At 39.3% G+C, this 115343-nt stretch carries 104 protein-coding genes (2 of these 104 running past the window's edge); 60 read left to right on the forward strand and 44 right to left on the reverse strand.

The window, feature by feature from the left end; all coding sequences use genetic code 11:
- Positions 1-709: the beginning of a T9SS type A sorting domain-containing protein gene (locus SD427_RS17840; protein WP_320559129.1), read on the reverse strand. The gene continues 1367 nt to the left of window position 1, outside the view; 709 of the gene's 2076 nt are visible here — the first part of the coding sequence; the start codon lies at positions 707-709; its stop codon lies beyond the left edge, outside the window.
- An 8-nt stretch (positions 710-717) separates the two neighbouring features.
- Positions 718-1758 (reverse strand): T9SS type A sorting domain-containing protein, encoded by a 1041-nt coding sequence (locus tag SD427_RS17845; RefSeq protein WP_320559131.1) that lies wholly within the window; start codon positions 1756-1758, stop codon positions 718-720.
- 144 nt (positions 1759-1902) lie between these two features.
- On the opposite strand from SD427_RS17845, the gene SD427_RS17850 reads away from it, so the two are divergent.
- A complete protein-coding gene (locus tag SD427_RS17850; protein WP_320559132.1) occupies positions 1903-2772 on the forward strand; it encodes an AraC family transcriptional regulator in 870 nt (289 codons plus the stop codon).
- 110 nt (positions 2773-2882) lie between these two features.
- Here the strand turns inward: SD427_RS17850 and SD427_RS17855 are convergent, their stop codons facing one another.
- On the reverse strand, positions 2883-3176 hold the full coding sequence (locus tag SD427_RS17855; protein ID WP_320561060.1) for a hypothetical protein: 294 nt from the start codon (positions 3174-3176) through the stop codon (positions 2883-2885).
- Positions 3177-3539: 363 nt separating this feature from the next.
- Between SD427_RS17855 and SD427_RS17860 the strand changes: the two genes are divergently transcribed.
- Positions 3540-3995, forward strand: a complete 456-nt coding sequence (locus SD427_RS17860) for a hypothetical protein (RefSeq protein WP_320559133.1) — start codon at positions 3540-3542, stop codon at positions 3993-3995.
- Entirely contained in the window at positions 3995-5389 is a 1395-nt protein-coding gene (gene fumC / locus SD427_RS17865) for a class II fumarate hydratase (protein ID WP_320559134.1), read from the forward strand. Before SD427_RS17860 ends, fumC begins: the two co-directional genes overlap by 1 nt.
- 108 nt (positions 5390-5497) lie before the next feature.
- Here the strand turns inward: fumC and SD427_RS17870 are convergent, their stop codons facing one another.
- The 9 genes from SD427_RS17870 to SD427_RS17910 form a co-directional block, all read right to left on the reverse strand.
- Positions 5498-6538, reverse strand: coding sequence for an outer membrane beta-barrel protein (locus SD427_RS17870; protein ID WP_320559135.1), 1041 nt, complete (start codon positions 6536-6538; stop codon positions 5498-5500).
- Between the two features lie 28 nt (positions 6539-6566).
- Positions 6567-7187 carry a hypothetical protein gene (locus tag SD427_RS17875; RefSeq protein ID WP_320559136.1) on the reverse strand — a complete coding sequence of 207 codons (621 nt, stop codon included), beginning with the start codon at positions 7185-7187 and terminating at the stop codon, positions 6567-6569.
- Positions 7168-7734, reverse strand: coding sequence for an RNA polymerase sigma factor (locus SD427_RS17880; RefSeq protein ID WP_320559137.1), 567 nt, complete (start codon positions 7732-7734; stop codon positions 7168-7170). The genes SD427_RS17875 and SD427_RS17880 overlap by 20 nt, the downstream gene beginning before the upstream one ends.
- Positions 7735-7852: 118 nt before the next feature.
- Complete coding sequence (locus tag SD427_RS17885) at positions 7853-8674, reverse strand: T9SS type A sorting domain-containing protein (protein WP_320559138.1); 822 nt, start codon at positions 8672-8674, stop codon at positions 7853-7855.
- 140 nt (positions 8675-8814) lie between these two features.
- Positions 8815-10035 carry a cysteine desulfurase gene (locus SD427_RS17890; RefSeq protein ID WP_320559139.1) on the reverse strand — a complete coding sequence of 407 codons (1221 nt, stop codon included), beginning with the start codon at positions 10033-10035 and terminating at the stop codon, positions 8815-8817.
- Positions 10036-10190: 155 nt separating this feature from the next.
- Complete coding sequence (locus SD427_RS17895; RefSeq protein ID WP_320559140.1) at positions 10191-10838, reverse strand: 50S ribosomal protein L25/general stress protein Ctc; 648 nt, start codon at positions 10836-10838, stop codon at positions 10191-10193.
- A gap of 55 nt (positions 10839-10893) precedes the next feature.
- A complete protein-coding gene (locus SD427_RS17900; protein ID WP_320559141.1) occupies positions 10894-11832 on the reverse strand; it encodes a ribose-phosphate pyrophosphokinase in 939 nt (312 codons plus the stop codon).
- A gap of 85 nt (positions 11833-11917) precedes the next feature.
- Positions 11918-13444 carry a G-D-S-L family lipolytic protein gene (locus SD427_RS17905; protein ID WP_320559142.1) on the reverse strand — a complete coding sequence of 509 codons (1527 nt, stop codon included), beginning with the start codon at positions 13442-13444 and terminating at the stop codon, positions 11918-11920.
- A 9-nt stretch (positions 13445-13453) separates the two neighbouring features.
- Positions 13454-14689 (reverse strand): OmpP1/FadL family transporter, encoded by a 1236-nt coding sequence (locus SD427_RS17910; RefSeq protein WP_320559143.1) that lies wholly within the window; start codon positions 14687-14689, stop codon positions 13454-13456.
- A gap of 274 nt (positions 14690-14963) precedes the next feature.
- Between SD427_RS17910 and ricT the strand changes: the two genes are divergently transcribed.
- From ricT to SD427_RS17940, 6 genes are all read left to right on the forward strand, one after another.
- Positions 14964-16409 (forward strand): regulatory iron-sulfur-containing complex subunit RicT, encoded by a 1446-nt coding sequence (gene ricT, locus SD427_RS17915; protein ID WP_320559144.1) that lies wholly within the window; start codon positions 14964-14966, stop codon positions 16407-16409.
- Positions 16402-16866, forward strand: a complete 465-nt coding sequence (locus SD427_RS17920; protein WP_320559145.1) for a gliding motility lipoprotein GldH — start codon at positions 16402-16404, stop codon at positions 16864-16866. The genes ricT and SD427_RS17920 overlap by 8 nt, the downstream gene beginning before the upstream one ends.
- Positions 16867-16872: 6 nt before the next feature.
- The gene (locus SD427_RS17925; RefSeq protein WP_320559146.1) at positions 16873-19251 is read left to right on the forward strand and encodes a penicillin-binding protein 1A; all 2379 of its coding nucleotides are present in this window, start codon (positions 16873-16875) and stop codon (positions 19249-19251) included.
- Between the two features lie 83 nt (positions 19252-19334).
- Positions 19335-20876, forward strand: coding sequence for a protein adenylyltransferase SelO (locus SD427_RS17930; protein WP_320559147.1), 1542 nt, complete (start codon positions 19335-19337; stop codon positions 20874-20876).
- Between the two features lie 519 nt (positions 20877-21395).
- On the forward strand, positions 21396-22457 hold the full coding sequence (locus SD427_RS17935; RefSeq protein WP_320559148.1) for a hypothetical protein: 1062 nt from the start codon (positions 21396-21398) through the stop codon (positions 22455-22457).
- Positions 22458-22598: 141 nt separating this feature from the next.
- Complete coding sequence (locus SD427_RS17940) at positions 22599-23873, forward strand: DUF6080 domain-containing protein (RefSeq protein WP_320559149.1); 1275 nt, start codon at positions 22599-22601, stop codon at positions 23871-23873.
- A 161-nt stretch (positions 23874-24034) separates the two neighbouring features.
- On the opposite strand, the gene SD427_RS17945 is transcribed toward SD427_RS17940, so the two are convergent.
- Complete coding sequence (locus SD427_RS17945) at positions 24035-24574, reverse strand: SPOR domain-containing protein (protein ID WP_320559150.1); 540 nt, start codon at positions 24572-24574, stop codon at positions 24035-24037.
- Positions 24575-24758: 184 nt separating this feature from the next.
- On the opposite strand from SD427_RS17945, the gene SD427_RS17950 reads away from it, so the two are divergent.
- The 12 genes from SD427_RS17950 (at position 24759) to SD427_RS18005 (ending at position 39850) form a co-directional block, all read left to right on the forward strand.
- On the forward strand, positions 24759-26123 hold the full coding sequence (locus SD427_RS17950) for a c-type cytochrome (protein WP_320559151.1): 1365 nt from the start codon (positions 24759-24761) through the stop codon (positions 26121-26123).
- 22 nt (positions 26124-26145) lie between these two features.
- The gene (locus SD427_RS17955; RefSeq protein WP_320559152.1) at positions 26146-29205 is read left to right on the forward strand and encodes a TAT-variant-translocated molybdopterin oxidoreductase; all 3060 of its coding nucleotides are present in this window, start codon (positions 26146-26148) and stop codon (positions 29203-29205) included.
- A 25-nt stretch (positions 29206-29230) separates the two neighbouring features.
- Entirely contained in the window at positions 29231-30628 is a 1398-nt protein-coding gene (nrfD, locus tag SD427_RS17960) for an NrfD/PsrC family molybdoenzyme membrane anchor subunit (RefSeq protein ID WP_320559153.1), read from the forward strand.
- Positions 30615-31136: a DUF3341 domain-containing protein gene (locus SD427_RS17965; RefSeq protein ID WP_320559154.1), complete on the forward strand. Its 522-nt coding sequence runs from the start codon at positions 30615-30617 to the stop codon at positions 31134-31136. Before nrfD ends, SD427_RS17965 begins: the two co-directional genes overlap by 14 nt.
- A gap of 1 nt (position 31137) precedes the next feature.
- Positions 31138-31866 (forward strand): cytochrome c, encoded by a 729-nt coding sequence (locus SD427_RS17970; RefSeq protein WP_320559155.1) that lies wholly within the window; start codon positions 31138-31140, stop codon positions 31864-31866.
- Between the two features lie 8 nt (positions 31867-31874).
- The gene (locus SD427_RS17975; RefSeq protein ID WP_320559156.1) at positions 31875-33206 is read left to right on the forward strand and encodes a quinol:cytochrome C oxidoreductase; all 1332 of its coding nucleotides are present in this window, start codon (positions 31875-31877) and stop codon (positions 33204-33206) included.
- A 131-nt stretch (positions 33207-33337) separates the two neighbouring features.
- Positions 33338-34357 carry a hypothetical protein gene (locus tag SD427_RS17980; RefSeq protein ID WP_320559157.1) on the forward strand — a complete coding sequence of 340 codons (1020 nt, stop codon included), beginning with the start codon at positions 33338-33340 and terminating at the stop codon, positions 34355-34357.
- Between the two features lie 50 nt (positions 34358-34407).
- Positions 34408-35613 carry a hypothetical protein gene (locus SD427_RS17985; protein WP_320559158.1) on the forward strand — a complete coding sequence of 402 codons (1206 nt, stop codon included), beginning with the start codon at positions 34408-34410 and terminating at the stop codon, positions 35611-35613.
- Positions 35614-35616: 3 nt separating this feature from the next.
- Entirely contained in the window at positions 35617-36153 is a 537-nt protein-coding gene (locus SD427_RS17990; protein WP_320559159.1) for an adenine phosphoribosyltransferase, read from the forward strand.
- A 174-nt stretch (positions 36154-36327) separates the two neighbouring features.
- Positions 36328-37035 (forward strand): tetratricopeptide repeat protein, encoded by a 708-nt coding sequence (locus SD427_RS17995; RefSeq protein ID WP_320559160.1) that lies wholly within the window; start codon positions 36328-36330, stop codon positions 37033-37035.
- A 3-nt stretch (positions 37036-37038) separates the two neighbouring features.
- Complete coding sequence (ribH, locus tag SD427_RS18000) at positions 37039-37557, forward strand: 6,7-dimethyl-8-ribityllumazine synthase (RefSeq protein ID WP_320559161.1); 519 nt, start codon at positions 37039-37041, stop codon at positions 37555-37557.
- Between the two features lie 208 nt (positions 37558-37765).
- Positions 37766-39850, forward strand: a complete 2085-nt coding sequence (locus tag SD427_RS18005) for an LTA synthase family protein (RefSeq protein ID WP_320559162.1) — start codon at positions 37766-37768, stop codon at positions 39848-39850.
- Here SD427_RS18005 and SD427_RS18010 read toward each other — a convergent pair.
- The 3 genes from SD427_RS18010 to SD427_RS18020 are packed head-to-tail and all read right to left on the reverse strand — an operon-like array spanning position 39840 to position 41642.
- A complete protein-coding gene (locus tag SD427_RS18010; protein ID WP_320559163.1) occupies positions 39840-40970 on the reverse strand; it encodes a glutathionylspermidine synthase family protein in 1131 nt (376 codons plus the stop codon). The genes SD427_RS18005 and SD427_RS18010 overlap by 11 nt on opposite strands.
- Positions 40971-40975: 5 nt before the next feature.
- The gene (locus SD427_RS18015) at positions 40976-41314 is read right to left on the reverse strand and encodes a hypothetical protein (protein WP_320559164.1); all 339 of its coding nucleotides are present in this window, start codon (positions 41312-41314) and stop codon (positions 40976-40978) included.
- 1 nt (position 41315) lies between these two features.
- Positions 41316-41642 (reverse strand): hypothetical protein, encoded by a 327-nt coding sequence (locus SD427_RS18020; protein WP_320559165.1) that lies wholly within the window; start codon positions 41640-41642, stop codon positions 41316-41318.
- 74 nt (positions 41643-41716) lie between these two features.
- Here SD427_RS18020 and SD427_RS18025 point away from each other — a divergent pair, with 74 nt between their 5' ends.
- On the forward strand, positions 41717-42568 hold the full coding sequence (locus SD427_RS18025; protein ID WP_320559166.1) for a neutral zinc metallopeptidase: 852 nt from the start codon (positions 41717-41719) through the stop codon (positions 42566-42568).
- 71 nt (positions 42569-42639) lie between these two features.
- On the opposite strand, the gene SD427_RS18030 is transcribed toward SD427_RS18025, so the two are convergent.
- On the reverse strand, positions 42640-43464 hold the full coding sequence (locus SD427_RS18030; protein WP_320559167.1) for a GLPGLI family protein: 825 nt from the start codon (positions 43462-43464) through the stop codon (positions 42640-42642).
- Positions 43465-43610: 146 nt separating this feature from the next.
- Here SD427_RS18030 and SD427_RS18035 point away from each other — a divergent pair, with 146 nt between their 5' ends.
- From SD427_RS18035 to sufD, 4 genes are all read left to right on the forward strand, one after another.
- Entirely contained in the window at positions 43611-43940 is a 330-nt protein-coding gene (locus tag SD427_RS18035) for an iron-sulfur cluster assembly accessory protein (protein WP_320559168.1), read from the forward strand.
- A 66-nt stretch (positions 43941-44006) separates the two neighbouring features.
- Complete coding sequence (gene sufB, locus SD427_RS18040; protein ID WP_320559169.1) at positions 44007-45455, forward strand: Fe-S cluster assembly protein SufB; 1449 nt, start codon at positions 44007-44009, stop codon at positions 45453-45455.
- 106 nt (positions 45456-45561) lie between these two features.
- Entirely contained in the window at positions 45562-46305 is a 744-nt protein-coding gene (sufC, locus tag SD427_RS18045) for a Fe-S cluster assembly ATPase SufC (RefSeq protein WP_320559170.1), read from the forward strand.
- A gap of 130 nt (positions 46306-46435) precedes the next feature.
- The gene (sufD, locus tag SD427_RS18050) at positions 46436-47743 is read left to right on the forward strand and encodes a Fe-S cluster assembly protein SufD (RefSeq protein WP_320559172.1); all 1308 of its coding nucleotides are present in this window, start codon (positions 46436-46438) and stop codon (positions 47741-47743) included.
- Positions 47744-47917: 174 nt separating this feature from the next.
- On the opposite strand, the gene SD427_RS18055 is transcribed toward sufD, so the two are convergent.
- Positions 47918-48358 (reverse strand): nuclear transport factor 2 family protein, encoded by a 441-nt coding sequence (locus SD427_RS18055; RefSeq protein WP_320559173.1) that lies wholly within the window; start codon positions 48356-48358, stop codon positions 47918-47920.
- Positions 48359-48546: 188 nt separating this feature from the next.
- Between SD427_RS18055 and SD427_RS18060 the strand changes: the two genes are divergently transcribed.
- The 3 genes from SD427_RS18060 (at position 48547) to SD427_RS18070 (ending at position 51243) form a co-directional block, all read left to right on the forward strand.
- Positions 48547-48939, forward strand: a complete 393-nt coding sequence (locus tag SD427_RS18060; RefSeq protein ID WP_320559174.1) for a helix-turn-helix domain-containing protein — start codon at positions 48547-48549, stop codon at positions 48937-48939.
- 263 nt (positions 48940-49202) lie between these two features.
- A complete protein-coding gene (locus SD427_RS18065) occupies positions 49203-50738 on the forward strand; it encodes a YifB family Mg chelatase-like AAA ATPase (protein ID WP_320559175.1) in 1536 nt (511 codons plus the stop codon).
- A 169-nt stretch (positions 50739-50907) separates the two neighbouring features.
- The gene (locus SD427_RS18070; RefSeq protein WP_320559176.1) at positions 50908-51243 is read left to right on the forward strand and encodes a hypothetical protein; all 336 of its coding nucleotides are present in this window, start codon (positions 50908-50910) and stop codon (positions 51241-51243) included.
- 126 nt (positions 51244-51369) lie between these two features.
- On the opposite strand, the gene SD427_RS18075 is transcribed toward SD427_RS18070, so the two are convergent.
- Positions 51370-53571: a S46 family peptidase gene (locus SD427_RS18075; protein WP_320559177.1), complete on the reverse strand. Its 2202-nt coding sequence runs from the start codon at positions 53569-53571 to the stop codon at positions 51370-51372.
- 100 nt (positions 53572-53671) lie between these two features.
- Here SD427_RS18075 and SD427_RS18080 point away from each other — a divergent pair, with 100 nt between their 5' ends.
- The 11 genes from SD427_RS18080 to SD427_RS18130 all read left to right on the forward strand — a co-directional run bounded on the left by SD427_RS18080 (position 53672) and on the right by SD427_RS18130 (position 63762).
- Positions 53672-54094, forward strand: coding sequence for an META domain-containing protein (locus SD427_RS18080; RefSeq protein ID WP_320559178.1), 423 nt, complete (start codon positions 53672-53674; stop codon positions 54092-54094).
- A 130-nt stretch (positions 54095-54224) separates the two neighbouring features.
- A complete protein-coding gene (hflX, locus tag SD427_RS18085; protein WP_320559179.1) occupies positions 54225-55451 on the forward strand; it encodes a GTPase HflX in 1227 nt (408 codons plus the stop codon).
- On the forward strand, positions 55451-56080 hold the full coding sequence (locus tag SD427_RS18090) for a DUF4919 domain-containing protein (protein ID WP_320559180.1): 630 nt from the start codon (positions 55451-55453) through the stop codon (positions 56078-56080). The genes hflX and SD427_RS18090 overlap by 1 nt, the downstream gene beginning before the upstream one ends.
- A 30-nt stretch (positions 56081-56110) precedes the next feature.
- Positions 56111-57391 carry a sodium:proton antiporter gene (locus SD427_RS18095; protein WP_320559181.1) on the forward strand — a complete coding sequence of 427 codons (1281 nt, stop codon included), beginning with the start codon at positions 56111-56113 and terminating at the stop codon, positions 57389-57391.
- Positions 57392-57431: 40 nt separating this feature from the next.
- Positions 57432-57680, forward strand: a complete 249-nt coding sequence (locus SD427_RS18100; RefSeq protein WP_320559182.1) for a hypothetical protein — start codon at positions 57432-57434, stop codon at positions 57678-57680.
- 48 nt (positions 57681-57728) lie between these two features.
- Complete coding sequence (locus SD427_RS18105; RefSeq protein WP_320559183.1) at positions 57729-58079, forward strand: DUF4919 domain-containing protein; 351 nt, start codon at positions 57729-57731, stop codon at positions 58077-58079.
- Positions 58080-58241: 162 nt separating this feature from the next.
- Positions 58242-58910: a hypothetical protein gene (locus SD427_RS18110; RefSeq protein WP_320559184.1), complete on the forward strand. Its 669-nt coding sequence runs from the start codon at positions 58242-58244 to the stop codon at positions 58908-58910.
- Between the two features lie 12 nt (positions 58911-58922).
- A complete protein-coding gene (locus SD427_RS18115) occupies positions 58923-60977 on the forward strand; it encodes a hypothetical protein (RefSeq protein WP_320559185.1) in 2055 nt (684 codons plus the stop codon).
- A complete protein-coding gene (locus SD427_RS18120) occupies positions 60978-62210 on the forward strand; it encodes a hypothetical protein (RefSeq protein ID WP_320559186.1) in 1233 nt (410 codons plus the stop codon). It abuts the gene before it with no gap.
- Between the two features lie 24 nt (positions 62211-62234).
- Positions 62235-62573, forward strand: coding sequence for a DUF6122 family protein (locus SD427_RS18125; protein WP_320559187.1), 339 nt, complete (start codon positions 62235-62237; stop codon positions 62571-62573).
- Between the two features lie 118 nt (positions 62574-62691).
- The gene (locus tag SD427_RS18130) at positions 62692-63762 is read left to right on the forward strand and encodes an ionic transporter y4hA (protein WP_320561061.1); all 1071 of its coding nucleotides are present in this window, start codon (positions 62692-62694) and stop codon (positions 63760-63762) included.
- Between the two features lie 30 nt (positions 63763-63792).
- Here the strand turns inward: SD427_RS18130 and SD427_RS18135 are convergent, their stop codons facing one another.
- From SD427_RS18135 to SD427_RS18165, 8 genes are all read right to left on the reverse strand, one after another.
- On the reverse strand, positions 63793-64173 hold the full coding sequence (locus tag SD427_RS18135) for a group III truncated hemoglobin (protein ID WP_320559188.1): 381 nt from the start codon (positions 64171-64173) through the stop codon (positions 63793-63795).
- Positions 64174-64408: 235 nt separating this feature from the next.
- Positions 64409-65365 carry a DUF6624 domain-containing protein gene (locus SD427_RS18140; RefSeq protein ID WP_320559189.1) on the reverse strand — a complete coding sequence of 319 codons (957 nt, stop codon included), beginning with the start codon at positions 65363-65365 and terminating at the stop codon, positions 64409-64411.
- 144 nt (positions 65366-65509) lie between these two features.
- Entirely contained in the window at positions 65510-65734 is a 225-nt protein-coding gene (locus SD427_RS18145; RefSeq protein ID WP_320559190.1) for a hypothetical protein, read from the reverse strand.
- Positions 65735-65859: 125 nt separating this feature from the next.
- Positions 65860-66102 carry a hypothetical protein gene (locus SD427_RS18150; protein ID WP_320559191.1) on the reverse strand — a complete coding sequence of 81 codons (243 nt, stop codon included), beginning with the start codon at positions 66100-66102 and terminating at the stop codon, positions 65860-65862.
- Positions 66103-66392: 290 nt separating this feature from the next.
- Positions 66393-66857, reverse strand: a complete 465-nt coding sequence (locus SD427_RS18155) for a DUF3800 domain-containing protein (RefSeq protein ID WP_320561062.1) — start codon at positions 66855-66857, stop codon at positions 66393-66395.
- Complete coding sequence (locus tag SD427_RS19125) at positions 66788-67000, reverse strand: DUF3800 domain-containing protein (RefSeq protein ID WP_414017698.1); 213 nt, start codon at positions 66998-67000, stop codon at positions 66788-66790. The genes SD427_RS18155 and SD427_RS19125 overlap by 70 nt, the downstream gene beginning before the upstream one ends.
- A 416-nt stretch (positions 67001-67416) precedes the next feature.
- Entirely contained in the window at positions 67417-72351 is a 4935-nt protein-coding gene (locus SD427_RS18160) for a fibronectin type III domain-containing protein (protein ID WP_320559192.1), read from the reverse strand.
- A gap of 868 nt (positions 72352-73219) precedes the next feature.
- Positions 73220-74086 carry a T9SS type A sorting domain-containing protein gene (locus SD427_RS18165; RefSeq protein ID WP_320559193.1) on the reverse strand — a complete coding sequence of 289 codons (867 nt, stop codon included), beginning with the start codon at positions 74084-74086 and terminating at the stop codon, positions 73220-73222.
- 1140 nt (positions 74087-75226) lie between these two features.
- Here SD427_RS18165 and SD427_RS18170 point away from each other — a divergent pair.
- A complete protein-coding gene (locus SD427_RS18170) occupies positions 75227-76666 on the forward strand; it encodes a T9SS type A sorting domain-containing protein (protein WP_320559194.1) in 1440 nt (479 codons plus the stop codon).
- A gap of 520 nt (positions 76667-77186) precedes the next feature.
- On the opposite strand, the gene SD427_RS18175 is transcribed toward SD427_RS18170, so the two are convergent.
- From SD427_RS18175 to SD427_RS18210, 8 genes are all read right to left on the reverse strand, one after another.
- On the reverse strand, positions 77187-79715 hold the full coding sequence (locus tag SD427_RS18175; RefSeq protein ID WP_320559195.1) for an AAA-like domain-containing protein: 2529 nt from the start codon (positions 79713-79715) through the stop codon (positions 77187-77189).
- Entirely contained in the window at positions 79716-81161 is a 1446-nt protein-coding gene (locus SD427_RS18180) for a hypothetical protein (RefSeq protein WP_320559196.1), read from the reverse strand.
- Positions 81154-82251 (reverse strand): ComEC/Rec2 family competence protein, encoded by a 1098-nt coding sequence (locus SD427_RS18185; RefSeq protein WP_320559197.1) that lies wholly within the window; start codon positions 82249-82251, stop codon positions 81154-81156. The genes SD427_RS18180 and SD427_RS18185 overlap by 8 nt, the downstream gene beginning before the upstream one ends.
- Positions 82252-82602: 351 nt before the next feature.
- Positions 82603-82869, reverse strand: coding sequence for a recombinase family protein (locus tag SD427_RS18190; RefSeq protein WP_320559198.1), 267 nt, complete (start codon positions 82867-82869; stop codon positions 82603-82605).
- A gap of 298 nt (positions 82870-83167) precedes the next feature.
- The gene (locus SD427_RS18195; RefSeq protein ID WP_320559199.1) at positions 83168-84037 is read right to left on the reverse strand and encodes a DUF6602 domain-containing protein; all 870 of its coding nucleotides are present in this window, start codon (positions 84035-84037) and stop codon (positions 83168-83170) included.
- 193 nt (positions 84038-84230) lie between these two features.
- The gene (locus tag SD427_RS18200) at positions 84231-85004 is read right to left on the reverse strand and encodes a Shedu immune nuclease family protein (protein ID WP_320559200.1); all 774 of its coding nucleotides are present in this window, start codon (positions 85002-85004) and stop codon (positions 84231-84233) included.
- Between the two features lie 675 nt (positions 85005-85679).
- Positions 85680-89477, reverse strand: a complete 3798-nt coding sequence (locus SD427_RS18205; protein ID WP_320559201.1) for an SEC-C domain-containing protein — start codon at positions 89475-89477, stop codon at positions 85680-85682.
- Positions 89478-89793: 316 nt separating this feature from the next.
- On the reverse strand, positions 89794-90399 hold the full coding sequence (locus SD427_RS18210; RefSeq protein ID WP_320559202.1) for a recombinase family protein: 606 nt from the start codon (positions 90397-90399) through the stop codon (positions 89794-89796).
- A gap of 355 nt (positions 90400-90754) precedes the next feature.
- Between SD427_RS18210 and SD427_RS18215 the strand changes: the two genes are divergently transcribed.
- From SD427_RS18215 to SD427_RS18230, 4 genes are all read left to right on the forward strand, one after another.
- Positions 90755-91720, forward strand: coding sequence for an ion channel (locus SD427_RS18215; protein ID WP_320559203.1), 966 nt, complete (start codon positions 90755-90757; stop codon positions 91718-91720).
- A gap of 5 nt (positions 91721-91725) precedes the next feature.
- Complete coding sequence (locus SD427_RS18220) at positions 91726-92214, forward strand: YkgJ family cysteine cluster protein (protein WP_320559204.1); 489 nt, start codon at positions 91726-91728, stop codon at positions 92212-92214.
- Between the two features lie 120 nt (positions 92215-92334).
- A complete protein-coding gene (locus SD427_RS18225) occupies positions 92335-92658 on the forward strand; it encodes a hypothetical protein (RefSeq protein WP_320559205.1) in 324 nt (107 codons plus the stop codon).
- Between the two features lie 171 nt (positions 92659-92829).
- On the forward strand, positions 92830-93336 hold the full coding sequence (locus SD427_RS18230; RefSeq protein ID WP_320559206.1) for a hypothetical protein: 507 nt from the start codon (positions 92830-92832) through the stop codon (positions 93334-93336).
- A 189-nt stretch (positions 93337-93525) separates the two neighbouring features.
- Here the strand turns inward: SD427_RS18230 and gdhA are convergent, their stop codons facing one another.
- The 3 genes from gdhA to SD427_RS18245 form a co-directional block, all read right to left on the reverse strand.
- Positions 93526-94884: an NADP-specific glutamate dehydrogenase gene (gene gdhA / locus SD427_RS18235; RefSeq protein ID WP_056214137.1), complete on the reverse strand. Its 1359-nt coding sequence runs from the start codon at positions 94882-94884 to the stop codon at positions 93526-93528.
- A gap of 190 nt (positions 94885-95074) precedes the next feature.
- Positions 95075-96184, reverse strand: coding sequence for a DNA-processing protein DprA (dprA, locus tag SD427_RS18240; protein WP_320561063.1), 1110 nt, complete (start codon positions 96182-96184; stop codon positions 95075-95077).
- A gap of 34 nt (positions 96185-96218) precedes the next feature.
- The gene (locus SD427_RS18245; RefSeq protein WP_320559207.1) at positions 96219-96989 is read right to left on the reverse strand and encodes a rhomboid family intramembrane serine protease; all 771 of its coding nucleotides are present in this window, start codon (positions 96987-96989) and stop codon (positions 96219-96221) included.
- 270 nt (positions 96990-97259) lie between these two features.
- Here SD427_RS18245 and SD427_RS18250 point away from each other — a divergent pair, with 270 nt between their 5' ends.
- The 4 genes from SD427_RS18250 to SD427_RS18265 all read left to right on the forward strand — a co-directional run bounded on the left by SD427_RS18250 (position 97260) and on the right by SD427_RS18265 (position 99811).
- A complete protein-coding gene (locus SD427_RS18250; protein WP_320559208.1) occupies positions 97260-98186 on the forward strand; it encodes a DUF3078 domain-containing protein in 927 nt (308 codons plus the stop codon).
- A gap of 180 nt (positions 98187-98366) precedes the next feature.
- Positions 98367-98714 (forward strand): tRNA-binding protein, encoded by a 348-nt coding sequence (locus SD427_RS18255; RefSeq protein ID WP_320559209.1) that lies wholly within the window; start codon positions 98367-98369, stop codon positions 98712-98714.
- A 62-nt stretch (positions 98715-98776) separates the two neighbouring features.
- Entirely contained in the window at positions 98777-99481 is a 705-nt protein-coding gene (locus tag SD427_RS18260; protein ID WP_320559210.1) for a 3'-5' exonuclease, read from the forward strand.
- 3 nt (positions 99482-99484) lie between these two features.
- Complete coding sequence (locus tag SD427_RS18265; RefSeq protein ID WP_320559211.1) at positions 99485-99811, forward strand: SUF system Fe-S cluster assembly protein; 327 nt, start codon at positions 99485-99487, stop codon at positions 99809-99811.
- A 45-nt stretch (positions 99812-99856) separates the two neighbouring features.
- Here the strand turns inward: SD427_RS18265 and SD427_RS18270 are convergent, their stop codons facing one another.
- The gene (locus SD427_RS18270; RefSeq protein WP_320559212.1) at positions 99857-100258 is read right to left on the reverse strand and encodes an OsmC family protein; all 402 of its coding nucleotides are present in this window, start codon (positions 100256-100258) and stop codon (positions 99857-99859) included.
- Positions 100259-100286: 28 nt separating this feature from the next.
- Complete coding sequence (locus SD427_RS18275; RefSeq protein ID WP_320559213.1) at positions 100287-101135, reverse strand: hydroxymethylglutaryl-CoA lyase; 849 nt, start codon at positions 101133-101135, stop codon at positions 100287-100289.
- 349 nt (positions 101136-101484) lie between these two features.
- Between SD427_RS18275 and pepT the strand changes: the two genes are divergently transcribed.
- Together pepT and SD427_RS18285 are read left to right on the forward strand one after the other, a co-directional pair.
- The gene (gene pepT, locus SD427_RS18280) at positions 101485-102732 is read left to right on the forward strand and encodes a peptidase T (RefSeq protein WP_320559214.1); all 1248 of its coding nucleotides are present in this window, start codon (positions 101485-101487) and stop codon (positions 102730-102732) included.
- A 163-nt stretch (positions 102733-102895) separates the two neighbouring features.
- The gene (locus SD427_RS18285; RefSeq protein WP_320559215.1) at positions 102896-103147 is read left to right on the forward strand and encodes a hypothetical protein; all 252 of its coding nucleotides are present in this window, start codon (positions 102896-102898) and stop codon (positions 103145-103147) included.
- Between the two features lie 70 nt (positions 103148-103217).
- Here the strand turns inward: SD427_RS18285 and thiL are convergent, their stop codons facing one another.
- Together thiL and SD427_RS18295 are read right to left on the reverse strand one after the other, a co-directional pair.
- Positions 103218-104279 carry a thiamine-phosphate kinase gene (thiL, locus tag SD427_RS18290; RefSeq protein ID WP_320559216.1) on the reverse strand — a complete coding sequence of 354 codons (1062 nt, stop codon included), beginning with the start codon at positions 104277-104279 and terminating at the stop codon, positions 103218-103220.
- 82 nt (positions 104280-104361) lie between these two features.
- On the reverse strand, positions 104362-104853 hold the full coding sequence (locus SD427_RS18295; RefSeq protein ID WP_320559217.1) for an acyl-CoA thioesterase: 492 nt from the start codon (positions 104851-104853) through the stop codon (positions 104362-104364).
- 294 nt (positions 104854-105147) lie between these two features.
- Here SD427_RS18295 and SD427_RS18300 point away from each other — a divergent pair, with 294 nt between their 5' ends.
- Genes SD427_RS18300 through SD427_RS18310 form a run of 3 tightly spaced genes read left to right on the forward strand, consistent with a single transcriptional unit; the run spans position 105148 to position 107919 of the window.
- Complete coding sequence (locus SD427_RS18300) at positions 105148-106350, forward strand: NAD(P)/FAD-dependent oxidoreductase (RefSeq protein WP_320559218.1); 1203 nt, start codon at positions 105148-105150, stop codon at positions 106348-106350.
- 19 nt (positions 106351-106369) lie between these two features.
- Positions 106370-107008 carry a DUF2306 domain-containing protein gene (locus SD427_RS18305; RefSeq protein WP_320559219.1) on the forward strand — a complete coding sequence of 213 codons (639 nt, stop codon included), beginning with the start codon at positions 106370-106372 and terminating at the stop codon, positions 107006-107008.
- Entirely contained in the window at positions 107005-107919 is a 915-nt protein-coding gene (locus tag SD427_RS18310) for a YARHG domain-containing protein (RefSeq protein ID WP_320559220.1), read from the forward strand. Before SD427_RS18305 ends, SD427_RS18310 begins: the two co-directional genes overlap by 4 nt.
- Positions 107920-107924: 5 nt before the next feature.
- Here the strand turns inward: SD427_RS18310 and SD427_RS18315 are convergent, their stop codons facing one another.
- On the reverse strand, positions 107925-108320 hold the full coding sequence (locus SD427_RS18315) for a DUF2809 domain-containing protein (RefSeq protein ID WP_320559221.1): 396 nt from the start codon (positions 108318-108320) through the stop codon (positions 107925-107927).
- 322 nt (positions 108321-108642) lie between these two features.
- Here SD427_RS18315 and SD427_RS18320 point away from each other — a divergent pair, with 322 nt between their 5' ends.
- Together SD427_RS18320 and SD427_RS18325 are read left to right on the forward strand one after the other, a co-directional pair.
- Positions 108643-109068, forward strand: a complete 426-nt coding sequence (locus SD427_RS18320) for a hypothetical protein (RefSeq protein ID WP_320559222.1) — start codon at positions 108643-108645, stop codon at positions 109066-109068.
- Between the two features lie 28 nt (positions 109069-109096).
- On the forward strand, positions 109097-109528 hold the full coding sequence (locus tag SD427_RS18325; RefSeq protein WP_320559223.1) for an energy transducer TonB: 432 nt from the start codon (positions 109097-109099) through the stop codon (positions 109526-109528).
- A gap of 6 nt (positions 109529-109534) precedes the next feature.
- Here SD427_RS18325 and mutS read toward each other — a convergent pair whose 3' ends face one another.
- On the reverse strand, positions 109535-112123 hold the full coding sequence (mutS, locus tag SD427_RS18330) for a DNA mismatch repair protein MutS (protein ID WP_320559224.1): 2589 nt from the start codon (positions 112121-112123) through the stop codon (positions 109535-109537).
- Positions 112124-112394: 271 nt separating this feature from the next.
- Between mutS and SD427_RS18335 the strand changes: the two genes are divergently transcribed.
- The 4 genes from SD427_RS18335 to SD427_RS18350 all read left to right on the forward strand — a co-directional run.
- Positions 112395-113273, forward strand: coding sequence for a bestrophin family protein (locus tag SD427_RS18335; RefSeq protein WP_320559225.1), 879 nt, complete (start codon positions 112395-112397; stop codon positions 113271-113273).
- Between the two features lie 62 nt (positions 113274-113335).
- Complete coding sequence (locus SD427_RS18340; RefSeq protein WP_320559226.1) at positions 113336-113866, forward strand: RNA methyltransferase; 531 nt, start codon at positions 113336-113338, stop codon at positions 113864-113866.
- A 260-nt stretch (positions 113867-114126) separates the two neighbouring features.
- Complete coding sequence (locus SD427_RS18345) at positions 114127-114702, forward strand: CBS domain-containing protein (RefSeq protein WP_320559227.1); 576 nt, start codon at positions 114127-114129, stop codon at positions 114700-114702.
- A gap of 5 nt (positions 114703-114707) precedes the next feature.
- Positions 114708-115343, forward strand: the 5' portion of a protein-coding gene (locus SD427_RS18350) for an NAD kinase (RefSeq protein ID WP_320559228.1). 231 nt of this gene lie beyond the right edge of the window; 636 of the gene's 867 nt are visible here — the first part of the coding sequence; the start codon lies at positions 114708-114710; the stop codon falls past the right edge of the window.

Consider the following 115343-nt stretch of genomic DNA (forward strand, 5'->3'; position numbering starts at 1 on the left):
GTTCACCAGAAGATGCGGCATCTACAATGCTTCCGCCTACCAATGACCAGCTGTCTGAAGAAGTTGCCGTCACTTTATTTTCATAAACTTTTACCCCGCCTGCCATATTGCAGGTATATACTTTGTTATTGGTACCGATAACCATCTCTGCAAAAACAGCCCCTCCGGAAAATCCGGTATCGCCTACCTGCTCCCATGCTCCGTTTATATATCGCTGGACAGTCCCGGCATTATGGCTTGAAAAAGTAAAAATAACATGATCCGGAGAAACTGCCGAGGCCTGATAATTGACTGATGATGCTGTGGGATTCGGAAGCTGAGTCCAGGATGAACCGTCAAACCTGCGGACCTCCATCCCTGCACCCGGCCATCCGATCTGATTGGTATAATAGATATTTCCTGATCCATCCACGGATAATGAGTTATAAGTGGCAACATCTGCAGTGATCCCGGCACTTCCTCCTACGTACCCCCATGAATTTCCGTCAAACATCTGAACAGTTCCCTTTTCTACGGAAACATCATAATAGGAAATATAATATTTCCCATTATGTACTACAAGGTTGTTATACGAGGTTTCTGCCGCAGAAACGGTCTGCATACCTCCTACATTTTCCCATTGCTGGGCATCTGTAAAACCTCCTGCCAAAACAAGCAGCCCTATAACCACCCCTGCTTTCTGAGCCTCAAAACGTATTTTTCTGAACATATCTGATATTATTTTTTAATCATCTTTTTTAAAATCTTTCCACCGTTCTTCAGCGTGATCTCTATCACGTAAACCCCATCAGGAAAATCCTGTACATTGATTCGGTTATCAGAATAGCGGGCTCCCGTTTTCCGGCCTGCCATATCGGTGACCTGAACATTCTCAATAGCCGAATCTGTTCTTATATAGACCATATCATGTGCTGGGTTCGGATAAACAGATATTGTATTTTTCTTATAATCAGAAGTTCCCAACATGGATGACGTATCTTTAATGCACCGTACAGACATTCCGCCATTTCTGCCGGCACTGTTGGTAAGGGCAGAATACTGGCTTATGTACAGATGCTGGCCGGAGCCCGTATAAGGCGATGACGATGCAGACCACAGATACAATCTGACCCCCGGAGAATATAGGCCGCTGTAATCTTTCATTCCGGCAGGAATAAGTTTCAGGTGGCTGGAAAGCGCAGAATTGAACTCTGAAATATTTTCCGCAACCAGGGCCGCATCAATTTCCTCAACCGTCGGAAGTCTCCAGTTCTGCCCTATGACTTTACAGGGATCTGCACCTGCCGTCGCTGTAGCGGCTGAAGCATTTTCGGCAGACCACTGATCAGAAGTAATCCCGCCTGACCACCAGTTTGAAGACGAATTGTAACCGGCAGAATAAAACCCGGTGTCTCCTCCGCCCAAGCCTGAAGGATTATTAGGTACAGGCGAAGTTGCTTTAAGGACTGAATTTCTCAGCTGGTGCCCGTCATCCCATCTTCCCCATTGGAAAAGGTCTCCGTAAGCATCGGCATCAGTAAGGGATGAAGCAACTTTTGTACTGCCCAGGTTCTGCTGAAGCCAGATTTTCCCATCTGCTCCTCTTACTGTTGCATAGGTTACCATCTGTGCCCTGTAATTAAAACTAACGCAGCCTACATCTCCAGGGGTATTTCCCGGATCTGAAAGGTTGCATGTCTGGGATTTCAACTCATGCGTGAAAAAAAGCAGGAAACCGGCTGTACTTAACCGGCAAAAAATACAGGATAATCTATTCATCTTAGGTTTATTTTTATTTATTCTAAATTATAATTAACTTTGCGCAAAAGTAACAGCCTTATGTAATTTAGAGTTATCATTTTCAAATTTTCTGTTATCCAAGATTGAGTTTATTTAAGTAATAACATTGTGTAAATTGTCCGTATGAAGAACCGATCCGGTAAAGGATTATTGTTCAGGTCCGAAGACATTGAAATTGTCATGCAGGAAGAATGGTATCCTGAAAAATCCTCAAAGGCAAATATGATTGAAAGCAAATCAAGCTTCAACCTGCTTTTCCTGTTAAGCCCGAATATCCACCTTGTGGCCAATGACTGCGAAAGAACATTTGTATTTAAAAAGAGCCAGTACATCCTTCATTACAGCCCGCGGGAAAACAGTGCTGAACTGTGGACGGAAAATCAGGAATCCTTAAAGTATTTTCATATCCGGATCAATTACCGCTATATTCTCCATCTTATCGACCCTGAATTCAGTACAGAAAATGCCGACCTGTTTGAGCGTATGGTCCGGAACCATTATATTTTCCTTCATAAGGAGAGCCCGCCCTATATGACGGTTGAAATGCACATGATTTTAAAGGAAATCATCAGCTATTCCAATAAAGGCACCATGCAGAAGCTATTTGTTGAAGCTAAAATTATTAAGCTCCTGATCCTAATTTTTGAGCAGTTCAATGAAAAAAACACCATTAAGAAAATGCCTGAAACTCCGCTAATAATCAAGAGATTTTTGGATGAAAATTACCATAGGAACATCAAGGTGGAAGAAATAGGAAAAAAGATAGGCATTAACCAGAATACCATCAGAAAAGCATTCAAGGCTCAATACAACATTACTGTAAGTGACTATATTGCAGAGCTGAGAATGTTAAAAGCCAAAAAGATGATCATTGACAAAGAACTGATGATCAAGGAGATTGCCATTGAGTGCGGCTATGAATATGTACAGAACTTTACCAGGGCCTTTAAAAAGAAATTCGGGATGTCTCCTGAAAAATTAAGGCAGGGGTAAATAACCTCCTGAACAAAAAAACCACTTATAAAAATAAGTGGTTTATATATGTTGTTTTGCTTTGATATTGCTTTCCCGGAATTCAGGTGAGAAAACAATGACAAAATCAATTAATGATGATGTCCGTGACTGTCGTGGCTTTGATCATGAATAAACGGACCGTGGCCTTTGGGCTCATTGTAAATGACTTCTGCACCTTCCTGCTCATATACCATCTTACTTCTTACATCTTCAGGATCAAAAGGTTTTACCTTCCCGAAATATTCTTTTAAGCCTTCAGTTAACCACAAAGGAATTACGAAACCGAAGAACATAAAAATACACCAGAATCCCACAAGGAACATTACAATAAAGAATACGGTCCAAAGGAACTGGTAAAACGGCCAAAATGCTGATAAAATCATTATCATTTCTTAAAGATTTTAGGCAAAAATAGGACTTTTTATTTTTTTACACAAAAGATATACAGCCTATTTTATTATTTATTTTGATTTTAAACTAATCAGGGACGACTTTTTATTTTTTTTATGCTAAAGCCGCAAGGAAATCATTCCCATCGAATCAGGTTATGGATCCTGGTATCTAAATTCCATCTGATTTTTTTGGTGCAAAGAAACTTCATGAAAAATGCATGAGGAAAATCATTCATCAGATTGATATTTATAATAATTATAAATTGCGAGTTTATCCTGCAATGTTTAACTTTATGAAAATTTTTTAACCCGCAATTAGAATCTCTGTTAGACGGTTTTGATTATTAAATTTGAATGAAAAATATTTTAGCCATCCTTTTTTCTTTTATACTCTGCAGTTATGGTTTTGCCCAGACTGTACGCGAAGATATCAGGAAGATATCGGGAACTTGGGTAGGAATAGTAGAAGACCATCCCATGACGTTTGAAATTTCAGAAAATAAACCCGGTTCTTTTATTCTTTCATTTATTAATTTTCAAAATGAAAAATTTATTATTCAAAAATCTGAAATAACAAAAACTGAAAGTCATCAATTTGTCATTGTTATAAAAGACGCTAAATTTTCTTCTTCCAATTATGACAAATGCATCTTTTCCAAAGGAGCTCTTACGCTTTCAGATGTATCAGAGAGCAGTATGAAATTAAATTTAAATTCAGTCGGGCCAAATTGCTTTTTAAGCTATGATGTAATTATGAATATGCCTGATATAAGAACTGTTACGTTAACAAAAGAAAAACCACATATATAATGAGTTACAGAATAGAAAAAGACACCATGGGTGAAGTGCAGGTTCCTGCAGACAAGTTTTGGGGTGCCCAGACAGAACGTTCAAGAAATAATTTCAAAATCGGGCCTGAAGGTTCTATGCCACAGGAAATCATCGAAGCTTTTGCATATCTGAAGAAAGCGGCAGCATTTACCAATACTGACCTCGGAGTTCTTCCTGCCGAAAAAAGAGATATGATTGCTAAAGTATGTGACGAAATCCTTGAAGGAAAGCTGCATGACCAGTTTCCTCTGGTAATCTGGCAGACAGGTTCCGGAACGCAGTCCAACATGAACGTGAATGAAGTGGTTTCAAACAGAGCCCATGTAAACAACGGCGGTACTTTAGGCGATAAATCTGAAATCCATCCCAATGACGATGTGAACAAATCCCAGTCTTCCAATGATACATATCCGACAGCCATGCACATTGCTGCTTACAAAAAAGTGGTTGAGGTTACCATCCCGGCAGTTGAAAAACTGAGAGATACCTTGGCTGAAAAGACGGAAGCTTTTAAAAATATTGTTAAAATCGGAAGGACGCATTTAATGGATGCCACGCCGCTGACTTTAGGCCAGGAGTTTTCAGGATATGTGGCCCAGCTGAATTACGGAATTAAAGCTTTAAAAAATACATTGCCTCACCTTTCCGAACTTGCTTTGGGAGGAACTGCAGTAGGAACCGGATTAAATACGCCACAAGGTTATGATGTGAAAGTCGCTGAATATATTGCTCAATTTACCAGCCATCCTTTTGTAACGGCAGAAAATAAATTTGAAGCACTGGCTGCCCACGATGCCATTGTAGAATCCCACGGTGCCTTAAAACAACTGGCGGTTTCTTTGTATAAAATTGCTCAGGACATCAGGCTGCTGGCTTCAGGGCCGCGTTCGGGAATCGGAGAAATTCACATCCCTGAAAATGAACCCGGATCTTCAATCATGCCCGGTAAAGTAAATCCTACGCAAAATGAAGCAATGACCATGGTCTGCGCGCAGGTTTTAGGGAATGACACGACCATTTCTTTTGCAGGGACCCAGGGAAATTATGAGCTTAACGTGTTCAAACCGGTAATGGCCTATAATTTCTTACAATCTGCACAGTTAATTGCAGACGCCTGTATTTCATTTAATGACCATTGTGCAGTAGGCATTGAACCTAATCATGAGAGGATAAAAGAACTGGTTGACAAATCTTTAATGCTGGTAACTGCCTTAAATACCCACATCGGCTATGAAAATGCAGCAAAAATTGCAAAGACCGCCCATAAAAACGGGACAACCCTGAAAGAAGAAGCCATCAATCTTGGATTTGTAACTTCCGAACAGTTTGACGAATGGGTGAAGCCTGAAGATATGGTGGGAAGCCTCAAATAAGACATTCATCATCAGATTTAAATATTAGATATTGCAAAAGGTGCCGGAAATTTCCCGGCACCTTTATTTATATAGAGATGATTATTAGTCTGAATAAAAAACTGAAAATTATAAGCCCAAAGAAACCCCGAATACCAAAGCTTTGTCATTGGCAAAATTTCCGCCTTTAAAAAAATTACTGAAGTCTTTTTTTACGAAAATGCTGAAATCATTGTATGAAACAGTGAACTGGGCACCGTAAACAAACGGATTTACCTGGTAATTCCCGCGTTCCCTGAAATCCGGTCCGTCTCCGCTTACGATATTATTTGTAGACATTTTTATCCCGCCGTAAAAGTACCCGGCCATTTTAAACCCGTCCCGGAAGTTTCTGTAGTTAATACCCATTCCTGCGTCTTTAAGCTTAGAAAAGTTATACTGCAGCCCTAAAGGAATGATTATATATCCGGTTCTCAGCTTATTTTTGTCCAGATTTTTCTCATATGCTGCCAGATATACATGGGCATCCGGCCCTTTTTCAAAATACAGGTTATTATCCAGCCGAAGGGTTCTCCAGGAAAACCGGATTCCGGAAATCAGTCCCAGCGGACTTGTCCTGCCAAATTGATAATTAAAATTCAGCCCGAATTCAAGATTACTGGCATAGCCTATATTCTTGTCCAGTTCATTATCCGGCAGATTATTGGTAAGGGTCATGATTCCGTAGGAAAAATAGCTTGAAATGATTTTCTTCGGGCGGAATTTCTGCAGGATTTTCGCCTTTAATTCTTCATTTGAGGCCACATCGTTGCTTAACAGTGAGTATTTTACCTGCTTTTGAATTACGGCATCCAGATCAAACCCCAAATCCTCAATCCTGCGGTCAATTTTTGCGGAATAACGTTCGGCAATTTCAGATTTCTGCCGGTCAAAGTCAGCCTTTTCCGGATTTTTATCCTGAAGAGCCATAAGTTCAGCTTCCATCAGCTTTTTTTCTTCCTGAATAATGGCATCAATCTTTTTCGCATATTCGTCCACCTTTTCCTTGACAACAGGGCTTACTTCCGTATTTTCTTTTGAAGAAGGGAGGCTGAGTGACCATTTGGACTGAGCATAGGCGTGGCTGTATAAAAGGCATGCAGAAGCCATCATGATAAATTTCCTGATCATAATATTAATTTTAGTTTATTATAAGATTTTAATTTCCGCTTATTTCAACAGAGGCAACATTACTTGTTTCCCTGCTTTTCTGTATGGCATCTTTATGTTCCACTGAAAAGAGCAAAGTAGAAGGATCTACGTATCTTTTCCTTTTCAGAGGGATTTTTGCTGAATCAGCCCGGGCAAATATTTTTTCAGGCAATACCTTCAGATCAGCTTCAGCAGGTTGTGCTTCAGAAAGGTCATCTTTCACTACAAGCTTTTCTTTTTCTGGTGAAACTGCATGTAACTTCTGTATTTTCATTTTTTCCTGAGACTTATTTTCTGTGGCAACAGATTCTTCCGGCTTATAGGCAACGGATTCCGGAGATTGAATTATACGGTTTTCTGTATTTGCACGATCGGCTGGCAGATCCGCTTTTTCGGTAACGGCATGTTGAACAGGGTTATTATTTTCCCTGTTAAAAAAAAGGACTGCACTCAGGCTTAATGCCAGGACCAGACAGGCCGCAGACATGAACCGGTTAATCTTTGGTTTTGAAGAATACACCTGAGTGTGTGTTTCAATTTCAGACCACAAATCTCTTGAAGGCGTAATTTCCCTTTCATTCATCTGCTTTTTGATCTGGTATTCCATATTATTTTTTGTAGTGCTCATTTTTTACGGTTTCCTGTTGTTGAAAATAGATTTTTCTCATCTTCTCTTTTGCCCTGAATAGCTGTGTTTTGCTTACCGCTATTGAAATCTGCAATGCATCAGCAATTTCCTGGTGCGAATACTCTTCCAAAACATACAGGTTAAAAACCATTCTGTAATTGTCCGGCAGCTGATCCAGCAGATCCTGTGCATTAAAATCAAAACTTACCTCTTCTTCACGGATCTCTTCAAGATAGGATGGGCTCACTTCATCAAGGTAAAAAACCGTTTTGTGGCTTTTGATAAAGTTAAGGCATTCATTTACCACCACTCTTCTGGCCCATCCGTCAAAACTGCCTTCCTCACGGAAGCTTTCTATATTTTTAAAAATTTTACAGAATGCTTTGATAAGGCAGTCTTCAGCCTGATACAGATCGCTGATATAGCTTCTGCTTATACTCAGAAATTTCTTTACATTCTGATCATAAAAGATTTTCTGTGCGGCCGGATCCTGTTTTTTCAGGCGGCTCAGCAAAATATCTTTTTTATTTCCGAACAAAAGCTTCATAATTATTGTTTCTGTTACTAAGACAAAGAAATAGAGAAAAAGTTACAGCCGTGCAGCATTTTTTCTGAAACTTTATATCTCCATTAAAAAAGCCCCTGAAATTCAGAAGCTTTAAGTTTTATTGTTTTATAATTTTTTTCCTGACCGTGAACGTTGATGTATCGCTATCGATCATGAGCATATAAGTACCCTCAGGAAGATCTGACAGGCTATAGGCACCTGATTTTTGCCTGAAAGTTTTTACTGCTTTTCCCGACATATCAATTACTGAAATGACCGATCCGGGTTTCAAATCCGGTTTGATGTAAAAATTATCTTTTACAGGATTGGGATAGATTTCAACTGCATCCTGAAACGAAACATCTGATGTTGCCAAAATACCTGAAGAAATTACCACATCATCCACCACAACGCCATAAGAATAATCTCCGGCATCATCATATACGAACCTGAGTCGGAAATCAGGATTTATATAAGGTGTTAAGTCAATATTTGTTGCCTCTGCATAAGCATCAACATAAAATACAAAAGTATCAGGATCCAGTCCCCAGTCTCCCGCCTCACCGGAAAAAGTAAATACCTGTATCCAGGAAGCTCCGTTGAAGACCTCAACCTTTAGGGTAGAATCATCATTATAAATCATGTTGGCATATTTAAATGACAATTTCGGATTTACAACTCCTGTAAGATTAATGACAGGTGAAGCCAGGCTTGCATTGGAATTAATACCTTCTTCACCGGCATTATCATCATCAAAATACGCAGCGCCGTCCGGAAACGTCGCAAAACTATTTTCCGTTCCCACTCCCCAGTTTTCTGAGGTGTCCGCATTATCGGCTGTCCATCCGGAAGGCATTGTTCCGGTGTTAAAATTTTCAGAAAACACCTGTGCCTGGCTTAATCCGGCAACGAATACTAATAAAAATAAATTTTTTTTCATAGGTTGTTGATTTATTGGTACCCTAAATTTAATATTTATTCCGGAAAAACACAATACCTTGATACTGAACATCAACCCTTTATATAAAAATAAAAAAGACTCCAATCGGAGCCTTTATGATAAATGAAATCATTGATATTTTAACCCAGCATGCGCTGCGCCTTTTTTACGCCTTCTACCAAAAGGTCAATCTCATTAAAAGTATTATAAACGGCAAAGCTTGCTCTCACGGTTCCGGCAATATTAAAGAATTCCATAATCGGCTGTGTGCAGTGATGCCCGGTTCTTACCGCGATGCCTAACTTATCCAGAATCATCCCGACATCAGAAGCAATCCCTACTCCCTCCAGATTAAAGGAAACGACTCCGGTCCTGTTAGCCTTTTCACCGTAAATTTTAATCCCTTCCAGCTGCAAAAGTTCTTTTTGAGCATATTCCAGCAAAGCATTTTCATGGTTCCGGATGTTTTCCTGTCCAATACCCTCAATAAAATCTACAGCCGCTCCCAAAGCAATGTTCCCACCAACATTGGGTGTTCCTGCCTCATATTTAAAAGGCAGTGCGGCATAGGTTGTTCCGGTAAATGAGCAGGTGGCAATCATTTCTCCTCCTCCGTGAAACGGAGGAAGCTCTTCAAGAAGTTCCTGTTTCCCGTATAAAATTCCCGTTCCCATCGGAGCATACATTTTATGCCCTGAGAAAACGAAGAAATCACAGTCCATTTTCTGTACATCAACCGTAAAGTGAGGAGCCGACTGGGCACCGTCAATGACAATACAGGCATCCGTATTCTTTCTGGTTCTTTCAATGATTTCTTCAATAGGATTAATCACGCCCAATGCATTGGAAACATGATTTAAAGAAACCACTTTTGTTTTTTCACTTAAAAATCCATCGAACTGGTCAAGGTCAAGAATACCTTCCTGATCGATAGGGATTACCCTTAACTTTGCTCCGGTCCTTTCACAAAGCAATTGCCACGGGACAATATTGGAGTGATGTTCCAGATAAGAGATGATCACCTCATCATCTTTCTTAAGCTTCTGCGTAAGAATATAGGAAATCAGGTTCAGCCCTTCTGTTGTGCCTTTGGTAAAAATGACTTCAAAATCATGCGCAGCATTGATGAACTTCTGGATTTTTCTTCGGGAAAGCTCCATTTCTTCTGTAGCCAGCTGACTTAAAGTATGAATCCCTCTGTGTACATTGGCATTGATTTCCGTATAATATTGTTTCCAGACTTCTAAAACGGAATCCGGTTTCTGAGATGTTGCTGCATTATCCAGATAAACCAGAGGCTTACCGTTCACCTGCCTGTCTAATATAGAAAACTGACTTCTTATTTCCTGAATGTCAAACATTTATTAAATTTTAAATTAATATGTCCTTATTTAGAACCCTTCAAATTTACGGCTTTTTTTCTGAAAGGAGGAGTTACAAACATGATTATAGATGTAATCTAAAAACAAAAACCTGCCAGAATACTGACAGGTTTATATCGTTAAATAAGTAATTCTTATTCTGCTGCAGTTGTTTCTTCTGCTGCCGGAGCTGCTCCTTCTTCTGTTGCAGCTTCTTCTTCTTCATCCTCATCTTCAACTACTGCACCACCCTTCATTGCATTTCTAGACATCTTAACAGCAACGACTACTGCATTGTCCGGGTGCATGAAAGAATATCCTTCAGTTTTAATACCACCGATGTATAATTTGTTACCGATTCTTAATGGAGTAACATCTACAACGATCTCATCAGGCAAGTTAGCCGGAATAGCTTTTACCTTTAATTTTCTGAAAGACTGACGCAAAGCACCACCAGCCACAACACCTTTAGAACGGCCTGTAAGTCTTACCGGAACTTCCATAACAACAGGCTTGTCATCAGCCAGCTGATAGAAATCTGCGTGAAGAATTTTATCCGTGATCGGGTGGAACTGAATATCCTGAAGAACAGCCGGAATTGTCTGACCATCAACCTCAATAGATACCGTGTGTGCTTCAGGAGTATATACCAAACCTTTGAAAGCTCTCTCTTCTGCAGAGAAGTTCAATGGCTCGCCACCTCCGTAAACAACACAAGGAACTAATTCAGCATCACGTAAAGCTTTTGTCGACTTTTTGCCCACGCTTTCTCTTTTTGTACCTTGAATTGTAATAGATTTCATTTATAAAAATTTAAAAAATTGTTTCAATTTAAACCCGCAAAACCATGAATACCAATTAGATAATGAATTTACTGCTAATTGACTGGTGCTCGTGAACCATTTTCATAACGTCTGCGAATAATGCGGCGCAAGATAGTACTTTTATTTTAGTTGACAAATTATTTTTCACAGGAATTGAGTCAGTTACAATTACTTCCAGCAATCTTGAGTTCTCAATATTATCATATGCCTTGCCTGAAAGAACGCCGTGCGTAGCCATTGCCCTTACTGATTTAGCTCCTTTTTCTATCAGGATATCAGCGGCTTTGCAAAGTGTGCCCGCCGTATCTATCATATCATCGATGAGGATTACATTTTTACCTTCCACATCTCCGATAAGGAACATTTCTTCCACCACATTGGCTTTTTTTCTTTCCTTATAGGCAATAACAACGTCTGCACCTAGGTGGCCTGCATAGTTTTTTGCTCTTTTTGCCCCTCCCATATCCGGGGAAGCAATGGTAAGGTCTTCCAGGTTAAGATTCCTGATATAATCCACAAAAATTGTGGAAGCATACAGATGATCTACCGGAATTTCAAAGAATCCCTGGATCTGGTCTGCATGCAGATCCATCGTCATTACCCTTGTTGCGCCTGCAGCAGTCAACAGATTGGCAACCAGTTTTGCCCCGATGGGCGCTCTCGGTTTGTCTTTTCTGTCCTGTCTTGCAAGCCCGAAATAAGGGAGTACAACAGTAATGCTTTTTGCAGAAGCTCTTTTCGCAGCATCAATCATCAGAAGAAGCTCCAGAAGATTGTCTGCCGGGGGAAATGTAGATCCAATCAGGAAAACCCTTCCTCCCCTTACAGATTCATCCAGAACGGGCTCAAATTCTCCGTCGCTGAACTCCTGAAAGTTGATTTTTCCTAACTGCTGCCCGTAATGCTGGGCAATTTTCTCTGCCAAGTCCTTACTCGTCCTTGTACTAAATAGATAACTTAACTGATCGGCCATTTTTACTTTTTAAAAGATTTTGCAAATTTAAAAAAAAACCACAAGAATTACTCTTGTGGTTTCTAAGTTTTTATTTTATCAATAATTACGGGAAGGTAACTCCGGAATATGTATTGGGATTTACCTGCGGTAATGTGGATTTGTATTTCTCATTAATTGTTTTAATAAACTCATTGGCTATAATGGCATACCCTCTTCCGGTAAGGTGGATACCATCCAGTGAGAACGCACCGCCGCTTACGAAAGTAGCTGTATACTTCACCCCGTCCCAAACGATTCCTGATTTGGAGTTAAGCTCTTCCATCTTCGCATTCATATCCACAAACGCCAGATTTTTGGAAGTTGCCACACTTTTGATAGCATTATTGAAAGCACTGGTAGCAGTTGCAACCTTTGCAGCTTCAGCTTTAGTCAAGATATATTGATTGGCTAAAGGATAAGAAATACCATTTACATTAATATTAGCCGGCACTCCCGCAACCTGTGTTCCGATAACTGAACTCGTTGTTAAAAGAATATAATCTTCAGGTGTTGTTTGCCTTGCCTGTCCGTAAATCTGACCAAATGCCGCTGCTGTAGGAGCTCCTAAAGAAGGCGTCAAGGCGGCAGTAAGCTGTGCAGATAAATTAGGAAGTGACACATCGACAATCAAAACAGGATTGGAAGCGGTCGCTGAAAGCAGATTAATTCTATCTCCCGCGCCGAAAGCAGTAAGAGCCTGCTTCAACGGGCCATATAAGCTTGTGTTAAGTGCCGTGATATTAGCTCCTAAAGAAGCCGGGGTTACAGGATTATACGGTACTCGCGTAAAAAACGGCACTGAAGTAATATTAGGAATATTTGCAATTACCCCTTTTGCACCATTTGCCGTAAGTGCATTGACATAACCCGTGATGCTTGCAGCCACTACCGCAGGATCCGAAATATCATTAGATAAATAAGTTGCAGGATTGGTATTTCCTGCCTGGCTTGTCGCAACTGTATAAGTGGTTACCCCACCTGTTGTAGAAGAGTTTGTCCCCCCGTTAGTTGCGTATGAAAGAACGTCATTATTCCCAATCCACAAAGAAAAAAAGGTAGGCGCTTGCGCAACCGCAGCAGCAATAGGGCTTACACCTGTAGAGAATCTTGCATAGTAGGGATTTAGCGTCCCATAATTCGATATTCCTAAATGAAAAGATTTCGCACCCGGGATTCCCATATTCTGGTAAGGGCCTCCTGCAGTTACATTATCTAATACAGCAGCAGCACTGTTAGGCACAGGGTTTAGCGCCCCGTTCACTATTTTAAGTTCCAGCTTACCCGGAAATCCCGGGAATCCTATGAATCCGCCAACATCATTAGGCATTAAAGGCTGTTTAAATTCACCTCCGCCTGCAAGTTTCATCTGCGCAGCAATCATCGAAGGATAAGATTCCTTCTGCCCGGAACTGTAAAGCGCCCCGTCCCGGTATCCGGAAGTCAGGGAATTACCCAGTGCGATATATCTGGAGAAATCGGCTTCACCCTTAGTGACAACCACATCATTTACGTCATTATCAAAATCGTTTTCGCAGCTTGTCGTAAAAAGTATTGCGGAAACGGCTAATGTAGAAATTATAATTTTTTTCATAGTCTTCAATTAAAAAGGGTTGTAAGATAAACCTAAACCTAAATAGAATGCCGTAGCTTTTGCCTGGCCATAGAAGCCAAGTGTTGAATTCCTTACGTCTCTGGCCTGTGGTATGGCATAGCCTCCTGCAACGTCAACGCCGAACTGTTTCAGCTTGAAGCCGACCCCGCCCGTAACAACATAGGTATTGAATGATGGTGTTTCAGGAATAAAACGGTCGTCAGAATAAGGAGACTCGTCATAGTAAGCACCCAGACGCCCGTAAATCATATCGGTAAATGCATATTGGGTTCCCAATCTGAATGTTTTGGAGTTCCTGAAGTTTTTAGGGGAAACAGAAACCGTAGGGTCTGTCTGATTTCCGACAGGCGCTTTTTCAAAGTCAAGTGTCAGCTGGGTATATCTTGACCACCCGTGGTAGTTGAAATCCGCAGAAACCAGCCATTTCGGTGTAATTTTATAGGTTAAACCAACCGTATATTCTTCCACTAAAGGTAAGGTTGCTGTAAAATTATCTTTCCCCGTACCGTCTAATCCTAATAAAGGATAGATGGAAGCTTTCGGGAACTGGAAGGTAGCCACCCCTTTCTTGGCTTTCACATCAACCGGTGAACGGTAAGCAACACTTACGTCCAGTTTCGGGTCCGGCCTGAAATAAAAACCGAAGCCATAGCCGTGGCCGCTTGCTTTTTCGTCTTTAAGGTTTACCTGACCTCCAAACTGCGTAACCGCTCTATCCCAGTTTACCTGGCCTTTTACATAAATATAACTTGCCCCGAAAGACAGCCAGTCTGCCATTTTCACGGATACCATCGGCTGGAAATAGAAACTTTTCAGCTCAAGTTTCTGTACCATTTCCTTTCCTTCCCAGTCACTCGGCCATTCGATTGTACTTCCGAAAGGCGTGGAAAAACTGAATCCGACTGATAATTTATCGATCGGCCTGTACGCTATTGCAGCATAAAGAGGCGTTCCCATCGGGTTATCCGTTTGTGAACTCTGCAAAGTATTCGTATTCTGGAAAGTTACTTTATTGCTTGCTCCGAATCCCCCTGCAACTATACTCAGTTTGGAAGGAATAAATGACATCCCTGCAGGATTAAAGAATGCCACACTTGCATCTTCAGCATGCGCACTGGTGTGGGCCATTGCCAATTGTTTTACCCCCTGCAGAGAAACCCGGAAGCCTCCTGCGTAAGATAGAACACCTGCCAGTAATGCAGTGGATACTAATATTTTTTTCATAGACTATTATTATATAATCCAAATATAAAATTATTTTAGCTATGCCTGTTAATAAATCATAAAATTTTAAACGTTATGGAAAAATAAAATTATGTTTAAAATAGCATCGGGATCAAATTTGAATTTATCTTATTTATAATCAGATTTTTACTAAATATACAGCAGTGATTTTTTATTTTTGTTTAATCTCAAACGGCGATGTTCCTGAATATTTGATTATTTTAGACCTGATAAAGATAAAAATCATAAATTTGCAAGATTAAATATATAATATATGAGTTGTGGATGTAAAACATCCGGCGATTCTGCACATTCTTGCGGACCCAAGAAAACCGCGAATGGCTGTGAAAATGTAAATACCTGTGGTAATAGTTATAAATTAAGTGTTTTTGACTGGCTTTCCAACATCAACAATCCCGCAACGAACCGATGCGATTTTGTAGAAGTTAGATTTAAAAATGACAGAAAATCCTTTTATAAAAATGTAAACAATATCCCGTTACATATAGGTAGTGTAGTTACAGTAGAATCAAGTCCCGGACATGATGTAGGTGTGGTAAGTCTCACCGGAGAACTGGTAAAGATTCAGATGAAAAAGAAAAGATTTTCAGAAGAATCTCCCTTGAAGATATACCGGCAGGCCAACCAGAAAGACCTTGAGGTATGGCAGGAAGCACGGAAAAAAGAAGAGAATATAAAAATAGAAGCACGGAAAATTGCCCACAGAATCGGTCTTGAAATGAAGATTACCGATGTGGAATACCAGGGGGATGCTTCAAAAGTAACATTTTATTATACCGCAGAAAACCGCGTGGATTTCAGGCAGCTGATTAAAGAATATGCGGGAGCTTTCAGGACAAAAATCGACATGAAGCAGATCGGCTTCAGGCAGGAAGCGGCGAAAGTAGGCGGAATCGGATCCTGCGGAAGGGAGCTCTGCTGCTCTACATGGCTTACAGATTTCAGATCTGTAAACACCAATGTTGCCAGATACCAGCAGTTAAGCATCAATCCCCAGAAACTGGCCGGACAATGCGGGAAACTCAAGTGCTGCCTTAATTACGAGCTGGACAGCTATCTTGATGCGTTAAGCCACTTCCCTTCTTCTTCTACCACTTTAGACACTGAAAAAGGAAGGGCATTCTGTATTAAAATCGATGTTTTCAAAAAGAAAATGTGGTTTGCCTACGTAGACAGCTCGATGGCCTGGTATGACTTTGATATTGAGGTGATTAAAAAGTTAATCGCCAAAAACAAGCGTGGTGAAAAAACACCTCCTCTTGAAGAACTGAAACAGCCTGATGTGCCGTTGGTAAGCATTGACCTGATCCAGGAAAACAATGTTGACCGGTTTGAAAAGAAAAACAGGGGAAATAATAATAAGAACAGAAACCAGAACAGGCCGAATAATAATCCGAATAATCCTAACACAAACCAGGGACAGAAAAGGAACCAGGCCAGGCCTGAAAGACAGGACCGCCCTGAACAGCGCTCTGACAGGAATGAAAAGTCTGAAAGGCCTCAGAGACAGGAGAGGCAGCCTAACCCGAATGCCAACTCTGCCGGTACCGGCCAGCCAAGAACGCAGAAACCTCAGCAGCCCAAGCCCCAGATGGAAAAAACAGAAGCCGTGACCGGTGCTGATGCTGAGAAAAAACCTAACCCGAACAAGAAAAAATTTAAAAAGAAGTTTCCTCCAAAAAAAGATAACAATGCGTAAAATTTTAGGATTATTCTCATTTATCCTTTTCTTGAGCTGCCAGTCTTCTTCTGAGGGTGAAGTCATCATGAATTCTGTTGACAACAAGTGGAATAAGAAAAGCGAACAGAAATTTAATCTTGAAATTTCAGATCCTGAGCATCCTAAAAATATTATATTTGTTGTAAGGAACAACAATGAGTATCCTTACAGCAATATCAGGTTAATTGTTAATTTCACCAATCTTCAGAACAAGAAAAAGGAAACGGATACGTTAAACTATGTACTGGCCAAACCAAACGGGGAATGGCTGGGTACCGGATTCGGTGACACAAAGGAAACATTGTTTCAGTATAAGATGAACTACAGATTTCCGGCAAAAGGAATGTATGAAATAGGCCTGATCCAGGCGATGAGGAATGATATCTTACCGGGAATTGAAGACATTGGAGTAAAAATAGAAACGGATAAACCGTAATCATCAATGGAAGAAAACAGATCTAATACAGGAAGAAAAGGGAAAACCTTCCCTCTTCCTCCCAAAAAGAAAAATACCGCCTGGAAAAAATGGGTCAGAATAATCTGGTTAGGGTTAATTGCTGTGGTTTTAGGGATTTCAGGACTTTTCTTTGCCGTTTCCCAGGGGTTTCTCGGAGAAATGCCCGATGTAAAAGAGCTTGAAAACCCGGATATCTATGTTGCCTCTGAAATCATCTCCTCAGACGGGGTATTATTAGGCAAATTTGAAAAGGAAAAGACACAGCCTATCATTTACAAAGACCTTCCCCCTTATCTGATCTATGCCCTGCAGGCTAAAGAGGATGAGCGCTTTAAGGAACATTCAGGAATTGATTTACAGTCGGTTGCCAGGGCTGTTGCTTATGGCGGTAAAAGAGGTGGTGGTTCTACCATCACACAGCAGCTGGCGAAGCTTCTTTTCACCAATGGTGCCTCTCAGAATAAATTTGAAAGGGCTTTCCAGAAGTTAAAAGAATGGGTAGTAGCAATAAGTCTTGAAAAAAGATATACCAAGGAAGAGATCGTGACTTTATATTTCAATAAGTTCGATTTTTTATACAATGCTAACGGCATTGAAATGGCTTCCCGGATTTATTTCAATAAAAAAACATCCCAGCTTACCTTACCGGAAGCGGCTATGTTTGTAGCCATGCTTGAAAACCCGGTGAAAAACAATCCGATGAGGAACCCTGAACGGGCAAAAACCAGAAGGGATGTCGTATTGGACCAGATGCTGAAAACAGGATACGTTGACCAGGAAACCTTTGAAAAAGCAGTGGCCACGCCTATTACGCTGGATTATCATCCGATTAAGAATATCAACGACGATTATTCTGCGTATTATAAATTCTATCTTAAAAAGGAAATCGACAATTATCTTAAAGATTACGAAAAAGAAAACGGCAAAAAGCTGAACCTTTATAAAGACGGCCTGAAAATTTTCGTCACCCTTGATTCCAAGATGCAGAAATATGCAGAAGATGCAATCAGGGAACATTTAACGGATATCCAGAAAAGATTTGACGCAGAACAGAGAGGAAGGAAAAGCTGGCCGTTCTATTATCTGAATGATAAGCAGATCAACAGTGTAATGCTGCAGGCAATGAAAAGGACCGGACGTTACAAGCAGCTGAAGGCAGCAGGAGTTTCTGAAGATTCTATCATGATGGAATTTAAAAAACCGGTTAAAACATCAAGATTCACATGGGCAGGAGAAGAAGAAGTGGAAATGTCACCGTGGGATTCTATCAGATGGCACAAAAAAGTGGCTCAGGCCGGATTAATGTCCATGACCCCGGGAACAGGCGAAATCAAAGCCTGGGTTGGCGGTATTGACTGGGAGCATTTCCAGTATGACCACATCAAACAGGGAAAAAGACAGGTTGGTTCCACATTCAAGCCTTTTGTATACGCAACGGCAATTATGAAACTGGGAATGACACCTTGCTCCGTGGTTTCCAATGCAAGCTTTAACAAAGGGACTTATCACGTTCCGGGAAGAGGCGGAATGCTTACCCTGAAAGATGCTCTGGCACACTCTCAGAACCCCGTTGCGTTGCGTCTTGCTGAGATGACCGGAACACAGAGTGTTATCCAGACAGCAAGGGATCTCGGTGTAACAGAAGATATTTCGACCAGCTTGCCAATGGCCTTGGGTTCATCCGATATTACCATCTATGAAATGGTAGGTGCCTACAGTACCTTTGCGAATTACGGGAACTACAACAAGCCGGAAATGATCTGGAGGATTGAAGATGCCAACGGAAGGGTTATTAAAGAAGTTAACGTAGAGCCGAAAGAAGTAATGAACCCGATGTACGCCTATACGATGATCGAACTAATGAAAGGGGTTGCACAGTATGGTACTGCTTCAGGAGAATTGGGAAGAAAAGGAATCTCGAAAGATATAGAAATTGCAGGAAAAACAGGAACTACACAGAACAACTCTGACGGTTGGTTCATGGGAATCGTTCCGAAGCTGGCTACCGGCGCATGGGTCGGATGGGAAGACAGGGCAACCCACTTCTTGGGAACCGGTGAAGGGCAGGGAGCCAAAATGGCATTGCCGATCTGGGCTATTTTCATGAAAAAAGTCTGGGCAGATAAAACCTTAGGCGTTTCCCCTGAAGATAAGTTTGTAAAACCTTCGGAATGGAAAGACGGATGCTCCAACCTTAAAGGGCTGGGCGGCGGCTATGGGGATGACGGCGGTCTGCAGACCATGGATGAGATTAAAAACCCAAGACCCGCAGAACCTTCAGGGCCTAAGAATCCGGGTAAAAAAGAAGAGAACATCAATGAAAACCTGAACACCGGGGAAGATATTGATTTTAACAATAAATAAATAAATAAATTCTCTTTTAAATATACACAAGACCTTTCAATTATTTGGAAGGTCTTTTCTTTTATAATCAATACCTTTGAAATATGAATATCCAAAATATAAAACAACCCTTTATAAAAATATTTCCCGGAGATCTCTCAGGTAATCCGATGCAGCGGAATACACCGGAAGTACTGTTCTCTACCGTAAAACCGGCAGGTTTTGATCACCCTCAACTCATTGCTTTCAATGAAAAGCTTTCGGAAGAAACCGGATTGGGAAAATTTGAAGAAGAGGACCTCGATTTCCTGGTGGGAAACAACCTTCCGGACAATGTCAAGACTTATTCCACGGCCTATGCAGGACACCAGTTCGGAAACTGGGCCGGGCAGCTGGGCGACGGGCGGGCCATCCTTGCCGGTGAAATTATCAGTCATTCCGGACAGAGAAACGAAATCCAGTGGAAAGGTGCCGGGGCAACCCCATATTCCAGGCATGCCGACGGAAGGGCTGTACTGAGGTCATCCGTCCGCGAATACCTCATGAGTGAAGCGATGTTCCACTTGGGCATCCCTACAACCCGGGCCCTGAGTCTGGCTTTCACGGGAGAAGATGTTATCCGGGATATGATGTACAACGGAAATCCACAATATGAAAAAGGTGCCGTTGTGATCCGTACAGCAGAAAGTTTTCTCCGCTTCGGGCATTTTGAACTGATGTCTGCCCAGGGAGAATACAAAACCTTACAGGAACTGGCAGATTACACCATTAAGAATTATTTTAAGGAAATTACTTCGGAAGGAGAACAGAAATACAAAGATTTTTTTGAGAACGTAGGCAGAAGGACGGCAGACCTGATGGTAGAATGGTACAGGGTCGGGTTCGTACATGGTGTGATGAATACTGATAATATGTCAGTTCTTGGTCTGACAATTGATTACGGCCCGTATTCAATGGTGGATGAATACAGCTTAAATTTCACGCCCAATACCACGGATCTTCCCGGAAGAAGATATGCTTTCGGGAAACAGGGGCAGATTGCACAATGGAACCTCTGGCAGCTTGCCAATGCACTTCACCCGCTCATTAAAGATGAAAAATTCCTGGAAGATGTCCTGAATGATTTCGGAAGCTATTTTTGGGAAACGCATGACCGGATGCTCTGCAGGAAGTTCGGGTTTGACCAGCTGCTTACCAATGACGAGAAGTTTTTCTCCGGATGGCAGAGCCTGATGCAGGATCTTCAGCTTGATTACACCTTATTTTTCAGCCAGCTTGCAAAGTATGATAGATCAACTGAACTCAAAACCCTGTTTGAAAATGTTTCCTATACTTTTCTGAATGATGAGGACCTTTCAAGACTGGCCGCTTTTATGGGGGAATATCAGTCAAGACTGGAAAAAAACATCATTTCAAAAGAAAAGTCCTTAGAGATCATGAATAAAACCAATCCTAAATTTATCCTGAGAAATTACCTGCTCTATCAATGTATCGAAGAAATCAATGAAGGAAAAAATGAAATGCTTGACAAGTTAACCCAAGCCCTGGAAAATCCCTATGAGGAAATTTATCCTGAATTTTCAGTAAAAAGGCCTTCAGAATATGATGATACTTCGGGATGTTCAACACTTTCTTGCAGTTCATAAACACATCTAATTGCTAAAACCAAAAAATATGGATACCTGTGTTTTCCATGATCAGTCAGTCACGAAAATATATTACAGGATAAACAATATTTAAAGGAAATATACTATCATATATACGCAGAGCATACAAAATTCAGATTTTGTACGCTTTCTGTTTATGTATCATCCTGTATTTTATATTCATTCTTATTGAAAAGGTACGGTCATTAAGTGAGGAACGGAATATCCGAAAACTGAGGTTAGGGTATATAGATTTGCTGTACTTATACCTGTACCTGTGCATTGAATATTCTGATAGCCACATAAGAACTATCCCGTTTTACGTAAGGTCTGAAAACCTTATTAAATTTTTATGAATTATCCTAAAAAACCATTGCAGGGTAAATGATAATACAAGTTAATGATCACCTTTGCAGCGGCCTGTCAGAAGCATATTCCAGGGATAAATCAGTAACCCGGAACAGATATTTCTGAGCAAACAGAGGCTCTTTCTTAATAAACTATATTAAAATTTTCAAAATGCAAAAACGCGCATCTGTTGCAGCTGCTATTCTTTTTTCAACATTTCTTTATTCCCAGGTAGGGATTAATAATCAGACGCCTAAAGCCACACTGGATGTGGCAGCGAAAAACAATAACGGGACCACACCTGAAGGGCTTATTCCACCAAGGCTTACCGGAGACCAGATGAGATCTGCCGACGGACAGTATGGGACCGATCAGACCGGAGCTGTTATTTATGCTACTGCTGCCATTACTAACGCCAGTACCAAAACTGCCAACATCAATTCTGCAGGGTATTATTATTTTGACGGAAGCCTATGGCAGAAGCTCGGAAGGACTTACACTGCCGGCAACGGAATTTCCCTGGCAGGAAGTGAGGCACGCCTCGGAGGCAGCCTTTCCCAACCCACTACGGTTTCCAACAACGGAAACGCCCTGAATATTGCAGGGTCTGCCTCTACCACTACTTTTGACCAGGCAGGAAATATTGGGATCGGAATTCCATCGCCTTCACAGCCGCTGGATGTTAACGGCACTGCCCGTCTCCGCGAAATCCCTTCTGCCGGAGGTACTGTTATGCTAACAGCTGATAATAACGGGGTCATCCGGAAACAGGCACTTCCTACCACTTCGGCACCCGTAATACAAGCCAGTGTATCCAGTATCGGGGCAAACCTTAATTCAACCAACTGGGCTGATTACAATTATACAGGGACTACCATTACCATCCCTGCTAACAGCAAGTACATCGTTAATACAACGCAGCTCGTTACCAATTTCACAATTATGCCTGCCGGCCAGTCTATATGGCTCCGAAGCACTTTTTCAGACAGTCCGGCTGCCTTTAATTTCAGTCCGGATATTGTAGGTTCAAGGCTGATGAGCGGTATATGGGGCACGTCTTCGAGATTCGGCCTTCTTTCAGGTGCTGTCATCCTTAACAATACTTCTTCCAGTGCCAAAACCTATTACTACTGGGCAGGACAAGTAGATAATAACGGATATACCGGGACAATTGACAATTTCGGAGGCAGCTCATGGGCAGAGAACCAAATGTATGCGATTCCTATTAATTAACAATTAATCAAAGCCTTACGATACAGCTGCTATTAAATATTTTTTTAAATTTTAAGTAACTGTACCGAATTATTTTCATAATCTGAAAACTCATCATTTCTGATGGGTTTTTTATTTTACTTTTGCAGAAACTTTTAGCAGGTGTCAAAGTTCAAAACAAAATTCATTCAATTTTTTAAATTAATTTTCCCGTCAACAGGACTTGAACTGGTGGTTTTCCTTTTCTTTCTGGTTATTTACGGATATTTAGGTTCATACATTGCCATCCATCATAAAATTATTTTTGACAGCAGGATTCCCTGGGATGCGTATTTCAGCTTTGATAACAAATCAATCGTCCTGACCGGCGGAAGTTTTGAAAGGCATCCGCTCTCCTATTATTTCTTCAACTGGATCCGTGAGCTGGCCCTGCTGTTTTCGGATGGGAAAATGGATGGGAATTTCAGGTTTGCCCTGGCCTGGTTCAGCAATATTGCGGTAAGCCTGAGCGTACTTCAGGTTTTTAAATACCTGAAAAACATTATTCAGCTGCCTTTAGGTATCAATATTGTACTGATCCTTTTTTTCGGGTCATTTTCCACCACCATCCTGCTCTCCTTTACCCCGGAAAATTTTACATACACCTTTTTTTTACTCACTTTATTCAATCATTACTCTGCCATAAAGCTGAAAAAAGAAGAAAAGATTCCGGCACTTGCGCTTGTCTTTTCAGGAGTTACCGTTGGAGGTTTAACCGTAACTAATATTGTCAAGATTTTTATTCCTGTGCTGTTTGAAAAAGGATTGTTTAAAAACCTGAAGAAATTCGGCAATGCGGCATTCAGAGTTGCCCTCACCTGTATCTGCTTCGTATTGTTATATTTAAACCGCATTGATTTTAAGTACCAGAATATCTTCAGCAAAACAAGCGAACAGTACGAAAAATTTTCAAACGCCAGGTCAACGCCGGTCTGGGATATGGTTTCTTCCTACTTTTTCGGCGGCAACATCCTGTTTTCAAACTTTATCATCCGCGATAAACACAACATGAAAGGTTTTGAATACAAAGGCATTATCATGGATGTGTATTCATCCTGGATTCCTTATCTCTTTATTGCTGTGCTTCTGGGACTTATCCTCTGGAGTTACTATAAAAATTTTAACAACAGACTCGTTCAGGTGGTTATGATTTCTCTTTTTGTGGACATCATCATCCACTGCATCATGAAGTTCGGAATCCACACCTCTTACATTTATGGCGGGCACTTTGTTTTTGTGTATCCGATGCTGTTGGGATGGTTGTTTTACGCTTACAGAGAATCACCGAAGCTGTTATCCTTACTTACTGCTGTGATCTGTATCTTATTCGTTTATTTGGGGACAAATAACTACATCAGAATGACGGAGTTTTTCTGGTTCTTAAACAACTATTACTAAGTAATTATCTATCTAAAATACCATAAGAACTAGCCTTTAAATAGATAATTACAGGCAATGTATACAATTTAGTGATAAAAACTTCAAGCCCGGACCACCTGTATTCAAAATAAAAGCTGAGAATGAATTTCTCAGCTTTTCTGTTTTATATGGTATCAATTCTATTTTGCTTCCGCACAGAAAATCCTGTATTGTACCGGAATGGCAGATTTAAAATATTCCCTCACCCTAGAAAGATCAGAAGATGCACTCTGTTTGGTAAAATAACTGCCCGCCAAAATTTTATAATTGGGTCTCAGCGAAGCATCGGTTTCTACTTTGAGGTTCGGAAACCTCTTTCTGAAATAGGATTTCACTTCATTCGCTTCTTCATTACTTTTTACCGTGGTAATCTGTATTTTGTACCCTAAGATTCTTGGATTTTTCCTGCAGATTTCTGAATTGGTAAGTTCTCTGCTGGGAACATAAATCTTTGCAGGCCTGGAAGATACATAATAATCGTCATCATCCCTGGATGGTACGGCAACTGCCGTTCTGGTACACTTGTCTTCAATACTTTCCAGCGATGCATTCACCTTAGAATCCATGGTGATCATAAGTTCAGTCCCTGCCAGAGTATCTCTTTTTACAATCTGTTGTGCATCAATACGATAAAATGCAAATAGAAAGAGTATCGAAAATATTTTGATAAATTTTTTCATTTAAACTTGTTTCGGCAAATTTAGGCAAATTAAAAAATTATACCAAACAGAGTTATTTAGAATCAATACAAATTAAACTTAAATGACATTTTCCCCTTTGCATATGCCGTTAAATTGGTGTTAAAAATATTATTTTTGCGGGATTGATTGAATGTTCAATATTTACTAACATAAGATAATTTAAATGATTAGTTGGAGAAAGCATTATAGAAAAACGTTGATTGCAATAGGCTTATTGTTATCAACCAGTGCTTCAATTTACGGGCAAGAAGGCGATCCGAACAATGGTGAGAAACTTTTCAAAGCAAATTGTACAGCATGCCACGCACTAGACAAACAGGTTGTAGGGCCGCCGCTTAAAGGGGTTGTAGAACGGGTAAAGACAGAGGGTGGCGTGGATACAGACTGGCTTCACAAGTGGATCAAGGATAACAAATCTCTGAGAGCTTCCGGAGATAAGTACGCCAATGAAATTTTTGAGAAATACAACAAGACTGAGATGCAGGTCTTTCCAAATCTTACCGATAAGGATATTGATGACATCTTAGCTTACACCACTAATCCCCCTGCTGCACCTGCCGCTGATGAAAAGAAAACAACAGCAGAAACGGCAACCGCAACCGCAGCTCCGGCAAACAGTTCTACGACAACAAACGTAGTGATTATTTCACTTTTGGCCATTGCCGCTTTATTGGTATGGATCTTAATAAAACTGAGACAGCTTGTTAAGCTGGGACAGTCTGAAGAATTGGCCGGGCTTAACGAATCAAGGGTTAAATCATTCAGTGAAATCTATGAGAAATACCATTATATCGGTAAGGGAATAATTGCCATCCTTGCGCTTCTGGCTGCCTACGGAGTTTGGAACTGGATCATGTGGATCGGGGTTTACAAAGGATATAAACCGGAACAGCCGATTTATTTCTCCCATAAAATTCACGCCGGGGAACAGAAGATCGACTGTCAGCTTTGTCACTCCAGTGCCAAATACGGAAAAGTATCTGAAATCCCTTCTATGAATGTTTGTATGAACTGCCACAGAACAATTTCCGAGTACAATGCAGAACACTACATGGAACCAGGAAAAGACAAGGCATTCTATGACGGGGAAATCCAGAAGATCTATGCTGCTACAGGATGGAATTCTGAGAAACAGCAGTACACAGGGAAAACCCAGCCGGTTGAATGGACAAGAATCCACAACATGCCGGATTTCGTTTACTTTAACCACTCACAGCACGTGGTGGCCGGTGAACAGGCAATCATCAATTCTTTCAATAAAAAGAACCCTGACAACAAAATAGACGTTGTTTGTAAAGCATGTCACGGAAAAATAGATACAATGAATGTTGTTCAGATGGCCAATGACTTCACAATGGGATGGTGTATCGAGTGCCACAGAACGACTGAAGTTGATATGAACAACGGTTATAATAAAGAATACTTCAAGAATCTACATGACAAATTGAAAAAACAATACCCTAAAGATGGTGGTAAGATTACTGTAGATGCAATTGGAGGTCTTGAATGTGGTAAATGTCATTATTAATAACTAAAAATTAGAAGTATAAATGGCTTCAAACAAAATACAATTTAGAAGTATTCACGAACTTAAAGATCCGGCTTTAAACAATAAGCTGGCTCAGAAAGAGTTCCAGGAAGAAATTCCGGTAGAAGATTTCCTTGGAGATGCTGAACAGAATGGTTCAGCTACTTCAAGAAGGGATTTCTTAAAATTATTAGGTTTCTCTACAGCTGCAGTTACGCTGGCTGCATGTGAAGCTCCGGTAATTAAAACAATCCCTTATGTGGTAAAACCGCATGATATTATCCCGGGGATCCCGAATTATTACGCTTCAACATATTTCGACGGTTTTGATTTTGCAAGTGTTCTGGTAAAGACACGTGAAGGAAGACCGATTAAAATTGAGCCGAACCTGGCTGCCGGGGATTTGGGAAAAACAAGCGCAAGAACTCAGGCAAGTGTACTTTCTCTTTATGATAACGATAAAGTAAAACAGCCGAAATTTGAAGGTAAAGACGAAACTTTCGATAAAGTAGACAGCTTTGTCATCAAAGGACTGGAAGAAGCCAACGCGGCAGGTAAGAGAATCGTGTTATTATCACATTCTTATGCTTCCCCTACTTTCAAGAAATTATTTGCTGAATTTAAAGCTAAATATCCGACAGCAGAATTAGTAACCTATGATGCTTTCCCATACGCTGCGGCTTTAGATGCGGCACAGGAAGTTTTCGGAACAAGAGCATTGCCGGTATATGACCTTAGAGGGACAGAATTGGTAGTTGGGTTCCAGGCTGATTTCCTGGGAGATTACAATGCAGCAAGCCTTGAATCTTCTTACGCAGCAGCAAGAAAGCCGGGAGCCAATATGTTAAGACATATCCAGGTAGAATCCAATATGTCTTTAACAGGAGCCAATGCAGATTCAAGAGTAAGGTTGAAGCCAAGCCAGGTTAATAAGACATTGGTGGAAGTTTACAACGCTGTTGTTGGCGGAGGAACTGCTGATAAGGCAGCTTCGGAAATCGCAAAAGAACTTCAGGCAAAAGGAAGCAAAGCAGTCGTTTTTGCAGACAGCTCTAAAGGTGCTCAGGTACTTGCCCATTTAATTAACCAGAAATTAGGATCCGTTGCTTTCACAGGCAAAGCCAACTTCTTAAAAGATTTCGACAAGGCAAGATTCCAGGAATTCTTAGGATGGGTAAATGCAGGTCAGGTGGGTGTATTGATTACCAACAACGTAGACCCGATTTATTCTTACCATAAAGGTGAAGACTTTAAAAAGTCTCTGGCAAAAGTTCCTTATGTAATTGCGGTAGCCGATAAGAAAAATGAAATGTACAGGGCAGCGAAAGCTGTAATTCCTGTAGCCAACTGGCTGGAATCATGGGGTGATATGGAACCTCAGACAGGCGTATATTCATTAATGCAGCCTACCATCCAGAAAATATACAAATCAAGACAGATTGAAGAATCTCTACTGGTTTGGAAAAATGGTAAAAACAATGCGGCCAACAATTATTACGATTATTTAAAAGCAAGCGCTTCTTCCGTTTTAGGAGCTACTTCTTTCAATAAAGCTTTATATAATGGGATCAATGTTTCTCCAAATACTACGGCATTGTCTTATGCAGGAGGAAACGCTGCGCAGGCAGTAGCTGAATTGGGAGCTTTCAAAGCTTCTGACTTAGAGTTGGTACTGTATACAAAAACTGCAATGGGAGACGGTACCCAGGCCAATAACCCTTGGCTTCAGGAATTACCGGATCCGTTGACAAGAATGTCATGGGATAATTACCTGACGGTTTCTCCTAAGGATGCAGAAAGATTGGGACTTGAAAACGATCTCAATGCAAGGATGCAGCTTGACGGTTCTATTGTGAACCTAACGGTAAACGGAGTTACTGTAAAGGATGTCCCTGTGTTCATCCAGCCGGGCCAGGCAGAAGGATCAGTAGGTCTTGCGCTTGGATACGGTAAGAAAAATTCAGGAGCTACGGCTGATACAGGAGTAAATGCTTATCCTTTGTTTGACGGTTCCAACCTGGCGGTTTCTAATGTTAAATTAGAGAAAACCGGAGAAGACCACGAATTTGCTGGAATCCAGCTTCAGAATACCTTAATGGGCCGTTATGAAATCGCTAAAGAAGTTCCTTTGGCTGAATTCTTAAATGTTGATTTTGATGACGAACACAAAGGATGGAACAAGCCTTTGGAGTACCATACCATCAGCGGAGCGCTCCCGGCAAGAAAGATTGACCTTTGGGATGCTTTCGATGACACGGACGGGCCTCACTTCAACATGTCTGTGGATCTTAACTCATGCACGGGCTGCGGATCTTGTATCATCGCCTGTCAGGCAGAAAACAACGTTCCTGTCGTAGGTAAAGAAGAGATCAGAATGTCCAGGGATATGTATTGGTTGAGAATTGACCGGTATTATTCTTCCAGACAGAAGGTGGAAGTATATGAAGGATTAAAAGAAGGAATGGCTGTACCGGAATTGTACGGTACCGCTTTTGGAGACGGAGGTGCTCTTAACCACCCTGCAGACAATCCTGATGTCATCTTCCAGCCGGTAATGTGTCAGCACTGTAACCATGCTCCTTGTGAAACGGTATGTCCGGTAGCGGCTACTTCACACGGTAAGCAGGGGCAGAACCACATGGCTTACAACAGATGTATCGGTACGAGATACTGTGCGAACAACTGTCCGTATAAAGTGAGACGTTTCAACTGGTTTACCTACAACTTAAATGACAAGTTTGATTTCAATCAGAATAACGATTTAGGAAGAATGGTACTGAATCCGGATGTAGTGGTAAGAACAAGAGGGGTAATGGAGAAGTGTTCATTATGTATCCAGATGACCCAGACCACTATTCTTGAAGCGAAGAAAGAGAACCGGGTGGTAAAAGACGGAGAATTCCAGACAGCCTGTTCAAAAGCTTGTACTACAGGATCCATCCAGTTCGGAGACATGAATGACAAAGCATCTGAAGTTAGAAAATTATATGCTGACAACAGAAGATATTATTTACTTGAAGAGATCGGGACCAAACCAAATGTGTTCTATCATACCAAAGTAAGAAACAGAGTAGAAAAATAAAGTTTAAATAATAAATAGGTAAAAAATGTCAGGACATTACGAAGCTCCGATAAGGGAACCTCTGATTATTGGTCACAAAACTTATCACGATATCACGGAAGATATTGCACGACCTATCGAAGAAAGAGCAGGTAAATTATGGTGGATTTCACTATACGCAGCCTTAGTTCTATTTCTATACGGATTCGGCTGCATCGCCTACACGATCGGGACAGGTATTGGAGCATGGGGGCTTAACAGAACTATTAACTGGGGTTGGGATATTACCAACTTCGTATGGTGGGTAGGTATCGGTCACGCCGGAACCCTAATCTCAGCAGTATTATTATTATTTAGACAGCGTTGGAGAATGTCTGTAAACCGTTCTGCAGAGGCCATGACGATCTTTGCGGTAGTACAGGCAGCCATCTTCCCGGTAATCCACATGGGTAGGGTTTGGGTAGGATATTGGGTATTCCCTTTACCAAACCAGTTCGGTTCTCTTTGGGGGAACTTCAACTCTCCCCTGCTTTGGGACGTATTTGCAATCTCTACGTATTTCTCGGTATCCACTGTATTCTGGTTTATGGGATTGATCCCTGACTTTGCAATGATCAGAGACCGTGCAAAAACACCTTGGACAAAGAAAATCTATACATTCCTGGCATTCGGCTGGGGTGGTAAAGCAAAACACTGGCAGAGATTTGAAGAATTATCTTTGGTTCTGGCAGGTCTGGCAACACCGCTTGTATTCTCTGTACACACCACCGTATCTTTTGACTTCGCCACTTCGGTAATTAAAGGATGGCACTCTACCATTTACCCTCCTTATTTCGTTGCAGGTGCGATTTTCTCAGGATTCGCCATGGTACAGACCCTATTGTTAATTGCAAGAAAAGTATGTCACCTTGAAGACTACATTACAATGTATCATATCGAAATCATGAACATTGTAATCATCCTTACCGGTGGTATGGTAACCGTAGCTTACGCTACAGAATATTTTATCGGATGGTATTCCGGTTCCAGATATGAAGACTTTACCTATCTTTCACCGGGTGCAGCTGTCGGACCTTACTGGTGGGCTTTCTGGGCATTGATTACGTGTAACCTGATTATCCCTGCCTTATTCTGGTTTAAAAGAATCAGGACCAATATTATTGCAACATTCATTATTGCACTGATCATCAACATCGGGATGTGGTTCGAGCGTTTTGACATCATCGTAATCAACCTTTCACGAGACTACCTGCCTGGATCTTGGACCATGTTTAAGCCAACGATTATTGATGTAGGAGTATATTTAGGAACAATCGGGTTCTTCTCTGTATTATTCCTCTTGTATGCAAGAACATTCCCTGTAATTGCACAGGCTGAATTAAAATCGATTCTGAAAATCTCAGGTGAAACTTATAAATCAAAAGAAGGAGATGAGCACCACTAAAATTGTATACGGACTTTATGCTGACGACGACGATTTGATGAACGGCGTAAAAGCATTCAACGATAAAGGAATTGCCATAAACGAGGTTTATACTCCGTTTCCGGTTCACGGACTAGACAAAGCACTGGGGTTAAAGAAAACCAGGATTTCCGATGCCGCATTCCTTTACGCACTTTACGGTGTTACCATCGGTTCTACGGTAACCTGGTACGTAATGAATCATGACTGGCCTCAGAATATCGGTGGTAAACCGGCTTTCGACTGGGCTCACAATATGCCGGCATTCGTAGTGCCTATGTTTGAGCTTATGGTATTTTGTGCTGCCCACATGATGTCTTTGACTTTTCTGGTAAGGAATAAAATGTATCCCGGAGCTCCCGCACAAAACCCGGACCCGAGAACAACGGATGATAAATTCATGATGGAATTCGTAACTGAAAATGTAGAATCTGTAAAACAGTTGCTTATTGAAACCGGAGTTGAAGAAATAACTGTTAAAGACGCTTAAAATGAAAAAGAATGTACTAAAAATTACAGCAGTTTTAGGTTTAACAGCGGTTTTACTTAACTCTTGCGGACCGAAAGAGAATACACCGTTAGTATATTTCCCTGATATGTATTTTCCGGTAGCATATGATCCGCTGATGAAAGCCCAGGATGCCTATTCGGATCATGAAAATGAAATCCCTGCTTTTGTTAAAAACAGCGGAGCTACAGGACTTTCCCCGGTAGAAGGGTCCGTAGCACAAAATAAAGACGGCGTTTTTGAAGAAGGCTTGCTTCCAAAAAATGTGGATGAATATAATGCAGGCTATGATGCTTCCAAAAAAATGACCGTTTCCCCTTTAAATGTTGCCAACGCAGCGAAGGATATTGAAAGAGGAAAACAGTTGTTTGACAAAACCTGTTCAGCCTGTCATGGGGTAGGAGGAGACGGACAGGGCCCGATTGTACAGACGGGCGCCTTTACGGGCGTTCCTAACTATGCAGACCGGGAACTTACCGTAGCATCTGTTCATTATGTAATAACAAACGGTAGAAATGCAATGGGGTCTTATGCGGGACAACTGAACGCAGGAGACAGATGGAGGGTAGCCATGTATGTGATGAATGCCTTTAAAAAAGGAGCGGCAGCACCTGCCGCAGCAACACAGGCAGCACCCGCTACAGCTACAAGTACAGCTGCAGGGGCCACAGCAGAAGCGAAACCTGAAACCACTACCGCAACTAAAAAATAAGAAAAGAAATGTATAGTTTTTCACCAAAATTAAAATCAACTTCTATAATCCTTCTTGTTGTAGGTTTAGTTCTATTTGCTGTCGGTTTCTTTCTGAATAAAGGAATTTCTACGGAGAGAATGGAACATATGATGGAAGCACTTAATGCTTCCGGTCATACGGCTCCTACACATTCCAGTGAAATGGTAGGTCCTCAGGATCATGCTGCTCACCTTGAGCACACGGAGCTTCAGGTACATAACCAGCCTTTGGCGGCAATACATTTTGTAGCTGTATTTTTCTTCGGAGTAAGCTGCTGCGTACTGTTCTTCTATTGTATCCAGCATGCTGCACACGCAGGATGGCCGATCATTATTACAAGGGTAATGGAAGCCATTGCTTCTTATATTCCTTACGGAGGTGCAATCCTTATTATCTTAATGATTCTGAACGTCACTCATATCGGGCATCTATTCCATTGGATGGATCCTGAACTGACAGACCCTGAGTCTGCTCATTTTGATGTGATCCTGTTTGAAAAAAGAATATTTTTAAATATCCCTTTCTATGCCATAAGAACACTAATCTATGTATTCGGAGCTTCTTTCTTTGCATGGAAGCTGAAGGCACAGTCTAAAAAAGTAGACGAAACAAAATCCAGAACCGAATATCAGATGCTTTACAGATGGGCAGTAGGATATATCGCTTTCTTCGGGTTTGCTTCTGCAGCCTGGGCCTGGGACTGGTTGATGTCCATTGACCCGCACTGGTATTCTACCATGTATATCTGGTATTCTATGGTAAGCTGTCTTTCAAGCGGTATCGCAGTAATTATCCTTTTAAGCGTTTACTTAAAGAAAAACGGATTCCTTCCTCAGTTCAATGATAACCATTTGCATGATCTTGGGGTATTCCTTTTCGCAACAAGTATGCTTTGGACCTATACCTGGTTTGCTCAGTTTATGTTATACTGGTATGCCAACATTCCGGAAGAGGTAAATTATTTCTTCGGTAGGTTCCAGCACTACTCTCCTACTTTCCTGCCGATGCTGATTGTTAACTTCTTATTACCGTTATTGGTATTGGTGAGCAGCAGCATTAAAAGAAACTATAAAGTAGTAACGGTAATGGCAATCGTAGTGATCTGCGGACACCTTTTGGATTACTTTAATATGGTAATGCCGGGAACCGTAGGACCATACTGGAAAACACCTGAAGTATTTCTTTTAATTGCAGGAGCAGTTTTGTTTGTAGCAGGATTATTTATGTTTACCGTGCTTTCAGCATTAGCTAAGCTTAAATTGATTCCTACAGGAAATCCTTACCTTCATGAATCTGAAATTTATGAGTATCCTTTCTAAGGCCTTGTAACAAAATAAAATCTTAAAAGACTGATTATTGTAATCAGTCTTTTTTTTGTGCTTACAGGCAACCTTTTTAAAACTAAGCTGTCTTTATAACAGATTATATTTTAGACTTAAAATTTTAAACAATGAAAAAAACTCATCTATGTATTCTTCTGTTCGTGCTGCTGCTAAATATGTTCAATGCACAGACCACTGCTTTCTTTTCAGAAAAAACAAAGCAGCCGCTGCCGAAAGTTTCAGTGTTCGGGAAAGACGGAAGCATCATTGCCTATTCTGATATCGACGGAAAAATAGAACGAAAGTTGTTAAGCCCTTCACAGGAAAAATTTCAGCTGGTATATGACAATGTATTGTTGGGGACATTTTCTTATGCTGAACTCGATAAAGAAGCAGTACAGTTAAATGACAGGATAAAAAATATTGAACCTGTCATCATAAAAAATAACAAACCTGCAAAGTATGCTTTAATCAAAGGAAATTTCAATGTCTATGTTACTTTAAACAATAACTTGAATTGTTATGTTGACGGCATTGTTACTTATATTTTCGACAACAAAACCAAAAAAGTAAAAAGCACCAATATCGAACAGTACCGTGTTTTCCGGTTAGAAAATGCGTCAAATGAAAGAAAAGAAACAGCATCCTGGGATTACAACAGCTTCCTGGATCTTCCGGATCTTAAGAACGCAGGCAATATTGAAGAGTTTAAAAATAAGAAAGCAACCATAAAAGAACTCAAAGGAAATAAAAAAGACGAAATAGAAATCAGCGGCAATGCACTCCAGGGAAAAGAACTGGCACTTTTCGGTTACAGGTTATATGATATCAAAACCATTATCAACCATTCTTATGATAAAGGTTCAGACAAAACCCTGAGAGACTTTCTGGAATCGAATGAAACTGTTTTCATCAAGCTTAAACATAAAACCGAACCCGATTATAATCAGGTCATTATTTATAAAAATTTCTTTCCGACAGAACTGGATTTCAGCGATGATGACAAAGTTGCCGGCGAGGTAAAATTTAACAGGAATATCAGTCAGTATAAGACCGGGTACTGGCAGGATGCTTCCTTCCCGAATATGCAGGCTGTTTTCAGCTCATTTTTCAGAGACCGCTTGAAAGAACAACAAAACAAAAAATAAAATCTGCTATTAATAAAGGTTTTACTAAATTTGTGGCAAACCGAATTAAAATGAAAAAGTTTTCTTTTCTGCTAATTTTCAGCCTGTTGCTTTTTACGGCATGCAAGAAAGATTATGCAGATGCTACCAATACCAAAACTTTGCAGTCCAGTATCAATGATATGACGGCCAGCCTTCCTACCATTAAGCAGATCAAGTTTAATGAAGCCCTGTATATCCTGAAAACTTTCGGGGTAGAAGCTGATGGAGATGTTGCAGAGCTTAAAGCGCTCGGACAGCTGATCAACGGGAAAAAAGTGCCTGAAATCCTGTCAATGGCAGATCAGGTAGCACAGAAAAACGGCATCGAATGGGCCAGTACAGCACCGCCGTCATTAGGGGAAATGAACATCTTCGGTGACGATAAAGCTAAAGAAAGCGACCCGAATGATATAAAGGCCAATTCATTGAGCATTTTGGTAAATCCTACCGGAGATGATGGTGCCGGAGCGCCTACCGCCATTCAGATCGTGCCGAGACTGGTTGACAATTCAGGAAAACCGGTTGCATTTACAGGAGCAGGCCTTGAAACAACACTTGAGGTATTCAGCAACGGGGTAAGGCTTTCCACCGCGAAAAACCTGATGCAGGATAATAATTTCAAAGGATTTAATTTGAAGTTCTCATCCATACCTGCAGCCAAAGTGGTAGACAATAAAATTGACATCACCGTATCCGTAAAAACAACAGGGAAAACATTCAAAATGACCAAGATCGGTTTGGACGTGAATCCTTCATTGCTGAAAGTTCCGGCTCCGCAGGCAGTGGATTCCATGGCCGTTGAGCAGGATCCTGCGGTAATCGATCCGAACAATCCCGGAGCAACCGTACCGTCCTCAACGGCAGATCCCAATGCCACAGCTCCGGCAACGGTTCCTGCAACGCCTAAACAGCCGGCTGCAGACCCTAAAAATGTAATCTCCGGATTCTTAAACAATGTAAGTTCCCAAAATCTGAAAGCCGCTTACAGCGCAGCAAACAACCCGAACTGGGGAAGCTACGAATCGTTTTCAAACCCAAACTCCGGTTTCGGCTCCGTAAAAAATGTAAGCGTGAAGAACATTACGTCAAATTTAGCCAATGCCAATGCCGCAAGTGTTAATGCGACCTATGATGTAACGGATAAAAACGGAAGGACGACTTCTTTAAAAGCGACTTTCGGACTTAAAAACGTAAACGGGGAATGGAAAATTTCCAGCTATAAAATAAATCCTTAAAAAATGGCTTCACAGGAACTCGTCAGCAGGCTTGAAGAAAAAATTGAAAATGTACCTGATTTTCCGGTTCCTGGGATCCAGTTCAAGGACATATCCCCTATTTTTCTTGACCCGAAACTTTATGAAGACGTCATTGCCGATCTTGTAGCCTTCAGCAGGGGAAAAGTAGATGCGGTATGCGGGATTGAAAGCCGCGGCTATCTTTTCGGGATTGCTGTTGCCGTAGCCCTTGAGGTTCCCTTTATCCTGATCAGGAAGGCAGGAAAGCTTCCGCCGCCGGTGATTGCAGAAAAATACGACCTGGAATACGGAAGTGCCGTTATTGAAACCCGGGAAGGTCAGATAAAACCGGGACAGCGGGTTCTGGTCCATGATGATCTTCTGGCAACCGGAGGAACTACGGAAGCCGCTGCAACATTAGTGGAAAAGCAAGGAGCAACAGTTGCACAATTCAGCTTCCTGATCGGCTTAAAAAGCCTGAACGGGGAAGAAAAGCTGAAAAAATTCAATGCAGAAATATACAGTATCCTGGAATATTGAATTTTTAAACATATATCCAAAATGCCTTATTAGTTTTTAAGGCATTTTCGTCACCTGCCATTAATAATTTTTATTGCATCCTGTATATTTATTTCTTTTTTATCAATAATCCTGCAAAGTATTTTGTAAATCATTCAGAAACAATTAAATTTGCATTTCAATTTTTAACAATTTATGGCAAAACTTACAAAGAATGCTCAGAACGAGCAAGAAGGTAAAGAAACGGTGGAGTTTTTTAAAGATCTTGACAGAGAGGCTTTAAACACAGAAAGATTCCTTGAAAAATATTCAAAACCGCTGGGTATTGTTTTCGGACTGCTTATTTTAGGTGTTCTGGGATTTTTCGGTTACAAGCAATTTGTTGTAGCTCCTAAAAATGCTGAAGCTGTAAAAAGTTTCTTGGCTGCCCAGAAAAATCTTGCCGAAGGCAAAGAAAAAGAGGCACTGGGAGGAAAATCTGCTGCTAACCCAGGGTTCCTGGGAACTTATAATGAATATTCCGCAACAAACGTCGGTAAACTTTCTGCCTATAATGCAGGAATTTTAAAGTTTAAAGAAGGTAAATTCCAGGAAGCATACAATCTTCTGGATAATTTTTCTTCTGACAATAAAACAATGATGGCCATGAAATTCGGTGCCATGGCAGATGCCCAGTCAGGCCTTAACAAAAATGACGATGCCTTGCAGTTACTGGAAAAAGCAGCTTCTGCTTCTGACGATCCTTATACCACGTACTATTTCACAAGAAAAGCAGGGATTTTAGCGCTAGGCTTAAATAAAAAAGCAGATGCTAAAAAATATTTTTCTGCTATTGACGAAAAGTACCAGGATTATGATAACGGGATGTCTGATTCTTATATTGAAATGACTAAATATTACTAAATAATGGCAACAGTTAATCTTTCTGATTACAAGCCGCTTCATATAAACAATGCCGATGAATTTTCTATCGGCATTGTTTTTTCTGAGTGGAATGATTTTGTAACCTACAATCTTCGTGATGCAGCCTTGGAAATCCTTCAAAAAGAAGGGGTAAGACCTGAAAATATTAAACTCTTCCCGGTTCCGGGAGCATTCGAACTGAATTATGCCAGCATGCAGCTTTGCAAAGAGCGGAAGTATGATGCCGTTATTTCAATCGGATGCGTAATCCGCGGAGAAACGCCTCATTTCGATTATGTATGTTCTGCCGTGGCGCAGGGAATAAAAGACTGTAATATTATGACGGATACGCCTACCATCTTCTGCGTGCTTACTGATGATACAAAAGAACAGTCGATTGCAAGAAGCGGCGGCGACCTGGGAAATAAAGGGGTTGAAGCAGCCGTTACAGCTTTAAGAATGATTGATTTCAAAAAAAGCCTTTCGGATAAGAAAGGAAACATTGGTTTCGGACATTCTTAATAGCAGTAATTACATTTGAAAAAACTTCAGGAACTATAATTTTTTTATGGTTCTTTTTTTGTAAATACCCTAAGCAATCCTTTCCATAATTTTAATAAAATTTTAAATATTTATAAAAAATCTAAATAGAACAGCTATTTTAAAATTTTATCCTGAATAAATCAGCGTAAAAAGTATATTTGTGAAAATTTAATGTACTGTTAAAGCAATGTTTATTCAGAAAATGAAACCCTTTTTATACTTAGGGAGTTTTTACCTTATTGTTTCTCTACTCCTAAGGATTATTTTTTTATTTGATCCGATTACAACAGCCGATTTTGGCTTTTTCGAAATCATGAAAATTTTTGCGGTCGGTTTTATTAATGACTTCTTTGTTTTCATTTTAGTCTGCCCTTTCTTAGCTCTTTACTTTCTGTTCTTATCCGATTCAAAATACAGGACGCCTTATGGCCAGTCTATTCTAGGATTATTGGCCGTATTTTTTCTGTATATCCTTCTGATTCCGAATAATATATTCAGACAATATGGTGGTCCAGTTGCTGAAATTGCCCTGGTATTCATCGGCTTAAAAATATTTTTCTTCGGGCTGATGTTCCTGTTGCCGGAAAGACGGCTTATGATCAGGAATACACTCTACTTTATGACCGTTTTTCTTTACGTTCTGTTAATTGTTTTTAACACGGTAAGTGAATATTTCTTTTACAGTGAATTCGGGCTGAGATATAACTTTATTGCGGTAGATTACCTGATTTATACCAATGAAGTGATTGGTAATATCATGGAAAGCTATCCTGTCGTTCCGCTGTTCCTGTCGATTTTTGCCGTTGCCGTGCCTGTTACCATCGTCATTTATAAAAAAACAAAGGCTGAACTTCTTACGCTTCCGGATCTGAAGCAGAAACTTATATTACTCGGATCTTTTTTAGCTTTGATGGGCATTAGTCTACTGGGCCTGCACTTTACGACAAAAATAACTGCATGCAATGTTTTTGAGGAAGAAATCCAGGCAAACGGATTACCCAAGTTTTACTGGGCATTTACCCATAACGAACTGGATTATTTCCAGTTTTACCCGAAAATGAACCAGAAACTGGCGGAAAGAACTTTCTTGAGCCAATTCTCAGAACCTCTTCTGAAGAGAAATATCGTTTCCGAAAAGCCTGAGTTAAGGAAAAATGTCGTTTTGATTTCCGTTGAAAGCCTGTCCGCAGATTTTATGGCGCATTACGGCAATACCCAAAAGCTTACTCCGTTTTTAGACAGCCTGGCAGACCGGTCACTGATGTTTACCAACCTGTATGCAACCGGAAACCGTACAGTCCGCGGCCTGGAAGCTCTTACGCTCTGCATTCCTCCCACTGCCGGAGAAAGCATCATCAAAAGAGAAAATGATAAGAATAAGTTTACCACGGGAAGTATTTTTAGCGCAAAAGGATATGATGTAAAGTTTCTGTACGGAGGGTACAGTTACTTCGATAATATGCAGGATTTCTTTGCAGGCAACGGCTATGGAATTGTCGATCGCGATAACTTTAAGCCTGAAGAAATTACTTTTGCCAATGTCTGGGGCGTTGCGGATGAAGATATGGCTAAAAAGGCAATCCGGACCATGAATCAGGAAAGCCGGTCCGGAAAACCTTTTTTCAATCACTGGATGACGGTTTCCAACCACCGCCCTTTTACTTACCCGAATGGCAGGGTTGATATCCCCGGCGATGCAAAATCACGCGAGGGAGGCGTAAAATATACGGACTATGCGTTACGGATGTTTTTTAAGATGGCTGAAAAACAAGCGTGGTATAAAAATACCGTATTCATTATTATTGCTGACCATTGTGCCTCAAGTGCAGGAAATGTTGAGCTTCCGGTGGAGAACTACAGGATTCCCGCCATGATTTTTTCTGACGGATTCATCCGGCCTCAGAAATTTATAGAAACAATGTCACAGATTGATGTGATGCCTACCCTTTTCGGATTGCTTAATTTCAGCTATCAGTCTGAATTTTTAGGGCAGGACGTTTTCAGTAAAGGATTCCGGCCGAAAGCATATATCGCTACTTATGAAGATCTGGGACTGATAAAGGACAATTATTTGACCGTAATTTCCCCGGTCAGAAAAGTAAAGCAATATGCTTTAATTCAGCAAAAAAACAAACTGAGCCCTGGCTTCAATCTATATTTCGATGAGAAACCCCTGAAAAATACCGCCCGGAATGAGAAGCTCATCAAAGAAACGATTTCTGCATATCAGTCAACATCATTCTGGCTGAAGAAAAACAGGCTTAACCGCTGATCAGGTGGGGTACAAAACGGCTCTCGTTATTGGTAATCAGGTGAATACTTTCCCTGATGCCGATGCCGGCCGGCTCCTGCCCGATCACCCAGCTTCCGATCACAGGATGATTTCCGTTAAAGTCAGGAAGATCAAACAGCTGCTGGTAAATAAACCCTTCTTTTCCGTAGTCGCCTTTATTCGCTTCAATGGGAATATTATTCCGGTGCAGTGCCACATTGGCACCTTCCCTTGAGTATACCGGCTTTTTTGCAAAGTCCTTCAGGTGTTTAGGCTCAAAATAAGCTTCGAGCAGGTAAGGATGACCAGGATACATTTCCCAGAGGATTGGAAGAATGGCTTTGGACGAAAGGAGGATCTTCCAGGCGGGCTCGATCCACTGCGATCGGAATCCGTTTTTTACCAGTTTTTCGGCAAATCCGTCTTCTAAAATCCATTCATAAGGATATAATTTAAAGATATATTCCATCACCGACTGGTCTCCCGAAATAAATTCTTCGATCTCCTCGGCCCAGCCGATATCCTGAACGGGAATGAATTCAGTATCGAATCCGGCCTGTGTAGCACAGTCCCTGATGTACTCGATATTGGTAACATCTTCCATATTGGTAAGGGAGGCAAAATAAATATGGTTCGGATCCATGTATTTCCTGAGATACGTCCAGTAGTCCACCAGCTTTTCATGGATTGAATTGAACTGGTCTTTATCCGGAAACATTTCCTGCAGCCAGTACCACTGGATTACGGAGGCTTCGTAAAGGGAAGTCGGGGTATCTGCATTGAACTCAAGCAGCTTAAGGTTTTCCCCGTCAAAACCGAAATCAAACCTTCCGTATACCGAAGGATGGTCTTCTTCCCAGCTGGTTACAATATAATCCCGGAAATATTCAGGAATACTGAAACGGTCCCAGAGATTGTTTTCAATACTATAGTCTACTGCTTCCAGACACATCTGCCATAATTCGGCAGTCGCCTTTTCAATCCTGTGGATTTCATCCGGCGAAAATTCATAATAATGGCTTTCGTCCCAATACAGGCCTTCCAGCGAGTGGTAGCCAAATCCCAGACTTTCGAGCTTCTGCTCCCAGTTTTTGCGTAATGATGAGGATATTCTTTTCATATTATTTATGAAGATGCTCTGAAGCCGCTCCTGCCAAGGCCGCCTCTTACTACTTTTCCTTTATAGGTACTTCTTCCGATGTTTGATCCGGAACTGATGGAGTTGCTGTAATAACCGGCCCGCTGGTAACCGCCGTTGCTGTAGGCACCATACGGCCTGAAAGCATGATACAGCAAAAGACCTGTCATTAAGCCGTTTCCGTGTGTCCTTGAATAAGATGCCGTAGTATCAGATCTCATATACACTTTCTTTTCATTTTTCCACTGATCGCGGGGCGGCTCCTGAGCGCAGGCAGCAAGAATCCCCGTAACGAAAAGCAGTTTGATAGAACCTGATTTTTTCATGTTACTGAACCGTGATATAAAATTCGTAATCTTTCTTTACAAGCGCTTTATGCTCATTCCCGTTATCGTCCTCCACAACCTGCAGGGAATCGCCCAGTGCCGGAATTGTATCTCTCTTAACGATTTCCTTTAAAAGCTTATGGTCTTTCCAGACCTTATGCCTGGTTATTAGGATATCAGAAGCCCCTGTATGCTGCACGGAAAGCACGGTTTCTATGGATGCTTTTTTATCAGCACTGCTTACCTCATCTTCTTTGTTTTCTTTCTCATTGCAGGAAACAAGGCTTGCTGAGAGGATGATTAAAGAGATTTGTTTAATTTTTCTCACTTTGGCATAATTTTTCACAAAAGTAATTATTTCGTAATGATAATAATTTTAAATTTACACATAAATAATAAATTATGAGATGGACAGACGACAGGGGCGGTAATGTGGAAGACCGGCGCGGATTAGGCGGAGGAGCTGTAGTAGGCGGCGGACTGGGAACGCTGATTATTGCAGCTATTGTGTTTTTCCTGGGAGGTGATCCTTCGGCTATTTTATCTTCAGGCTCAGGCTCGGGGTCTCCACGGACTGAACAAAGGGAACTCACTCAGGAAGATAAAAAAATCGGAGAAATGGTTGATATGATGGGAAAATGGAATATTACCACATGGGACCAGGTTTTCCAACAGAACGGTATGGATTACACACCGCCTAAAATTATTCTTTTTGAACAGACTACGGAATCAGGCTGCGGAACCGCACAGGCTGCAATGGGACCTTTTTACTGCCCTGCAGATCAGTCCGTCTACATGGATATGAGTTTCTTCAATGAACTGCAGCAAAGATTCGGGGCACAGGTTACCGAATTTACGGTGGCGTATGTTCTGGCCCATGAAGTAGGGCACCACGTCCAGACACTTTTAGGCACTACCCAGAAGGTTGATGAGCTGAGAAGAAGCGGCAGGTATTCTGAAGAGGAAATGAACAGGGTTTCCGTAGCTACAGAGCTTCAGGCAGACTTTTATGCCGGGGTATGGGCAAAACAGACCGATGCCAGAGAAAAAATCCTGGAGCCTGGGGATATTGATGCAGCCATCAGCGCAGCAGAAGCAGTAGGCGATGATAACATCCAGAAAAGATCCCAGGGATACGTGAACCAGGAAAGTTTTACCCACGGATCATCGGCGCAGCGTAAAGAATGGTTTATGAAAGGCTACAATACCGGAGACATCAGGCAGGGTGATACTTTTAATCAGCTTTTGAAATAATTTCGATTTATTCATATTCATAAAAAAAACCCTGAAGAAATGATCTTCAGGGTTTGTTGTGTTTTTATTGCTTACTGCAGTTCGATTGGATTGCTGTTTTTTTTGGCTTCTTCCTTTATCCGTTCTTCCATCCGCTTTCTCATATCGGCAGGATTCTGGTTTCCGCTGCCTCCCATTCTCATCTGAGGGCCTCCTCCGCCCTGGCCCATAAAGGCCATAGGATCTTCCTGAAACTTCTTCTGCTGTTTTATATAGTCGGCACGTTTTACCTTGATCGTATTCCCGAACTGGTTCAGTACAGGAAGATCTGCAATCTTGTAGTTTTTCATCAGATCAAAAGAATATTCTCCTTTATCATCTTCCACTTTCACAATAAGCCCCGGAAGTCCGTTGAACTTATACGGTCCGTCAGGATAAGGCAGGTCGGTAGTAAACCAGGCCGTCCATGTTCTGCCCCCGAAATCCGTTTCTGCCTTTTGTACCTTATATTCCCCTATCTTTCTTGTTTCAGAAGAAATTTTCCAGTTCACCGGCCTGTCTTCTTCATAAACATACATATCTCTTCCGATCCTGTCTTTGAAAAATGTTTTCTGGTCGGCTTTGTTTTTTTCAACGGTATAATTGATATTGGTCCTTAAACCTTCCATCTGCTCCCTGTTGAATCCTCTGGCTCCGCCGCTTTTAAAATTGGCCTGCATGACAGAATCCCTTTTGATCCTGTTCTCAGAATAGAAAACCGATTTTTCCGGAGAGATATCCAGATAGGCATTTTCAGTTTTAGTCTCATTTTTAGCAGAGGCATCCGGTTTTGCGGTCACCTGATATACAAACCTGTTGGTCTGGGCAAAAACGGCATTCATCATCAGGATAAAGGCAATAAGTACTGGTTTTTTCATTGTAAGGCTTATTTGTTGTTTGGATTTTAAAATATGGTCAAAGTTAAAGGCATCAATAATAAAAATCGATAAAATAAAATCGCTAATTTTTATATACTGATTATTGTTCGTATTTTTGTAACATTAAATCATTCTAAATAAATACGATGATAAAAGTATCAGACCAAGCAAAGGCAAAAGCCATTCAGCTGATGACAGAGGAAGGCTTCAACCCGGTTGAAGATTATATAAGAGTAGGGGTAAAAAGCGGAGGATGTTCTGGTTTAGAATATGTTTTGAAGTTTGACAACCAAAAGGCAGACACAGATCAGATGTTTGAAGACAATAATGTTAAAATTATTATTGATAAAAAATCAATCCTTTATCTGGCAGGGACGGTTCTTGAGTATTCAGGAGGCTTAAACGGAAAAGGATTTGTATTTAATAATCCCAATGCATCCCGGACCTGCGGATGCGGAGAAAGTTTTTCTTTATAACTGGAAATCAGAGGCTTTAGTTTAGCATATTGCAAAGCCGGCCGCTGATATCTATAATCTACAAAAATGAGTAAATATACTGAAGACGATCTGAGGGTCGATTTAGAAAATAAAAAATATGAATTCGGCTGGGAAACGAAAATCGACTACGAAGATTTTCCCATCGGCCTGAATGAAGATATTGTCCGTGCTATTTCTGCTAAAAAAGAAGAGCCGGAATGGATGACGGACTGGCGTCTGGAATCTTTCAGAATCTGGAAAAAAATGATTGAGCCGGAATGGGCGAATATCAAATATACAAAACCTGATTTCCAGGCCATCCGGTATTATGCTGCCCCAAAAGCAAAACCGGAACTGGACAGCCTTGATGAAGTAGATCCTGAATTACTGGCTACGTTCGCGAAATTGGGAATCAATATCGAAGAACAGAAAAGGCTTTCAGGAGTTGCTGTAGACATCGTAATAGATTCGGTTTCTGTGAAAACCACTTTCCAGGATACGCTGGCAGAAAAGGGCATTATCTTCTGTTCAATTTCCGAGGCTATCAAGAACCATCCGGATCTGATACGGAAATATCTCGGAAAAGTAGTTCCAAGAGGCGATAATTTCTATGCCGCCCTGAATTCCGCCGTCTTTTCTGACGGAAGTTTCTGCTATATCCCGAAAGGCGTACGATGCCCTATGGAATTATCTACCTACTTCCGGATCAATCAGGCAGGAACAGGACAGTTTGAAAGAACACTTGTGATTGCGGATGAGGGAAGCTATGTTTCTTATCTTGAAGGATGCACCGCACCGTCAAGGGATGAAAACCAGCTTCACGCGGCGGTAGTTGAACTGATTGCCATGGATAATGCGGAAATTAAATATTCAACCGTTCAGAACTGGTATCCCGGAAATGAAGAAGGAAAAGGAGGTGTTTTTAACTTTGTGACGAAGAGAGGCCTTTGCGAAAGGAAGGCAAAAATCTCCTGGACCCAGGTGGAAACAGGGTCTGCGGTAACCTGGAAATATCCGTCATGTATCCTTAAAGGAGACGGTTCCATCGGTGAGTTCTACTCTATCGCAGTAACCAACAACCACCAGTATGCAGATACGGGAACCAAGATGATCCACATCGGAAAAAATACCAAATCCACTATTATTTCAAAAGGGATTTCTGCAGGAAAATCCCAGAATTCGTACCGTGGATTGGTTAAAGTAATGCCTTCAGCCAAAGGAGCGAGGAATTTCTCGCAGTGTGACTCTCTGCTGATGGGCAATGAATGCGGAGCGCATACTTTCCCGTATATTGAAATCAAGGATCCTACTGCCCAGCTGGAGCACGAAGCCACGACTTCAAAAATCGGGGAAGACCAGATCTTTTACTGCAACCAGAGAGGAATTGACACGGAAAGGGCTATTGCGCTGATCGTAAACGGTTTCAGTAAGGAGGTTTTAAATAAACTGCCTATGGAGTTCGCCATTGAAGCCCAGAAACTGCTGGAGATTTCCCTGGAAGGTTCTGTAGGGTAATTAATTAGAAATAGTATTTCATTGATAAGTGTTAGTACCTTTGCTGATCCTAAAAAGCAAAGGAGATTGAAAAATCTTAGCCTGGCCTTACGATAAACTAAAATATATGTTAGAGATAAAAAACTTACACGCCAGAATTGAAGACGGCGCACAAATTTTAAAAGGAATAAATCTTGAAATAAAGCCGGGCGAAGTTCATGCGATCATGGGACCTAACGGAGCCGGAAAATCCACGCTTTCCTCTATCATTGCAGGGAAAGAAGATTACGAAGTAACGGAAGGTGAAATTATCTTTGACGGTGAAAACATCATTGAAGACGCTCCTGAAGAAAGAGCCCACAAGGGGATTTTCCTTTCTTTCCAATATCCGGTGGAAATCCCGGGTGTTTCTGTAACCAATTTCATTAAAGCGGCATTAAACGAAAACAGAAAAGCAAACGGACTGGAAGACATGTCAGCGAAAGACATGCTGGCCATGATCCGTGAAAAATCTGAAAAACTGGGCATCAAGAAAGATTTTCTTTCCAGATCACTTAACGAAGGTTTCTCCGGGGGTGAAAAGAAAAGAAACGAGATTTTCCAGATGATGATGCTTAACCCGAAGCTGGCTATCCTTGACGAAACGGATTCCGGATTGGATATTGATGCCCTGAGGATTGTTGCAGACGGCGTAAATACTTTTAAAAATGAAGGAAATGCCGTTCTTCTGATTACGCACTATCAAAGACTGCTTAATTATATTCAGCCTGATTTTGTCCATGTCCTGGCTAACGGAAGGATCATCAAAACCGGTGACAAATCCCTTGCCCTGGAACTGGAAGAAAAGGGATATGACTGGCTTTTAAATTAATTGAAAGATTCAGAGATTAAAAAAACAGAAATGTTTTACTCATTGATGCTTACAGCTATGCATTCTGCGGAATAACAGATTTCAGCCTAATAAAAAGAAAAAAATGGTGCAAACCACACATATACCAGTAATGGCATTAAAAGAACAGATTACAGGAAACCATCATATGTTTTTGGAGAGCCTCCGTCACAGATTTCTGGATGGGGATAGAAAAGCAGCTTTGCAAAGATTTGAAAATACAGGTTTCCCGACTAAAAAAGACGAAGAATACAGATATACCAGCCTTAAGGAAATCACTGAAAAGGATTATAATTTTTTCCCGAAAGAAAATCACAACATCACCAAAGAGCAGCTGGACCAGCTCCACCTGGGCGAAGAAAATTTCGACTGGATTACTTTCGTAAATGGCAGGCTCAGTAAAGAGCTGTCAAAAGTTTCCATAGAAAACGCTGAGTTCCTTTCATTCAACTATGCTTTAAACAACGAAAAACACAGAGATGTTTTCGATAAATATTTCAATACGATTGCTTCAGACAAATCTGCTTTCACGAATCTGAACCAGGCGTACTGCAAATATGGGTTCTTCCTGAAAGTCCCTAAAAATGTAGTGATTGAAAAACCGATCCACATTTTTTACATTTCCCAAAACCAGGAAGAAAATACCTTTTACAATACAAGAAATTTATTGATTGCAGAAGAAGGTTCCAAAGTGGAAATCATTGAAAGCCACCATAATTTTGACAGCACCTATGTGCTGACCAATTCGGTAACAGAAATTTTTACGTATCCCAATGCAAAGGCAGACTGGCATAAAGTGCAGAATGACAGCGATACGTCATACCTCATCGACAGTACTTTCGCAAAACAGGAAAAAGACAGTTTAACCACTGTAAATACCTTTTCTTTCGGAGGCAAGCTGGTAAGGAACAACCTTGATTTTATCCATAACGGATCAAACATCAATTCATTTATGAACGGGATCACCATCATCGGCAAAGACCAGCTGGTAGACCACCATACAGCGGTTCACCACAACTTTCCGAACTGTGAAAGCTATCAGAATTACAAAGGTATTTTCAACGGGAAATCCCACGGGGTTTTCAACGGGAAGGTGTTTGTAGATAAACTGGCCCAGAAAACCAATGCCTATCAGCAAAACAATAATGTCTTATTAAGTGAAGGCGCCATCATTGACACCAAGCCCCAGCTGGAAATTTTTGCAGATGATGTAAAATGTTCCCACGGCTGTACGGTAGGCCAGTTGAATGAGGATGCCTTGTTCTATCTTAGGGCAAGAGGGATTTCTAAAAAAGAGGCCCAGGCACTGCTTTTATATGCCTTTGCCAATGACGCGATGCAGAATATTGACATCGAACCGTTAAAAGAAAAAATTTCAAAGCTTTTGGCGGAGAAACTGGAAGTTGATATAGAATTTTAATTGCTATATAGTTGATAAATACATAACGGCTGTTTCAAAGATGAAACAGCCGTTTTTGTTATGAAATTGCGTAAGATGTATCATATTCTATTTATTTGTGTATCATAGATTTCCCCGGATATAAAGTGAATAATAATGTTACATCTCATTTAAAAGTCAGTGGCAGAATAACAATTAATGATTAAGCGGTCTCGCTTCTATGATCATAAAATGCCCGACACGGTCTTTTATCAGCCATTTGCCTTTTAATTTCAGGTAATAGTCTTCATATTTCACGTTGTAATCAGTTAAAATATTTTGTCCTTCTACTTCCCTGATCATTTTTATGGTGGCAAAAGAAATCCCGGTTGCCGTGTCACCGTTAATTTTTACAGTATGCTGGCCGTTTAATGTGAAATAGGTTTTCACTTCTGCAGCATGACCCTTAAAGTCTTTCTCCATCTCTTCTCTTCCCGAAACGCTTGAAACCGGGTTTCCGTCCATATATACATTGTATGTAAGATCGGGTGTGAAGAGGTCCATTACTTCAGAAACCTTTTTCTCATCTCCCAAGTAAGCATAGTCATCAACTAAATTTCTTAAATCTTCTTTTGTCTGTAACACTTCTAATGTCATAATGTATTGTATTTATCGTTAAAAAATTATTTCTGCAATTCATTATTAATTCACATGAGCTTTTCATCAGCAGAGCAAGCTTGGGTGAGATTATTTTTATTTTTTCTTATCAGTAAAATTATAGTATATTTGCTTACAATTTATTACTCGTTACCAAAAGGTTATCAGGTAACATAATAAGAATCTACATGGAAGAAAATAATTCAGCTGAAATCAATAAGGAGTTTACCGATGACTGCCATACGGTTTTGGATGCAGTAAGTGATGCTTTATACGCAGTTGGCGGTAAATGGAAACTGATGATCATTATCGCTATGGCAAGAGGAAACAACCGCTTCAGTGAACTTCAGAGACAGGTTAAAGGTATTTCCGCAAGGGTTTTGTCAAGCGAGCTGAAGGAACTGGAACTTAACGGTTTTATTATTAAAAAAGTTTCTGTTGGGTATCCTGTTATGATTGAATATCAATTGCTACCCTACAGCCATACACTGGAGGAACTGGTCGGCGCTATGACAAGATGGGGAATTCAGCACAGGTCAAAAATCAAAAGTGAAATGTCTGGCGGAAACCAGAAGTCATAAATCAAATATCCTGATGGATCATATGCTTTGTATTATTTTCAAATTGCTTATTGATATGATGCATTAAAAAAATTCTTCAATATAAATCTCTGATAAATTGGTCCGATAGTTAATTTTTTACCTGTTCTTTTATTTTTCACCTGCACATTTAAATCAGTTTCAAATAATTTGTGAAAAGCATTTTAAGAATATCACCATACGGCGAATTTCTGTAAGAAAAACAATTATTTATATTTTTTTATTTTTACCGTAAACGCTTATCAATGTTGATTAAAATTTACGGAAGTGCCATCCACGGAGTTGCCGCACAGACCATTACTATCGAAGTGAATGTAGATACCGGAGGAATAGGCTACCATCTGGTAGGCCTTGCCGATAATGCCATTAAAGAAAGCAGTTACAGGATTTCTGCCGCTTTAAAAAATGTGGGATACAAAATTCCCGGGAAGAAAATCACCATCAATATGGCACCGGCAGATCTCCGGAAAGAAGGTGCTGCCTATGACCTGAGCATTGCCATAGGCATACTGGCTGCATCTGACCAGATTCTTGCGGAGAACATAGAGAATTATATTATTATGGGAGAGCTCTCTCTTGACGGCACCCTGCAGCCTATCCGTGGCGTCTTACCGATTGCCATCCAGGCCCGTGAAGAAGGCTTTAAAGGCATCATCCTTCCGAAGCAGAATACCCGTGAAGCTGCTATCGTAAACAATATCGATGTCTTTGCGGCAGAAAACATCAAAGAAGTAATCGATTTTTTTAATGAAGGAAAGCCACTTGAGAAAGTTGAAATCGATACCCGAAAAGAGTTTCAGGAAAAAGTGAATGATTTTCCGTTTGATTTTTCTGAAGTTAAAGGTCAGGAAACAGCGAAAAGAGCCATGGAAGTGGCAGCAGCAGGAGGCCATAACATCATCCTGATCGGGCCTCCGGGAAGCGGAAAAACCATGCTGGCCAAAAGGGTCCCGAGTATCCTGCCGCCCTTATCATTAAAAGAAGCATTGGAAACCACAAAAATACACTCGGTTGCCGGGAAAATGGGAACTGAAACGTCCCTGATGACGGTGCGCCCGTTCCGGTCTCCTCACCACACGATATCAGATGTTGCCTTAGTTGGCGGCGGCAGCTATCCGCAGCCCGGGGAAATATCTTTAGCACATAACGGGGTTTTGTTTCTGGATGAAATGCCGGAATTTAAAAGAACAGTACTGGAAGTGATGCGGCAGCCGCTGGAAGACCGGGAAGTGACCATTTCAAGAGCCAGGTTTACCGTGAACTACCCTGCGAGTTTCATGCTGGTTGCTTCCATGAATCCAAGCCCGAGCGGATTTTTCCCGGATGATCCGAATAATACTTCGACCTCTTATGAAATGCAGCGGTATATGAGCAAGCTTTCCGGGCCTCTTTTAGACAGGATCGATATTCACATCGAAGTCCAGAAGGTGGAATTCGAACAGCTGACGGAACGCAGGAAAGGTGAAAAAAGCGAAGATATCAGAAAACGGGTACTGATTGCCCGCGAAATCCAGCGGGAGCGGTATAAAGATTTAAAAATCAGCTATAATGCACAGATCGGACCCAAGGAAATTGAAAAATACTGTAATCTGGACGCCGCTTCTTTCAGCCTTATTAAAATGGCAATGGAAAAACTGAATCTTTCGGCACGGGCCTATGACCGGATCTTAAAAGTTGCCAGAACCATAGCCGACCTTGAAGAATCTGAAAATATTCTATCAAACCATGTTTCGGAGGCCATACAGTACAGAAGCCTGGACAGGGAATTCTGGAATGCCTGATACATAACAAAACCCTGATTTCATCCTGTTTTCAGAATAGCGGTGTAAAGACAATAACGGGTTATCATGTTTTATTTTCGACCAGATATATTACGACACGTTTTGTCGTGATATGTGCTTATGTTTGCAAACAGAATATAAATCACATCAGAAAAAAACCTGAAAAAGTATGGAAATCGATCAAGAACAGGGACAGAAACAAGAACAGGAACAGGAACAGCTCACTTCAATCAGTCTATCATCTGATAATTTTGCAGCAAACGAAAGCTTAGTAATAGCCATCAGTATTAAACCCTCAGCATTTAAAAAACTACTGTTAAAAAACAACAGCGGACAACGTGCAGAATTTCTATGGCAAAAAAACACGGTTTCCGATGATCCAGACAAGGGGTACTTTAAAGAAACATTGAACGATCTGGGAGTAAAAATCAATCATACGGGAGATTCTGTTGTGATCATTAACGGAGGAGCCGCACAATATTTAAAAGCAGAATTGAAGGTTTAACAATGACAAAAGTCCAAGATTCAAACTTCCTCTTCCCCTTATCTATTATACATTTCAATCCAGCGTTTTCAGTCATAAAAAAACCGCGAAAGAAAACTTTCGCGGTTTCAAAATAAATCAATAAGCTTATTTTTTCTTTCCTTTTGCAGGCGTTGCCTTAGGCATTTTTGTTTTGGTATCTGCTGGCGTATTTTCGTCTTTTACCAACTGTAGTTCGTCAATCAGCCTTCTTGCACCGGCATATTTGTCGATGGTCCAAAGAACAAAACGTACGTCTACGTTAATGGTTTTCTGCCATTCCGGTTCAAAAACGATATCTCCGCTTAATGCTTCGCTGTTTCCGTCAAATGCAATCCCGATCAGGTTTCCGTCTGCATCAATCACCGGGGAACCTGAGTTACCTCCCGTAATATCATTATTAGAAAGGAAATTGACAGGCATATACCCTTTTGCATCTGCATACTGACCGAAATCTTTAAGGTTATAAAGGTCGATCACTCTTTGCGGAAGGTCAAACTCTTCATCACCTTTCTTATATTTACTTACAAGGCCGGTCATATCAGTATAATAGTTATCGGTAACCCCGAAATAGTTCCTGTCTGTTCTTACCGGCAATGTAGTTACTGTTCCGTACGTAAGCCTCATGGTAGAGTTGGCATCCGGGTAGAATTTCTTCTCTGGCATTGCTTTCATTAATCCCGCCAGGAATAATCTGCTGTTTTTAGCAAAATTATCGTCAATCTTTACAAATCTTTCTGCTGAAATCCTCTGATCAGCCATAATTGCGTTGGCCATTTTCCAAAGCGGGTCTGCATCCAGTTTCAAACGGTCCGGGTTCAGTACAAAATTGGTTGCAGAAAGCTTGTTTGCAAAGATGGAAGAGTATGCTACATTAGATAATGTATTTGCATCAAGTCCCATAATGGTTTCAGAAGCAACATCCTTGTTTACTTTTTTCTGGTAAAGGTTCACCATAGAATTCATCATCTCGCCTTCAAGCTTGGTATTGATGTTTTCGTAGGCCGTTTTCAGGGCAGCATCTACTTTAGGCTTCATGGCAAGCCTGCCTTTCATATCCTGTTCCGCATAGGCTTTAAGAACTGATCCTACCTGCAGTGCCAGCATAAAATACTTGGAATTTCTTGAAAGCTGGGACATATAGTTTCTTTCAACATTCCGGTCAGAAGTCTGTTTGTAATAGATGGCAATATCATCCAGTACCGTTTCATATTCAGTAACATTTGCAGGCTGTACCGCCCATGCCTTGAATGTTTCTTCCAGTTTCTGCTTATCTGTAATGGTTCCGTTTTTAATAACGGCATCGATAGTTCCCTGTCTGTTTTTCCAATAGTTGGCTACAGAAGCATACTGAGAAGCATAATTAAGCTGAGTGGCTTTATCCTTGTCCATATACTTCTTCATAACGTCCATGGCCAATTTAGAAGCTTCCACCCAGGCCGGATAGTCTTTGTTAACCATCTGCTGGATTCCGTAAGACGTCAAGTAACGGTTTGTTCTTCCCGGATATCCTAAGATCATAGAGAAATCACCCGGTTTTACCCCTTTAAGAGAAACAGGTAAGAAATGCTTAGGCTTCAAAGGAACATTGGTAGGCGCAAACTCCGCAGGGTTTCCTGCAGCATCAGCATATACCCTGAAAACCGTAAAGTCTGCAGTATGCCTCGGCCATTCCCAGTTATCCGTATCGCCTCCGAATTTCCCCAATGAGGAAGGCGGTGCTCCTACCAACCTGATATCTTTATAATCCTGATAGACGAAATAATAAAACTCGTTTCCGTTAAAGAAATCTCTTACCACAACGGTATATTTCCCGTTTTCAGAGTTTTCAGACTGGATCGCTTTTGTTTCTGCATCAATCACCGCTTTTCTTTCCGCAGCGGACATTTTACTGTTAAGTTTGGAATTGATCCTTTGCGTAGCATCATCCATTCTTACCAAAAACCTTACATACAGATCTTTTGCATTAAATTCATCTTTCTGTTTCATGGCCCAGAACCCGTTCTTCAGATAATCTTTTTCAGGTGTTGAAGCCGCAGCCACCGCACCGTATCCGCAGTGGTGGTTGGTAAAAATAAGTCCCTGCCCGGAAACAATCTCTCCCGTACAGAAACCTCCGAAGCTCACGATAGCGTCTTTTAAGCTTGAGTTATTAACTGAGTAAATTTCTTCAGGCGTAAGATGCAAACCTTCTTTTTGCATATCTACACCATTAAGTCTTTTCACGAGCATTAACAGCCACATTCCCTCGTCAGCCCTCATCTGGACAAAACTTAAGAGGAAAGTGAATAGTAGAAGTATTCTTTTCATTTTATAAAATAATTTTTGTGTCGCTAATTTACTAATTTTTTTTACGGTTTCATGCCCGTGATGGTATGAAAATGGATCTGAGGGTGTTATGAACAAAATAATGCCTAGCATTTTATCCGTTTTATCCCTTGGATTTATTCTGAACTGTTCCTCTGTACCGGTGAAGAACCCGCAGATACAGAGAGAATGGCTGCTGGTTTCTTTTGAGGATTATGCGAAGCAGGATTTAATAAAATACAAAGCGGGAATCAATCTGACAGTACCTGTTGAATCCGGAAAAATTAGGGGAAATGCTTATATGGGGTGCAACAGGATGTTTTTCTCTTCCGAATTTAAAAATAACGGCACACTGAAAATTTCAGGCTTGGGCTCAACCATGATGGCGTGCCCGGACATGAAACTGGAGGATGACTTTTCAAAAAGCTTTAAAAATATGACGTCTTACTCCTTGGAAGGACATTTTTTAACGGTAAAGGATGATCAGGGAAATACCCTGAAATTTGTAGCGGCAGACTGGGATTAGTTTTTATTAAGCTAAAAATCAATAATCTGTCTTTAAATTCATGTGAAATCCTGCCGGCTTCAAATTTCATCTTGGTTTTTTTCATTAAAAATGCTATCTTGTAAATCTCACACAATATAGATAGAACCTAATGCTAGACAAGAAAGAACATAATTACGAGAAAGCTGTTTTGGTTGGTGTCATTACACAAAACCAGGATGAGGAAAAGCTGATTGAATATATGGATGAGCTGGAGTTTTTGGCTTTTACAGCCGGAGCTACCGTAGACAGGCGTTTTACACAGAAACTGACACAGCCGGATTCCAAAACCTTCATAGGAAGCGGAAAGGCACAGGAAATAAAAGAATACGTAAAAGAAAATGAAATAGGGACTGTAATCTTTGATGATGAATTATCACCTTCACAGCTTAAGAACTTGGAAAAGGAAATGGAGATAAAAATCCTGGACCGGACCAACCTGATCCTTGATATTTTTGCCCAAAGGGCACAGACTTCCTACGCCAGGACCCAGGTAGAGCTAGCCCAGTACCAGTACCTCCTTCCCCGGCTGACCAGAATGTGGACCCACCTGGAACGCCAGAAAGGGGGAATCGGGATGAGAGGCCCCGGGGAAACGGAAATTGAAACCGACAGGCGTATCATCCGTGACCGTATTTCATTGCTGAAAGACAAGCTGAAGACCATTGATAAACAGATGGCCACCCAGCGGAACAACAGAGGAAAAGTAGTGCGCGCTGCTCTGGTAGGCTATACCAACGTAGGAAAATCTACCTTGATGAATGCCCTGTCCAAATCTGAGGTTTTTGCTGAAAACAAGCTGTTTGCCACACTGGATACCACGGTAAGGAAAGTGGTAATCGGGAACCTGCCTTTCCTGCTGACGGATACGGTGGGGTTCATCCGGAAACTCCCGACCCAGCTGGTAGAATCCTTCAAATCCACCTTGGATGAAGTGCGTGAAGCAGACCTGCTGATTCATGTAGTGGATATTTCCCATGAAAGTTTTGAAGACCATATTGATTCCGTAAATCAGATCCTTATGGAAATCAATGCACATCAGAAACCGATGATTATGGTGTTCAACAAAATAGATGGTTTCAGCTATGATAAAAAAGATGAAGATGATCTGACTCCGTCCACCAAAAAAAATATCTCCCTGGAAGAATGGAAAAATACCTGGATGGCCAAATCCAAGTACCCGACGGTTTTCATTTCAGCTTTAACGAAAGAGAACTTCCCGGACATGAAAAAGATGATCTATGATGAGGTGATGAAAATCCATATTTCAAGATTCCCGTATAACGATTTCCTTTTCGAATACTTCGATAATGACGACGAAGAACACAAAAATAAGTAATGAAATATAACTTCTTCCTCTTACTGCTTCTGGTTTCGGTTTTAGGTTTTGCACAGCAGCCGAAAATCAGTTTCAAAGCCATTGAAAAAGACCTTAAAAGCGATAAATCCCCGTATCATTACGAGAAATTGATTTTTAAGTACAAAGCCTATCCGAAATCCCTGGATACGCTGGAGGCACAGCATCTGTACTATGGAAGGAATTTCAGAAAAGACTTGGTTTCAACTACGGATAATGACTTTAAAACCTTAGCGGAAGCCTTTAAAAACGGTGATTTTGACGAATGTATAAGGCAGGGGGAAATTTTATACAACAGGGATCCTACAAATCTTGATATTCTCCTGATCCTGCTGAAAGCATACGACTCAAAAAAAGACGGGAAAAACTTCATCCATCACTTTGACCAGTTCAGGGTACTGACCGATGCTTTAAAAGGTTCCGGAGACGGAAAATCTGATAAGACCCCTTTTCTGGTAAATTCTGTGGGTGACGAATATATCCTGTTGAATATCCTGAACATCGGTAAAGATTATACCCGGGGATCCAGGTCCATGAAAGACGGAATCCTGGATATCTGGGAGAAAGACAATACCAAGATATACATCAAAGTACTGTATATCGATTATTAATTAATTTAAATAAATCTTAAAAACACCTTAGTGGAATTATATTATTCATTTTCAGCCTTAATCGTTCTAGCATCCATATTCGCCTATCTTAATTACAGATTCCTGAAACTTCCGAGTACCATCGGCATTATGGTTATCGCCATCGTCGTTTCCATCTTTCTGGTTTCTTTTGGGGAAACGGTGTTGCCCCGGACATTCGGGCACCTTCACAGCCTGATGAGCAGCATTGATTTTACGGAAGTCCTGATGGGGGCCATGCTTAACTTCCTTCTCTTTGCAGGAGGCATTCATATTAACTTGGACGACCTTAAAGAACAGTTCCGGCCCGTGCTGATTTTTTCGACACTGGGCGTGGTCATCTCAACTTTTGTAGTGGGATTCGGGATGTTTTACCTTCTGCCTTTTTTAGGGATCCATCTGCCTTTCATCTACTGCCTCCTTTTCGGAGCTCTGATCTCCCCTACCGACCCTGTTGCCGTGTTAAGTATTCTGAAGCAGGCCAATGTTTCAAAATCATTGGAAACGAAAGTGGCCGGAGAGTCTCTTTTTAACGACGGTATGGCTGTCGTGGTATTTTCCGTTGTCTTACAGCTGGCTATCGGGGAAGAAGTAGACCTGGGACTTGAAAGCATAGGCTTGCTTCTGCTGAAAGAAGCGGGCGGCGGCCTGCTGCTGGGGATTGTACTGGGCTGGATCACTTCCAGGCTGATGCGTGAGGTGGATGATTATATCATTTCTGTCCTCGTCACCCTTTCTGTAGTTATGGGAGGCTATTTAATTGCCAGGCAGATGCACATTTCAGGACCTCTTACGATGGTTGCGGCAGGATTGTTTATGGGTAATTTTAATGTTAAGTTCAAAATGAAATCCATCACACAGGATTACCTGATCAAATTCTGGGAGCTGATTGATGAAATCCTGAATGCGGTTCTGTTCCTGTTCATCGGTTTTGAATTGTTGATGATCAAAGATTTAAAGCATTTTATCATTCCGGGACTGGCAGCCATTGCTATTGTTTTATTAGCCAGGATCATTTCCATCTGGGGGCCTACCAAGTTTATGAAAAGAACCTTTAGTCCGCAGACTGTAAAAGTTCTCATCTGGGGCGGAATCCGGGGCGGTGTTTCTATTGCGTTGGCAATGTCTGTCCCGAAAAGCGAGTACAGTGAGATCATTTTAAGCATTACGTACTGTGTGGTTGTATTCTCTATTATCGTTCAGGGGCTTACCATTGGAAAGGTAGCCAACCCGAACAAGATTGCAACAGAAGAAGAAAACCTGGAGACCGTTGCTTTGAAAGAAGAACAATAATATGAGTATTTATATATTTATTACATAAAACCTATTTACCTTGAAAAAAATATTTGCTTTGCTGCTGCTCATGCATTCGCTGCTGTTTTTCTCTCAGATCAATGTGGAGGAAATAAAGAAGAACGTTACGGAAAATCCCAAGAAATATTTTTACGACTATCTCGAAATCTTCAAAAAAGATCCTTCAAAGCTTACTCATGAAGAAATGAACCAACTTTATTATGGAAGCCGGTTTGTTGATACGGGATACAGCTTATCAGATTACAATAAAAACTACGATGAAATCTGAAAGATTGCCTCAAGAAAGGGAATATCAAAAGGAAAGGCTCAAAAAATATTGGCATCAGCAGAAGCTGCATACAACAAAGGCGCATTAAATAAGGATATATTAGTTTCAATGGTAAATATATATAATGCGATTGGAGAAAAAACCAAAGCGGAAATATGTGTATTGCAGAATAATAGAATCATTAAAACGATCGATGAAAGCGGAACGGGTAAAACGGAAACCTCACCCATCTGTGTAATTACAGCCGGTAATATGATGACCTATGCAAAACCTGTAATGATGATGGGAAATGCTTTTAAACAAAAAGATATTAAAACAGATGACAGCTGTATCCTGACAGAGTATTCCAACGGTGGAATAAATTTGTTTGTTAAATGTATTGGTTGTTTTAATTTTTAGTTACGGTAATCTGCAATTAAATTGTTCAAGCACTGAACAATCTGTCAATCCCTTAAAAAGTAGAATTTTTCCTTAGATTCTTTGAAACAGGAAAGGAGAATATGGCTTGGGAGAGGCAGGATTAGAAAATAAGATTGTATTTTTGTTACTTAAAGCCAGATTATGAAATTTTTATTAAGACAGGTTCTCCTGTTTATCCCCTTACTCCTGCTTGCAAGCTGTTTTGATATTGTAGACAAAGCCAGTGTAAAAGCAGACGGCAGCGGTGAATATACCATTATCCTCAACGCCAGCAAAAGCAAAACCCGGTTGGCTTCTATTTCCAAAATGGAAACGGTTAACGGCAAAAAAGTTCCTAAAAAGCCTGAGATTGAAGCCAAAATTAATGAAGCGGCAAGAATTTTCAAAGCCACTCCCGGAATTTCCAATGTAAAAACATCAATGGATTTTGATAATTACATCATTAAACTGAGCTGTAATTTCAAAAGAATTGAAAACATCAACGCCGGACTGGAACAGTTAAAGGCAAAAAACATTTTGGGCAAGATGGTCCCGACCCGGATCTACAGCCAGAATGTAGCCGCCAAAACATTTACCAGAAACAAAATCAACACGTTTAAAAGCGATTACGACAAAATGAGCAAGGCAGACAGAGAAATTTTCAATGATGCCAGATATACTTCCGTGTTACAGTTTGAAAACACAATAAAATCCCAGACCAACAGTTCATACCTGCTTTCCCCGAACCGAAAAGCCGTAAAACTGGAAGCCAATGTCCTGGATTTTATCCTTCAGAAAAAACAGATTCAAAATAATATCCTATTCCAATAACTTCCCGAAACCATGAAAGCTATTTTACAAAAAATAAACCTGACCTTTCTTCTGTCTTTATCCGTATTTATTTTCGCACAACAGAAAATGAAGCTTCCGGGTGATGCCATTTTCTATATGGAAATCAACGGCAGGCAGCTTGATAAAAAAATCAACTGGCAGAAGCTGAACCCTTTTCTGCTGGATGTTGCCAAAGAAGGCAAAGAGAAACCTTCCTGGAATGATTATTCCAAAACAGGGATTAAATACGATGCCACACAGTATCATTATGCAAGCTTCAATGACTCTGTAAAAGCCTACACGGCTCATTTTATGGTAGACAATAAAGAAAAATTTCAGGAATTTATCAATTCAACCAAGAAAAAAGGATTGGAGATCACTCGAAAAAACAATTATTCCTACGTTAACCTCGATGATGACATTTTTGTTGCCTGGAATGGGAATCGTGCTGTCTTAAAACTATTAAGCTACAGCAAACCGTACCAGTATAATATGGATAACGAGGTTATGGCAGACAGTAGTATGATCGTTATGGACAGCACTGAAACAGTAGGTACAGACAGTGTTTATGCTGAAGAACCGGAACCGCCTTTTAATTACAAAGATGAAATCCGGATATTAAAAGAAGACATTCAATATTTAAAAGAAGATATCAAACAGCACAATGCGGAAATTGCAAGAATGCAGAAAGATATCAAATATCTTGAAAAACATCACGAATACCCTAAAGAAAAGAAAGGGTCTACAGATAAAAATTATTCTGAAGATTCTGCTGAAACATTACCGCCTCCGGCCCAGGATGATGGGATAGAAGAAATGGATGCAGAAGATAATGCGGGCGACCTGGCTTATGAAAAAGAATTTGACTCTTTGAGGATTGAAAAATTCAAAATGGTGAAAATGCTGGCAGAGTCTGATTTCGAACGGTATTTCAGTTCAAATTTTGAAATTGAAGTCTCTAAAGAAACACTGTCAGCCCGTGACCCTAATTCCGATGTCTTTGTATATGCCGATTATGGAAGGATTGTGAATGAAGGAATTTACGGCAGAATGTCAAAGCAGTATGAATTCGGACAATTTTTCAGTAATTTTTACAATTCAAATTCTTCATATAATCTGTATTTCGATAATGATAAAGTAAGGCTGGTCAACAGCTACCAGCACAAAGACCCGGAAGTTCAGAAACAGTTTTCGGCGGTCTACAAAGGCAGGAAAAATAAAAAGCTGATGGCTTTGATCCATGATAAAAGCATAGGATATTATGCCATGAATGTTGACGGAAGCAGGTATTTTGACCTGATGTACAGCCTGCTGAAAAATTCAGGCGAAGGCGGATACCAGAAGGAAATGGAACTGATGACGGAAACCATGAAAATTGTTCTGGACGAAAAAGCCATTGCTGAAATAGCGCCCGGAAACGGTATTTTTGTCCTGAACGAACTGAAATCCAAAACCGTAGAATATACGGATTATGATTACGATGATGATTACAATGAAAAAGAAATAAAGAAAACGAAGGAAGTGATGGTGCCGGATTTCACTTTTGCCTTTGCAACAGAAAACGAAGGGTACTGGAACCGGGTTTTTAATGTCTTGGCAACCAATAAAAATACTGCAAAAAACTTCTCTAAAAATGGGGAATTTTACGAATTTAAGGAAGAAAAATCAGGAGGGTATCTGGATCGGTTCTTCTTTACGGTAAAAGACGGCGTGGTTTACGTAACGACCTCCCGGGATAATATCCTGCCAAAAAAACAGTCTGAGGTTTCTGAGAAATGGGCGAAAGACGCTTCAAAATATGCATTGTCCGGACGGTTCGATATCCGGAGGCTTCTGATCGGCCTGGAAACAGAATTCAATAGTACTTCTGAAAGAAAAATCATGGATGTCTTTAAGAAAAACGTAGGGGAAGTATATTTTAAAACTGAAGCAAAAGGCGACCGGATAGAAACGGAAATGGATTACGGCATCAGGAGTTCTTCAGAAAACAGCTTAATGTATTTCTTCGATCTTGCAGATGAAATTTACAAGATCAAAGAATCTGAGCAGAAAATACCGGTTTTGTAAATGAAAAAGAAGCTTGCTGTTTTATTGGTTTTTCTACTGGCAACAACGGTCTATTTTGTGTTTTACCATAAAGATAAAACGCTGAAATATATTCCGGAAAATGCAGATGTGATCGTTCTGGCAGATGTGAAAAACCTTACAAGGCAATATATTTCAAACCTCGCCATGCATCCTGATCAGTGGTTTAACGGCAAAAGCAATGGAAAAAATACAATTTCTATACAGGAATCGGGAGTGAAAATTCCCGATTTTTTTCAGGTATTCCATATTAAAAACACTTCATTCTCCCAATGGTACAGTGTTCTTGAGCTTAAAGATAAGCAGCAGTTTCTAAAATACTTACAGCAGCAGAAATTTATTCGTACAGGAAAAGAGGTCTTTCAGAAAGAGCAGATTTTCATTAAGATCGACGGGAAAAGATGCATCATCGGCACTTCAGACCTGAATTCCGTAACCTTTTATAAACTGTTTTTTCAGAATTTAGGGAAGGTATCTTATAATGCAGATTCTTTTATTGATGCCGGCATAGGAAGTATTTCTTTCAAAGGCCCGCAAATAAAAAATTTTTCCATTGATTTATTCTCAGATGAAATTATAATTAAAAACAATTCAGATTCATACGATCCGGCTCCGGTTATTTCTACACTTCAGCAGACAAAGGCTTTCCTGGAGACTGAGCTTGATCAGGAAAACATCAGAACATTCGCTTCTTTTTTCAACAAAAGCCTTTCAGATTCTTCTCATGTTACGCATATAAAAGCTGCAGCCACATTAGAAAAGGTAAACGACACCATCATAACATATGGCTACGATGATAATTTTAATGAAATTGAAAAAAAAACGGTTCAGAAAATTATTCAGCCTGATTATGTAATTGCGCTGCAGAGCTCAGCTGTTGAAAAAACACAGCAATATTTTCAGCATAAAAAATGGATGAATGCCCGGAACCAGTTTACGGCAATTCCGTTCCAGCCGAATATAATTACCAGAACCGGAGTTGGCTTTGAAATAAAATCTACCCGGAAACCGGTACCTTCATCTCCATTGCTGAAAGAAAATTTTATTTTCATCAGAAACAGTGCTTTGCTATCATCTTCTTTTAAGTCTTTAACGGCAGCCGAAAAGAAAATAATTTCAGGCGTAGACTATATTTTTTACGGAAACAGGAACGAGGATTATTATTTAAGCCTGAAATTCAAAAAAGAGGAACTGCCTTTGATCTTAAGGTGGTAAATATCATTTAATACCGATTTATCAATGGAATTTTTAGATACCGGATTGCTGAAAACCTTCACCCATTATTTTTTACATTTTGTTTTCCCGATTTTTATTGCGTTGGTTTTTTACCGTGACAACTGGAAAAAAGCATACCTGATCCTGCTGGTAACCATGCTGGTAGATCTGGACCATTTATTTGCAGACCCTGTTTTCGATCCGGACCGGGCAAGTGTGGGATTCCATTTTTTACATTCTTATTATGCCATTGCGGTGTATTTTTTGATGCTTTTTTTTAAAGGAAATATCAGGATCATCGGTATCGGGTTGCTGTTTCATATGTTGACGGACCTTCAGGATTTTTATCTCTGGAACCATTAACCGGATCAGGAAACAGATCCAAGGTAATTACATTTTAAAATTTTTATTACTCAATAGATTATTAATATTTTCTTTTGATATTCTAAACGTCATAGATTTTTTGTATTTTGTAGACGCTATGAGAATAAATGACTTTTTACATTATACGTTCATTTTTCCTGTTCTGGCAGTGGGATATTATTTTTCCGGACTGATGGGAACAGGGGTTATTTTTGATGTAATTGCCGGCATTCTTTTAACCGGAAGCGTTATTTCAGCTGTTCATCATGCAGAAGTGGTAGCTCATAAAGTGGGGGAACCTTTCGGAACTATTATCTTGGCTTTATGTATTACGATTCTGGAAGTAGCCCTGATTATTTCCCTCATGGTAGCCGGCGGGGAACAGGCTATAACCCTGGCGAGGGATACCGTGTTTGCCGCAGTAATGCTTATCCTGAACGGGATCTTAGGGATCTGTATTTTAGTGGGAGGTGTAAAATATTATGAACAGTTTTTTGCAAGGACTTCTGCCACGACTTATCTGGTAAGCATTGTTTCAATCCTGATTTTAACGCTGGTGCTCCCGAATTTTACATCAAGCGTCAACGGGCCTTTTTATAATAAAGCACAGCTTATTTTTGTTTCTATCGCCTGTCTTGTCATCTATGGGATTTTCCTTATGGTGCAGACCATCAGACACCGGAATTATTTTATTGTTCCCGATGAACACCCTGAAGAGCTGTATGTCCCTTCCCTGAAAAAGACCACGATAAGTTTTGTTTTCCTGGTGATCTGTCTGGCGATTGTTGTCATGATTTCAAAAGGGCTTTCTTCCACTATTGAAGATATGGTGCAGGGCTTCGGAGCTCCGAAATCTTTGGTTGGCGTAATTATCGCAGCGGTGGTCCTGCTTCCTGAAGGCCTGGCTGCCATCAGGGCGGCACGGAGTAATCAGATCCAGTCAAGTTTAAACTTGGCGTTAGGCTCTGCCCTGGCAAGTATCGGACTGACCATTCCTGCCGTTTCTATAGTCTGTATTATGTACGATATCCCGCTGGTTTTGGGTCTGGATAAAAAGGACATTATCCTTCTCTCGCTCTCGGTATTTATTGTGATGCTTTCGCTTAGCCGCGGAAAGACCAATATCCTTTACGGAACGGTACTGCTGGTTAACCTGGCTGCTTATATTTTTACGGTTATTGTTCCCTAGAGCACTGATTTAAATAAAAGCATAGCTGGACTACAGCCTTCGCGCCAGATCCATTTTAAATGCCATCAGCCTGGCAATATTTTCAGCTTTGTAAATGGCTGTATCTGCATTTTCCCCTTTAAAGTGTTCTTCAATGGTAGTAGTCCAAAGGTGCAGCCAGCGGTCGAAGTGCTTCTGCTCCATCGCCTGCAGCTCATTGATGGGAAAATGGGCACCCATCGGGTTTCCTTTATAGGTCATCTGCCCGAAGAGCACGGACTCCCAGAAGGCATACATTTTCGGAAGGTGCTTATCCCAATCGACTTTGGCAACATCAGTAAAGAAAAACCCAATTACTTCATCCTTAACCACTTTAGCATAAAATGAATTGATAAGATGCTCAATATCTTCACGTGATTCCAACTTTTTCATAACTCAAATGTACTGTAAAATTAATTGAAGACGATGTTTTAGAAGTCTTTCAGGTAAAGGCATATTTAAATCAAGATGCCGACAAATTAAGTAAGGGTGTTTTAAGGGAATTGATTGATAGGTATCACTATTCTATAATTTTATTGAAAGATATCAATGATGGCAGAAAAAACAATCGTTTTTTGAGAATTGGATTGTCCTACAAAGTTTTGTATATTGCTATTAACAGACCTTTTTACTTCTTATTTAATTTTTCTAATTCTGGTAATTCACTTTTATACTTTTCAACATCCCAAACTAAATTCCAATTTTTAATATAGTCAGAGATTGGATCTAAGCCAACTTCTGCTCTCCTTTTATCTACGTTACCAGGATCAATTAAAGGTAAAACATATGGCGTTTTATTGATTGGATTGGTTCCGATTTGACTTCCGTATATTTGTTTTCTACCTTCCTGGATTTCGATTCTGTCGATTAACAAAGCTAAAGAAGCTGGACTAGCATTTCCTTTTGTTACAGCTTCTCTCATCATGGGCAAATATTTTTTCTGCGTTTCCAGATCTGCATGTTGAATGACTAGAAATAATGCACTATTGGCCTGTGCGCCTACTTTATCTTTACCTACCCACCCTTTTTCATCTAATATTTTTTTTACTTTTAATAAGTTGATTGAATCTTTCTGATCTGTTATTTTCCAAAGATCCTGCATTTCTTTAGATTCCAGACCGAATTTTTTTTGAGTTTCATTCATTTGAATTCGATATTTCTGGTCTTCGTCATATATTGCCAATAATTCAGCCTGCAACGGTTTGTCATAATTTGCTTCCATTAACTTCAGCTTTTTTTCTAATTTTCCTACTGTCATCTCCCATTCTTTTTTTGAATGTAAATTTTCTAAATCGGTATCGGAACTTAAATGCTTTAGATTCATCCACCCATTATCTATCGATAAATTCAGCCATTTAAAAGCTTTTTCTGTATTTCCTGCTAAAGATGAAGCGCACGCACCATTATATAGGTCATTTGGATTTTTGCTTTCAATTTTAAAAGCTTTAGTATATAAATCAGTAGACATTTTATAATCTTTTGTTTCATATAATCTATCGGCTTCACTTATTAATTTTGAATATTCCTGAGCATGAAGGCTTGTGAATAAAAATAATAATAACAAAGTATAAAAACTGTTTTTCATTTTTCTTGGATTTTATGGTTTTTAGATTTTATTTTTTTATTTAAAAATTGAATAGATTCTTTTTTCTAAGATATATACTATAACTTGATATTACAATATTTTACTAAAAATCTATAATATATCTTTTGATCGTTTTTTGAGATTTTAATCTTTAATTTTCTTATAAATAATTCCAACTTTTGCAAGTTCTTCATTTATATATTCAGAAACTTGTTTTGTCCCAGCAACTTCTAACATAGCATTGGGAATTTCATTTTTAAAAAACTTATCTACAATTATATTTTCCTTATTAATAAATTCAAAAACACCCTTTGTAGTAGCTTCGATGATATTTTTTATAATTTGTTGTAATTCTTCATTTTCATCCATAATATCATTTTTGAGATTTATATTAATGCATAATTATGAAAAATCCATAGACAATATTATGCATTTATTTAATATGACAAAATAAACCATAACCAAGTTAGTTGCAACTCATAAATGCAACAGCCTTAATTAGCTTTGTCAATAATTCCCTTTAACACTTCAAATTCCGGATCTTCTAAAATATCAAGTGAATTATTAGTAGACAATAAAATTGCATCTCTGCATACGCTGATTCTTCTCAAAAGAGGTATTACGATAGAGTTGCCATGCTGCACATATTTTTTAATCTCATAATGATTAGTAGGAATCTTATAACCTTCCCTGCTGCTTCCAATTAAAATCCCCATATCACGCAGTCCACCAACCATATTGACGAAATGTTCTTTGCTGAGTTTAGACTCTCTATTTACATTCAGATGCTCAATAAATTCCTGGGAAGTTGTATAATTTTTATAATGATTGGATTCATGATATCTTACCAGGATTTTTAGAAAATTAATGAAATCCTGCTTTTGCTGGCTTTCTGACGATGTCTTATCTAAATAATCAAAAATACTCCTTAGGCTAAGTTCAGTTATAGCCTGATCGTAGAAAACATCGGTATTATTTACTTCAAAATATTCATTAAGCTTATAGACCTTAGGAAAGTGATTAATACTTATATTCTATCTGAGATAATTTCCAGAAATTCTTCTGAATAGGAACTTTTCTTATGACCATCAAAAATATATCCTAATGTTCCGGCTATAAGATCTGCGACTTGTATACCCAATTCCTGGTCACTTTCATTTACAAAAAATTCAGAACTTTCAAATAACGTCCGAATATGGTTTTGACGCACATACTCTTTGAATTCCAGCATAAAATCATTACCTCCATATTCATCCACCTTTAATTCCAACTTAGGAAAAGTTTTATACAGTTCTTTATAAAGTATTCCGTTCAGATATTTATAAAACGACTTTTTATATCTGAATCCTTCACCATAAAGCTGGGATTTATCGACAACAACGGAATAAATATTGAATTTAAGTTTAACTATTTCCTTTAAAATTAAAAGTCTCCTTTTATGATTGTCTTTAATTTTAGATGATTTAATTTCACCTTTTGGAAATATTTTGATCGGATCTTTTCTACCTCAGTATAGAAAGCATCCAGATCTTCATAATTCACTATAATACTTGCAATAATAAAATGCGTACTTTCTGTTGAAAATTTAAAAGAATTATTCCCAAACTCATCGGCGAAAGCTATTACTTGTTTCATAATATGTTATGTAGCAATAAAATTAATGAATATTAGTATATGGTGAAGAATCGTTTGTTTTTAAAACAATTGATATAAGATTTGCATCATTATGTGTTATTTAATAATCATTGAATATAGAAATCATTCTTAATGGTAATTAAAAGTCAGAAATATAGATTTGTATAAATGAAATTTATCTAATGATTAATTAAACCGAATAAATGAAATGTATATTCGGTTTATAGGTACTATTTTTTCCCAGAGTTGGGCCAATGGGATTATTCCCTGAAAGAATTTATTTTTAATTATTATTTTCTTGAAAGACAATAAAAAGGGATTGCCTGAAAAGACAATCCCTTATACAATACGAATGCTAAAGCCTGCAGTGCGAGTCCGGAAATTAACGATCCCTTCCCTGATCCGCAATGCTATACTTACCGCTTGATCACTTTCACTGTTTTCTCCGTATTGCCGGCGAGTTTGATTTTCACCAGATACATTCCGGATACTGCAGAAGACATATGGATAACCGTTTTGGTCTCGTTCACCGGTTGGGTCAATACCAGTTGTCCGGCTGCACTGTATACCGTTACCGAAAGAATTTTCTCATCGGACACGATGTTCAGGTCATCCTGTACCGGATTCGGGAAAACTTTCAGGCTTGTCTGTGAAACGGATGTTTCATCTACAGCCAATTGGCTTGCAGGACAGGCAAGAGGAGTAAATGAGGATCTGTTGACTACCGAACCATCACCTAGCTGACCACTGCTGTTCTGCCCGGTTACTTTCAAAATACCGCTATTGCTGATGGACAGGGTATGGTTTGCTCCTGCAGATACAATAGAATTATCAGTAGCATTTCCTATGAAAAATGTATTCCTGGTGGTCGTGGTACCGTTACCCAGCTCACCGGAATTATTATATCCGGAAGCAAATACATTTCCGTTCATGGTTATACCAATCGTATAGTTACCTCCTGCATCAATGCTCTTCACTCCATCGTTTACAAGAACAGGGGTCAGCCTGCTGGTATTGGTCCCATCACCCAGTTGGCCGGCGATGTTACTTCCCCAAGCGTACAATATTCCGTCAGACGTTCTTGCGGCAGAGTGAGAGTTGCCTGCAGCCACATCTGTCCAGTTGGTACCTGTTCCGATCTGTACGGGTGACAATCGGTTAGTGTTTGTACCATCGCCTATCTGCCCGTTAATATTCCATCCCCAGGACCAGAGTGTACCGTCTGTTTTCACGGCTAAAGAGTGACCGGCACCTGCTGCAATGCTTTTCCAGTTCGTAGCAGTTCCTATCTGTGTAGGAACAGACTTGCCCACTCCGGTTCCGTCTCCCAGTTCTCCTACTCCATTGGCTCCCCAGCCCCAAAGGGTACCGTTGGATTTTATGGCAAATGTATAAACATCTCCTGTAGTAATACTCATCCAATCATTGGCAGTTCCTATTTGTACAGGCGCATTTATACTGGTTGTGTTATTATTTCCTAACTGGCCACTGCCCCAGGCCCACAGCGTCCCGTCTGTTTTCAGTGCGAAAGAAGAACTTTGGCCTGCGGCTACGGTTTTCCAGTTGTTTGCCATTCCTATCTGCACAGGTGCATTTCTCTTGATATTGGTTCCGTCACCCAACTGGCCGTTGTCGTTATTTCCCCAGGCCCATAGCGTTCCGTCAGTCTTTATTCCTAAAGAGTGAATATATCCGGCATTGATTTTCTGCCAGCAGCCCGTGGCATCCGGAAGGGTGGTAAACGAAGCTACCGGTCCTGCAGGCTGACTTCCGCAATTGGAGCTTACCCACCAGTAATACGTGGTATTAGGCTGCAGGTTGCTGAGAGTGGCCGATGCCGATGAAGCAGAACCTGCAGATCCCGGCTGGTTCGGGCTCGTGCTGTAGAAATAATTATAGTTTCCGTTGAATCCTGCCACCGGCGCCCAGTTCAGGGTAGCGGTAGTGGTGGTAATGTTGGAAGTGGATAATTGAGTAGGAACTACACAGATGGAGCTTGGAATACAGGCAACAGGTGTAAAAATATTTCTCTGATTATATGTTCCGTCTCCAATCTGTCCGGAACTGTTACTTCCACAGCCTGATAAAATTCCATTGTTGCTGATGACAAATGCTCCATTCATATTTAAGGAAACAGTCTTCCTATCCACAGATGATGAGATCTGTGTCGGTACAAGTCTGTTGACTGTCGTTCCGTCACCAAGCTGCCCGACATCATTTGACCCCCATCTCCAGAGTGTTCCATCTGTCTTTATGGCTCCCGAAGAATAAAAATAATCCGTGGCAATGCTTTGCCAGTTGGTAGCATTTCCTATCTGTGTTGCATTAGACTTGCTAACAGTAGTCCCATCACCTAACTGTCCGTAAAGGTTATCACCCCATGACCATAATGTACCATCTGTTTTCAGACCTACAGAGTGATGAAACCCGGCACTGATACTTTTCCAGTTGGCAGCGGTGCTCACCTGCATAGGACTTGTCACCTGTGATGTTGAAGTGCTTATACCTAATTCTGAGTAATTATTCGTACCCCAGCCCCATAGTGTGCCATTGGTTTTTATAGCAAGTGTATGCTGTACACCGGCTGAGATAACCTGCCAGTCGGTTCCGGTACCGATCTGTACAGGGATCAATTTGTTTACGGTTGTGCCATCACCCAGTTGTCCACTGCCATTAAGTCCCCAGGCCCATAAGGTACCGTTTGATTTTATGGCTACCGTATAATTATCCCCACATACAATATTTGCCCAGTCCGTTGCCGTGCCTATCTGTACCGGAGTATTTTTTAACGTTGTAGTCCCATCTCCCAACTGTCCGTTTACATTGCTTCCCCAAGTCCATAAGGTTCCATCTGCCTTTATGGCAACAGAGTGAACATATCCTGTAGCTATCTTCAGCCAGTTATTAGCATTCCCAATTTGTACCGGGCTGGTCTTGCTGGTATTTGTACCGTCTCCTAACTGCCCGTTATTATTTAGGCCCCATCCCCAAAGTGTTCCGTCTGTTTTGACAGCCAATGTATGGAATGCACCAGCGCTTACGCTTTGCCAGCAGCCGGATGAGGCAGCAGGAGATGTGGTGAAAGAGCCACCAGATATCCAGTTTCCCTGGCTGGATCCACAGTTGGAGGCTACCCACCAATAATAAGTAGTATTCGGCAGCAGGTTGCTTACACCTGCTGATGTAGAAGTTGTACTTCCGCTGATGCCTCCTACATAAGGATTTGTGCTGTACAGATACGTATATCCTGCAGAAGGAACTGACGATGGTGCTGCCCAGTTAAGGGTAGCTGTGGAAGAAGTAATATTAGCCGTCGAGAACTGTACCGGAGAAGGACAGTCAGAAGGACAGAAAATAGAAGTAAGTGTATTTTTTTGAACTGTTGTGCCATCGCCCAGCTGTCCCGAGGCATTACCGCCGCTTACTTTCAGAAAACCATCGAAATTTTTCACCAGAATATGGTTAGATCCTGCAGTCATCATTATGATTCCTGAAGCGGAGCTTACCTGTACCGGTGAATAACTTGTACTACTTGCGCTTGTACCGTTTGCCAGCTGGCCATTATTATTCGCTCCCCAGGACCAGAGTGTCCCGTCTGTTTTAGCCGAAATGGTATAATTTATTCCTGCAGATACGGTAAGCCAGTTATTTGCAGTTCCTATTTGTACCGGGGTATTTTTATTTGTTACGGTACCGTCTCCTAACTGTCCGATACCATTACTTCCCCAAGACCATAAAGTACCGTCGGTCTTGATAGCGGTAGAATGAGTATTTCCGGCGTCAACGCTTTTCCAGTTGGAAGCTGTTCCAACCTGTACCGGGATGGATTGATTAGCCTGTGATCCGGTTCCCAGTTGTCCGCTTCCATTATATCCCCATGCCCATAAAGTCCCGTTTGTCTTAACAGCCAATACATACATATTTCCAACACTGGTGTTTTGCCAGTTGGTTGCCGTGCCGATCTGTGTAGGTATGGTTTTACTCACAGCAGTACCATCACCCAGCTGCCCATAATTATTGCTTCCCCAGGTCCATAACGTTCCGTCCGTCCTGATGGCTGCCGTTTCGGTAGTTCCGGCACTTACGGTACTCCAGTTGGTTGCCGTGCCGATCTGGACCGGAGCATTGGCATCCGTTGTAGTTCCGTTACCCAGCTGGCCATAATTATTCTTTCCCCAGGCCCATAGCGTTCCGTCAGTTTTGATGGCCAGCGTATAGTAATCTCCTGCAGTCACTTTCAGCCAGTTGCTGGCATTCCCAATCCGGACAGGCACTGTTCTTGATTGTGTAGTACCGTCACCTAATTGTCCATTACTGTTATTTCCCCAAGCCCATAAAGTGCCATCGGTTTTAATTCCCATGGAATGGTTACTGCCTGCACTCAAGGTCTGCCAGCAGCCGGACGTTACCTGCTGCGGTAACATTTTTACCAGCCCAAGCTGCAGTGTGCCCAGCCAGATATTGCCGGAGCTCTGGGTCTTTACTACGCTGAAGCTGTTATCCGGCAGACCGGAATTGGCGTTGGTGTAAGTGGTGCAGTTCGTGAAGTTCTGTAATCCCGCACCGTTGAACCCGATCCATATTTTATTGTTGCTGTCGATATCCAGTGCATTCGGATTGTAGCTGGCCAGGCAGGAAGTGCTCTGGTAATAAAAAGTAGGGTTGGTTCCGGCAACGGTTATCCTTATCAGGCTGTCGGAGCCTTTCAGATAAATGAAATCACCGGCGATCTTCAGGATTCTCTCTGTGCCCTGGACTACGAAATTAAATACCGAACCGTCAAATTTGTACAGCACGCCGCCATTGGTTACCCACACCCCGCTGCCGCCGTCTGTGGCTACCGAATTCAGGTTGGATACCGAACTGTAGGTATTCCAGGTACTGCCGTTGAATCGGGTAAGCCCTGAAGATGTTACCACCCAGAGGTTATTCTGCCCGTCTACTGCGATATCGATGATCTGGTTGTTCGGAAGGCCGGAATTGGCCGTGGTGTAGTTTGTCCAGGTGCTCCCATTATACATGATGATCCCGTTGGATTGGGAAGCGATCCATTTCCTTCCCAGGCCATCGATCTGAATCTTCAGGGTCGCATTGGAGGCAATCCCGGAATTGGAAGTGTTGTAATTCGTAAAGCTTGTCCCGTTGAAAGTGGAAATCCCGTTAAAGGTAGCGATCCACAGCAGTCCGTTTGCATCGGTTTTGATGTCAGCGATATAGTTACTGCCGATGCCGGAATTCGACGTATTGTACGTCGTGTAACTATATGCCTGCGCAAAGGCAGAGAATGACATCAGGAAAAGGAGTAAAAAGCATAGCTTTTCAGTCGCCTTCGATAAGATAAGTCTCTTCATATAAATTTGATAGGGTTTTTCCTACTCATAAAGCTTTTCGGTTTCCGCTCCGTTTAAATGGTTGACGGCTCCATCGTAAATTGTTTTGAAAATATAAATTAAGGCTATCCGAAGAAATTCCGGAAAAAGGGTATTCAGAGTAAATACAGCAGATGCAATAAGGCATTCATGGTTCGGTTATTAAAATTGAGTGGTTGTTTTGTTTTAATCCCCTTTATATTCAGGATCATGTTTAAGGTTTCAAAGATACATATTTAATAATACATTGGGGTCTTGTCGGTTTTACTCTATTTCCCTTACTTCTTATATTGACCGACTGAAAAGTATGATATGACTGGGCTTATCAAAAAAATTTTAATAATTGAATTTTAGAATATACGTTAAGATAGTAATTGATCATTTTTCTCCTTTGCTCTTGCAAAGGAATTATGTCCCTGAAATAAAGGTCGTTTTGATGAAACCTAATACTTACAAATGATATTTTTAAAGAATTTGCCAGCCTGATAACTCTTCTGAATAAAATCTATCTACTATGAAAGCCAGCCTTATAAAAAGAATATAAAACAACCGAAAACAGAATAAATAGAATATATATTCTGTTTATTTCATTTGATAAATTAATATTACTTAGATCGTTTTTTGAGATTCGTGTTTAATTTTTAGTCTTTAAAATTATACTTAAATCAAAATTGCACTTTTAACACATGATTGCTTAAGCAAAATAAATGAAAATATTTATAAAATAAAGGGCCTTATTTAAGTCTAATGTGCAAACTTCGACTTAAGTACATAAAAAAACCGAAGAAAAGAGTTTCTCCGATTTTAATTTTATGTCAACCTATTTCAGGCGACTCACTTAGCAAAAGATTTAATTTTTAAACAACTTTTCATTAAATATTTCTCCGTTTTTTGTTTCTATTTGTATAAAATAATTACCTTTTGTCAAATTCTTTATGTTTATTTGTTCATTAAATTTTGAATTTCCACTAAGCACTTGTCTACCAGTAAAATCAAAAATATTATATTTAAAATTTTCGTTTAAATTTTTATTGTTGTTAAATATAATACTTTCATTTGAAGGATTAGGATACAATTTTATTTTCTTTTTTACTTCCAAATTATCAGTTCCTAATAAAGCTGTACTTCTTGCCATAATATTATCAATATCTAATGTCGCTTCAATTGGATCTGAATCCCAAGCAGGTGAATCATTATGCAGAATTCTTACTTCAGTAACACCATTAAAAACGCTTGAGTAACCTTGCTGAGTACTAATATTAGTCATTGCATTTTCTGTAATAGGAAAGTTAATTTTCTTCCAACCTTCACCTGGGATCACAGCAATAGCATTAGTTGAACAAAATATAGGATCAGTACCAGTCCAGTTATCATTTGTAAAAGCTAATCTTAAAAAAATAATATTTGTACCTGAATTTCTGACATCCATAGAAATAAATTTAATTCTACTTGAAGTGTCATTTTTATAATAGTCTCCCTGCCATTGTGCTTTATTAAATGTAACAAGTTGTCCGCTAGCTGGGGATTGAATTCTTAAAAAATTATCATTTAATCCCAAAGGTCCTCCAGTTGTAATATTTTGGTTTGGAAGTGTAGATGATGATTTGGTCCAATTTCTTGGTGTATAATCTTCAAAATCATCAACTTGATTTATTACAACTTGTGAAAAACCAAAAACTGGTAAAATGACTAACGAAATGAATAAATTTTTCTTCATTTATAAAATATTTAATTAATTTAATACTTCTTTATTTTTAGGATAATCGTCTTACAATTTTCTGCTATTAGCCTTAGCCGAGTCAAAGGGAGAGATTTGAAAACGTCAGCCCAAATATACTACAAATGTTGATATTTGAGCAAATTTAATTATCTCCTACTGCCAAACTTTGCCAAACCGATGCTGAACATAATCTTTGGCAACATTTCTCCTGAAAATTTAGAACTTTGCAGATTAATTTAAAATCATCCTTATCATATGCAGGAATTGACAATCAAATGCTTGACATAACCTCCGTCATTTTATTAAAAATATTTTGAGCCCTATTGAAGTTATAATTGCTGGTAATTTATAGGATATCTTGGCAGAATATAGGGGATTATCATTAGTGAGAAAAGCGATGATATTCTTGCCAATTCCCAATATTCTTGCTATAATACAAAAAACAGAAAATATCCTGGTTCCAATACCAGTGCCTTTTGATATGAAGAATCATCATCCATATAAAGCCTTTTACGATTGAATATTATTTTAAACATAAACCCAGTATTCCTATTATTAAAGCCAAATATTTCATTAATGTATTGTTGTTATCGTTTTGTGAGACTATTAATTTTTAGAGACACATTCTAGTTTGCATAATTCTTTTTTAGCTGACACATGCTTTATAAGACATTTACATATTTTTAAAAATAAAGCAGAATACTTTGGACTTGTTTTATATAGTATCTTCGAAATGTATTTTATATTTTCAATTTGAATTATTTTATTTACTTGTCTAGTCCTAATATAGCGATACACAAAATGAACATCATTTTGATGAAACATAATGTTTACAATATGATTTTTTCAAAACTGACTAATTTGCAACTTGTAAGATTATGTAATATAAGAGTTGTCACATCATAAGCACTCCACAAAATAATTATAAGAAGAATAAACAGCATATATATTTCATTTATTTAATACAATGATGCAATATCAGCTTGATAGTTTTCCATTATGCATGGTAGGATATATATAATTTTGTTATTGTAAAAATAAACTTCAAACTGTTTTTACTATATAAATTTATAGTTAAAATTCATCTTAATACAGTAATTATATTATATATTTGCCGCCTTAATAACCCGTTTAACTATGAAAAAAAACTATTTTTTAACACTTCTTTTCAGTTCTACGATTGCATTTTCACAAACACAAATTGGTAACACCATTAATGGAATAGCTGCCAATGAGGAAAGTGGATATAGTGTCGCTCTTTCAGGAAATGGAAATATTGTAGCGATAGGAGCACCAAAAAACAATTCTGGAAAAGGGCGTGCACGAGTCTTCCAGAATAGTGCCGGAACATGGAACCAAATAGGTAGTGATATTGTTGGATTGCAAGCCAATGGCCAGACTGGCTATAGTGTTAGCTTGTCGGACGACGGAACCGTGCTTGCTGTAGGTACGCCATATGGTGGTGGTCCTCCGGGTACAGTAAGTATTTATAAAAATGTTTCCAATGTCTGGACTCAAATTGGAGGCAATATCAGTGGAGAAGCCGGCGATGACTGGAATGGTCTAAGTGTATCACTTTCGAGTGATGGAAATGTTATAGCAATCGGAGCTCCCGGAAATGATGCGAATGCGGTCAATTCTGGAGACAGAGGTCATGTACGTGTCTTTAGAAATGTTGGTAACATATGGACACAGATTGGGGCTGATATTGATGGCTTAACCAATTACGGTTTTAGTGGCTGGAGTGTTTCTCTTTCGGATGATGGAACTGTCGTTGCTGTAGGAGCATATAATGATGGACCTGGTTCAGTTCGTATCTACAAAAATAATTCTAATGTCTGGACCCAGATAGGTTCAGTTATTAATGCAGAAGTTGGAGGTGATAATTTTGGAGAAAGCGTTTCTCTTTCAGGAGATGGTATGGTAGTCGCCATAGGTGGCTCAGATACTACTGCAAGTAACAATTATAAAGGGCAGGTAAGTATTTACAAAAATATTGCCAATATCTGGACTCAGATAGGAGCTACTATAGATGGTGCTCCCGGGAGTGGAAGCGGAAAAAGTGTTTCTCTTTCAAATGATGGCTCTATGGTCGCCATAGGAGGATATCTATATGATAGTGCTCGTGGACAGTGCAAGATATTTAAAAATATTTCCGGTAATTGGATTCAAACAGCTAGTGATATCAACGGTTCAGCTATTATTGATTACAGTGGTTATAGTGTTTCGCTTTCTAGCGATGGATCTGCTGTAGCAATAGGAGCCAGATATGCTGATAATAATAGTGTAACAAATTCGGGACATGTACGTATTTTTAGTTTGCAAGGCATTTTAAAAACTGATGACTATATCTTACAAAATTTTACTGTTTCTCCAAATCCAGCAACTGATTTTGTAAATATTATATTACAAAAAAATCTGGTTTTAGAAAGGGTTAATGTCTACACTACTTTAGGTCAGTTAATAAAAAGCAGTACAGCATCCAAAATTTCCGTTCAGGATTTATCAAAAGGAAATTATTATTTTGAAATTATTACCAACAAAGGAAAAGCTACAAAAAAAATTATTGTAGAATAGGTTGATAGAAATAATATCATTAAAAAGGTTTGCTTAATTGTGAACCTTTTTTTATTATAACACTATTAAAGCTAAAAGTACTTTATTTGTTTTCATCCTTATATGAAATCACAAATGAACGATCCCCGATATCAAACTCTTCAACAAAATGATAGTATACCAAACGTGCGACAGATCTTGTATACTTACGACCTGCCAGAGATAATCCGCAGTGCACATTGTAAATATCGTTTTTTGAGATTCTAAATAAAATTTCTTGTTTAAATTTCTTGGTTTTTAGGGAAGATTATAGTTCTTAAATAATTTTTGAAGTACATACGGAAATATGAATTGAATAATTTGAGCTATTAGCTTCGTTAATTTGTTTGCTTGTAAAATTTCTCTGTTATTCTAAAAATAAGGGTTTAAATTTCTGCTCTAATTTGTCTTAATCGATATTAGTTATTTTTTTAATGTTATAAGCTAATCTAGGTTTTCAGTATGCATTTTATCACATTGCAAAGTGAAGAAGATTATATTACTATATTATAAAGCATTTATGAGAATTAATGTCAAACTCTAAGTACTTATATTTTTTCTCTACGACAATGCCATTCCTATATTTAACTTTAATTTTCTCATTCCGTCCGTATTTTTTTTTAATAATAGCATCACTTGGAAAATATGTTTTTAATGTGGCGGCTTGTAATTTGATTGCTTCTATTGCCTTTTCATCAAGCATTGATGATTTTTGATCTTTAAGAAGCGTTATGAAATGCAAAGTTTTTTCAACATATAATAAAGTTTGAGTCCTTTTATTAAGAGCAAAATATACATTAGAAATCCAAAAATATATAACGATTGATGCATAATTTAAAGAATCATCAGTAATAGTATCTAAAATTTCTTGCATTTGTTTAGCATAATCTACTGCCTTTTTAAAATCATTATTATCATTTAATTTTTTTATACAATAGGCAAATAAATATAGATCTCTAGGGTCAATATTTCGATAGTCGACTAAAGAGAAATATTTATCAAAATAGTTGAAAAATATTTGATGATTTTCCAAATTATCAAATGAAAGATCTTTGTAAACATTATAGAGAATTCTTTCGCTTAAGACTATACCTGATTTGAGTAAGTAGTTTAGTATTTCACTATGCTTATCTTCAGAAATAGTACTTATTGTATAGATTAATTCATCTCTATCTATACTTGTTAATAATACTTTTTCTGAATATTCAAGTAATTCTAAAAAAAACTTATTGTCATTTTTTCCAAATAATTCATTTAAATAATAATATAATACTAAATAATTGAAATTAAGGGGGTTTAGTTCTTCATTTATAAATAAAACTTTATTATCTACTATTGCCCTAACAAGCCTTTCATATAACTCATCTTCAGGTTGTAATAATATTCGAATTTTATAATAAATTAAAAATGGGGCGTCATTTGCATCACATATTTCCAGCGCATTATCAATGCTTTGCAATGCCTCTTCGTTATTTTCCTTCTTAATTTTAATTTCTGCTATATAAAATAAGCATAAAACTCTAATATGATTCAAATCTATTTCATTGGCATTATCCCTTGCTTCAAATGTACTATCATATAACTCATTAAAAAGTGCTAAAGCCTTTCCTGAATCTTCATCCATTACTAAATTTGCAAGATTTAGTAATGAATTTCTATATGGGAAGTCATTTCCTTTTTGTTCTATAACTTCCTCAAGAATTTTCTTACCTTCCTCAATTTGGCCAATTGAGATTAAACTCATTCCCTTGAATGAGGGAGCATTTTTTGTAAGTGTCTTTACAATTTTATATTCTTTACTAAAATATTTTAAAGCCTGTTCAAAATTACGTTGAGAATAATAAGCAAAACCTAAATTGTAGTTTCCTATTTCATGTTCTTTTGGCCCAATATCATTGTTTTCTAAGTATTCTGTCAAATTTGATATTGCTTCAGACCAATTCTTGTCATCAATATTTTGCAATCCATAATTATAAAGATTTTTTGAAGATTTCTCAACTGATTTTATCCAAGTCAAATTAAGAGTTTCTTCAATTATTTTATTTTTAATTCTAATTTCTGCATTAAAATTAGAACTAATGATTCCATATAAATATAATTTAGATTTTAAAAAATCATTAATATCATTATCACAATTAATTATCTGTATAACACTATCTCTTAATTCTTTATTTGCTTTAACAAGTTCTCTAATATGATCTATCGGTGCAATATCGTAATTCGTAAGGTATTTTTTATTGATTATGTTATCTACTATAGATTCATTTATATAATTGTTTTCAATAATAAAAGTTTCAATATCAGCGCATAAATCAAATGTCATTCTGGGATTGCCACTAGTCCAATCATAAATATAGTCTGATATTTTAGAGTCTATTTTTAATTTACTTTTTTTAATAAATGAATTATGTTCAGTTTTTGAAAAGTCATCAAGGTAGATTTTTTCACCAATATTAAATGGAGATTTATTCTTATCTTTAATAAGTTCTGTAGGTTCTATAACGCCTGACAGCACATAAGTCAATCTTTCAAAAACAGGAAAATTTGTTCTTGAAAAATAATTACTCCTAATTTGCGCGAAAATATTATCAGAATATTCTACACTTTTTAATGCATCTATTTCATCAAGAATTATAACTAAATCTCCTTCTATATGATTGAGGATTTGGATAAGACATCTTGAATATTCACTATGAGCAGGAATATTCTTATTTCGAATAGCAATAATATTGTCTTCAATGCTCTCAAAAATATCAATATTTGGTTCAACTATATTATTAATAATATTTCTATAACACTCTCTTTCGTTTTCAAAAGGATTAGATAAATCTACATAGGCTAGTAATCTTTCATTATTTTCTAATTTTCTTTTAGCATTAAATAAGAGATTTGTTTTACCCATCTGTCTAGCTACAAGTACATAGCCAGGGCGTTGCATATCTTCAATTATTCTTTGTAACTGTATATCTGCATTTCTTTCAATATATAAATGTTCTGGGATTGTCGTATATTTTTTAAGTACTCTTTCCATTTATACAAATTCATTTTTTGTTAATTGTATTGCTTTTTCAATATTAACTTCATTAATTTCAGAAAAAGAAATGATTTTCCTGAAAATAGCTTTTAAAATTCGTGGAGAATTTTCACCATGCTCCAATATGGCCATTTTCTGCTTATCCGAAATATTCAAATTCAAAGAATTATTTAAAATGTCAAATAAATTTTCTATATCTAATTTCCAATCGTCACAATTTAAATACTGAAAATAATCCGATGCTTTTTTGCTATTTTTAAAAAGTTTTTGGGGATTAAATAATGTAGAAACGATAAATTTCAAGTTACCTTCTGGGTTGGAATTTGAATAATAAATTACTAAACTGTTAAGATTATTTGCAATATCTTTCAAAATGTTTTCGTCATCAATAAATAGTTCATCAATGACAATAATTACTTCTTTTTTATTAGATAAGGATAATAAATGTGAAATTTGCTTAATCTTATTAGTATGATCAGATCTGAAAGTTCCAAATTTATCCTCAATTTTAATAAGAATTTCCTCTAAAATTTCTGCGGAGCTCTCAATATTAATTGGGCTCATATCACAAAAGCAATATTCCTTTTCGTTAATACTAAGATTTCTATTAATAAGTGCAGTCTTTCCTTTTCCTGAATTTCCTGATAACCATATATTATTTACTTTTAAAGAATTCATGAAGTTTTTATCAATTTCTCTCTGGTAATAAAATAGATCACATTTCAAAGTATAATTATTAAATAAAATTACTCTTGGATCTATATTTTTAGATATTTCAATCTTTTTCAGTTCTTCATAGATTTCAAGACCGATTAAAGGAACAATATCTTTCATGCAACAGCATTTGATATCATCGTTTAATGCCTCGTCGCCCTTCACATTTTTAAGTATACCTATCAATAAGTATTCACTACCATTGATCAGAAATGCCCCACTCCCGGAAAGTCCTTTTGCATCATCACTACCTGCTTTGAAAGTATCTCTTTCGGCTAATGTTATACGGAATTCACTGCCAGCTATTCCATTTTGAACTGTACTTTTAAATGATCTGGATTCGTTTTTGTTTAAATATTGAAAACCCGTAAAAAGAATTTCATCATTACGCTTGAAATTAAAAGTTGTAGTTAAACGTGGAAATTGTCCATCCTTATCCACAAATCCCACTTTAATAACAGCCCAATCATCTGGAAAACTTGACCCTGTTATCTCTAATACTTCAAGATTTTCGAAAGCTGCATTGAATGCCATTTGTTGCTGTAGAATTATTTGACTAAGCTGAATATTTGGGTAAGCATTTTTATCTCCATATATACAGTGATGTGCCGTAATTACGTAAAAGCAATCTTTTCCCTTCACCAAAGTTCCCGTACCATGGTTTACATTTTTTTCATCTATATGAAGTGTAATTCGCACACATAGTCTATTTATTACATCTTCATTCATTTTCTAGAACGCGTGTATTTTCAATGACTTTCCAGTTACCATACTCCATATCAGTATTATGGATGAATTTTCCTGCTTTCAATTCTATTATTGCGATCGGATAGTTCAGGTATATTGTACGTTTTTTGTTATATTTAGACTTAACTCTTTCAGGATGATGAATTATCCGTGCGATTGTTTCTCTATCTGGATGAGTATGGAATGAATTTCCCCCATTTGTAGAAATTACGAATTTATCACAATCTATCATATCCAATAATTTATTAGTTGTATTATTTTTACTACCATGATGCGAAATTTTCACAAAATCTACGATTAGTTTGTTATCTTTTGAATAACCCTTAGAAGCTAAAGTTTTTTCTAAAAAGTAAGGGTGTGCATCGCCTAGAAAAAGAACAGATGTATCAAAAGTCCTGAGAATAAAGCCTATTGATGAACTATTAAAAATATCCTGGCAGATACTTTTATTGGGTGTGTCATCTGCTAGCGCAAGCTTCTCCAAGGTTCCACGTTCGATCTGTGACAATTTTGTACTGGAAATTGCGATATCTTCCAATTTTTTATTATACTTATCACTAAGATCTGGCCATTTCTTAAAAAGTTTATCTAGGATATTCTGTGAAGGTGAAACAATTTCTATAGTAATGCCATCGGGCATTTTTGGTTCACTTCCTACAAAAATATTTTCTGTCCATTTTTCTTTAATATTTCCTTTGTCAATAAGCAACTCTTCAAATGTTCTAGCTTGACCACTATTTATGTTTTCTCCTATAGTAATAAATTTTATATTTTTTGAATTGAACCAATATCTTTCTACTTGCTCTGGATTAAAAGAAGCATGTTTTACAAATTTAATAAGACCTCCAATATGGTCGGAATCAATATGGGTAAGGATAATAATATTGATTAGCTTAATAGATTTAAGTTCTTTCTTAAGAATTTCTTCAAAAGTTCCAGGGGGACCGCCATCAATAACAATGTTAAATTTATTCGCCAGATTATCGAATGTTTTTATAATCATAGAATCTCCATGTTTGGCAGGTAACACTAATATCTGCGTTCTGAGATTTTTGTCTAAAGGATGCTTCACTTAAAAATAATTAACATGGTTATATTATATTCGAAAATTAGGAATTTAAATTTATTTATCCAAGAGAGTATTATAATTTACTTTACAATTGGTTCTAAGTTAAATCAATGTCTGGTATTTATCAATAATACATTTGAACTATATAGCTTCATTAGGTACTTTTAATTCCCATTTTTCTTATTTCTTCATCCGTATGATTACCCAGAATTTTAGCATCCCTATAAAATATTGCCCTGGTCAATCCAAACGGTTTATAAATTTCCTCCGGACGCTTCGTTACATCCTTATATATATTACGTAGAACTAACAGTTTAGAAATTGTTTCCTTAGTATAGCCCTTTGGTCTCCCCCTTAATCTACCTCTTGCCCTAGCAGATTGCAAACAGGCATTTGTTCTCCCCTGATCAGTTCACGCTCATATTCAGATAAAGATGCCATCAAGTTTAAAAAGAGACGGCCGTTCATCGTAGAAGTATCTACTCCATCAGTTATACCTTTAATGATGATACCTCTATCACTTAAACTTAACACAAGGTCAATAATATTCTTTAAGCTTCTACCTAATCGGTCTAACCGCCAAACATAAAGTTCATCACCTTCACGAAACTGTTCAATCATCGTTTTGTGAGACTTAATAATACAATTCTTAAAAATAATAGACAGAAAAAAGTATTAGAAAATGCAGATTTATTCACTGCAGGGAATTTTGCTTTCAACAGTATTTTCCAAAAATTTCCCCACCAAATCTGGTAAATCCTTTTCTTTTCAGCCACTAATCGGATCCTAGCATATCACCTATCCGGTAAGATTTTAAAAGTGGTTTTAAACCACTTTGGTTTTGAATATGTAAATTATTTTAATAGTATTTTATTCAAGTCAAGCACATCATTAGAGAATTGATTAACATATTACGGAGTTATTTTTTTATCTCATCTAATGTTCTTAAACCAGAAATATCCTTTACTTCTATTTTATCTTTATCAAAGATTAAAACATCTTTAGAAATATAATTTGAAATAGAAAAGGGCTCGACTTTGCATCGGTTTAAATGTCTTATTAAAAATTCTAGAAAAACCGATAAATTTTCTGATGGACTTCCTTTGTAATTTAATATATTTTCGATTTTCATAGCATCATCTGATACCAAAGGCTTAAATCTACCTTCGATAATACTTCCATGAAATCTGCAACCATTATTAAGAATTATAATGTCATTTGTAAATATATCTATAGGTTCTCCAATTTGAGTTTTGTCCAAGATACCATCTATAGCAAATATGAATGAATATAATGGGTTTTTATACTTCTGATCTATATTAAAGGCTAACACATCTCTGATATCTGCATTTATGGCAGAAAGTCCATGAAAAGTATTCTCCTTTAATTTACGATTCATTACATGTTTAAAATGGTAAATACTTTTAGCAAATTCTTTTGTATGTTTAGGAGCTAAAGTTTTTTTAATTTCACCTATTGCCAAAACAGATTCTATTGGATAATATACCGTACCGTTTCTACTTTCGAAAAATTTTGGAGTGCTTAATCTGTCAAAAATAATTATATCAAACTGATTACTGACATTTCCTTCATCATCAATAATTTGTCCTTGTTTTACTAAATATCTTTCAGGTAAAAATAGACTTATTTTTGAACGTATCAAATCTTCAATTTCATCTCCAGAAGATCTTATATTAGATGATTTATGAATAGATTCTGCCTTTAATTTTGCTAAATTTATCTCATTGATTATATCTTCAATAGCGTCTTTAAAACTGAATTTTTTCATAGTATATTGTTTACTCAAATATACTTATAAATTGATCAAATATTTCCTAGAACTTCCAGAATAACCAAGTTCTGGATATCGAAGCTATATCTATTTTTTTAAAGATAAAAGATTAATGTATGGAAACTTCAATTTTATGACTAAATTAATTAGGTATAATGTTTAATATCCAATAAAATTCCATTGAAATGCTTTAATCCATTTGCAATTTTTGTATCGTAAATTGTAACCTACGCAACAGGTCGTCATAAGTTATGATATCCAACACACTCTTATATTTACGCTTTACGACTTCAAAATCACTCTTTTGATCAGGGGTCAGATTGTTATCTCTACCCATAATAACCATTCCTTTAGGGTTTACAATTGAAATTTTCAGTCCTTCGGGAAGATTAGTTCCGTATTTTTTGCTTAGATTTTCTTCTCCTATGGCTCCATATCTATTAAGGTGAAAGAGGTACTTTTCCAATTGCATTATTGTTCCCGTTAGGTCTTTATGCGGAGGATAATTGCCCCTATATTCCACGGAGGACATTATCGATTTTTCAAAAGGCTTTTTTATTTCTATAACATCTATATTACCATTACTGTCAACAAGCATAAAATCGAGAAAACGCCTTTTTTTATTATCAATCTTTAAATAAACAGTTTTGGTAGCAAAAATATATTTTGGATACAATAATTGGATGATTTGTAATATCTCATCTTGCCATTGGTTTTCATTATAATTTTTTTCCATTTTAAGCATTTGGAAAAGCTTCTGATAGATCATCTCATACTTTTGTAATTCATAAACTCGAAACGTATTGTGTAGATCTGTCCCTTTAATGGAACTTCTTTTATTCAAATAAACTTCTAATTTTAGCTCTGCATCTACCGTAGAATCGAAAAAACTTTTTATCACAGAGGAAACCCTAGCCTGTGCATACAACTTTTTTTCATGACTCGTTGGAAAACTCTCAAGCATCTTCAGATACGCAGCGATAGGAATACTACCTCGATTATAATCACCTATATATACATCCTCACTGACTAATCGATCTATGGTATTTAAAATAGAAATCTTACTTTCAGCAACAAAAAACTTAAGTTTTATTTCAATATCATGTTGAATATAAAAATCATTGGCTGTTCTTAAAACTGTTCTGTCAAGCTTATAAAATTTACCGACTTTAATCCCTAATATAAAGCCTATTGGAGGAAATTCATAATAATCATATTTATCATAGTTAACTTTTACTATATGCTTTTTTCAAAATCAAAAGTACGCTTCAAAGTAACACTCCCATGCTCTTTGAGTTCTTCCCTGACCCAATCGTTTTGTAAATAAGTTGAGTAGTGGTACACCAAAATTAACTTAGCTCCTACCTTTCTGAATTCTATGCCCTCCATTTATCAATATTCTAAGGTATTAAACAGCTCAAATTGCCCCCCTATTAATGGCAAAATATTCCGGAGCATTCAAACAACCACTATTACTAAATATAGCAACGGTCCAGTAAAAATTACCTTGCCGCTCCCTCCCTTTATCAAGTTGGTATGAAATTGTTGTCGTGAACTACTATATCTCAGTTGCCTGATATTTTGCTGGTCATCATCACCCCTAAATAATTTGTCTGAAATCATCACTTATTATCAATATTTATACTTTAATAGCATTATAGCCATGCTTCTCCAAATCGTATCTTGTTATAAATGGAAGAGGCAATGTCATTTTCTTCAAATGTGGCGTCAGCATATCTTCATCAGTCACAAAATAAGATTTAACCCCAAAATCAGACAAGTCAATTCCATATTTTGCACCTAACTGGTCTTTATTATTTTCAAGCCAATTATGACGTTCAAGATGCTTATCAATCCAGCCTTTTTTTGAACCACCGAAAAGCTTACTTACCTCGCTTACCATTTCCTTGATATTCCTGCTCGATGACATAGATTTGCTTTCCAAGCTATATATCATTTTTGCAGCCTGATCTATAATCAGAACATCAACATCACCTAAATCTTTAGTATGTTTAAGCTGTCGTTTGGGAGAAATAGGAACTTCCTGATCAATCACCAAACCACTCGGATCTATAGCATCTACAATTGCCTGTACTAATTTTTTACCTCTGGCATCTGCAAAGCCACCAGTAACCTTTTTGATTTCTTTACAGGCTTTTGGCACTCTTATTCTATCAGACAGACATTGATCTGCAAGATATTTTTTGCTGTCAAGAACCTGCCTTGGTCCCCAAAGAGCTATTCTTTTAGGATCTTCTCCATCACCAAAAATAACAACAGGTTTTCTTAAAAGTGACAGCATCCTATTAAACCTACAAGGCATAATGTCAACTGCATCGTAACCAGCATCTTCATCTACATTTTCTACTGCTCCCCTATTAACTAAGGATAAGTACGAAACTACACTTTCAAATTCTGTATCGGAGAATTGATCTACAGCAACTTTATTAATTTCCTCTCTTAATTCATCCAATGGTAAACTGCCATAAGCAGCTGACTGTCCAAACCCTATATCAGCTAATGAATCGCTAAACACGCATATTCTGGTAAACGTGACTCCGTAATCGGCTATAAATGCATTGTCCAGGTTTTCCGGAACATCTCCCCCTTCTTCAGTGATATGCTTGGGAAACACCTGATTGAACGCTTGTACTGCATCCTCTACATTTTCTGTCGTTTTTGACTTATAATAAGGGTCAAAAACGTCTGAAACCATTTTTTTTGTTGTCCCGATTCTTCCTGATGGCAATATTCCCATCTCTATATCAAATAGATCATAAAGTATATAATCATGGACAGACCCCCATGAAACAATCTGATCCATAATACCAATAAGTTCATCAATATCAGTAATTGAAGGTACCTTTGTTCCAGTGTCTTGCTCTGCTGCCAGATGTTCTATAAGGCACCGAACCGCAATTGTGGTCCTGTTAATATCAACCAGATTCTCATACACATCAGTTATCTGTTGGTCTATACTTACAAAACACGCAATCCTAGTAGGCGTTTGTATCCTAAGCATTTCTCTTTTCTTAATCAGACTTTCATTCAGTCCCAATAGCCTTTTAAGAAGTTCAAGACTATCCAATTCTTTTAATCTGTCCCTTAAATGCCCTTTTAAACACTCGTTAGATATTTTTCTTGAAAGCTCCTCGCGGTCTGATTTTTCTTTGATTTCCCCTATGGCTGGACAATCTGTCCCAAGAAGCGTCGTTATCTGATCCGAAACTCTACCGATATCATAATCCTGAATATATCTATGTTTTCCTAAGTTACGGGGTTCTATAAGAAAATTATCACTTGTATCTAATATGTAAAATTTCTTTTTCATCCCCAAAGGTACATCTGACTCCATAATATTATCGATTACCTCTGGAGTAATCTCGTGGCAACCATTCAGCTTAAGTACTTCATTAAATCCAGAGATCATCTGTCTTACCAATACTCTTTCCCCCTCATTGTCCACGCCATATAAAAATGGAAGAATTTCAGCCGGAATAACTATTCTGATCTTATCCTTTTCTACGTCTACCTTAAAAAATGATGGTAAATCTTCCACCCTGCTATAGTCTCTACTGATAACATCAAATTCTTCTACTTTATCAAAAGTAAAAATCACTTCTAATGGCGTATTGCCTAATTGGAATAACGCTTTCTTTATCCCATCTTGTATTTGCCACAACCAATAAGCAATACCTTCTGAAACTTGCAGGTATATACTTTTTAAGCCCGCTGAAGCTGCGGAAGGCATACCGTTAGGCATTACCCATATTGGTTGCTCAAAACCACCAACACCGAATTTTGGGACACCCGATGCAACATCATGCATGTTGTAATATACCGGCATGAAACTGTCTTTTTTTTGAACCTCTACAAACTTCATCCTGGCTCCTAAACTCTGCATCATCGAATGCTTGTCGCTCTTTATTTTTGATTCAAGAAACCACTCCTGGGCATAACCTGGTTCAACAACAGGAACAAATGTCGCTGTATCGTCTGACAAATAGAACGAATCAGAATTCTCCTTATATAGTATAAAAAGGTCTAGAAATGAAATGCTAAAAAAAGAAGCTGCTGATCTCATCAAACGATCTCTTGCCATTGTAAATTTCCAAAGATCAATGGCATCAGCTTTTCCGAGCGCCGCTATTATACTAAGCTCCTGTACAGGCATTGCCAGTACCCTGTCAGCACCATTTTTCCTTATTGAATACATTAAGACCTCGCCAATCACGGACAACAATGTTATGGAAAGAACTTTATACTCTTTAAATTCCGAAAGGTTCTTAAAATCAGAAATGGCCTGCTTTCCATCATCATCTTTCCCAAACGGAGATGAACCGTTTCCACCTTCACCCATTACCTGATAATTTTGACCATTATCACCCAAATATCTGATATACGCAACTTTATCAGTATCAAACTGGTAAAAACCGAATTTTCTATCCTCTTCATTTTGAAGGTCTCCAACTTCAATGTAATTGAAACCCATATTCCTAAGTTGCAATTGCAAATTGTGCCAGGTTAAAAAGTGATAGGCTTCGTTGACCACAGTCATGCAATTATTTTCCTTTGCCATTGTCCAGATAAATGCTGTTAATGACAGGCTAATCGTTGATGGAGATAATACAATATAACCTTCTGGAGTTTTAAGAATTGGTTTGTATAATATAGCATTTGAATATGGATCAAGACTATGCTCTCCAATTTCCTTTTCAGGATCAACGGTAAAGAGTTCTAATACTTCAGGATCTATCCCCTTCTCTCTAAAAAGTTCGTCCATTTCAGCGTTTGTAATGGTAACCGCCTTTTTTAGTTCTTCAAGCTTATCCTGATTCGGGACAAATAATTGGCTTTGAGTATTTTTACCTTCCGCATAACGACTATAATTTAATCTTTTTGCAATGAGATCTGAAATTCCAAGCATCAGTAATGAACTCATCCTTACATTTCCCTTCACCCAGTCCGGTATATTTTTTTTATGATTTAAAAAGACCGCTGACAAAAGGTTCTTTAATTTTTCCTGACTGTTTTCTGCTATTCCTGGAAAAGTTATGTAATCACCCCCATAAAAGGTAATAAGGTCAGTAAAGGTGTTTACGCAAACATCTTCCATATGGTGGCTGGAAAAATTGCGGTCAACAAATTTTTTAATTGTTACGCTTTCTGAATGCTTCGTCCCAGAATTGTTTTGAAGCAAAGTATAAACCATCAACTCTTCTAATCTAATATATTTACCGTGATTTTCCGGTATAATCGAAAGGCCGGCAAATGTTTTAAGTAAATCCGTTCGATCCAATTGAGACATGAATGGTATCTGATATTCCTGCCTATTTGACTTTGGTTTATCACGTTTCTCTTTTGGTTTGTTTCTGCAGCAAAGCTTGTATACCGATCCAGAACCACATGGACAGGGATCATTTCTTCTTAATTTCATTAATAAGTAAATTTTTGTTCATATCCTTTTTGAGATTTAGATATCTATCCAATGTTGCAAAGCTCAGAACTGCTTATTTCTGTTAAAAAAATTTTCTTGCAAAAAGGAAACATGATTTTATTCCTAATATCGCCAAACGCATCGTCCGCACTTCCGATCTTAATTAGTGTCTGAAATGTAAATGCCTGTTATTTGAAAATCCGAATAGATTTCATTATTAAATTCTTACACATCTATAGATCAATTTATAAATGTAATAATAAGAAATATTTTATGTTTACGAAATCCGTATTTATACTGAATTTAATATTTAATATTACTTTTTCACTGCCATCTTCTTAATTTCTTCATCATTGTGATTATCCAAAATTTTAGCATACCTATAAAATGTTGCCCTGGTCAATCCAAATGGTTTATAAATTTCTTCCGGACGTTTAGTGATATCCTTATATATATTACGTAGAAGCAAAAGTTTAGAAATTGTTTCTTTAGTATACCCCTTCGGCCTTCCACCTAACCTTCCTCTCGCCCGTGCAGATTGCAAACCTGCATTAGTTCTTTCACGGATCAGCTCTCGCTCATATTCAGCTAGCGATGCCATCAGATTTAAGAAGAGTCGGCCATTCATAGTAGAAGTATCTACTCCATCAACAATCCCTTTTATTATAATCCCTTTATCATTTAAACTCAAAACAAGATCGATAATATTTTTTAAGCTTCTTCCCAATCGATCCAGTCTCCAGACATAAAGTTCATCACCTTCACGAAACTGTTCGATCATCTTATCGAGTTCCGGACGGTTTTTTGTCGTACCTGAAATTTTTTCCTGGTAAATTTTTTCGCAGCCAGCTTTTTCAAGAGCTTCAATCTGTAAATATAAGTTTTGGTCTTTGGTTGAAACCCGGGCATATCCTATTTTCATAATTTGTTACATTAAACTCATACCTTGTAAATTTATGAAACTTTGTTTAGTGATATGACATTTTGAGAAAATATATAAAAAAAATAAAGTGATCATATCCCACCACTTTAAAAATCTCATAAAACCACTTAATAGTTAGATTCTATTATTTTGATTTGCGCTCGCATTTAATTTACAATTTTCGCAGACTTTATCAAAAACTTTTGATAAATTTCATGAAAACAATATTTTATCTTTGCACAAACTTAAAGAGAGATACGGAAATAAAACTGTCAGTATTTTGTAAAGTTGATATACTGGAAATTAAATAGTTTCTGATCAGCTTACAACAATACCGGTAAAATAAATGAGATCAATGGCAAAAGGATTCAGGGAAAAAATTAGCCAGAAAAATACGGAAAACAGCGGTTTCGGTGAGCATGCTCCGGGACGGTTCATCAATAAAAACGGGCTCCCGAACGTAAACCGGAAAGGGGTTAATGTTTTTACCCGTTTCAGCTGGTACCATACCATGCTTGATCTGTCAACGTTCAGGTTTCTGTCTTATCTGGTTATTGCCTATATTCTTGTTAATATTTTCTTTGCTCTGATTTATTACCTCATCGGTGTGGAACATCTGACCGGTATTGACAAAAGCGATCCGATGAATGAGTTTATCGATGTATTTTTTTTCAGTTCCCAGACTTTTACCACCGTGGGTTACGGCAGGATTGCTCCGGTAGGATTTATGGCAAGTATGGTCGCCACTTTCGAGGCCTTCCTGGGACTGCTTACCTTCGCTATTGCTACAGGGCTTTTTTACGGAAGATTTTCAAGGCCGAGGGCCTATCTCAAATTTTCTGATATTGCCCTGGTGGCTCCCTTTAAGGAACAAACGGCTTTAATGTTCAGGCTTGCCCCTTATAAGAACAATGCATTGACAGATGCCGAGGTAATTGTTTCTGCTGCCATAGAAGTAATGGAAAAGGGCATTCCGAAAAGTCATTTTTATACCTTGAAAACCCAGCTAAGCAAGATTAACAGCCTGGCACTTAACTGGACGGTGGTGCATGTTATAGATGAAGATTCACCGTTTTACGGGTTTAAGGAAGAAGATTTCAGAAATACGGATATTGAGATTATCATCCATGTGCGTGCTTTTGATGAAGTTTTTTCAAACACCGTAGTCCAAAGGTCTTCCTATATTTCAGGAGAGATCATCTACGGCGCTAAATTTGTCCCGATGTATTATCCTGACAGCCGGAATCTCTCCACAGTTTTGGATCTTGATAAAATCAGCCACTATAAGAAAGCAGATCTTCCTGCATTGAAGCAAGAATAATGATAATGAATATAGAACTTTACAGAAAACAGGCTTTACAGAAGCAGAAAGAACATAAAAAATTTCTGGACGGGCTAAAAAAGAAGCCGCCCAAAAACCTGGATTATGTTGTTCAGGAAACACATGATGAAGTCTTTGAAAAGGTAGACTGCCTTCAGTGCGCCAACTGCTGCAAAACCACAGGGCCCCTGTATACGGAAAAAGATATTGAAAGGATTGCCAAGCACCTCCGGATGAAACCTGCTGATTTTGAGGCAAAATTCCTGAGGACGGATGAAGACCATGACAAAGTTTTACAGAACCTTCCCTGCTTTTTTTTAAATGAAGACCATACCTGTTCAATTTATGAGGTGCGTCCGAAAGCATGCAGGGAATATCCGCATACCGACAGGAAAAAGATTTACCAGATCAATGACCTGATGATTAAAAATACCGTTATATGCCCTGCAGCATATGAATTTGTAGAACGGATGATGAAGAATTTGGAAAAATAACCTGTACTGTTAATTAGTCTTAAAGAATAATAACCTGCGTTAAATGAGAAAATATACTATACGATTGAACGAAATACCTTCGTTCCCTATAGACAAACCAACCAATCATTTAAAAATATCATGAAAAAATTAATTTTAACTGCAGCATTTACCCTGTTGGGGTTAGGTGCAGCCTCCGCCCAGACCACAACACCGCAAAGCACAAACAACCAGACAGCAGCGCAAACGAATCAGAAAATACAGGCTGATTCCAGTTCCGGGGTTACTACCGCAAAAGAAATTCCAGAAAGAGAAGTTACTGCAGTTTCTGTAGCAGACAATTCCAAAATAACTACTGCTGTGGACGATGCCGCAGTAACTGCATCAGCAGATAAGAATACATACGCCGCTAAGTCTAAAAATATAACTTCAAAAAATAGATCCAAAAGTAAGAAATCGAAGTAATTATAAATATACAGAGAATGGATCCTGAAATGCCTTGTTTCAGGATCTTTTTTATAATAATCCATAATGTAAATTCTCTTAAAAACTTATAAATCAAATTAAAAAGATTTTTTTGATACCACTTTGTACGATAATTGTATATAATACAATACAACACCAAATATCAGTATTATGAAAAATTTAATTTTAACAGCGGCTCTTGTTTTAGGCGGTATAATTACAGCCTCTGCACAGACGACAAGAACCGACGCTTCAGGTTCAACGACCAACAGTTCAAATCAGCATATCGGAAACAGCAACGGTACCTTAAATAGCGGTAATCTGAATAACGGAACTAATGGTAACAGTACCCTGAACACCAATACCGGAACTACAGGTACTAATGGTACTGCAGGTACGATGAACAGCGGAACATTGAATAACGGAATCAGAACCAATGGCACTACAGGAACGATGAACAGCGCAACACTGAATACCGGAACTGGAATTAACGGTACTGCCGGAACAATGAACAACGGGACGCTAAACAGCGGAGATATGGGAACAATGAATAGCGGTACGACCAGTGGCACCACAACAGGGACCATGAACCAAAGCAGCGACTGGAACAAATCGAAAAATGACACTACACGTTCTATGGACAGAGAGGCCAGAAAAACGAAGAAAAAAACAAGATAGAATATAAATGATATCGGTCCTGAAATTAATTTCAGGATTTTTTATTTCTAGCTAATTTACTCCCGATAAAAAAAGCGTTGAATGATATTCAACGCTTTCTCCTTTCACTTTTTACTTTTTTCCCATTTATATTCCCGGGAACAGGGTATAATTAAAAAAGGCCGGGATTTCCCAACCTTTATTTTGTATTTATACGACTCCCTGAGCTAACATAGCTTCTGCAACTTTCACGAATCCGGCGATATTGGCGCCCTTTACATAGTTTACATAACCATCCTCCTCTTTTCCGTAGTCCCTGCACGCTTTGTGAATCCCGATCATGATCTCTTTCAGCCTTGCATCCACTTCTTCGGAAGTCCAGTTCAGACGGATGGAATTTTGCGTCATTTCCAGCCCTGAAGTGGCAACACCACCCGCATTGGAAGCTTTCCCCGGAGAGAATAATACTTTGTTATCCAGGAAATAATTGATGGCATCTAATGTCGAAGGCATATTGGCAGCTTCCGTTACACAAAGGCATCCGTTTTCTACCAGTAATTTAGCATCTTCAAGATCCAGCTCATTCTGGGTAGCAGAAGGGATGGCCACATCACATTTTACTTCCCAAGGGCGTTTTCCTGCATAAAATACTGCAGAAGGATATTTTTTAGCATAATCTTCTGCTCTGTTGTTTCCTGAAGATCTCAGCTCCAGTAAATAATCGATCTTTTCTCCATCGATGCCGTCTTTATCATAAATATAGCCGTCAGGTCCGGAAATCGTTACTACTTTTCCTCCAAGTTCAGATATCTTCTTGATAACCCCCCAGGCCACGTTTCCGAAACCTGATACCGTTACGGTTTTATCTTTAAAAGTCTGCCCGATGGTTTTAAGCATCTGCTCGGCGAAATATACCACTCCGTACCCTGTAGCTTCAGGACGGATAAGTGAGCCTCCATAAGCAAGACCTTTCCCGGTAAGAACGCCTGTAAATTCATTTCTGATCTTCTTGTACTGGCCGAATAAATATCCGATTTCTCTTGCTCCCACACCGATGTCTCCCGCAGGAACGTCGGTTTCAGGACCGATGTGCTTGCACAGTTCTGTCATAAAAGCCTGGCAGAAACGCATTACTTCCATATCGGATTTCCCCTGCGGATCAAAGTCTGAACCTCCTTTTCCACCTCCCATCGGAAGTGTGGTCAAGGAATTTTTAAATACCTGTTCAAAAGCCAGGAACTTCAGTACCGAAAGGTTCACGGTAGGATGGAAACGGATTCCTCCTTTATAAGGCCCGATGGCAGAGTTCATCTGAATTCTGAAGCCTCTGTTTACCTGGATCTCGCCTTTATCATCAACCCATGGAACTCTGAAGATGATAATTCTTTCAGCTTCCGCCATTCTTTCAAGAAGTTTCATTCCCGTGTATTCCTTTTTGGTCATAATAAATGGAATTACGGTAACAGCAACTTCTTTTACGGCTTGTAAAAACTCGGGCTCATTAGGGTTTTTCGCCTCAATTTTTGCTATAAATTCTTGGATTTTCTGGTCAATATTATATTGTTCCATATATTAGGGTTGAATATTATTGTCAACAAATTTAATTTTTTTTTCAAGATTCACAACACCTTAATTAATGATTGTTGAAAGTTTAATAAAATAAACACTTAATATTATTAAATCAATAATTTACTCATTTATATTATTAAAAATTAAATGTTATATGTAAAATAATGCAATATTAAGAAATCATTAATTGTCACAGGACTATAAATTGCCTCCCTGAAAGTGATTTTACTTTCCCCAAAAGTTCCAATTCTAAAATTACCGGTAAAATTTTATGGGAAGAGAGACTGATTTTCTCAATCATATCATCCAGGGAAATCTTCGGATGGTCTGAAATTACAGATAATATTAATTCCTGGCTTTCAGTTAACCGGACTGCCACTTCACTTCTGGTAAACAGGTCTCCGGTTTTCGCCTCCGCTTTATTAAGTCTCAGGTTGTCTACAAGATCTTTAACTGTGGAAATTGCTGCCGCCTTATTCTGATAAATCAGATGGTTGCATCCCTGGCTCTGCCTGTCTGTAATTTTTCCCGGGAGTGCAAAAACTTCCCGGTTATATTGGTTGGCGAATGTGGCGGTACTGATTGATCCGCCCCCGAAAGCGGTTTCCACCACAATGGTAGCCGGTGAAATCCCGGCAACCACCCTGTTTCTCTGAATGAAGTTTTCCCGGTCCGGCTTCCGAGACGAATTGAACTCCGTCAGTAAAGCTCCGCCTTCCTGCAGGATCTTTTCAGACAGCTTCCTGTTTTTAGCCGGATACAACAGGTGAAAGCCGTGAGCCAGCACTGCTACAGTAGGAATATTCCGCAGGATAGACTGTTCGTGGACTTCCTTGTCAACTCCTAAAGCCAGGCCGCTCACTGAAATGTAACGGCAGGATTGTGTTTCTTCAAAAAAATCCTGAATGAAGCGGCTTCCGTAGGAGGTCATATTCCGGGTCCCGACAATACTTACTTTTTCTTTACGGTCATCAAAATTTCCTTTCTGGTAAAGAATAACCGGGGCATCATCGCATTCGTTTAAAAGCTGCGGAAGCCCGTTCAGGTGCCTGAGATTAATTTTTATACCGTTCTGTTCGCAGAACCTGAGTTCTTCTTCAGCAAACTTCAGGTGTTCAGGATTTCCGATATCCGCAATAAGCTTTTTGCCGAAACCGTCAAGTTTTTTATATTCTTTCGGTGTTAGTTCCCAGGCAGGTTTGGCGCCCCCGAAAGTACGGACAAGTTTGTAAAAATTAATATCACCGATAAAGGCACATTGGCGTAAAGCAATGGCATAAAGATGTTCTTCAGAGTACATTTGTGCTGTTTTCACAAATGTAGGAAATTCTCTTTTATTTTCCCCTTAATTCATCCAGGCGGTCCCAGATATCGTCTTTTTTCTTATAAGGCATCTCAAGGAAGTCATCAGGATGATTTTCTTTGTATTCCTGCCACAGCTTATCATCTTTTTCACTGTAATAATTCGGGAATTCCCAGATGTATCTCTTCTTTTTATCCCCTATCCTTCTAAACATAAAGGCAAGGGTAACGCCTACCACGGCGCCGGCAAGGTGTGCCTGCCAGGAAATCTTGCTGGGCTCTTCAAGATTGCTGAACAGTTCCTCCGGCAGCATTCCCCAAATCAGGCTTCCGTAATACAGAACGACCAACAGGGAAATGGTCAGCAGCGTCATATTCCATTTGAAAATACCGCTGAAAAACAGGAAAAAAGCCAGTACATACACTACGCCGCTCGCACCGATGGTACAGGTATAAAGGTAATTTCCCGTCATGATATCAATCGGGGGCAAGAGCCAGACCAGCAATCCTGTGGCCACCCATCCTATAATGAAAACCTTATTTGCCACCAGAGGATAAAACTGATACAGCAGGAACATCAGTGCCGCGATAGGAATAGAATTCCCTACAATATGGTCTATATTCCCGTGCAGGAGCGGAGCCGTAACGATCCCGAGCAGGCCTTCCGGCAGGAGCGGGATAATGGCTCCGAAGCAACTTCCAAAAAAGCCGTGCAGCTGCAGGAAATAACCTGACCACATGACCATAAGCATCAGCAAAGGATTGACAATCGCCTTTTTGGAAATTACATTGTTTTTTAACATACCGTTTCTACGTCAAATGAAAAGCCAATGATCAATTTCGGAAAATTTGTCGATGAATTATTTTGTTTCAAAACTGTTTCAGCCAAAAAGTAATGATTTTTACTTCTCTATGCTTTTCCTATATTGTTTTGTCATTAAAATCTTCAAAAACAACCGAATTTAACAGAGAATAATGTTCTGCTCTGCAAAATACTGAACCGCTGAGCCCTAAACGATCAAATTTATATTTATACTTTTGTACAGAATTTTTGTGAAATGAAATCATTAATAATGAATAAGTTTTTATTACTGCTTACATTTTCTTCAGGCTTTTTTGCCAGCGCACAGGAAGAAATAAAAAAAGATTCCATCGTTACCGACACGATAAAAAGCTGGTCGGTTCTAGGAAAACAGTCTTTAATGATCAACCAGGCGGCCTTTTCAAACTGGGTTGGCGGAGGCGCAAATAACGTGGGCTGGCTCTTGGGGGTTGATTATAACATTACCTATGAAAAAGGCAAGGACCTGTGGGAAAATCTTATTCTATTAAATTACGGGCAGAATGACACTAAAGGGCTGGGGATCAGGAAAACCCAGGATGTCATCAATGTTTCCACCAATTACGGCAGAAAGGTTTCAGACAGCTGGTATCTTTCCGTAGGGGCAGGCGTCCAGTCTCAGTTTACAGTGGGATATGAAGACGGCAACAATCCTGCAGCGAAGAAAATCTCCAATTTTATGGCCCCCGGCTATCTGAATCTCGGGATGGGGATCACTTACAGGCCCAGTGACAATGTAAATGTGACCCTGCGCCCCAGCAACGCGAGATGGACTCTGGTTTTAGACAAAGAGCTGCAGACCGCGGGAACGTACGGCTTAAAAGCTGACGGCGATAATTCTCTGCTGCAGTTCGGTTTTTTAGGAACGGCTCTGTACAAATTCAAGCTGATGGAAAACATCCATGTTACCAATACGGCTTCCGTTTTCTCCAACTACCTGAACCATCCCGAAAGGCTGGTTCTGTCATACGGCATGATCTTAAACCTGAAAGTGAATAAATTTATCTCTTCCAACATTACGGTTGACCTTATGTATGACCATAACCAGATTAAAAGGACGCAGCTGAAACAGACGCTCGGGGTCGGGTTTTCCTATCTGCTGGATAACGGCGTAAAAAGGTCTGACAGGAAAGACAGCCAGTGGTGGATTAAAAAATAGCGGACCGCATAAGAATTCTGAAAATATTTAATATGCCAGGCTTCTTTATCACCTGTACGGAATTTTCGGTATGAAAATTACTGTAAATTTCATTATTTTAATACATTTGCCTGTAACAGGAACAGGTGCCTGTAATATCAGGATCAGGATCAATATAAAATCAAACATCTAATTAATATCATGATTATAAAACCAGAAATCTCATGGGCAGATTTTGAAAAGATAGACATCAGGTGCGGAACTGTTGTTGCTGTAAAAGATTTTGAAAAAGCCAGAAACCCGTCTTATCAGCTGGAAATAGACTTCGGAGGCCTGGGTATTAAAAAATCTTCTGCCCAGATTACTTCACTGTACAGCAAAGAAGACCTGATCGGAAAGCAGATCCTGGCTGTTGTCAATTTTCCCAGGAAACAGATCGCTAACTTTTTCAGTGAATGCCTGGTGCTGGGAGTTTATGGCGAAGATAAAGCAGAGGTTACGCTCCTGATGCCCTCTCTCCCTGCAAAGAACGGAATGCCGGTCGGTTAGTTCCAGTCTCACTTGAAGCTACTCACCATTTTTCAGCTCAATTCATCAAAAAAATAAAACCAATGATACAGAATATTCCCTTAGAAAGAATCTTATTCCTTGATATCGAAACCGTTCCGGGCTTTGGGTCCTGGGAACATTTATCAGAAACAGAGCAGATGCTCTGGGAAAAAAAAACCAGGTTCCAGAGAAAAGATGAGAGCACGGCAGAGGAATTTTATACGGAAAAAGCCGGTATCATGGCTGAGTTCGGAAAGATCATCTGCATTACGATCGGAATGATTGAAAAAAATGACACGTTAAAAATAAAAAGTTTTGCCGATGATGATGAGAAGAAACTGCTTTTGGAATTCGGTGAGATTTTTAACAGTCCGCGGCTCCGGGATGTGATCCTCTGTGCTCATAATGGAAAAGAGTTTGATTTCCCTTGGATTGCCAGGCGGTTTTTAATTAACGGCACAATGCCTCCCGTACCGTTTCAGATGTTTGGCAAAAAGCCCTGGGAAATCCCCCATCTTGATACCATGGAACTGTGGAAATTCGGGGATTATAAAAGCTTTGTATCCCTTGAACTGCTGGCCCATCTTTTCGGGATTCCCACTCCCAAGGATGACATTGACGGATCAATGGTTTCATCAATTTACTACATAGAGAAAGACTTGCAGCGAATTGTTGACTATTGTGAAAAAGATGTGTTAACTTTGGCAAACATTTTCCGGCGCATGCGTCAGGAAGATTTGTTGAAAAGGTATATCAATTTAGATTAAAAAATGAAATTTACAGACGATCAGATTGCCGACATTGGTGAAGAAATCATCAAGGTCATGAAAACCGTGTACGACCCTGAAATTCCGGTAGATATTTACGAACTGGGACTGGTTTATGATGTTCAGATCTCCGACGATGCGGATGTTAAAATCATAATGACCTTAACGAGTCCTAACTGTCCCGTTGCAGAGAGTCTTCCGCAGGAGGTAAAGGACAAAGTGAAAGAAGTAGAAAATGTGAAAGAAGTAGATTTGGAACTTACTTTCGAACCAACCTGGAACAAAGACATGATGAGCGAAGAAGCGAAGTTTGAATTGGGAATGCTTTAAATTCAGACGTAAAAATAAAAAACCGCAGAAATCTCTGCGGTTTTTCTATTGATAAATAAAAATCATGGTCTGTACCAAATCCGGATGAAGGCTTCTTGAAACCGGGCAGTTATGAACAGTCTCTTCGATAAACGCCTTTTCTGCATCTGAAAACGAACCCGGAAACGTAAAATTACAAACAATCTCACCAATCCTTCTCGGCTCAGTTTTCATAATTTTCTGCAGCGTGCAGTACGCCCCGTCGATATCTATATTTCTGTCTTTGCCCAGAATGGCAACCGTAGTCAGTGCACATTCTGCCAGCGAGGCTGCACATAAATCCGTAGGTGAGAACTTCTCTCCTTTCCCGTGATTGTCTGTTGGCGCGTCACTCTCAATGACTGTTCCGGACTGTAAATGTTCTGCCGAACATCTTAGTCCGCCTAGGTATGTTATTTTTGATGTCATACTATTTAAATTTTAAAAGGGCCTGTCTTTAAAAATGAAAGATATCTTTTGCTTTATTGTAAGAACTTTCAAAGTGTAACAGATTCAATTTGTGTTCCGCTTTTTCTACACTCATAAAATTAATCACCTGTTCCGTAGGCATATTTCCAACCAGGTCATCTTTTGCCATCGGGCAGCCTCCGATACCTTTGATCGCACTGTCAAACCTTGTACAGCCCTGGTCATACGCTGCCTTTAGTTTGGAATAAGAATCTTCATAGCGGTTATGGAAATGCCCGCCGAAGTTAATATCAGGATATTTTGAAGGTATTTTCTCAAACAGAAGAGCAATGCTTTCCGGTGTGGCAACACCCGTGGTATCAGACAGTAAAATATCTTTAACGCCTATTTCTGAAAACCGTTGCGCCCAGAAATCCACATCTTCCCATTTCCACATTTCACCGTACGGGTTCCCGAATGCCATTGAAAAGTAGATATTCAGCTGCCGCCCTTCCCGTTTCACGAGTTCCAGCATTTTTACCGTCTCCCCAAAAGCTTCCTCCTGGCTTTTATTGGTATTCCTATGCTGAAACGTTTCGGAAATGGAGAACGGAAAGCCGATCATATCCACCGACTGGTGCTTCAGCGCTTTCTCCGCTCCTCTGTAATTGGCTACAATGGCAGAAACTTTTGTATTGGAACGTGATTTATCTATATTTTCGGCTACTTCAGCAGAATCAGCCATCTGGGGAATTGCTTTGGGAGATACGAAGCTCAGGCAATCCAGGACATCAAAACCGACATCCATTAAAGAATTGATGTAGTCTATTTTTTGATCGGTAGGGATAAATTCTCCCCAGCCCTGCATGGCATCTCGCGGACATTCAGTAAGAAACATTTTTACTTTTTGATTTTTTCAAATATAATAAAACTAAACAATTTAGTTTACGTACTAAGCAAAGGTAACATTATTTTGATTCTCAATCTTTTATATCTTGATTTAAAAATTCAATACCGGATATAAGATGCCCGATACTTTGTTCCGAATAACAAAATACAGGCAGGGTGTGAAATAATATTAAATAATAAAAATAGAACTGACAGCCCGGCATTGAAGTCTGATAAATCCGTTACGGGTCATTTTCCAGATACTTGGAATATAATAAAAAATAAAAACACGCTTCGGCAATCCCGGCGCTATGAACGAATTACATTGTATATTTGCATAAAATTTATAAGAATAAATAATGAGCGCAATAGAATTTAACCCATTGTGGAAAGAAAAACTGCTGAACCGTTTTCTTACCTATGTAAAAATATATTCGACCAGCGATGCAGAAAGTGAAACAACTCCTTCTACGGAAAGGCAGTGGGACATCGCCAAATATATGGTTGAAGAATTAAGAACCATCGGCCTGGAAGACGTCTCCATTGATGATAACGGTTATATCATGGGCTACGTCCCTTCAAACCTTGAAAATAATGACCGGCCCACGATTGGATTTATTTCGCATTACGATACTTCTCCGGATTTCAGCGGGGAAAATGTAAAGCCTAAGGTATGGGAAAACTATGACGGGAATGACCTGCTCCTGAATCAGGCCACAGGATTTACTTTATCACCTTCAAAATTTGAAAGTTTAAAACAATATACCGGTCAGACCTTAATTACGACAGACGGAAACACGCTTCTCGGAGCTGATGATAAAGCCGGCTGTGCAGAGATTGTAACCGCTGCAGAATACCTGATTGCCCATCCTGAAATCAAACACGGAAGAATTGCCGTGGGCTTTACGCCTGATGAAGAAATCGGAAGAGGCGCGCACAAATTCGATGTTGCTAAATTCGGGGCAGAATTTGCCTATACCATGGACGGAAGTGAAGTGGGAGAACTGGAATATGAAAACTTCAACGCGGCAGGAGCTGTGGTGAAAATCCACGGTCTGAGTGTTCACCCGGGTTATGCTTACGGAAAAATGGTAAATGCAGCTTTATTGGCTTCTGAATTTGCCCGGATGCTTCCGGCTGACGAAACTCCGGCCACCACGAAAGGCTTTGACGGATTTTATCATTTAATGGACCTGAATGCTGATATTTCCGAGGCTAAGCTTCAGTACATCATCCGTGACCACGATGCTGATAAATTTGAAGCAAGAAAAAAATTCATGGAAGAAAAAGTAGCAGAGTTTAATCAGAAACACGGCGAAGGAACGGCTGAAGTTGAGATTAAAGAACAGTACCGAAACATGAAGCAGCAGTTTGAAGGAAAGATGCATATCATTGATATTGCTGCAGAAGCGATGAAAGAAGCAGGAATCGAGCCTAAAATTAAAGCGATCAGAGGAGGAACAGACGGTGCACAGTTATCCTATATGGGACTTCCCTGCCCGAATATTTTTGCCGGCGGAATGAATTTCCACGGGCCCTACGAATATGTGGCGCTGGAAAGCATGGAAAAAGCCGTTGCGGTGATCATTAATATTGTTAAAAAATAATGATCAATCATTCGTCATAAAAGCAACGCATCATATAGAAAAGCCCGGTATTTACTGGGCTTTTTCATTAATATCAATCAATAGTTAAATTATTCGTTACAATAAAGCTGTTATATTGATAATTTTACTATATTCAACATTACAAATCACAAAATTTTAACTTATGAAAAACATCAAAAAACTTTTCAGGAAAGATTTATCTGCCATTCTCGGCGGAATAGACAGCTGCCACAGCAACGGAGATTCTGCTTATTGCTGGACAGATTGTGAATGTGCTTATGGAAAAGCATGTGAAATGAATGATGACGGAAATCCAGGTTCCTGCGTTGCGGCAGGAGGCGGCCCGGGCGGTGGCGGTGGCGGCAATTGCCCTCCCGGAGATCTCAGATGTACAGACCAGCCCCAGCCTTATTAAAAAATAAACCCCTGTCAGCAATTAAATTTTCTGACAGGGGGTTTTTGTTTCTTATGATAACTTGTCTATCCTATCCCTGCTGGCTTCCCAGAAAAGCATCCCAGCCCTGTGCCGTTAGAGCAACCAGCTGGTTAGAGCCCCGGGCTACCATAAAATTACCCTCTTCTTTCTCAACCGCATGGCCGATAACCGTAAAGTCTGGATGGTTTTTCATTTTATCGAAATCATTCGGGGAAATGGTGAACAGCAGTTCGTAATCTTCTCCTCCGCTTAAAGCAGCCATCACCGGGTTTAAATTAAATTCATCCGCCGTTGTAATCGTCAGGTTATCCATCGGGACTTTCTCTTCATACAGCCTGAATCCAACCTGTGACTGGTCAGAAAGATGCAGGATTTCCGAAGCCAGGCCGTCTGAAACGTCAATCATGGAAGTCGGTTTGATATCCAGCTGTTCTAATATGGCTTTCACATCGGTTCTTGCCTCCGGCTTCAGCTGCCTTTCCAGAATATAATCATAGCCTTCCATTTCCGGCTGCATATTCGGATCGGCTAAGAACACAGCATGCTCTCTTTCTAAGATTTGAAGTCCCATATACGCTCCGCCTAAATCGCCGGTTACCACAAGCAGGTCATTTGGTTTTGCCGTACTTCTTTTTACAATATTTTCGTCATTTTCAAGTCCGACAGCGGTAATGCTCATCACCAGTCCGGCATTGGAACTCGTTGTATCCCCGCCGATTAAATCAACCTTATACCTTTTGCAGGCCGCCTGAATTCCGGCATAGATTTCCTCCAATGCTTCCACCGGAAAACGGTTGGAAACCGCCAGGGAAACCAAAATCTGTGTCGGCGTTGCATTCATCGCGGCAATATCACTCAAGTTCACCACAACGGCTTTATATCCCAGGTGCTTCAACGGAACGTATCCTAAATTGAAATGAACCCCTTCTGCCAGGACATCAGTAGTAAGGATTACTTTTTTATTTTCAGGATTGATCACGGCTGCGTCATCTCCCACCCCAAGCTCAGAAGATCCGTTGGCTAACGGAAAATGTTCTGTCAGGTGTTTTATTAAGCCAAATTCCCCTAATTTGGAAATCGGCGTCAATTCCGGTTCTTTATCTTCAAACATATCTTTTAATTATAAGTGGTAAATAATTTTGATAAATGATTTTGAATATTTTTATTCTATATCCACTTATCTTCCATCATCATCAGTTCAGTTTTGCCGGATCAATATTTTCCGGACGGAAAGGAAGTTTTTTGAAATCTTCTCTTGTTAAGACTACGGTTTCCGGAGATCTATATTTATTCATTGCCTCTACCACATCTTCCGGCGGGGTAGTCATTTTTCTCAGCATCGTATCAATCCAGACCCCTGTTGCTTCTGCAGTGGCACAGTGCTCCCCTTCCGGCGTATAAAATTTGTGCACAAAACGGTAGATGGAACAGTCTTCTGCACAGGCATCAATTTCCAGGCTTACAACAACGGTCTGATCTGCAAATATTTCCTTAAAAAAAGAAAACCTTTCATGCATGATCACAGGGCCGATTCCCCATCGGCTCATCTGGGTAACACCCATTTTTTCCTGCTTCATAAAAGCCATTCGGGTTTGTGCACAGTATTGTACGTATGATGAGTTTGCCAGGTGTTTGTTGGCATCGAGATCGCTCCAGCGTACTTCGAATTTATGGTAAAATATCATGTAAAAATTGTTTTAAAATATGAACTCCTGAACCTATCCGTCATAATACTTAAGAAAATCATCGCTTTGTTATCATTCTGCAGGAATATTAACACCTCTGTTTACAATTCAACTCAGATCCTATAGAATAACAAATTGAATAAATAATGAAGACCAGCAATCAAAAAAACATAAGTTATGGCTTGTAATTTCATCAAAGTCCAAAAAATTATATTCTTCAAAATTACTCAAATAAGATGGTTTATAAAAATTGTAGTTTTGCAAAAATAATCTTGAGCATAAGATTAAAAGACTATGAAGCAAATTATCATTATCGGAGGCGGGGCATCAGGCTTTTTCTGTGCAGCCAATCTTGACGAAGCAAAATATAAGATTACGATTCTCGAACAGAATTCGGATGTCCTTCAGAAAGTTAAAATTTCCGGGGGAGGCCGCTGCAACGTAACCCATGCCTGTTTTGATCCGCGGGAACTGGTGCAGTTCTATCCCCGTGGAAACAAGGAACTGTTAAGTGTTTTCACCAAATTTCAGCCGGGTGATACCATGGATTGGTTCGAGCGGCGCAATGTGCCCTTAAAAATAGAAAATGACAACCGGGTTTTCCCTGAAAGCAATTCTTCACAAACCATTATCAATATTTTACTTCAGGAAATCCAACAGAAAAATGTTGAGGTAAAGACGAAATGCTCCGTTAAGGAAATTGAAAAATCAGACGGAAAATATGTAATTAAAACCAGCCTGGGCGATTTTGAAGCTGATTTTGTAATCTACGCAACCGGAAGCTCCCCGAAATCCCTTAAAATGATCGAGCATTTGGGCCATAAAATCATTGATCTGGTTCCTTCCCTCTTTACCTTCAATATTAAAGATGATTTACTGAAAGACCTGGCCGGAACAAGTTTTGAAATGGCGGAAACATCCATTCCAACCTTAAAAACGGAAGAAAGCGGACCGCTGCTAATTACGCACTGGGGGCTTTCAGGCCCCGCGATTCTGAAAATTTCGGCGTGGGAAGCGATCAACCTGGCGAAAGCAAAATATAACTTTGAAATTGAAGTGAATTTTATTTCCAAAGACATTGAGGATGCGGAAGGATTATTTCAGCATTTCAGGCAGTCGAATCCAAAAAAAACCATCGGGCAGTCAAAAATATTTGACATCACGAACCGTTTTTGGCAAAGGATTCTGGAGGTTTCAAAGGTTGACCTGAATAAGCAGGTGGCCCAGCTTTCAGGAAAGGAAATGCTGGCGATCGTTGAAAACGTGTGCAGAAAAAAATTCCGGGTAACCGGAAAATCGACTTTTAAAGATGAGTTTGTAACCGCCGGAGGTGTTGATTTAAAGGAAATTAACTTTAAAAACATGGCTTCAAAAATTTTGCCGGATTTTTATATTGCCGGAGAAGTTCTGAATATTGATGCGGTAACGGGCGGATTTAATTTTCAGGCGTGCTGGAGCGAGGCATGGCTTATTGCGCAGGATCTGAATTTAAAGTAAATTTAATTATAGAGTATCAATGCTTTCAGTCAAAAAAAACATTCCAAACATACTTAAGACCCTTTTAATCATCGGGTTCGGGTATTTCTTTTGGTTGATGATAAAAATTACGCTGGAATATATTCCTTCAAAAGCGGATGTAGGTTTTTTAATGATCAAGCAGACAGAAATCGGGCAGCAGCCGGAGTATCTGTATTTTTTCTATACCCATGTCTATACCAGTATTTTTGTTTTGCTGAGCGGATTTTCAGCCATTCTCAGAAAAAATTTCGGATTAGGAAATTTCCATAAAAATTCAGGGAAGATTTATATTTTCCTTATCCTGATTTTTGCGGCACCGTCCGGAATTTATATGGGGGTTTTTGCCAATGGCGAAACCCTATCGAAGATTTCTTTCGTTACTCTGGGCTGTTTATGGTGGTTTTTAACCTTTATGGCTTACCGGCTGGCAAAGCAGCAGAAGTTCAAGGAACATAAACAGTGGATGTGGCGGAGCTTTGCCCTTACATTATCTGCAGTCACCCTAAGAATGTGGAAAGTAATTATTGTATATTTATTCCACCCGGACCCGATGGACGCATATCAGGCCATTGCATGGCTGGGCTGGGTTCCGAATATATTATTAATTGAATATTTAATCACAAAAAAAAAGATATGAAAATTACACCATTGGCATTAGCCGGATTATTGACGATCAGCTTAATAAGCTGCAAAAAAGACTCAACGGCAGACATTTCCTCAAAAAACCTTCCAGCAAAAAAAGACCCTGCGGCAGCGCCTGAAATTTATAAGGAATACTACGGGATTTATATGGGCGATTTTGCCGGAAAAGAGATGATCACCCCTGAAATGGATGAAGAATATGAAGGTGATGTATTCAAAAAGATTTCTTTGAAGATCAACAGGATTACCAAAGACAGCGTTTACGGACAAAGCATTGTAGACGGAAACCAGAGGCCTTTCCGCGGGGTTTTTAATGAAGCAGCCAAATCTTTTGTACTGGATGAGCCGGGCAATAATAAAACCGACGGAAGGTTTGAAGTTAAACTAAACCATGACAGCCTTACAGGAAGCTGGAACGCATTTAATAAATCTGCGGTGAAAGTATCTTCAAAACGGGTGAGACTGGTAAAAAAAGAGTTCACTTACAACCCGAATTTTATGCTGAGCCCGGATAATGACCTGATCGACTGGGAGAATCCCAAAAATTTTGTTGAGAAATATACGGATGAAGAAACCGGGAAAACAGAAAGTTATACCGCTTCCAAAAACAGGATTGCTTCTGATGCCGTGTTCAGAATAAACGCCTCTAAGCAGAAGCTGGCTGAGAAAGACCTTAAAAACTTACGGAAGCTGGACCTGGAAATTATTAAAAACTCCATCTTTGCAAGGCATGGCTATTCATTTAAAAAGGCCACCTACAGAAATTTCTTCGAGCAGACGGATTGGTACATCCCCGTTTCAGATAACGTAGACAATGATCTTTCACCAATGGAAAAAGAAAACGTAACCCTGCTGAACCGTTTCATCAAATATGCTGAGGATAAATACGATACCTTTGGGAGATAATTAAACTAATTTAAATTATCCTTTTTTATTTTTATCTGTAAGAATACAAACATCAGCAGACACCCGGCAGCGTAACACAAAATATCAATCCAGGAAAAAGAATTCCCGATAACAATATACATCAGGCTGCCGGGCCTGAAACTTAGTCGTTCAGCAATGTTGAAGTATTGCGCCAATTCTATGAAACAGGAAAAAATGAAAATTCCTGCAATGAGCTGATCATTGCGGTTAATGACAAAGAAACTTTTGATGAAAGTATACAGCAGCATCACGACAATAACATCCCCGAGATAAGCCCTTACAAAGAAAATATCCTTTAACTTTGTAGCAATGGATACCTCCGTGACAAAAAGCAGAAGGGTAAGCAGAAAATAGATTGTACTGAACTTTATTTTGATCATCTGAATGTATATTATGGCCTGAACGCTGTTACATTAATCATTATCGATATGGCAGATTTTATATTTTTAATTTTTATTCCTCCGGTTCTGTTATGCATGTATTACGCAGGCTTTATTACACTTGCAAAATTAAAGATAAAGCAGCCCGACAAAAAAATTAAAACCCATTTATTGAGAATTTTTTCAGGCTTTACGGTATTTTCTGTACTCACACTGCTGGTTTTACTGATAAAGTGGATCGTTACTCTGCCTGGTGCTTAGACTGAAGATGGCTTCGGTGCCTTTTTTGCTTTCCTGAAAACATATTTTATTTTTGCATATTATGAAAAAGATCCTGTTTTTTTTAGCTTTATATTTCAGTGTTTCAATCGCGGCACAGGAGTACGCCTCTGTATCCCAGCTTCCGGATTATGCGGTTCTGAAAACAAAAATGAAACTCGATGATGCGGTTACCAAAGCAGATGTCCCTGCCGAATTCCCCGGCGGCATGGAGACGTTTAAAAAAAAGTTTGCCGAGAAAATGGATGTTATTGATGTAAAATCCAAACAGATCAACACCCGTGTTTATTTCATCGTGGAAAAAACCGGATATGTAAGGTATGTAACAGCGGTAAGCGACAACAAACAGCACGGGCAGGCTGCAGAAGTAGCGGTGCGGAGGCTATTCGTAAGATGGAAGCCTGCCACCATCAACGGCGAACCCGTCCGTTACCTGTATACTTTTCCTCTGACTTTAAAAAAGTATTGATATTTTGCGGCTAAGGCCTACTTTACTTATGAAGATAATAATAATCCTATGTCTGGCATACAGCGGTTTTAGCCCGGCCCAGGAACAGGCAATTGCAACGACGGAACTGAACGAACTGGTGATAAGAGAAAAAAACGGCAGAGCAATCATTGATGCAGAAAAGCCGGCGCAGTTTTTAAAAGGGAATAAAGTGTTCCAAGATATGCTTTATCAAAATTTCCGGAAGCGAAAAATCGTTTATTCAGGGAAAAAAGAAACCTGTGAGATTATTTTCGTCATTGATACGGACGGATCTATGACAGACATAAAAACGATTGGAGATAATGAGCCATTTAATCAGGAAGCTTTAAGAGCCATTTCAAAAATTAAAGGCAAATGGATTCCGGCGGAAAGAAACGGTGAAAAAGTTCGTTACAGGTTCAGAATTCCGTTAACGATGCATTTTGAAACACAAAAATGATTGGATTTATTTTCCAATCATTTTTTTTATCGAATTAAGCTTCATTAACGCTTCAATCGGGGTCAGCGTATTGATATCGATTTTTGTCAGTTCTTCACGGATGTTTTCCAGAACCGGATCATCCAGCTGAAAGAAAGAGAGCTGCATGTTTTCTTCTGTTACCCTTTTGATGCCTTCAGACGAAGTGCCCTGCGTACGACTGGCTTCCAGTGTTTTCAGGATTTCATTGGCTCTGTTGACTACTTTTGAAGGCATCCCCGCCAGTTTGGCAACATGGATACCGAAGCTGTGTTCGCTTCCACCAGGGATCAGTTTCCTTAAGAAAATAATGTTGCCTTTATTCTCCTGGATAGAAACATGGAAATTCTTTACCCTCTCAAAATTTACCGTCATTTCATTCAGTTCATGGTAATGCGTAGCAAATAAGGTTTTTGCCTGCGTGGGATGCTGGTGAAGGTATTCTGCAATGGCCCAGGCTATGGAAACCCCATCATAGGTAGAGGTTCCGCGCCCGATTTCATCCAGCAGGATCAGGCTGCGCTCAGAAATATTATTCAGGATATTGGCGGCTTCGTTCATTTCGACCATAAAGGTGGATTCACCGGCAGAGATATTGTCCGATGCACCTACCCGGGTGAAAATTTTATCCAGGATGCCGATTTCCGCATGTTTCGCCGGTACAAAGCTTCCGATCTGTGCCATCAGGCAGACAATGGCCGTCTGACGGAGGATGGCCGATTTACCGGCCATGTTCGGGCCGGTAACCATGATGATCTGCTGAGAATCTTTATCCAGGAAAATATCATTCGGAATATATTTTTCACCCAGCGGAAGCGCGTTCTCAATGATCGGGTGCCGGGCTTCTTTCAGATCGATTGAAAAAGTTTCCGTTAAAACCGGTTTGGTATAGCTTTCGGAAACGGCCAGCTCAGATAAACCTACCGCAACATCCAGCTGTGCGATGAGGTTTGAATTTTCCTGAATCCGGTCAATATAGATCATGGTTTCGGTACAGACATTCCGGTACAGCTCATGTTCCAGAACCCCGATTTTTTCTTCGGCTCCCAGAATCTGGCTTTCATATTCCTTCAGTTCTTCCGTAATGTAACGTTCGGCATTCACCAGGGTCTGTTTCCTGATCCAATCGGCGGGCACTTTATCTTTATGGGTATTCCTGACCTCGATATAATATCCGAAGACGTTATTAAAATCAATCTTAAGGCTTGAAATCCCTGTCCTTTGAACTTCCCTATGGCACATTTCATCCAGAAATCCGCGTCCTTTGCTTTGAAGCCCTCTCAGATGGTCCAGTTCCTCAGAAATCCCTTCCTTAATCACATTTCCCTTGGCCAGGTTCACCGGCAGCTCATCATTGAGGTGGTCCTGCAGGCATTTAATCAGTTCATCCTGATCATACAGAGGGTCCAGCCATGCAAGAACATCGGCATGAGGATGCAGCAAAGCCTTGATTTTATGGATACTGATCAGGCTCTGGCGGAGATAGCCTAATTCTTTAGGTGAAATTTTCTCTGCAGCCAGTTTCCCCATCAAACGGTCTAAATCCGAAATCGACTTTAGTAACTGAGAAATTTCATATTTAAGAGGGTCGTTTTCGTTTAAAAAATCAATTAAAGAAAGCCTCCTCCCGATTTCACTTACCGATTTCAGCGGCAGAATGATCCTTCTCCTCAGCAGCCTTCCGCCCATCGGAGTGGAGGTCTTGTCAATAATATCCAGCAATGACTTGCCCTGCGGGCTGCTTGGGCAGATAATTTCCAGGTTCCTTAAGGTAAAATGATCCATCATCAGGAAATCTTCCTGCGGGATAACTTGGATTTTGGTGATGTGGGACAGTAAATTATGGTGCGTATCTTCTACCAGATAGGCAAAGATAGCGCCTGCGGCTGTAATGGCCAGCGGCTGGCTTTCAATACCGAAGCCTTTTAAAGAATTGGTTTTGAAATGGTTCGTCAGCTTTTCATAAGCAAAATTATACTGGAAAGCCCAGTCTTCAAGCTTAAAGGCATTTTTATTTTTAAACTGTTCCGGGATCTGGGCACTTCGCTGGTAAATAATCTCACTGGGATCAAAAGTATTGACAATGTGAAGAAGCTTCTCCAGATTTCCTTCGTTTACCAGAAATTCTCCGGTAGAAATATCCACCAGGGCAATCCCGAACCTTTCTTTTTCCTTATGAAGGGAAAGCAGGAAATTGTTCTTTTTTGAGTTCAAAACCTGATCATTGAAAGTAACGCCGGGAGTAACCAGCTCCGTCACGCCCCTTTTTACAATCCCTTTTACGGTTTTAGGATCTTCCAGCTGGTCGCAGATGGCTACCCTCATTCCGGCTCTTACCAGTTTGGGGAGATAAGAATCTACTGAATGGTGCGGAAACCCGGCCAGTTCGATATGTCCTTCCCCATTGGCTCTTTTGGTAAGGACAATCCCTAAAATCTGAGAGGTCTTAACGGCATCCTGCCCGAAAGTCTCGTAAAAATCCCCTACCCGAAATAGCAAAAGCGCATCAGGGTATCTGGCCTTGATGGTATTGTACTGTGTCATTAACGGAGTTTCTTTCTTCACTGCCTTTGCCATTAAAATCGATCTTAAAATTAGGATGGTAAAAGTATGAAATAAAATAAAAGGATTAAAGTTTTTGAAAAGCATAACGGGAAACATTATTCTTTCAGGGTTCTCCGGCTTGCTTTTCTTAATCAATATATATATGATGCCGATTGAAGTATTTTTATGCAATATCATCTTACAGATTAATCTCATAAAGAAATGAAAAGACCGCGTAATTAATCGTTTCCGGCGAAGCGGTGATCAAAATGAAAATTTTATCTTTGCACCAGCAACCCTGCTTATGAGAGTTTACAATACCAAACATTTTCTGAAAATCCTTTTCAGCCTGCACAAAAGTGATACGATGAAGATCCTTTTTCCGACGATGATCCTGGTTGGATTATACTCCTGGGGGATTGAATACCTGGAAGTGGAATACCTCCATCTTTCTTCAAAATCACCCATCAGTAATGTCAGCATGATCCATTCGCTGCTGGGTTTTGTACTGTCCCTGCTGCTGGTTTTCAGGACCAATACGGCTTATGACCGATGGTGGGAAGGCAGGAAGCTCTGGGGCAAACTGGTCAATGATTCACGCAACTTTGCGATTAAAATCAAATCTATTCTTGAAAACGACAGGCAGGACCTGGAACAGATCGCCGGATACCTGAAATACTTTCCGCATTTTCTGGCACAGCATCTTTCCAAAGAATCCACAAGACTGGCATTGGATGAAGACTATTCTGAAATCGAAGACTACATAAAGCATCACGGGCCCAGCGAAATCATTATTCTTTTAACCCATAAATTGCATCAGCTCAAAAAGCAGGGGAAAATTTCAGATATGGAAATGCTGTATCTGGATACGCAGCTTTCAGGGTTTCTTGATGTATGCGGAGGCTGTGAAAGGATCAAGAACACCCCGATTCCGTATTCCTACTCTTCTTTCGTAAAGAAATTCATCATTCTTTATGTACTGGCTTTACCGGTGGCGTATGTCATCTCTATCGGTCTGTTCATGATTCCGCTGACGGTTTTTGTGTATTATGTTTTAATGAGCCTTGAAATGATTGCCGAAGAAATTGAAGACCCGTTCAGCAATGATGAAAATGATATCCCCATGGAATCGATTGCCCAGAATATTGAAAAGAGCGTCCATCAGATCATGGGCCTATCCTAATAAAAATCTTTATTCTGTTAAAGATCGTAAATATTATTCATAACCCCATTAAATACAGACAATTGGTACATAAACTAAAACTGGAAGAACTTAACCGGATCGACGTTGAAACTTTTAAAACCGTTAAAAAGATTCCCTTGGTCGTGGTGCTGGACAACATCAGGAGCATGCATAATGTGGGCGCAACATTCAGGACAGCGGACGCCTTCCTGGTTCAGGAAATTATCCTCTGCGGCATTACGCCTCAGCCGCCCCACCGTGAAATTCACAAAGCCGCGCTGGGTGCTACGGAAAGTGTGGACTGGAGCCATGAGCCGGATATCAATACGGCTATCCATCATCTGAAATCGCAGGGTTTTGAAGTGGTGGGTATCGAGCAGACCACCAACAGCAGGATGATCACGGATTTTTCTGTTGATCCTTCCAAAAAATATGCGGTGGTTCTGGGAAATGAAGTGGAAGGGATCAGTGATGAAGCATTGAATCATATCGATTCTTTTATTGAGATCCCGCAACTGGGAACCAAGCATTCTTTAAATGTAAGCGTTTGCGGAGGAATTGTGATGTGGGAATTTGCCAAAATATGGCAATAAAAAAACTGCAAATGCCTAACAGACAGTGCAGTTTGAAATAAATCTAATAAAAAGTAAAAATGAAAGGCGACAAAGATACCTATTTTTTCGTCACGGGCAAATTTTAAAATCATTTTTTTATTTTTTAATAAAAAAAAATTAGCGTTTCAGAAAAAGTTTCATTTAATTTTTTATAAATTAGCATAATGTTTATCAAAGACTATATCTCAAAAGATTTTCCGTGTTTTAATCTGACTGACTCTATAGAATCAGCAAGGGACATGATAGACGCATTTGGATATTCTCATATTTTCATTAAAAAATCCAATCATTTTTACGGTGCGATTGCCGAAGATTTTCTCTATGAAGAAGAAGGCACGCTGAAGGATCTTGAACACCAGATTGAACGCTTCGCGATCCTTGATGACAATAATATCATGGACAGCATCCGGTTGTTTCATACATTCAATGCCAATGTGGTCCCGGTGATCAACAAGAATGAAAAATACCTCGGGTACATCAGCTGTGAAGATATTTTCCAGGATCTTTCAAAATATCCGCTGTTTTCAGAATCAGGGGCTATTCTCACCGTGGAAACGCCTGCGAGGAAATATTCAATGACGGAAATTGCCAACATCGTTGAAAGCAATAACTCTAAATTTTACGGGGCTTTTATCAGTTTTATGTCAGATGAGGCAATTCATGTGACCATTAAGATCAGCAATGAAAACCTGAGCTCCATTGATGAAACATTTGACCGTTACGATTACAGGATTGTACAGAAATATTATTCTGATGACAAATCTGATCTGTTTCAGGACAGGTTCGGGTTTTTCCAGAAATTCATAGAAATATAATACCAATGAAGGCAGCTATATATTCCCAGAAAAAAGATCTTGATACTTTTTTATATTTAAGCAAGTTTATTTCCGAGCTTGAAAACAGAGGGATAAAGTCTGTTTTATATGATGAAATGGCTGAAGCGCTTCAGTTTTCAAAAATTTTTGAAACCTTTAACTGCAAACAGGACCTTCTGGATAAAGAAGTAAACCTGTTCTTTACCTTCGGCGGGGACGGCACCATTGTCAATTCCCTGACCTTTATAGAGGATCTTGAAATCCCTATCGTAGGGGTAAATACCGGCAGATTAGGTTTCCTGGCCAGTTTTACCAAAGAAGAAGCCTTCAATGAACTGGACTCCATTTTAAAAGGCGACGTAAAAACAAGCCGGCGCTCCGTGATCCAGGTGGTTTCGCCCGAACTGGAAGGTTTTTTCCCGTATGCACTGAATGACGTTACCTTATCCAGAAAAGAAACCACTTCGATGGTAACGGTAGATTCTTACATTAATAATGAGTTCCTGAATGTATTCTGGGGAGACGGGGTCATCGTCTCCACGCCTACAGGTTCTACCGCTTATTCACTGAGCTGTGGCGGGCCCATTATTTCCCCGAACAACGAAAATTTTGTCATTACCCCTATTGCCCCTCACAACCTT

Origin of the sequence: Chryseobacterium sp. JJR-5R (assembly GCF_034047335.1) — a bacterium.
In the GTDB taxonomy this organism is placed as follows: domain Bacteria; phylum Bacteroidota; class Bacteroidia; order Flavobacteriales; family Weeksellaceae; genus Chryseobacterium.

Coding starts and splice junctions, on each gene's coding strand:
- SD427_RS17845 (WP_320559131.1), bottom strand. CDS start 1,758: ATGAATAGATTATCCTGTATTTTTTGCCGGTTAAGTACAGCCGGTTTC.
- SD427_RS17850 (WP_320559132.1), top strand. CDS start 1,903: ATGAAGAACCGATCCGGTAAAGGATTATTGTTCAGGTCCGAAGACATT.
- SD427_RS17855 (WP_320561060.1), bottom strand. CDS start 3,176: ATGATTTTATCAGCATTTTGGCCGTTTTACCAGTTCCTTTGGACCGTA.
- SD427_RS17860 (WP_320559133.1), top strand. CDS start 3,540: ATGAAAAATATTTTAGCCATCCTTTTTTCTTTTATACTCTGCAGTTAT.
- fumC (WP_320559134.1), top strand. CDS start 3,995: ATGAGTTACAGAATAGAAAAAGACACCATGGGTGAAGTGCAGGTTCCT.
- SD427_RS17870 (WP_320559135.1), bottom strand. CDS start 6,538: ATGATCAGGAAATTTATCATGATGGCTTCTGCATGCCTTTTATACAGC.
- SD427_RS17875 (WP_320559136.1), bottom strand. CDS start 7,187: ATGAGCACTACAAAAAATAATATGGAATACCAGATCAAAAAGCAGATG.
- SD427_RS17880 (WP_320559137.1), bottom strand. CDS start 7,734: ATGAAGCTTTTGTTCGGAAATAAAAAAGATATTTTGCTGAGCCGCCTG.
- SD427_RS17885 (WP_320559138.1), bottom strand. CDS start 8,674: ATGAAAAAAAATTTATTTTTATTAGTATTCGTTGCCGGATTAAGCCAG.
- SD427_RS17890 (WP_320559139.1), bottom strand. CDS start 10,035: ATGTTTGACATTCAGGAAATAAGAAGTCAGTTTTCTATATTAGACAGG.
- SD427_RS17895 (WP_320559140.1), bottom strand. CDS start 10,838: ATGAAATCTATTACAATTCAAGGTACAAAAAGAGAAAGCGTGGGCAAA.
- SD427_RS17900 (WP_320559141.1), bottom strand. CDS start 11,832: ATGGCCGATCAGTTAAGTTATCTATTTAGTACAAGGACGAGTAAGGAC.
- SD427_RS17905 (WP_320559142.1), bottom strand. CDS start 13,444: ATGAAAAAAATTATAATTTCTACATTAGCCGTTTCCGCAATACTTTTT.
- SD427_RS17910 (WP_320559143.1), bottom strand. CDS start 14,689: ATGAAAAAAATATTAGTATCCACTGCATTACTGGCAGGTGTTCTATCT.
- ricT (WP_320559144.1), top strand. CDS start 14,964: ATGAGTTGTGGATGTAAAACATCCGGCGATTCTGCACATTCTTGCGGA.
- SD427_RS17920 (WP_320559145.1), top strand. CDS start 16,402: ATGCGTAAAATTTTAGGATTATTCTCATTTATCCTTTTCTTGAGCTGC.
- SD427_RS17925 (WP_320559146.1), top strand. CDS start 16,873: ATGGAAGAAAACAGATCTAATACAGGAAGAAAAGGGAAAACCTTCCCT.
- SD427_RS17930 (WP_320559147.1), top strand. CDS start 19,335: ATGAATATCCAAAATATAAAACAACCCTTTATAAAAATATTTCCCGGA.
- SD427_RS17935 (WP_320559148.1), top strand. CDS start 21,396: ATGCAAAAACGCGCATCTGTTGCAGCTGCTATTCTTTTTTCAACATTT.
- SD427_RS17945 (WP_320559150.1), bottom strand. CDS start 24,574: ATGAAAAAATTTATCAAAATATTTTCGATACTCTTTCTATTTGCATTT.
- SD427_RS17950 (WP_320559151.1), top strand. CDS start 24,759: ATGATTAGTTGGAGAAAGCATTATAGAAAAACGTTGATTGCAATAGGC.
- SD427_RS17955 (WP_320559152.1), top strand. CDS start 26,146: ATGGCTTCAAACAAAATACAATTTAGAAGTATTCACGAACTTAAAGAT.
- nrfD (WP_320559153.1), top strand. CDS start 29,231: ATGTCAGGACATTACGAAGCTCCGATAAGGGAACCTCTGATTATTGGT.
- SD427_RS17965 (WP_320559154.1), top strand. CDS start 30,615: ATGAGCACCACTAAAATTGTATACGGACTTTATGCTGACGACGACGAT.
- SD427_RS17970 (WP_320559155.1), top strand. CDS start 31,138: ATGAAAAAGAATGTACTAAAAATTACAGCAGTTTTAGGTTTAACAGCG.
- SD427_RS17975 (WP_320559156.1), top strand. CDS start 31,875: ATGTATAGTTTTTCACCAAAATTAAAATCAACTTCTATAATCCTTCTT.
- SD427_RS17980 (WP_320559157.1), top strand. CDS start 33,338: ATGAAAAAAACTCATCTATGTATTCTTCTGTTCGTGCTGCTGCTAAAT.
- SD427_RS17985 (WP_320559158.1), top strand. CDS start 34,408: ATGAAAAAGTTTTCTTTTCTGCTAATTTTCAGCCTGTTGCTTTTTACG.
- SD427_RS17990 (WP_320559159.1), top strand. CDS start 35,617: ATGGCTTCACAGGAACTCGTCAGCAGGCTTGAAGAAAAAATTGAAAAT.
- SD427_RS17995 (WP_320559160.1), top strand. CDS start 36,328: ATGGCAAAACTTACAAAGAATGCTCAGAACGAGCAAGAAGGTAAAGAA.
- ribH (WP_320559161.1), top strand. CDS start 37,039: ATGGCAACAGTTAATCTTTCTGATTACAAGCCGCTTCATATAAACAAT.
- SD427_RS18005 (WP_320559162.1), top strand. CDS start 37,766: ATGTTTATTCAGAAAATGAAACCCTTTTTATACTTAGGGAGTTTTTAC.
- SD427_RS18010 (WP_320559163.1), bottom strand. CDS start 40,970: ATGAAAAGAATATCCTCATCATTACGCAAAAACTGGGAGCAGAAGCTC.
- SD427_RS18015 (WP_320559164.1), bottom strand. CDS start 41,314: ATGAAAAAATCAGGTTCTATCAAACTGCTTTTCGTTACGGGGATTCTT.
- SD427_RS18025 (WP_320559166.1), top strand. CDS start 41,717: ATGAGATGGACAGACGACAGGGGCGGTAATGTGGAAGACCGGCGCGGA.
- SD427_RS18030 (WP_320559167.1), bottom strand. CDS start 43,464: ATGAAAAAACCAGTACTTATTGCCTTTATCCTGATGATGAATGCCGTT.
- SD427_RS18035 (WP_320559168.1), top strand. CDS start 43,611: ATGATAAAAGTATCAGACCAAGCAAAGGCAAAAGCCATTCAGCTGATG.
- sufB (WP_320559169.1), top strand. CDS start 44,007: ATGAGTAAATATACTGAAGACGATCTGAGGGTCGATTTAGAAAATAAA.
- sufC (WP_320559170.1), top strand. CDS start 45,562: ATGTTAGAGATAAAAAACTTACACGCCAGAATTGAAGACGGCGCACAA.
- sufD (WP_320559172.1), top strand. CDS start 46,436: ATGGCATTAAAAGAACAGATTACAGGAAACCATCATATGTTTTTGGAG.
- SD427_RS18055 (WP_320559173.1), bottom strand. CDS start 48,358: ATGACATTAGAAGTGTTACAGACAAAAGAAGATTTAAGAAATTTAGTT.
- SD427_RS18060 (WP_320559174.1), top strand. CDS start 48,547: ATGGAAGAAAATAATTCAGCTGAAATCAATAAGGAGTTTACCGATGAC.
- SD427_RS18065 (WP_320559175.1), top strand. CDS start 49,203: ATGTTGATTAAAATTTACGGAAGTGCCATCCACGGAGTTGCCGCACAG.
- SD427_RS18070 (WP_320559176.1), top strand. CDS start 50,908: ATGGAAATCGATCAAGAACAGGGACAGAAACAAGAACAGGAACAGGAA.
- SD427_RS18075 (WP_320559177.1), bottom strand. CDS start 53,571: ATGAAAAGAATACTTCTACTATTCACTTTCCTCTTAAGTTTTGTCCAG.
- SD427_RS18080 (WP_320559178.1), top strand. CDS start 53,672: ATGCCTAGCATTTTATCCGTTTTATCCCTTGGATTTATTCTGAACTGT.
- hflX (WP_320559179.1), top strand. CDS start 54,225: ATGCTAGACAAGAAAGAACATAATTACGAGAAAGCTGTTTTGGTTGGT.
- SD427_RS18090 (WP_320559180.1), top strand. CDS start 55,451: ATGAAATATAACTTCTTCCTCTTACTGCTTCTGGTTTCGGTTTTAGGT.
- SD427_RS18110 (WP_320559184.1), top strand. CDS start 58,242: ATGAAATTTTTATTAAGACAGGTTCTCCTGTTTATCCCCTTACTCCTG.
- SD427_RS18115 (WP_320559185.1), top strand. CDS start 58,923: ATGAAAGCTATTTTACAAAAAATAAACCTGACCTTTCTTCTGTCTTTA.
- SD427_RS18120 (WP_320559186.1), top strand. CDS start 60,978: ATGAAAAAGAAGCTTGCTGTTTTATTGGTTTTTCTACTGGCAACAACG.
- SD427_RS18125 (WP_320559187.1), top strand. CDS start 62,235: ATGGAATTTTTAGATACCGGATTGCTGAAAACCTTCACCCATTATTTT.
- SD427_RS18130 (WP_320561061.1), top strand. CDS start 62,692: ATGAGAATAAATGACTTTTTACATTATACGTTCATTTTTCCTGTTCTG.
- SD427_RS18135 (WP_320559188.1), bottom strand. CDS start 64,173: ATGAAAAAGTTGGAATCACGTGAAGATATTGAGCATCTTATCAATTCA.
- SD427_RS18140 (WP_320559189.1), bottom strand. CDS start 65,365: ATGAAAAACAGTTTTTATACTTTGTTATTATTATTTTTATTCACAAGC.
- SD427_RS18145 (WP_320559190.1), bottom strand. CDS start 65,734: ATGGATGAAAATGAAGAATTACAACAAATTATAAAAAATATCATCGAA.
- SD427_RS18150 (WP_320559191.1), bottom strand. CDS start 66,102: ATGGTTGGTGGACTGCGTGATATGGGGATTTTAATTGGAAGCAGCAGG.
- SD427_RS19125 (WP_414017698.1), bottom strand. CDS start 67,000: ATGAAACAAGTAATAGCTTTCGCCGATGAGTTTGGGAATAATTCTTTT.
- SD427_RS18160 (WP_320559192.1), bottom strand. CDS start 72,351: ATGAAGAGACTTATCTTATCGAAGGCGACTGAAAAGCTATGCTTTTTA.
- SD427_RS18165 (WP_320559193.1), bottom strand. CDS start 74,086: ATGAAGAAAAATTTATTCATTTCGTTAGTCATTTTACCAGTTTTTGGT.
- SD427_RS18170 (WP_320559194.1), top strand. CDS start 75,227: ATGAAAAAAAACTATTTTTTAACACTTCTTTTCAGTTCTACGATTGCA.
- SD427_RS18175 (WP_320559195.1), bottom strand. CDS start 79,715: ATGGAAAGAGTACTTAAAAAATATACGACAATCCCAGAACATTTATAT.
- SD427_RS18180 (WP_320559196.1), bottom strand. CDS start 81,161: ATGAATGAAGATGTAATAAATAGACTATGTGTGCGAATTACACTTCAT.
- SD427_RS18190 (WP_320559198.1), bottom strand. CDS start 82,869: ATGATTGAACAGTTTCGTGAAGGTGATGAACTTTATGTTTGGCGGTTA.
- SD427_RS18195 (WP_320559199.1), bottom strand. CDS start 84,037: ATGAAAAAATTCAGTTTTAAAGACGCTATTGAAGATATAATCAATGAG.
- SD427_RS18200 (WP_320559200.1), bottom strand. CDS start 85,004: ATGCTTGAGAGTTTTCCAACGAGTCATGAAAAAAAGTTGTATGCACAG.
- SD427_RS18205 (WP_320559201.1), bottom strand. CDS start 89,477: ATGAAATTAAGAAGAAATGATCCCTGTCCATGTGGTTCTGGATCGGTA.
- SD427_RS18210 (WP_320559202.1), bottom strand. CDS start 90,399: ATGAAAATAGGATATGCCCGGGTTTCAACCAAAGACCAAAACTTATAT.
- SD427_RS18215 (WP_320559203.1), top strand. CDS start 90,755: ATGGCAAAAGGATTCAGGGAAAAAATTAGCCAGAAAAATACGGAAAAC.
- SD427_RS18220 (WP_320559204.1), top strand. CDS start 91,726: ATGAATATAGAACTTTACAGAAAACAGGCTTTACAGAAGCAGAAAGAA.
- SD427_RS18225 (WP_320559205.1), top strand. CDS start 92,335: ATGAAAAAATTAATTTTAACTGCAGCATTTACCCTGTTGGGGTTAGGT.
- SD427_RS18230 (WP_320559206.1), top strand. CDS start 92,830: ATGAAAAATTTAATTTTAACAGCGGCTCTTGTTTTAGGCGGTATAATT.
- gdhA (WP_056214137.1), bottom strand. CDS start 94,884: ATGGAACAATATAATATTGACCAGAAAATCCAAGAATTTATAGCAAAA.
- dprA (WP_320561063.1), bottom strand. CDS start 96,184: ATGTACTCTGAAGAACATCTTTATGCCATTGCTTTACGCCAATGTGCC.
- SD427_RS18245 (WP_320559207.1), bottom strand. CDS start 96,989: ATGTTAAAAAACAATGTAATTTCCAAAAAGGCGATTGTCAATCCTTTG.
- SD427_RS18250 (WP_320559208.1), top strand. CDS start 97,260: ATGAATAAGTTTTTATTACTGCTTACATTTTCTTCAGGCTTTTTTGCC.
- SD427_RS18255 (WP_320559209.1), top strand. CDS start 98,367: ATGATTATAAAACCAGAAATCTCATGGGCAGATTTTGAAAAGATAGAC.
- SD427_RS18260 (WP_320559210.1), top strand. CDS start 98,777: ATGATACAGAATATTCCCTTAGAAAGAATCTTATTCCTTGATATCGAA.
- SD427_RS18265 (WP_320559211.1), top strand. CDS start 99,485: ATGAAATTTACAGACGATCAGATTGCCGACATTGGTGAAGAAATCATC.
- SD427_RS18270 (WP_320559212.1), bottom strand. CDS start 100,258: ATGACATCAAAAATAACATACCTAGGCGGACTAAGATGTTCGGCAGAA.
- SD427_RS18275 (WP_320559213.1), bottom strand. CDS start 101,135: ATGTTTCTTACTGAATGTCCGCGAGATGCCATGCAGGGCTGGGGAGAA.
- pepT (WP_320559214.1), top strand. CDS start 101,485: ATGAGCGCAATAGAATTTAACCCATTGTGGAAAGAAAAACTGCTGAAC.
- SD427_RS18285 (WP_320559215.1), top strand. CDS start 102,896: ATGAAAAACATCAAAAAACTTTTCAGGAAAGATTTATCTGCCATTCTC.
- thiL (WP_320559216.1), bottom strand. CDS start 104,279: ATGTTTGAAGATAAAGAACCGGAATTGACGCCGATTTCCAAATTAGGG.
- SD427_RS18295 (WP_320559217.1), bottom strand. CDS start 104,853: ATGATATTTTACCATAAATTCGAAGTACGCTGGAGCGATCTCGATGCC.
- SD427_RS18300 (WP_320559218.1), top strand. CDS start 105,148: ATGAAGCAAATTATCATTATCGGAGGCGGGGCATCAGGCTTTTTCTGT.
- SD427_RS18305 (WP_320559219.1), top strand. CDS start 106,370: ATGCTTTCAGTCAAAAAAAACATTCCAAACATACTTAAGACCCTTTTA.
- SD427_RS18310 (WP_320559220.1), top strand. CDS start 107,005: ATGAAAATTACACCATTGGCATTAGCCGGATTATTGACGATCAGCTTA.
- SD427_RS18315 (WP_320559221.1), bottom strand. CDS start 108,320: ATGATCAAAATAAAGTTCAGTACAATCTATTTTCTGCTTACCCTTCTG.
- SD427_RS18320 (WP_320559222.1), top strand. CDS start 108,643: ATGAAAAAGATCCTGTTTTTTTTAGCTTTATATTTCAGTGTTTCAATC.
- SD427_RS18325 (WP_320559223.1), top strand. CDS start 109,097: ATGAAGATAATAATAATCCTATGTCTGGCATACAGCGGTTTTAGCCCG.
- mutS (WP_320559224.1), bottom strand. CDS start 112,123: ATGGCAAAGGCAGTGAAGAAAGAAACTCCGTTAATGACACAGTACAAT.
- SD427_RS18335 (WP_320559225.1), top strand. CDS start 112,395: ATGAGAGTTTACAATACCAAACATTTTCTGAAAATCCTTTTCAGCCTG.
- SD427_RS18345 (WP_320559227.1), top strand. CDS start 114,127: ATGATAGACGCATTTGGATATTCTCATATTTTCATTAAAAAATCCAAT.